This is a genomic window from Xanthomonas sp. BRIP62418, from assembly GCF_003993495.1.
GTDB lineage: Bacteria > Pseudomonadota > Gammaproteobacteria > Xanthomonadales > Xanthomonadaceae > Xanthomonas > Xanthomonas euroxanthea.
In genome coordinates this window covers 55670-171012 of sequence record NZ_QEZG01000041.1, presented here as the reverse complement: position 1 = coordinate 171012, position 115343 = coordinate 55670, and the positions used below count along the sequence as shown (strand labels likewise).

Annotated in this window: 85 protein-coding genes, 1 tRNA gene and 1 pseudogene (2 of these 87 running past the window's edge); 47 read left to right on the top strand and 40 right to left on the bottom strand. The window is 66.6% G+C overall.

From position 1 onward, the window contains the following. The 4 genes and pseudogenes from EO174_RS15475 to EO174_RS15455 all read left to right on the top strand — a co-directional run. Positions 1-321: the 3' portion of a hypothetical protein gene (locus EO174_RS15475; protein ID WP_164739854.1), read on the top strand. The gene continues 177 nt to the left of window position 1, outside the view; 321 of the gene's 498 nt are visible here — the last part of the coding sequence; its start codon lies beyond the left edge, outside the window; the stop codon is at positions 319-321. Positions 322-552: 231 nt separating this feature from the next. After that, positions 553-837, top strand: coding sequence for a YfhL family 4Fe-4S dicluster ferredoxin (locus tag EO174_RS15465; RefSeq protein WP_029220241.1), 285 nt, complete (start codon positions 553-555; stop codon positions 835-837). Continuing rightward, positions 834-2601: pseudogene (gene ggt / locus EO174_RS15460) on the top strand (gamma-glutamyltransferase). The gene EO174_RS15465 and the pseudogene ggt overlap by 4 nt, the downstream one beginning before the upstream one ends. 289 nt (positions 2602-2890) lie before the next feature. Continuing rightward, positions 2891-4660, top strand: a complete 1770-nt coding sequence (locus tag EO174_RS15455) for a glycoside hydrolase family 9 protein (RefSeq protein ID WP_126945607.1) — start codon at positions 2891-2893, stop codon at positions 4658-4660. Positions 4661-4895: 235 nt separating this feature from the next. Here the strand turns inward: EO174_RS15455 and upp are convergent, their stop codons facing one another. After that, positions 4896-5528, bottom strand: coding sequence for a uracil phosphoribosyltransferase (gene upp / locus EO174_RS15450; protein ID WP_024940024.1), 633 nt, complete (start codon positions 5526-5528; stop codon positions 4896-4898). Between the two features lie 151 nt (positions 5529-5679). Here upp and EO174_RS15445 point away from each other — a divergent pair, with 151 nt between their 5' ends. The 4 genes from EO174_RS15445 to EO174_RS15430 all read left to right on the top strand — a co-directional run bounded on the left by EO174_RS15445 (position 5680) and on the right by EO174_RS15430 (position 11702). Then, a complete protein-coding gene (locus EO174_RS15445) occupies positions 5680-8241 on the top strand; it encodes a TonB-dependent receptor (protein ID WP_164740228.1) in 2562 nt (853 codons plus the stop codon). Positions 8242-8285: 44 nt separating this feature from the next. Next, positions 8286-9374, top strand: a complete 1089-nt coding sequence (locus EO174_RS15440; protein ID WP_126945769.1) for a phytase — start codon at positions 8286-8288, stop codon at positions 9372-9374. Further along, a complete protein-coding gene (locus EO174_RS15435) occupies positions 9371-10750 on the top strand; it encodes a metallophosphoesterase family protein (protein ID WP_126945604.1) in 1380 nt (459 codons plus the stop codon). The genes EO174_RS15440 and EO174_RS15435 overlap by 4 nt, the downstream gene beginning before the upstream one ends. 244 nt (positions 10751-10994) lie before the next feature. Continuing rightward, positions 10995-11702 carry a glycosyltransferase gene (locus EO174_RS15430; protein WP_104582108.1) on the top strand — a complete coding sequence of 236 codons (708 nt, stop codon included), beginning with the start codon at positions 10995-10997 and terminating at the stop codon, positions 11700-11702. Between the two features lie 254 nt (positions 11703-11956). Here the strand turns inward: EO174_RS15430 and EO174_RS15425 are convergent, their stop codons facing one another. Further along, positions 11957-13453: an aminotransferase class III-fold pyridoxal phosphate-dependent enzyme gene (locus EO174_RS15425; RefSeq protein WP_126945601.1), complete on the bottom strand. Its 1497-nt coding sequence runs from the start codon at positions 13451-13453 to the stop codon at positions 11957-11959. A gap of 122 nt (positions 13454-13575) precedes the next feature. Between EO174_RS15425 and EO174_RS15420 the strand changes: the two genes are divergently transcribed. The 6 genes from EO174_RS15420 (at position 13576) to secF (ending at position 20002) form a co-directional block, all read left to right on the top strand. After that, positions 13576-14007 (top strand): Lrp/AsnC family transcriptional regulator, encoded by a 432-nt coding sequence (locus tag EO174_RS15420; protein WP_104582110.1) that lies wholly within the window; start codon positions 13576-13578, stop codon positions 14005-14007. A 166-nt stretch (positions 14008-14173) separates the two neighbouring features. Continuing rightward, the gene (gene queA, locus EO174_RS15415) at positions 14174-15244 is read left to right on the top strand and encodes a tRNA preQ1(34) S-adenosylmethionine ribosyltransferase-isomerase QueA (RefSeq protein ID WP_126945598.1); all 1071 of its coding nucleotides are present in this window, start codon (positions 14174-14176) and stop codon (positions 15242-15244) included. Positions 15245-15313: 69 nt separating this feature from the next. After that, a complete protein-coding gene (gene tgt, locus EO174_RS15410) occupies positions 15314-16459 on the top strand; it encodes a tRNA guanosine(34) transglycosylase Tgt (protein ID WP_104647936.1) in 1146 nt (381 codons plus the stop codon). Between the two features lie 131 nt (positions 16460-16590). Further along, a complete protein-coding gene (gene yajC, locus EO174_RS15405) occupies positions 16591-16944 on the top strand; it encodes a preprotein translocase subunit YajC (protein ID WP_104533651.1) in 354 nt (117 codons plus the stop codon). 185 nt (positions 16945-17129) lie between these two features. Further along, on the top strand, positions 17130-18974 hold the full coding sequence (secD, locus tag EO174_RS15400) for a protein translocase subunit SecD (RefSeq protein ID WP_164739856.1): 1845 nt from the start codon (positions 17130-17132) through the stop codon (positions 18972-18974). Positions 18975-19033: 59 nt separating this feature from the next. Then, positions 19034-20002, top strand: a complete 969-nt coding sequence (gene secF, locus EO174_RS15395) for a protein translocase subunit SecF (RefSeq protein ID WP_126945592.1) — start codon at positions 19034-19036, stop codon at positions 20000-20002. A 99-nt stretch (positions 20003-20101) separates the two neighbouring features. Here secF and EO174_RS15390 read toward each other — a convergent pair whose 3' ends face one another. Then, positions 20102-20299, bottom strand: coding sequence for a phage integrase N-terminal SAM-like domain-containing protein (locus EO174_RS15390; protein WP_126945589.1), 198 nt, complete (start codon positions 20297-20299; stop codon positions 20102-20104). A gap of 864 nt (positions 20300-21163) precedes the next feature. Here EO174_RS15390 and EO174_RS15385 point away from each other — a divergent pair. After that, positions 21164-21517 (top strand): hypothetical protein, encoded by a 354-nt coding sequence (locus tag EO174_RS15385; protein ID WP_126945586.1) that lies wholly within the window; start codon positions 21164-21166, stop codon positions 21515-21517. Positions 21518-21578: 61 nt separating this feature from the next. After that, positions 21579-21878, top strand: coding sequence for a DUF5076 domain-containing protein (locus tag EO174_RS15380; protein ID WP_126945583.1), 300 nt, complete (start codon positions 21579-21581; stop codon positions 21876-21878). A gap of 1189 nt (positions 21879-23067) precedes the next feature. Here EO174_RS15380 and EO174_RS15375 read toward each other — a convergent pair. The 4 genes from EO174_RS15375 to ptsP form a co-directional block, all read right to left on the bottom strand. Further along, a complete protein-coding gene (locus tag EO174_RS15375) occupies positions 23068-24345 on the bottom strand; it encodes a carbohydrate porin (protein WP_164740227.1) in 1278 nt (425 codons plus the stop codon). 186 nt (positions 24346-24531) lie between these two features. After that, a complete protein-coding gene (locus tag EO174_RS15370; protein ID WP_126945580.1) occupies positions 24532-26268 on the bottom strand; it encodes a fructose-specific PTS transporter subunit EIIC in 1737 nt (578 codons plus the stop codon). Positions 26269-26381: 113 nt separating this feature from the next. Further along, the gene (pfkB, locus tag EO174_RS15365; RefSeq protein WP_126945577.1) at positions 26382-27338 is read right to left on the bottom strand and encodes a 1-phosphofructokinase; all 957 of its coding nucleotides are present in this window, start codon (positions 27336-27338) and stop codon (positions 26382-26384) included. After that, positions 27335-29854 (bottom strand): phosphoenolpyruvate--protein phosphotransferase, encoded by a 2520-nt coding sequence (gene ptsP, locus EO174_RS15360; RefSeq protein ID WP_126945574.1) that lies wholly within the window; start codon positions 29852-29854, stop codon positions 27335-27337. The genes pfkB and ptsP overlap by 4 nt, the downstream gene beginning before the upstream one ends. A gap of 161 nt (positions 29855-30015) precedes the next feature. Here ptsP and EO174_RS15355 point away from each other — a divergent pair, with 161 nt between their 5' ends. After that, complete coding sequence (locus tag EO174_RS15355; protein WP_126945571.1) at positions 30016-31005, top strand: LacI family DNA-binding transcriptional regulator; 990 nt, start codon at positions 30016-30018, stop codon at positions 31003-31005. 137 nt (positions 31006-31142) lie between these two features. On the opposite strand, the gene EO174_RS15350 is transcribed toward EO174_RS15355, so the two are convergent. Genes EO174_RS15350 through EO174_RS15340 form a run of 3 tightly spaced genes read right to left on the bottom strand, consistent with a single transcriptional unit; the run spans position 31143 to position 36307 of the window. After that, positions 31143-34313 carry a multidrug efflux RND transporter permease subunit gene (locus tag EO174_RS15350; protein WP_104582122.1) on the bottom strand — a complete coding sequence of 1057 codons (3171 nt, stop codon included), beginning with the start codon at positions 34311-34313 and terminating at the stop codon, positions 31143-31145. Between the two features lie 12 nt (positions 34314-34325). Next, positions 34326-35633, bottom strand: a complete 1308-nt coding sequence (locus EO174_RS15345; RefSeq protein WP_104582123.1) for an efflux RND transporter periplasmic adaptor subunit — start codon at positions 35631-35633, stop codon at positions 34326-34328. Positions 35634-35647: 14 nt separating this feature from the next. Continuing rightward, positions 35648-36307 carry a TetR/AcrR family transcriptional regulator gene (locus EO174_RS15340; protein ID WP_126945568.1) on the bottom strand — a complete coding sequence of 220 codons (660 nt, stop codon included), beginning with the start codon at positions 36305-36307 and terminating at the stop codon, positions 35648-35650. A gap of 290 nt (positions 36308-36597) precedes the next feature. Here EO174_RS15340 and EO174_RS15335 point away from each other — a divergent pair, with 290 nt between their 5' ends. Together EO174_RS15335 and EO174_RS15330 are read left to right on the top strand one after the other, a co-directional pair. Further along, positions 36598-41607, top strand: coding sequence for an NAD-glutamate dehydrogenase domain-containing protein (locus EO174_RS15335; RefSeq protein ID WP_126945565.1), 5010 nt, complete (start codon positions 36598-36600; stop codon positions 41605-41607). 517 nt (positions 41608-42124) lie between these two features. Further along, positions 42125-42421, top strand: coding sequence for a hypothetical protein (locus EO174_RS15330; protein ID WP_126945763.1), 297 nt, complete (start codon positions 42125-42127; stop codon positions 42419-42421). Between the two features lie 269 nt (positions 42422-42690). Here EO174_RS15330 and EO174_RS15325 read toward each other — a convergent pair whose 3' ends face one another. From EO174_RS15325 to EO174_RS15315, 3 genes are read right to left on the bottom strand one after another with little or no spacing between them, the layout of a single operon-like run. Further along, positions 42691-44007 (bottom strand): NADP-dependent oxidoreductase, encoded by a 1317-nt coding sequence (locus EO174_RS15325; RefSeq protein WP_241240017.1) that lies wholly within the window; start codon positions 44005-44007, stop codon positions 42691-42693. Continuing rightward, positions 43920-44708 carry an SDR family oxidoreductase gene (locus EO174_RS15320; protein WP_126945559.1) on the bottom strand — a complete coding sequence of 263 codons (789 nt, stop codon included), beginning with the start codon at positions 44706-44708 and terminating at the stop codon, positions 43920-43922. Before EO174_RS15320 ends, EO174_RS15325 begins: the two co-directional genes overlap by 88 nt. Before the next feature lie 48 nt (positions 44709-44756). Beyond that, entirely contained in the window at positions 44757-45839 is a 1083-nt protein-coding gene (locus tag EO174_RS15315; RefSeq protein ID WP_126945556.1) for an alkene reductase, read from the bottom strand. 131 nt (positions 45840-45970) lie between these two features. On the opposite strand from EO174_RS15315, the gene EO174_RS15310 reads away from it, so the two are divergent. Next, positions 45971-46546, top strand: a complete 576-nt coding sequence (locus tag EO174_RS15310; protein ID WP_126945553.1) for a TetR family transcriptional regulator — start codon at positions 45971-45973, stop codon at positions 46544-46546. Between the two features lie 91 nt (positions 46547-46637). Here the strand turns inward: EO174_RS15310 and EO174_RS15305 are convergent, their stop codons facing one another. The 6 genes from EO174_RS15305 to EO174_RS15280 all read right to left on the bottom strand — a co-directional run bounded on the left by EO174_RS15305 (position 46638) and on the right by EO174_RS15280 (position 57647). Beyond that, positions 46638-48074, bottom strand: coding sequence for a DHA2 family efflux MFS transporter permease subunit (locus tag EO174_RS15305; protein WP_119131397.1), 1437 nt, complete (start codon positions 48072-48074; stop codon positions 46638-46640). Positions 48075-48604: 530 nt separating this feature from the next. Further along, positions 48605-49597, bottom strand: coding sequence for an HD domain-containing phosphohydrolase (locus EO174_RS15300; protein WP_126945550.1), 993 nt, complete (start codon positions 49595-49597; stop codon positions 48605-48607). A 31-nt stretch (positions 49598-49628) separates the two neighbouring features. Continuing rightward, positions 49629-53723 carry a CHASE domain-containing protein gene (locus tag EO174_RS15295; protein ID WP_126945547.1) on the bottom strand — a complete coding sequence of 1365 codons (4095 nt, stop codon included), beginning with the start codon at positions 53721-53723 and terminating at the stop codon, positions 49629-49631. Between the two features lie 152 nt (positions 53724-53875). Next, positions 53876-55180, bottom strand: coding sequence for a DUF445 family protein (locus EO174_RS15290; RefSeq protein WP_104647914.1), 1305 nt, complete (start codon positions 55178-55180; stop codon positions 53876-53878). Between the two features lie 145 nt (positions 55181-55325). After that, positions 55326-56183, bottom strand: coding sequence for a plasmid replication/partition related protein (locus EO174_RS15285; RefSeq protein WP_126945544.1), 858 nt, complete (start codon positions 56181-56183; stop codon positions 55326-55328). Between the two features lie 111 nt (positions 56184-56294). Continuing rightward, on the bottom strand, positions 56295-57647 hold the full coding sequence (locus EO174_RS15280; protein WP_126945541.1) for an aspartate aminotransferase family protein: 1353 nt from the start codon (positions 57645-57647) through the stop codon (positions 56295-56297). 407 nt (positions 57648-58054) lie between these two features. Here EO174_RS15280 and EO174_RS15275 point away from each other — a divergent pair, with 407 nt between their 5' ends. The 5 genes from EO174_RS15275 to EO174_RS15250 all read left to right on the top strand — a co-directional run bounded on the left by EO174_RS15275 (position 58055) and on the right by EO174_RS15250 (position 65876). Beyond that, positions 58055-59734 carry an OFA family MFS transporter gene (locus EO174_RS15275; RefSeq protein ID WP_115677443.1) on the top strand — a complete coding sequence of 560 codons (1680 nt, stop codon included), beginning with the start codon at positions 58055-58057 and terminating at the stop codon, positions 59732-59734. Positions 59735-59740: 6 nt separating this feature from the next. Next, positions 59741-60586, top strand: a complete 846-nt coding sequence (fdhD, locus tag EO174_RS15270; RefSeq protein ID WP_126945538.1) for a formate dehydrogenase accessory sulfurtransferase FdhD — start codon at positions 59741-59743, stop codon at positions 60584-60586. Beyond that, on the top strand, positions 60583-62931 hold the full coding sequence (locus EO174_RS15265) for an FdhF/YdeP family oxidoreductase (RefSeq protein WP_126945535.1): 2349 nt from the start codon (positions 60583-60585) through the stop codon (positions 62929-62931). The genes fdhD and EO174_RS15265 overlap by 4 nt, the downstream gene beginning before the upstream one ends. Next, positions 62921-63199: a hypothetical protein gene (locus EO174_RS15260; RefSeq protein WP_164740226.1), complete on the top strand. Its 279-nt coding sequence runs from the start codon at positions 62921-62923 to the stop codon at positions 63197-63199. Before EO174_RS15265 ends, EO174_RS15260 begins: the two co-directional genes overlap by 11 nt. Positions 63200-64571: 1372 nt before the next feature. Then, positions 64572-65876: an MFS transporter gene (locus tag EO174_RS15250; protein ID WP_126945529.1), complete on the top strand. Its 1305-nt coding sequence runs from the start codon at positions 64572-64574 to the stop codon at positions 65874-65876. 27 nt (positions 65877-65903) lie between these two features. Here the strand turns inward: EO174_RS15250 and EO174_RS15245 are convergent, their stop codons facing one another. The 3 genes from EO174_RS15245 to EO174_RS15235 all read right to left on the bottom strand — a co-directional run bounded on the left by EO174_RS15245 (position 65904) and on the right by EO174_RS15235 (position 69994). Next, on the bottom strand, positions 65904-67202 hold the full coding sequence (locus tag EO174_RS15245) for a diguanylate cyclase (protein ID WP_164740225.1): 1299 nt from the start codon (positions 67200-67202) through the stop codon (positions 65904-65906). Positions 67203-67298: 96 nt separating this feature from the next. After that, positions 67299-68615 (bottom strand): FAD-binding oxidoreductase, encoded by a 1317-nt coding sequence (locus EO174_RS15240; RefSeq protein ID WP_126945526.1) that lies wholly within the window; start codon positions 68613-68615, stop codon positions 67299-67301. Then, complete coding sequence (locus tag EO174_RS15235; RefSeq protein WP_126945523.1) at positions 68615-69994, bottom strand: glutamine synthetase family protein; 1380 nt, start codon at positions 69992-69994, stop codon at positions 68615-68617. The genes EO174_RS15240 and EO174_RS15235 overlap by 1 nt, the downstream gene beginning before the upstream one ends. A 286-nt stretch (positions 69995-70280) precedes the next feature. On the opposite strand from EO174_RS15235, the gene EO174_RS15230 reads away from it, so the two are divergent. From EO174_RS15230 to EO174_RS15185, 10 genes are all read left to right on the top strand, one after another. Then, positions 70281-71036 (top strand): gamma-glutamyl-gamma-aminobutyrate hydrolase family protein, encoded by a 756-nt coding sequence (locus EO174_RS15230; protein ID WP_126945520.1) that lies wholly within the window; start codon positions 70281-70283, stop codon positions 71034-71036. 6 nt (positions 71037-71042) lie between these two features. After that, complete coding sequence (locus tag EO174_RS15225) at positions 71043-72428, top strand: glutamine synthetase family protein (RefSeq protein ID WP_104582144.1); 1386 nt, start codon at positions 71043-71045, stop codon at positions 72426-72428. Between the two features lie 201 nt (positions 72429-72629). Next, on the top strand, positions 72630-74006 hold the full coding sequence (locus tag EO174_RS15220; RefSeq protein WP_126945756.1) for an aspartate aminotransferase family protein: 1377 nt from the start codon (positions 72630-72632) through the stop codon (positions 74004-74006). 214 nt (positions 74007-74220) lie between these two features. Further along, positions 74221-75336 carry a polyamine ABC transporter substrate-binding protein gene (locus EO174_RS15215; protein ID WP_126945518.1) on the top strand — a complete coding sequence of 372 codons (1116 nt, stop codon included), beginning with the start codon at positions 74221-74223 and terminating at the stop codon, positions 75334-75336. Between the two features lie 196 nt (positions 75337-75532). Further along, positions 75533-76735 carry an HlyD family secretion protein gene (locus EO174_RS15210; protein WP_126945515.1) on the top strand — a complete coding sequence of 401 codons (1203 nt, stop codon included), beginning with the start codon at positions 75533-75535 and terminating at the stop codon, positions 76733-76735. Next, positions 76732-78318, top strand: a complete 1587-nt coding sequence (locus EO174_RS15205; RefSeq protein ID WP_104582146.1) for an MDR family MFS transporter — start codon at positions 76732-76734, stop codon at positions 78316-78318. Before EO174_RS15210 ends, EO174_RS15205 begins: the two co-directional genes overlap by 4 nt. A 4-nt stretch (positions 78319-78322) precedes the next feature. Then, on the top strand, positions 78323-79813 hold the full coding sequence (locus EO174_RS15200; RefSeq protein WP_164740224.1) for an efflux transporter outer membrane subunit: 1491 nt from the start codon (positions 78323-78325) through the stop codon (positions 79811-79813). Between the two features lie 252 nt (positions 79814-80065). Further along, the gene (potA, locus tag EO174_RS15195) at positions 80066-81196 is read left to right on the top strand and encodes a polyamine ABC transporter ATP-binding protein (protein ID WP_047125200.1); all 1131 of its coding nucleotides are present in this window, start codon (positions 80066-80068) and stop codon (positions 81194-81196) included. Next, entirely contained in the window at positions 81193-82107 is a 915-nt protein-coding gene (locus EO174_RS15190) for an ABC transporter permease subunit (protein WP_047125201.1), read from the top strand. The genes potA and EO174_RS15190 overlap by 4 nt, the downstream gene beginning before the upstream one ends. Beyond that, on the top strand, positions 82104-82952 hold the full coding sequence (locus tag EO174_RS15185; RefSeq protein ID WP_126945509.1) for an ABC transporter permease subunit: 849 nt from the start codon (positions 82104-82106) through the stop codon (positions 82950-82952). The genes EO174_RS15190 and EO174_RS15185 overlap by 4 nt, the downstream gene beginning before the upstream one ends. A 156-nt stretch (positions 82953-83108) precedes the next feature. On the opposite strand, the gene EO174_RS15180 is transcribed toward EO174_RS15185, so the two are convergent. Then, positions 83109-83519 carry a hypothetical protein gene (locus EO174_RS15180; RefSeq protein WP_102256702.1) on the bottom strand — a complete coding sequence of 137 codons (411 nt, stop codon included), beginning with the start codon at positions 83517-83519 and terminating at the stop codon, positions 83109-83111. Between the two features lie 269 nt (positions 83520-83788). Here EO174_RS15180 and EO174_RS15175 point away from each other — a divergent pair, with 269 nt between their 5' ends. Then, positions 83789-85153: an NAD-dependent succinate-semialdehyde dehydrogenase gene (locus tag EO174_RS15175; protein ID WP_126945507.1), complete on the top strand. Its 1365-nt coding sequence runs from the start codon at positions 83789-83791 to the stop codon at positions 85151-85153. A gap of 262 nt (positions 85154-85415) precedes the next feature. Here EO174_RS15175 and EO174_RS15170 read toward each other — a convergent pair whose 3' ends face one another. The 10 genes from EO174_RS15170 to EO174_RS15125 form a co-directional block, all read right to left on the bottom strand. After that, a complete protein-coding gene (locus tag EO174_RS15170) occupies positions 85416-86417 on the bottom strand; it encodes a magnesium and cobalt transport protein CorA (RefSeq protein WP_047125205.1) in 1002 nt (333 codons plus the stop codon). 14 nt (positions 86418-86431) lie between these two features. Further along, on the bottom strand, positions 86432-87685 hold the full coding sequence (locus tag EO174_RS15165) for a DUF4105 domain-containing protein (protein ID WP_241240026.1): 1254 nt from the start codon (positions 87683-87685) through the stop codon (positions 86432-86434). A 14-nt stretch (positions 87686-87699) separates the two neighbouring features. Beyond that, a complete protein-coding gene (locus EO174_RS15160; RefSeq protein WP_016901625.1) occupies positions 87700-88578 on the bottom strand; it encodes a transporter associated domain-containing protein in 879 nt (292 codons plus the stop codon). A 95-nt stretch (positions 88579-88673) separates the two neighbouring features. Further along, complete coding sequence (locus tag EO174_RS15155; RefSeq protein WP_126945501.1) at positions 88674-89192, bottom strand: hypothetical protein; 519 nt, start codon at positions 89190-89192, stop codon at positions 88674-88676. Continuing rightward, positions 89192-89677 carry an rRNA maturation RNase YbeY gene (gene ybeY / locus EO174_RS15150; RefSeq protein ID WP_104582154.1) on the bottom strand — a complete coding sequence of 162 codons (486 nt, stop codon included), beginning with the start codon at positions 89675-89677 and terminating at the stop codon, positions 89192-89194. The genes EO174_RS15155 and ybeY overlap by 1 nt, the downstream gene beginning before the upstream one ends. A gap of 23 nt (positions 89678-89700) precedes the next feature. Further along, positions 89701-90255: a hypothetical protein gene (locus EO174_RS15145; RefSeq protein ID WP_126945498.1), complete on the bottom strand. Its 555-nt coding sequence runs from the start codon at positions 90253-90255 to the stop codon at positions 89701-89703. Next, positions 90252-91241 carry a PhoH family protein gene (locus tag EO174_RS15140; RefSeq protein ID WP_126945495.1) on the bottom strand — a complete coding sequence of 330 codons (990 nt, stop codon included), beginning with the start codon at positions 91239-91241 and terminating at the stop codon, positions 90252-90254. The genes EO174_RS15145 and EO174_RS15140 overlap by 4 nt, the downstream gene beginning before the upstream one ends. A gap of 347 nt (positions 91242-91588) precedes the next feature. After that, positions 91589-91783 carry a hypothetical protein gene (locus EO174_RS15135; protein ID WP_126945492.1) on the bottom strand — a complete coding sequence of 65 codons (195 nt, stop codon included), beginning with the start codon at positions 91781-91783 and terminating at the stop codon, positions 91589-91591. A 245-nt stretch (positions 91784-92028) separates the two neighbouring features. Further along, positions 92029-93483: a tRNA (N6-isopentenyl adenosine(37)-C2)-methylthiotransferase MiaB gene (gene miaB, locus EO174_RS15130; protein ID WP_104582157.1), complete on the bottom strand. Its 1455-nt coding sequence runs from the start codon at positions 93481-93483 to the stop codon at positions 92029-92031. A gap of 69 nt (positions 93484-93552) precedes the next feature. After that, entirely contained in the window at positions 93553-94167 is a 615-nt protein-coding gene (locus EO174_RS15125) for a glutathione S-transferase family protein (protein ID WP_126945489.1), read from the bottom strand. A 98-nt stretch (positions 94168-94265) separates the two neighbouring features. Between EO174_RS15125 and EO174_RS15120 the strand changes: the two genes are divergently transcribed. From EO174_RS15120 to EO174_RS15080, 7 genes are all read left to right on the top strand, one after another. Continuing rightward, a complete protein-coding gene (locus tag EO174_RS15120) occupies positions 94266-95234 on the top strand; it encodes a WYL domain-containing protein (protein ID WP_126945486.1) in 969 nt (322 codons plus the stop codon). Positions 95235-95283: 49 nt separating this feature from the next. Next, positions 95284-96273, top strand: a complete 990-nt coding sequence (locus tag EO174_RS15115) for a lytic transglycosylase domain-containing protein (RefSeq protein WP_126945483.1) — start codon at positions 95284-95286, stop codon at positions 96271-96273. Between the two features lie 377 nt (positions 96274-96650). Beyond that, the gene (petA, locus tag EO174_RS15110) at positions 96651-97295 is read left to right on the top strand and encodes a ubiquinol-cytochrome c reductase iron-sulfur subunit (protein WP_026064126.1); all 645 of its coding nucleotides are present in this window, start codon (positions 96651-96653) and stop codon (positions 97293-97295) included. Further along, positions 97295-98554, top strand: coding sequence for a cytochrome bc complex cytochrome b subunit (locus tag EO174_RS15105; RefSeq protein WP_104649060.1), 1260 nt, complete (start codon positions 97295-97297; stop codon positions 98552-98554). Before petA ends, EO174_RS15105 begins: the two co-directional genes overlap by 1 nt. Then, positions 98547-99305, top strand: coding sequence for a cytochrome c1 (locus EO174_RS15100; protein ID WP_164740223.1), 759 nt, complete (start codon positions 98547-98549; stop codon positions 99303-99305). Before EO174_RS15105 ends, EO174_RS15100 begins: the two co-directional genes overlap by 8 nt. A gap of 1332 nt (positions 99306-100637) precedes the next feature. Then, positions 100638-101273, top strand: a complete 636-nt coding sequence (locus EO174_RS15085) for a glutathione S-transferase N-terminal domain-containing protein (RefSeq protein ID WP_024939278.1) — start codon at positions 100638-100640, stop codon at positions 101271-101273. 78 nt (positions 101274-101351) lie between these two features. Next, positions 101352-101795 (top strand): ClpXP protease specificity-enhancing factor, encoded by a 444-nt coding sequence (locus EO174_RS15080; protein WP_104582164.1) that lies wholly within the window; start codon positions 101352-101354, stop codon positions 101793-101795. Between the two features lie 187 nt (positions 101796-101982). On the opposite strand, the gene EO174_RS15075 is transcribed toward EO174_RS15080, so the two are convergent. Next, positions 101983-102348, bottom strand: a complete 366-nt coding sequence (locus EO174_RS15075) for a DUF3301 domain-containing protein (RefSeq protein ID WP_126945475.1) — start codon at positions 102346-102348, stop codon at positions 101983-101985. A 230-nt stretch (positions 102349-102578) separates the two neighbouring features. Between EO174_RS15075 and EO174_RS15070 the strand changes: the two genes are divergently transcribed. Further along, positions 102579-106973, top strand: coding sequence for a DEAD/DEAH box helicase (locus EO174_RS15070; RefSeq protein ID WP_126945472.1), 4395 nt, complete (start codon positions 102579-102581; stop codon positions 106971-106973). On the opposite strand, the gene EO174_RS15065 is transcribed toward EO174_RS15070, so the two are convergent. Continuing rightward, positions 106913-107533 carry a DNA-3-methyladenine glycosylase gene (locus tag EO174_RS15065; RefSeq protein ID WP_115676869.1) on the bottom strand — a complete coding sequence of 207 codons (621 nt, stop codon included), beginning with the start codon at positions 107531-107533 and terminating at the stop codon, positions 106913-106915. The two genes, EO174_RS15070 and EO174_RS15065, sit on opposite strands and share 61 nt — an antisense overlap. 296 nt (positions 107534-107829) lie before the next feature. Between EO174_RS15065 and EO174_RS15060 the strand changes: the two genes are divergently transcribed. Further along, positions 107830-109488, top strand: a complete 1659-nt coding sequence (locus tag EO174_RS15060) for a methyl-accepting chemotaxis protein (RefSeq protein ID WP_126945469.1) — start codon at positions 107830-107832, stop codon at positions 109486-109488. A gap of 11 nt (positions 109489-109499) precedes the next feature. Next, a complete protein-coding gene (locus EO174_RS15055) occupies positions 109500-110009 on the top strand; it encodes a chemotaxis protein CheW (RefSeq protein WP_104582169.1) in 510 nt (169 codons plus the stop codon). 226 nt (positions 110010-110235) lie between these two features. Here EO174_RS15055 and EO174_RS15050 read toward each other — a convergent pair whose 3' ends face one another. The 5 genes from EO174_RS15050 to rnd form a co-directional block, all read right to left on the bottom strand. Next, the gene (locus EO174_RS15050; RefSeq protein WP_126945466.1) at positions 110236-111315 is read right to left on the bottom strand and encodes a sensor domain-containing diguanylate cyclase; all 1080 of its coding nucleotides are present in this window, start codon (positions 111313-111315) and stop codon (positions 110236-110238) included. A gap of 206 nt (positions 111316-111521) precedes the next feature. Continuing rightward, positions 111522-111698, bottom strand: coding sequence for a hypothetical protein (locus tag EO174_RS22980; RefSeq protein WP_164740222.1), 177 nt, complete (start codon positions 111696-111698; stop codon positions 111522-111524). Between the two features lie 171 nt (positions 111699-111869). Next, positions 111870-111945, bottom strand: a tRNA-Ala gene (locus tag EO174_RS15045). A gap of 88 nt (positions 111946-112033) precedes the next feature. Next, positions 112034-112435, bottom strand: coding sequence for an H-NS family nucleoid-associated regulatory protein (locus EO174_RS15040; RefSeq protein ID WP_104649055.1), 402 nt, complete (start codon positions 112433-112435; stop codon positions 112034-112036). A gap of 466 nt (positions 112436-112901) precedes the next feature. Beyond that, positions 112902-113996 (bottom strand): ribonuclease D, encoded by a 1095-nt coding sequence (rnd, locus tag EO174_RS15035; protein ID WP_104649054.1) that lies wholly within the window; start codon positions 113994-113996, stop codon positions 112902-112904. A 97-nt stretch (positions 113997-114093) separates the two neighbouring features. On the opposite strand from rnd, the gene EO174_RS15025 reads away from it, so the two are divergent. Next, positions 114094-115343 carry the 5' portion of a formylglycine-generating enzyme family protein gene (locus tag EO174_RS15025; RefSeq protein WP_104582240.1) on the top strand. Its footprint extends 613 nt past the window's final position, so only the first 1250 of its 1863 coding nucleotides appear in the window; its start codon is at positions 114094-114096; its stop codon lies off the right edge, out of view.

The following is a 115343-nucleotide window of genomic DNA, read 5'->3' as shown; positions in this document are numbered from 1 at the left end:
CTGGGCGCCACCACCAACAGCCCGTTCCTGTACTACTTGCCGCCGGAGTCCGATGCTGAATTCGCCGGCAGCTACGAGCGTCAGCTGGAAAGCGTCAAGACCGCACTGGCGCGCGGCGTGCAGCCGGGCAACATGCTGGCCTTCGGTTCGTCGGCTTCGACCAAGATGGCCGACCTGATCGACGCCGCGTTCAAGGACGTGCAGCCGGATTCGATGAAGGGCGTGCGCGTGCTGTTCATCGGCGATGCCGCCGAGAATGCCCGCGTGCAGGCCATCGTCCAGCCCAAGGGCGTGGAATACACCTTCGTTGAAGCCAAGTAATGCCGTACCGGGCCGGATGCGCGGGAGGGCGCGTCCGGCCGCCTTGCGCAATCGCGGCATGCCGCTGATTCCGCACCGCATCGGGGCCGGTCCGCTCGGACCGGTTGCCGACCACGTGCGTGGCGGTGTCCATGCCTGGCCCCGGGCCGGGCGCGTTGGCGTCCGGCAGCACGTTGCGTTCCAGCGCCTGGCGTTGTATCGGGCCGCGTCGCATCGCATGGTGGTGCCGCCATGTCGCTGAAGATCAACGAGCTCTGCGTCAACTGCGATGTCTGCGAGCCGGCGTGCCCGAACCAGGCCATCTCGATGGGCGAAACCATCTACGTGATCGACCCGGCACGTTGCACCGAGTGCGTGGGCCATTTCGACGAGGCGCAATGCGTGGTGGTGTGCCCGGTCGAATGCATCGACCCGGATCCGGACATCCCGGAAACCCACGATCAATTGCTCGCCAAGCTCATGCAGCTGCAGCGCGATCACCCCGAACTGTACGAACAGGAGCCTCCCGCCCCGTGAGCATCTTTTCCCGACGTTTTCCTTCGCGCGGCCTGTTGCTGCTGGCCTTCGTACTGGCACCGCCGGCCTGGTCGGCCGATGGCGCCAGGCCGGCGGCGGCCGCGTCCTCGCCGGTGGCGGGGCATCCGCCCGGTGCGGCGATCGCCAGCGGGCACGCACTGGCCACCGACGCCGGCCTGCAGATCCTGCGCGAAGGCGGCAATGCGTTCGATGCGGCAATCGCGGTGTCGTCCACGCTGGCGGTGGTCGAGCCGATCAGCTCGGGCCTGGGCGGCGGCGGCTTCTTCCTGCTGCACGATGCCAAGACCGGCAAGGACGTGATGCTGGATGCGCGCGAGACCGCGCCCGAGTCGGCCAGCGAGGCGCAGTTCCTCGACAAGCAGGGCGCGCTGGACCGCGACCGCTCGGTCAACGGCCCCTGGTCGGCCGGGATTCCCGGGCTGCCTGCAGCGCTGGTGGAGCTGGCCACCCGGCACGGCCGGCTGCCGTTGAAGCAGTCGCTGGCACCGGCGATCCGCATCGCCACCGAAGGTTTTCCGGTGTACGCGCGCATGGCCAAGGGCTATGCCTCGCGGCGCGAAGTGATGGAGCGTTATCCCGGCACGCGCGAGGTCTATCTGCGCGGCGGCAAGCCCATCGCCGAAGGCGACATCTTCAAGCAGCCCGAATTGGCGCACACCTTGAAGCTGCTCGGCGACAAGGGCTTTGACGGCTTCTACAAGGGCGAAACCGCCAGCAAGCTGCTGGCTGGCGTCAAGCAGGCCGGCGGGCAGTGGAAGGCCGCCGAGCTGGCCGGGTACCGGGTCAAGCAGCGCACGCCGATCCAGTTCGATTACCGCGGCTGGAAGATCACCACCGCGCCGCCGCCGTCTTCCGGCGGTATCGCACTCGCCGCCATGCTGCAGATCCTGGAAGGCTGGGAGCTGGACACGCTCGACGATGCGCACCGCACCCATCTGGTGGTGGAAGCGATGCGCCGCGCCTACCGCGACCGCACCTTCTTCCTGGGCGACCCGGACTTTGTCGCGGTGCCGCAGCGCGTGTTGACCAGCAAGGATTACGCGCAAGGCCTGCGCGCCACGATCAACCCGGACAAGGCCACCCCCAGCGACCTGCTGTCGGGCAATCCGACCCCGCTGGAAGACGACGAGACCACGCACTTTTCCATCATCGATGGCGAAGGCAACCGCGTCGGCGCCACCCAGACCGTCAACCTGCTGTACGGCTCGGGGCTGATCCCCAAGGGCACCGGCGTGCTGCTCAACGACGAGATGGACGACTTCGCGCTCAAGCCGGGCACGCCCAATGCCTTCGGCGTGATGGGCTACGCGGCCAACGCCCCCAAGCCGGGCAAGCGCATGCTCAGCTCGATGACGCCGACCTTCATGGAATCGGCCAACAAGGTCGCGGTGATCGGCACCCCGGGTGGCAGCCGCATCATCACCATGGTGCTGCTCGGCATCCTGGGCTACGACGCCGGCCTGGACGCACGCCTTGCCGCGCTATCACCACCAGTGGCTGCCGGACGTGATCGAGGCCGAGAGCAACGCGTTCTCGCCACAGACCGCCAAGGCGCTGCAGGCGATGGGACATGCGCTCAAGCTGCCTGGCGACACCGCCGAGGGCGGCCGCGGTTCCAGCCACGTCTGGGGCAACCTGCAGACGGTGGAGTGGGACAAGCGCAGCAACGTGCTCACCGGCGGTAGCGACCCGCGCAACCCGGTGGGCAAGGCGCAGGTTCAGCTGGCGACACCTGCACGGTGAGTGCCGCATGCCTGCTCCGTGCGTCGGGGCAGGCGTCACACTGCGAACGATGAGAACCGGCGTGCACTGAGGCGCGGGCCTGGCCTGTCGGTTCGGCGCAGGCGGCACAAGTGCCGAACACGCGGCGTGGCGAACCGTGTCCCTGTCTCGGCAACTATGTGCAGCACGCCTGCACCGGCCTGAGTGGGGGCCGGAAGGTCACTTCCTGCCAGCAGCAATACGGTTTGCTGCCGTGTCCTATGTCGGGATTGGACTTGTCGCTGTGCGTCGATTTGGCGACCATCGTGGCATGACCATTTTGCAGACCCTGCTCACCGCCGTGGTGATCGCATCGCCCATCGCCGCCTGCGCGGCCGATACGACCGGCACTGCCGGCACTCCCGGCAGCGCGGCGGCTGCCGGCGCCGCGATCCACGTCAACCAACTCGGTTATCTGCCGGGCTCGGCCAAGCTGGCGGTGGTCGGCTTGCCGCCGTCCGCTGCGGCTGCGGCAGACCGCTTCACGGTCGAGGATGCCAACGGCCGCCGCGTGCTGGAGGGCCGCTTGTCGCCGGTGGCCACCTGGGCACCAGCGGGGCAACAGGCACGCGTGGCCGACTTTTCCGCGCTGCGCGCCCCAGGGACGTATCGGGTGAAGATCGCCGGTTTGCCGGCGTCGGATCCATTCCCGATTGCGGCCGGTGCCTACCAGCCCGTCGTGGATGCCTCGCTCAAGGCGTTCTACTTCAATCGCGCCAGCACCGCGCTGCCGGCGCAGTTCGCCGGGCGCTATGCACGTGCGGCCGGGCATCCGGACACCGATGTGCGCATCCATCCTTCTGCTGCGTCTGCCACGCGCCCGGCCGACAGCGTGATCCGTGCGCCCAAGGGCTGGTACGACGCCGGTGACTACAACAAGTACATCGTCAATTCCGGCATCAGCACCTACACCTTGCTGGCCGCCTACGCGCAGTATCCGGCGCTGTTCAAGGCGCAGCCGCTGACCATCCCCGACGACGCCCCCGGCGTGCCCGGCATCCTGCAGGAGACCTGGTGGAACCTGGAATGGATGCTGGCCATGCAGGACCCGGCCGATGGCGGCGTGTACCACAAGCTCACCGACAAGCAGTTCGATGGGCTGGTGATGCCGGACCAGGCCAGGCAGCAGCGCTACGTGGTGATGAAGGCCACTGCCGCCACGCTGGATTTTGCCGCGGTGATGGCTGGCGCCAGCCGCGTGTATGCGCCGTTCGACACGCAGTATCCGGGCGCGTCGGCACGCATGTTGAAGGCCGCGCGCAGCGCCTGGGCGTGGGCGCAGCAGCATCCGGATGTCATCTACCGCCAGCCCGACGATGTGCGTACCGGCGGCTACGACGACGCGCAGGTGGACGACGAATTCGCCTGGGCCGCGGCCGAGCTGTATGTGAGCACGCGCGAGGATGGCTTCTATGACGCAATGATGGCGCGCAACGTGCCGGCCAGCGTGCCGGGCTGGAGCAACGTCGGCGGCCTGGCCTGGATGTCGCTGGCCGAACATCGCGACCGGCTCACTCCGCATGCCGATCGCGCACGTATCGCCCATGAGATCACCGGTCTGGCACAGCGGCTTGCCGAACAGTGGCAGGCCTCGCCCTGGCGTCTGGCGATGACCGACACCGATTTTGTGTGGGGCAGCAATGCGGTGGTGCTCAACCGCGCAATGATGTTGATGCAGGGCTATCGGCTGACCGGGCAGCGGCCGTATCTGGACGCCGCGCAGTCGCAGCTGGATTACATCCTGGGGCGCAATCCGTTGGGGCTGTCATTCGTCACCGGGGTCGGGCTGCGCAGCCCGCTGCATATCCACCATCGCCCCTCCGAAGCCGACGGCATCGACGCGCCGGTACCGGGATGGCTGGCCGGCGGCCCGCAACCGGGCCAGCAGGACGCCAAGGACTGCAAGGTGGCGTATCCCTCAAAACTGCCGGCCTTGTCGTATCTGGATAACGCCTGCAGCTATGCCAGCAATGAAGTGGCGATCAACTGGAACGCACCGCTGGTGTATGTGAGCGCGGCGATCGAGGCGTCCACGCGCTGAGGCGGCGGGCTCCAGGCGGCAGCGCGATTTCCCTTCTCCCATCGGGAGAAGGTGGCGCGCAGCGCCGGGTGAGGGTGCGGCAGCGGCAGCAACACCGACACACCGTACCCTCACCCCAACCCTTCTCCCGTGGGGAGAGGGGCTTCAATCCGCCGATTACCTCACCAGCGCTGCTCCAGCGTGATCGGCAATCGTCCAGCGCGCATCAGCTTTTTGATTTGGTCGCTTCAGACACTCACTCCACCCGCGTGCCGAAGATCCGGTCGCCGGCATCGCCCAGGCCGGGCAGGATGTAGCCCTTGTCGTTGAGGTGGTCGTCGATCGCGGCGGTGTAGACCTCCACGTCCGGGTGCACGGCTTCCAAGGCTTTCAAGCCTTCCGGTGCGGCCACTAAAAAGATGCCCTTGATCCGCCGCGCGCCGGCGCGCTTGAGCATGTCGATGGTGGCGATCAGCGTGCCGCCGGTGGCCAGCATCGGGTCCAGGATCAGTGCGTCGCGTTCTTCCAGGCGGCCGGTGAGGCGTTCGAAGTAGGGCACCGGCTGCAGGGTTTCTTCGTCGCGCTGCAGGCCGACCACGCTCACACGCGCGGCCGGGATCAGCGCCAGCACGCCGGGCAGCATGCCCAGGCCTGCGCGCAGGATCGGTACCAGGGTGATTTTCGCGCCGGCAATCCGCTGCACGGTCACCGGGCCGGCCCAGCCGGGTTGCACGTGCGATTCGGTGTCCAGATTGGCGGTGGCCTCGTAGGCCAGCAGTGTGCCCAGCTCGGTGACCAGTTCGCGGAAGCCCTTGGTGCTCAAGGCGGCATCGCGCAGCAGGCCGATCTTGTGCTGGACGAGGGGGTGACGGACTTCGACGATTTTCATGGGCAGCGACAGGCGGGAAAGACCCACAGTGTGCCGCAGCCAGCGGCAGCGTCGCCACACATTGGGCGTGATCGTGCTTGCAGATGTCATGTCAGTGAAACGTCGTAGACATAGTGTGCCCACCCATTCTTAACCGATTGGGGAAGCACCCGTGTTGAACAAGACTCCGCTGTGCCTGGCGATCACGCTGACGTTGGCGGCGGCCACGTGGAGCCCGCTTGCGCAGGCGGCCGAGGGTGCGGCAGCGGCAACCGGCGCCTCCGGTGCGGCAGCCATCGACCTGGAGCGGCTGGAAGTGCGCCCGCAGGTGGAATCGCAGGTGCGCGCGGTCGATCTCAAGCGGGGTTCCGATGCGATCCAGGATGCGGTCGCCTCCGATGCGCTGGGCCGGTATCCCGACAAGAATGTTGCAGAATCCTTGCAGCGCCTGCCCGGCGTCAGCGTCACCCGCGACCAGGGCGAAGGGCGCTTCGTGGTCATCCGCGGCCTGGATTCGGCGCTCAACAGCGTCACCATCGACGGCATGACCATGGGCACGCCGGAAGACGGCACGCGCTCGGCGCCGCTGGACGTGATTCCCTCCGATTCGACCGAGCGCCTGAAAGTGGTCAAGTCGCCGACCCCGGACATGCCGGGCGATTCCATCGGCGGTGCGATCCAGGTCGAGTCCACCTCTGCCTTCGATCGCGATGGCCGCACGCTGCGCGGCTCGATCGAAGGCAGCCACCAGTCGTTGTCGGGCAAGACCAGCCCCAAGGGCGCGTTCAACTACAGCGACATCTTCGACGGCACCTTCGGTGTGGCGGTCGGCGTGAACTACCAGGACCGCGAATTCGAATCGGACAACACCGAAGTGGCCTACGACAGCTTCGACGGCGGTGCGGCCGACGATCTGTTCGCCGGTGAAGTGCAGCGCCGCAAGTACTTCATCGAGCGTACCCGCATGGGCGCCAACCTCAACCTGGACTGGCGCCCGGACGCCGACAACCGCTACTACCTGCGTACGCTCTACAGCCGCTTCGACGATGCCGAAACGCGCCAGCGCACCATCTTCGGCCTGGCCGATGGGCAGGTCAGCGCCAATGGCGATGGCACCTACGACGTGGCCGACCTGCCTGCCGATTCCATTTCCAAGCGCGTGCGCTACCGCACCAAGAAGGAAGACACCATGGCCTTGAGCGTGGGCGGTGAAAACCGTCTGAGCGCGGCCACGGTGGATTACAAGCTGGGCTACACCAAGACCACCGAGCGCGTGAACGATGAGATGGAAGCGCGCTTCAACTACGCCGGCGACGATCTGTCGGCCACGGTCGATCAGAACAGCGGCATTCCGCGCCTGGGCTTCTCCGACAACGGCTGGCAGCGCAACGACGACTTCGTGTTCGACCGCTTCGTGCTGGCGCCCAAGCGGGTGGACGACAGCGAGCGCAGCGCGCAGGTCAACGTGCGCTTCGATGGCGAGCATTCCAGCCTGAAGATGGGCGTGCTCGGCCGCTGGCGCGAGCGCGATGTCAACGTGGACGAAAACGAGCTGCGTCGTGGCCCGGCGATCGATCTGAGCGACTGGACCACCGCCGCACCGGAACATCGCGGCGGCACGCTGGGCGAAAGCATCGGCTCGGACGGCATGCGCCGTTACTGGAATACCTCCGGCACTCTGTACAGCGCACGTCCGCAGGACGTGGGCAGCAATCTGCAGGTCTCGCTGCAGGACGACTACAGGGCCACCGAAGACGTGTTTGCGACGTACGCGATGGGCACCTGGGACATCGGTGCGCTGCGCATGATCGCCGGCGTGCGGGTGGAGAACACCCAGTTCGACGCCACCGGCAACCAGGTCGACGTGGCCGAGAACGGCCGCTCCGCCACGGTGACGCCGCGCGAAGCCTCCAGCAGCTACACCAATGTGCTGCCGGGCCTGCATCTGCGCTACGACACCGGCAACGACTGGGTGCTGCGGTTCGCGGCCAACAAGACCTTGTCGCGGCCTGCGTTCGGCGACGTCTCCCCGCGCGTGAGCATCAATCGCGGCGACGAAGAGGTGAGCCTGGGCAATCCCGATCTCAATCCGTATCGCTCAAAGAATCTGGATCTGTCGTTCGAAAAATACATCGGCAGCACCGGCCTGATCTCGCTGGGCGTGTTCAACAAGTCGATCGACGACTACATCGTGCAGACCATCAGCACCAACGATGCCGAGTTCCCCAACCTGCAGGTGACGCGCTCGATCAACGGCGACACCGCAAAGGTGCGCGGCGCCGAATTCAATTGGCAGCAGGCGCTGGACTTCCTGCCCGAGGGCTGGAATGGCCTGCTGGTCGGCGCCAGCGCCACCGTGCTGGACAGCGATTTCAATCCCGGCCTGAGCGATCGCGCCGGCGACGACTTCACCTTGCCGCGCTCGTCCAAGCGCATCTACAGCGGACATCTGGGGTATGAAAAATACGGTTTCAGTGCGCGCGTTGCGGCGGTGTATCGCAGCGAGTACCTGGACACCATCGGCCAAAGCCGCGCGTACGATATCTACGTCGCCCCGCACACCCAGCTGGATTTCAGCATGAACTACCAATTCAACAGCCATGTCAGCCTGTATCTGGAGGCGCAGAACCTGCTGGACGAACCGCTGGAGCTGTACCAGGGCGTGCCCTCGCGCACGCTGCAGAACGAAGAATACGGCCGCACCTATGCGCTCGGCCTGAAGGTGGCACTGTGATCGCAACGCGCACGCGGCTCCACACCACGTTACTCCACACCACACTGCTCGCCACCACGCTGGCGCTGACCGCCTGCGCCAGCGCACCGGCCGACCGCGAAGCCGACGAGGCGCTGCTGAAGGACCCCTTGCTCAGCGAGGCCAAGGTGGCGCACGAAGTGGTGCCGGAAGCCTTCATCACCGCGCTGACCCCGGCCGACAACCTGGATTCGCCGGCCAGCTGGAGTGCGCCCGATGGCAGCCGCTGGTTGATCGCCACCGCCAAGGCCACGCATGCGCTGGTGGTGTTCGATGGCGATAGCGGCAAGCGCCTGCGCGTGGTCGGCGGCAAGGGCAAGGCCCTGGGAAAGCTGGATCGGCCAAACGGAATTTCGGTCGTCGACGATCTGGTGTTCGTGGTCGAGCGCGACAACCGCCGCGTGCAGGTGTTCTCGCTGCCGGATTTCACCTCATTGACCAGCTTCGGCCAGGACGAATTGCGCGAGCCCTATGGCCTGTGGGTGCGCAAGCACGACGGCGGCTACGAGGTGGTGGTCAGCGACAACTACATGTCGCCTGCCAACAAGGATGAGCCGCCGCCGCTGGCCGAACTCGGTCAGCGTTTCCGTCGCTATCAGGTGGACGACGCAGGGCAGGTCTGGCAAGCGCGCCTGACCCAGAGCTTCGGCGATACCACCGAGGCGGGCGCGATACGGATCGCCGAGTCGGTATTCGGCGATGAAGCGCATGCGCGCCTGATGATTGCCGAAGAGGATGTTGCCGTGGGCACGCAGTTGCGCGAATACGGGATGGACGGACGCTACCGCGGGCGCAATGTCGGCAGCGGCCTGTTCAAGGCGCAGGCCGAAGGCATGACGCTGTTTGCATGCAAGGACGGCAGCGGTTACTGGATCGCCACCGATCAGTTCAAGGACCGCAGCGTGTTCCAGGTGTTCGACCGCCAGAGCCTGGCGCATGTCGGCGCCTTCGCCGGCCGGGTGACCGCCAACACCGACGGTGTGTGGCTGGATCAACGTGGCGATGCGCGCTTTCCGGGCGGGGTGTTCTACGCCTTGCACGACGACCAGGCGGTGGCGGCCTTCGACTGGCACGATATCGCGCGCACGCTACGTTTGAAAGAATGCGCGCCATGATCGCCGCACGTGCGATGCTGTCTTGCGCGCTGTTGCTGGTGGCGATGACGGGCACTGGATCGTTCGCTGCCGAGCGCGCGGCCGAACCCAACACCCAGGTGCCGGCCGGCTCCACCCATTATGTTGCCGATGGCTTTCCGGACCGCATCGTCGCCACGCCCGCGCAGGCGGCGGCGACCGGTTTCGCGGTGGCCTGGCGTACCGATACCAGCGTCGACCAGCCGTGGCTGGAACTGGTGGTTGCCGGCGACTCGCCCGATGTGGGCACGCCGCGCCGCATCCGCGCCAGCACCACCACGCTGACCAGCGAAAACGGCAGCTCGCATCACCACCGCGCCGATATCGACGGGCTGACGCCGGACACGCTGTATGCCTACCGCGTGCAGGGCAACCACACCTGGGGGGCGTGGAATCATTTCCGCACAGCCGCCACCGCGGATACGCCGCTGACGCTGCTGTATTTCGGCGACACCCAGAACAAGAACCTCAGCCTCGTCTCGCGGGTGATCCGCCAGGCCTGGCGCTCGGCACCGGATGCGCGGCTGGCGCTGTTCGCCGGCGACCTGGTCAGCGGCAAGGACGGCCAGGACGACAACGAATGGGCCGAGTGGTTCGACGCCGGGCGCTGGCTGCTGGAAGGCACCGCGGTGGCGCCGGCGCCGGGCAATCACGAGTATCACGAAGAGGGCGAGGACACCCCACAGGCCACGCGCACGCTTGGCACGCATTGGCCGGTGACCTTCGCGCTGCCGCGTAACGGGCCGTCGGCCACCGCACGCACGAGCTACTGGTTCGACTATCAGGGTGTGCGCATCGCCGTGCTCGATGGCACCTCCGTTCTGGATCTGGGCACCGGCCCGGCACAGGCGCAGTGGCTGGACAAGGTACTGGCCGACAACCCGCACCCGTGGTCGATCGTGCTGATCCACCAGCCGTTCTTTTCTCCGCGCGCCGATCGCCAGAACGAGAAACTGGTCGAGCAGGTGCTGCCGGTGATACGCCGCCACAAGGTCGATCTGGTGCTGCAGGGCCACGACCACACCTACGGCAGGCGCGGCGATGCGGCAGGGCAGGCCACGCCGGTGTTCGTGGTCTCGGTGGCCGGACCCAAGCAGTACCGGCTCTCGGACATGGCGCGCAAGACCATGCGTCCGGTCGGCGAGGACACCCAGCTCTACCAGGTGCTTCGCATCGACAACCACACCTTGCGTTACGAGTCGCGCACCGCCACCGGGCGTCTCTACGATGCGTTCGAACTGGAGCGCGGCAGCGATGGCGGCAAGCGACTGGTGGAGAAAGAGGCCGGACGCATCGCACCACGCGATTGCCCGCGCAGTGCAACCCTGAAAGGACGCGCCGACAGATGTTGGGAATGATGGGGACGCGGCACAGGCGAGCTGGTCTGGATGAGGCTGCCGTTCCGGATGACGACCCGGTGAGCAAACTTCGGTGCTGCATTGATTTTGCACATCGACGGTAAGCGTAACCATTTAAAATTGTGAATTACGTCACACTAATAATGGGGCTACTGTTAGGGCCGACCGGGTCTCCACCCGGGTAGCCGGCTTCGACGCGGGTGCTTCGGTGGAGGTTCTGCCTCCCCCAGCCCGAGAAGCCCCCATGATTCCCCACGTGTTCCATCTCACTGCGCCGACCAAGCACCTGCTTTGGGAAGAGCGCAAAATCCAGGCCCGTCTGCAGCGGCTGCTGCCGGGCTGGACCTGCCATGTCTGGGACGATGCCGACAACTCGGCGCTGATGCGTCGCGCCTTCCCGGAATTGGCCGACCGCTACGAAGCGATCCGCTTCGGTGTGATGAAGGCAGACATCGCCCGCTGCGCCTACATGCATACCTATGGCGGGTTCTATTTCGACACCGACTACAAGCTGCTGCGCACGCTTGGCGCGGACGTACTGGCACAGCAATGCGTGCTGCCGATCGAAGAGGGCGCGCCCGGCAACGAGCAGTTCAAGATCGGCAATGCGGTGTTCGGCTCGGAGGCAGGACATCCGTTCTGGCGCGCCTTCATCGAGCACATCTTCACCATGCATGCGCCCGAGACGCTGGAAGACCACCGGCAGATTCCGATGATTTCCGGCCCGCGCGGGTTGACGCGTTTCTACAACGCGCACGCCGGCGAGTTTGCCGGCATCGTGTTTCCGGCGCGCGATGCGTTCCATCCCGATCGCACCTGGTTCGGGCTCGGCCACCGTGGCGGCACGGTCGCGGTGGGCTCGCATCTGTGCTGGGCGTCCTGGCGCGGCAAGTCGCCACGCCGGGCAGTGACCAATTACCTGCGTCGCAAGCTGAGCGCCGTGCCGATCTGACCGGGCCAGGCAGCACCCCCGCCGCGCGCAGCGCCGACGGTGCGTGGCGGTTGCCCGGGAGTGGCCGCGCCTATCCTGCAGGCGCGCAGGCACTGCCTGCGTCGCCTTGAAGTCGAGCGGTCTACAACACCATCGCTCTGGCCGCCCGGGGCGCGGGCCGGTGCTCCGCATCGGCGTGTACCGCTCGGTGACCGACGTTCCTGCGCACCGTCCGCTTCCCGCTGGCGACTGCTCGCCATGCGTCTCGGTAGCGCTCAGGCCGCCTCGGCCTGGCTCTGGCGCGGGCCTTCCTTCAGCGCACGCCCGATCAATCCGACCAGCAGATCCAGCTCGTCTTCGTCCATCGCAAAGTGCGGGGTGAAGCGCAGCGAATTCTCGCCGCCGTGGATCACGTTGACGCCGCGGTGGCGCAGCCATTCCTCGGTGGAACCGGCGCCATAGCACTTGAACTGCGGCGCCAGCTCGCAGGAGAACAGCAGCCCGGTGCCCTGCACCTTGGTGATCAGGCCGCCCAGCTCGGACTGCAGTGCCTGCAGCTTGGCGATCGCCTGCGCGCCGCGGGTGCGGATGTTCTCGCGCACCTGCGGGGTGAACAACGCCAGCGTGGCGCAGGCGACATCCAGCGCACGCGGATTGGTGGTCATGGTGTTGCCGTAGGTGCCTTTGCGATACACCTGCGCGGCGTGTTCGGTCACCGCCAGCACCGACAACGGGTACTGCGCGGCGTTGAGCGCCTTGGAGTAGGTCTCCAGGTCCGGCGGGTCGAGCTGTTCGAAGCCGGGGTAATCCACCACCGACAGCACGCCGTGCGCGCGCAGGCCGGCCTGGATCGAATCCACCAGCAGCAGGCTGCCGTGCAGGCGGGTCAGCTCGCGCGCGGCGGCATAGAACGTGGCCGGCAATGCGCGGCCCGGGTCGCCTTCGCCCATCACCGGCTCCAGGAACACCGCCTCGATGAACCAGTGATTGCGCGCGGCCTCGTCGAAGGCGCGCTGCAGCGCCGCCACGTCGTAGGGCGCGATCGCGATCACCGAGTCTTCGTCGCGGTAGCTGGCCAGGTACTTGGTGTAGGTCTTGCGGCTGGAATCGGAATACAGGCCGGGGCGGTCGGTGCGGCCATGGAAGCTGCCCTTGACCACCACGCGCTTGATGCTGGCGCCGGCATGGCGCGCGCCCGGGTCGGTGTGCAGCTTGGCATTGGTATCGACGATGCGCGCGGCCAGGCCGACCGCTTCAGAACCGGAGTTGAGGCACATGAAGCGTGCGAACGGACAGCCGCCGCGGGTATGCCCGATCTCGGCGCGCAGCGCGCGGTCGAGCCGGCGCTGCGCCAGGCTCGGCGTCATCACGTTGGCCATCACCTGCGGACGCGCCATCGCCTCGAGCACCGGCGCGGGGGTGTGGCCGAAGCCGAGCATGCCGTAGCCGCCGGCGTCGTACAGCACCGCGCCCTTGAGCGTGATCACCCAGGGGCCGCGCGCGGCCAGCGCCACGTACGGGGTCACCGCATCGTCGGCGTAGAAGTTGATGAAGCCGTCCTGCACCGCGCCGATCTGTGCGTCTTCGTCCAGGTCCAGCAGGTCGGCGGCCTCGGCGCGCACCAGCGCGTACTCGGCAGCGGCCGCGTCGATGGCGTGTGCGAGATCCGGGTGGCTGGCGGCCAGGCGCGCGATGCTGGCATCGTCCAGGCCATCGGTCAGGCGGCGGCCGGCATGGGCGCGCAACGGGGCGAGCGGGGCGAGGACGGACATGGCGCATCTCCTGCAAGGTGGCGTTCCCTTTCTATTATCGGCAGAAGATCGGCGTTTGGCAGCGTGAATCCGGGCAGGAAGTCGGGTATTTTCGTCGAATCGACGAACCATTTGGGCGAAAAGTGAAAATCACTCCCTCCGACGAACGCCTGCTGTCGCTGCTGCGCGAGGACGCGCGCGCCTCCACCGCGCAGATTGCGCGCCGGCTCGGGCTGTCGCGCACCACCGTGCAGAGCCGGATCGACAAACTCGAGCGCGACGGGGTGATCAGCGGCTACACCGTGCGCACCCACGACGCTTACGAACAGGGCCGCATCCGCGCGCACATCCTGATCACCGTACTGCCCAAGAAGATGCCCGCGGTGGTCAAGGCGCTGCGCGACATCCCGCAGGTGCGCCTGCTGCATTCGGTCAGCGGCGCCTACGACCTGATCGCCCTGGGCGTGGTCGGCGGCGTCAACGAGATGGACGTGCTCACCGACGCCATCGGCGCGATCGACGGCGTGGAGCGCACGACGACGTCGATCATTTTGTCAACGAAGTTCGAGAGGTGAGGGGAGCCGGGATTCGGCATTGGGGATTGGGGATTCGTCAAAGCAGGCCGGCTTGTGTCCTGAACGTTCCGGCCTGCGGATCCTGTTCTTAACTCATCCCGAATCCCGAATCCCCAATCCGCCGCAGTTACACTATCCGGCTCCTCAGCCAACACATCCTGCGGCCTTGAAGAAGTCCGATTTCAACTATTCGCTGCCCGACGAGCTGATCGCCCAGGCGCCATTGGCCGAGCGCGCGGCCAGCCGCTTGCTGGTGGTGCCGCCATCGCCGCAGGCGCTTGTCGACCGGCAGGTGCGCGATCTGCCCGAGCTGCTGCAGCCGGGCGATCTGCTGATCTTCAACGATACCCGGGTGATCCCGGCGCGGCTGTTCGGGCAGAAGGCCAGTGGCGGGCGGGTGGAAATCCTGATCGAGCGCCTGCTGGGCGAGCGGAAAGCGCGCGTGCAGATCGGCGCCAGCAAGTCACCCAAGACCGGCAGCTGGATCGCGCTGGATGCCGGCGGCCAGGCCGAGGTGCTGGGCCGTGACGGCGAGTTCTACCTGCTGCGCTTCGAGATCCCCACGCCGCTGGAGCACTGGCTGCTGGAGGCCGGGCGCCTGCCGCTGCCGCCGTACATCCGCCGCGAGCCGGGGGTGGAAGACCGCGAGCGCTACCAGACCGTGTTCGCGCGCGAAGTGGGCGCAGTGGCCGCGCCCACCGCCGGGCTGCATTTCGACGAGGCGCTGCTGGCACGGCTGCGCGAGCGCGGGGTGGAGTTCGGCCATGTCACCCTGCACGTGGGCGCCGGCACCTTCCAGCCGGTGCGCGTGGACGCGCTGGATCAGCACGTGATGCACACCGAATGGCTCAACGTCGGTGCCGCGCTGGTCGAGCAGGTGCGGCGCACGCGTGCGCGTGGCGGCCGCGTCATCGCGGTGGGAACCACCGTGGTGCGCTCGCTGGAAAGCGCCTGGCGCATCACCGATGCCGCGCCCGAGGGCGAGTTGCTGCCGTTTGCCGGCGAAACCCAGATCTTCATCCTGCCCGGCTACCGCATCCGCAGCGTCGACGCGATGGTCACCAACTTCCATCTGCCCGAAAGCACGTTGCTGATGATGGTCTCGGCCTTCGCCGGCCGCGAGCGCATCTTCGCCGCCTATCAACACGCCATCGAACAGCGCTATCGCTTCTTTTCGTATGGCGATGCGATGTTGCTGTGGAGCAGGGATTGGGGAGTCGGGATTGGGGATTCGTAACAGCACACCGTTTGCCGCCTCCTCGCTTTTGCCAATCCCGAATCCCCAATTCCAAATCCCGGCCCCTCAATGTCCCGACTCCAGTTCCAGCTCCAAGCCACCGACGGCCATGCCCGCCGTGGGCGCCTGACCTTTCCGCGCGGCACCGTCGAGACGCCGGCGTTCATGCCGGTGGGCACCTATGGCTCGGTCAAGGGCATCCTGCCCGAGCAGATCCGCGCGCTGGGGGCGGAGATCATCCTGGGCAATACCTTCCACCTGTATCTGCGTCCGGGTCTGGAGGTGATCGGCGATCACGGCGGGCTGCACGGGTTCGCGCGCTGGGACGGGCCGATCCTCACCGATTCGGGCGGGTTCCAGGTGTTTTCGCTGGCGCATCGCCGCAAGATCACCGAGCAGGGCGTCACCTTCGCCTCGCCGACCGACGGCGCACGGGTGTTCCTGGGCCCGGAAGAGAGCATGCAGATCCAGAAGGTGCTCGATTCGGACATCGTGATGATCTTCGACGAATGCACGCCGTACCCGGCCACCGAGGAGGTGGCGCGGCGCTCGATGGAGCTGAGCCTGCGCTGGGCGCAACGCTCGCGGCAGGCGCATGACGGGCTGGGCAACGACGCGGCGCTGTTCGGCATCGTGCAGGGCGGGGTGCATCCGGACCTGCGCAGCCGCTCGCTGGACGGGCTGCAGGACATCGGGTTCGACGGCTACGCCATCGGCGGGCTGGCGGTGGGCGAGCCGGAGCACGAGCGCAATGCGATGCTGGAACACCTGCATCCGCGCCTGCCGGCCGAGCGCCCGCGCTATCTGATGGGCGTGGGCCGGCCCGAGGACCTGGTCGAAGGCGTGGCGCGTGGCGTGGACATGTTCGACTGCGTGATGCCCACCCGCAACGCGCGCAACGGGCATTACTTCACCTCCTTCGGCACCGTGCGCATCCGCAACGCCAGGTACGAGCGCGACCTGGACACCATCGAGCCGGGCTGCGGCTGCCATGCCTGCAGCAGCGGCTACACGCGTTCGTATCTGCGCCACCTGGACCGCTGCAACGAGATGCTCGCGCCGATGCTGGGCACCCTGCACAACCTCTGGTACTACGAGAAGCTGATGGCCGACCTGCGCGCGGCCATCGCAGCGGGAACCTTTGCGCAGTTCCGGCGGTCCTTCTATGCGGCACGCGGCGCCACCACGCCGCCGTTGCCGGGGGAAACCAGCTGAGACCGGCCGTCCGCGCCCCGCGCGGACGGTTTGGAACCTGCATGGCATAATTCCCGGCTGTTCCGCTCCGGCGGTACCTGAATAGCGAGCGGGCCGCTTGGCGCGCTGGCACCAAAACTAGGACGCACTGAATGAATCTGCTCGATTTCCTGATCCCCGTCGCCCAGGCGCAGGCCACTGGCGGCGCGCCGGCGCCCGGCCCGATGGGAAGCCTGTCCACCTTCGCGCTGCCGATCATCCTGATCGCGGTCATGTATTTCCTGATGATCCGCCCGCAGATGAAGCGCCAGAAGGAGCACAAGTCGCTGCTGGACAAGCTGGCGCGCGGCGATGAAGTCATCACCTCCGGCGGCGTGGCGGGCGTGATCACCGACATCGGCGACAACTTCATCACCGTGGAAGTGGCCGACAACGTGCGCATCCGCGTGCAGAAGAGTGCCGTGGGCCACGTGCTGCCCAAGGGCACGCTGAAGTCTGCCAACTAAGCGGCAGCCAACCTGCTGCGCCCACTGTCAGGTGGGCGCAGTCGGTGCCGCGAACCGGCGCGCATCGCTCCGCTCCGCGCACCGCCGCATCCACCTGACGACCGCTGGCGTCATTGTGTTGGCCGCTGGAAGTCGTTTTCACTGCTAGGCGCGTCGCCGGGATGGTGTCGCGCGGGACTGTCGCAATGCTCGAATTTCCTCGCTGGAAGTATTTCCTGATCCTGCTGGTGCTGGCGGTCAGTGCGTTGTACGCGCTGCCCAACATCTACCAGAAGGACCCGTCCGTGCAGATCACCGCCAGCCGCGGTGCCCAGCTCGACGACGCCTTGCGCAGCCGCATCGACGCCGACCTCAAGGCCGCTGGCATCACGCCGAAGGCCGTCACCCGGGAAGGCGACAGCCTGATGGTGCGCCTGCCCAACCTGCAGGCACAGACCCGCGCCAACGACGTGCTGCGCCAGCAACTGGGCGAGAACTACACGGTGGCGCTGAATCTGGCCTCGACCGTGCCGGACTGGCTGGCCAAGCTGGGCGGCCGGCCGATGGTGTTGGGCCTGGACCTGGTCGGCGGCGTGCATTTCGCCATGCAGGTGGACCAGAAGGCCGCGCTGGAAAAGCGCCTGGACGGCTTTGCCGAAGACATCCGCACCACGCTGCGCGATGGCCGTATCGCCTATCGCTCGGTCGAGCGCCGCGGCGACAACAGCATCCAGGTCAGCCTGAGCGAAGGCGCCAGCGTCGACGCCGCGCGCACCGCGCTGGCCAAGTCGCAGCCGACGCTGACCTACGACGTCAGCGGCCAGAACATCTCGGTGAAGGTGCCCGAGGCCGAACTCAAGCAGATCGCCAGCGGCGCGATCGAGCAGAACCTCACCACCTTGCGCAACCGTGTCAACGCGCTGGGCGTGTCCGAACCGACCATCCAGCGGCAGGGCGAAGACCGCATCGTGGTCGAACTGCCCGGCCTGCAGGACACCGCCGAGGCCAAGCGCCTGATCGGTGCCACCGCCTCGCTGGAATTCCGTGCGGTGGTCGAAGGCAATGCCGAAGACGCCGTGCGCAGCGGCAGCATCCCGCCGGAAGCCAAGGTCTACCGCGTGCGCGATACCGGCGCACCGGTGCTGCTGAACAAGCGCGCGCTGGTGACCGGCGACCAGATGGTCAGTGCCAGCGTCAGCACCGACCAGAACGGCATGCCGGCGGTGGCCGTGACGCTCAACAACGTCGCCGGCCAGCGCATGCTCGATTACACCAGCGCCAACGTCGGCAAGCTGATGTCGGTGGTTTACATCGAGCGCATCCCCACCGTGACCATGGTCGACGGCAAGGAAGTGCGCAGCGTTCGGGTCAAGGAAGAAGCCTTGTCGCCGACCCGCATTGCCGGCGTGTTCGGCAAGAACTTCCAGACCACCGGCCTGGAGAAGACCGAGGCCGAGAACCTGGCCAAGCTGCTGAAATCCGGCTCGCTGGCCGCGCCGATGGATTTCGTCGAGGAATACGTGATCGGCCCGAGCCTGGGCGCGGAGAACGTGGAGCGCGGCGTCACCGCAGTGATCTACTCGTTTCTGTTCACGCTGGTGTTCTTCACCGTCTACTACCGCGTGTTCGGCGCGATCACCTCGGTGGCGCTGCTGTTCAACCTGCTGATCGTGGTGGCGGTGATGTCGCTGTTCGGCGCCACCATGACGCTGCCGGGCTTTGCCGGCCTGGCGCTGTCGGTGGGCCTGTCGGTGGACGCCAATGTGCTGATCAACGAGCGTATCCGCGAGGAGCTGCGGCTGGGCGTGCCGGCCAAATCGGCGATTGCCGCCGGTTACGAAAAGGCCGGCGGCACCATCCTGGACGCCAACCTCACCGGTTTGATCGTGGCGGTGGCCCTGTACGCGTTCGGCACCGGCCCGTTGAAGGGCTTCGCGCTGACCATGATGATCGGTATCTTCGCCTCGATGTTCACCGCGATCACCGTGTCGCGTGCGCTGGCGGTGCTGATCTACGGCCGCCGCAAGAAGCTGAAGACCGTCGCTATTTAATGCGAGTCCCTCGCAAGAGCCCGCACATCCATGTGCGGACTTTTTAGGAAGATCTTTTAATGAAAATTTTTCCGCTTCATCTGATCCCGAACGACACCAGGATCGACTTCATGCGCCTGCGCAAGCCGGTGCTGCTCCTGATGTTGGTGATCGCGGTGGCCTCGGTCGGCGTCATCGTCGGCAAGGGCTTCAACTACGCGCTGGAATTCACCGGCGGCACGCTGGTGCAGACCTCGTTCCAGAAGACCGTGGACGTGGATCAGGTGCGCGAGCAGCTGGCCAGGGCCGGCTTCGAGAACGCCCAGGTGCAGAACGCGCGCGGCGGCAACGAAGTGATGATCCGCCTGCAGGCGCGCGAGCAGCACAACAACCGCGACGATGCCGCCAGCACCGTGGCCGAAGAAGTGCGCAAGGCCGTCAGCACCGCGCAGAACCCCGCCACCGTGCAGCCGGGCGAATTCGTCGGCCCGCAGGTCGGCAAGGATCTGGCCTTGAACGGCGTGTACGCCACGGTGTTCATGCTGGTGGGCTTTCTGATCTACATCGCCTTCCGCTTCGAGTGGAAGTTCGCGGTGGTCGCCAGCCTGACCGCCTTGTTCGACCTGCTGGTCACCGTGGCCTTCGTGTCGCTGACCGGCCGCGAGTTCGACCTGACCGTGCTGGCCGGCCTGTTGTCGGTGATGGGCTTTGCGATCAACGACATCATCGTGGTGTTCGACCGCGTGCGCGAGAACTTCCGCGCGCTGCGCGTGGAACCGCTGGAAGTGCTGAACCGCTCGATCAACCAGACGCTCTCGCGCACGGTGATCACCGCGGTGATGTTCTTCCTGTCGGCGCTGGCGCTGTACATCTACGGCGGCGAGTCGATGGAAGGCCTGGCCGAAACGCACATGATCGGCGCGGTGATCGTGGTGATCTCCTCGGTGATCGTAGCGGTGCCGATGCTGAGCATCGGCCCGTTCGCCGTCACCAAGCAGGATCTGCTGCCCAAGGCCAAGGACGTGGAGGCGCTGGCGCGTCGTCCTTGATCGGTTGGCAAAAGGTGTGACGAAAAAACCGCGCATTGCGCGGTTTTTTCTTTTCTGGCGTTGGACGTTGTGAGCGCACGGTTGCGCACTGTGAGGCCGCTATTCGAGATTTTGAACCTGGCCCATCTGCACCGGATGGCACTTGCCGCTGGCCGGGATGAAGCTCCGTATCCAGCTCAGAGGGGTCTGCTCGGTGCGCAGGCTGTAGTGCAGTATCCGCAGGCGGTCGCGCACCTGATCGAGTAGCCGGAACGGTGGAGGTGCTGTTACGCCACTGTTTTTGGGGGTGTATTTCATACGCCTGCGTCAGTGCTGGATAACACCGCAAACATCCGCATTGTCGGGGCCGCTTGCCATTGTGCAATCCCGTGACCCGGCTAGGATTTCTCTCGTTCACAAAACGCCAGTGATCGAAGATACTCAACGCAATACTGCATTTCGGCGGTCCAATAGTTGTTAGGGGGCAGTGACAGTTATGGATTGGCACCACGTTCTCTTTGCCGCTGAACAAGGTATTCCCGGGCTCATCGGGCTCACCGTTATCCTCCCGGCTTTTGTTCTCTCTTCGACGCCAAACCGTAAGCTCAAGGCGTCAGCCGCAGGCCTTTCTGCTTTCTTTTTCTTTGCGGCCTCATGCCTTGTGGCCGGCATTCCCGGCATTGAATCATCGCAACTCGCTAGGTATTTCCCACTGGCTGGGCTCGTCGTAACGGTCGCCCTAGTTGCCCCTTCGGTCTTGGCCCTTCGGTGGCGCTGGGTCGGCGTGCTGCACTTGCTTACTGTCGCAGCGGCTGCGTACTTGTGGTTCGTCGGCAGCCTGGCAATCAGTCATGACGCCACGTAGGCTGCCCCCTAACAATTCATTCAAGCCGACGCCGCTTCGCGGCACGGCTTAATTCAGTCGTTAGGCGGCTGGCATCTTTTTCGGTGTGGTGGTGTGATTGCTTTGGGCGCACCGGCTGACGGACACTTGGCTGGGGAGTTGGTCGGAGGGATCACTTGGTCGGCATCGCACCGGACGCATTGCGTGACAGAGGCTTGGCTGCTTTGCCAGCAAGGCCGGCCACTTGCCTTGGGCCATCCTGGTCTAACAACTCAATCAAGCCGAACTGGCTTCGCCAGTCGGCTTATCTCGGGCGTTAGGGCGCTCTGGTAGCTTCGATGCAGCCGAATCCAACTGAAAACGAGCCCGGCATCGCACTAGGTGTGTCGCTTATCGCCATTCTGGGCCTCCTCCTTGTCAGCACTTTGCTCGCCGGATTCAAGCCAGGTCCAATGCGCACGGGCCCTAGCACCGTACTGTTGGGACTCTACCTGATGGCGTGGGGCGCCATGTTTCTCGCCAGCTACTTCTACAGCCACAAGACATTCTTCTTACGCGCACTTATCTGGGTCTGCGAACATTGGTCCAGCCCGAAAGGGCGTGTCATGGCTTTTTGCTATGCGGCACTAGCGCTGGGGCTCGGCGGCGTGGCCACATTGTCGGGTCTCGGGCTCATCAATGTCGCGCCCTAACAATTCGTCCAAGCCGACGCCGCTTCGCGGCGCGGCTTAACTCAGGTGTTAGGCCCCAGACATGCATTCTGACGAACTCGATATTCCTCCAGACGCTTTGATGGATCCCGAGGCCTTTGAGCTCATGCGCCTGTGGGCAGCCCACGGCCAACTCCACGTCATCATTAGTAGCGATGTGGACGGTACCGCCGAAGACTTTGGAGAGCTCCTCGCCGATCTCTTCGAGCATGCCTCCCGCATGTATGCACAACGTGACAACGGGTCATTCGCGGAATGTCGAGAAGCCATGCTGCAGGACTTCCTCCGGCGCACCACTGCACCAAAGGCGAGCATTGAAGGCTCGCGCACTGCGGAGCACTGAGTGAGGCCTAACAATTCATTCAAGCCGAACCCGCTTCGCGGGTCGGCTTAACTCAGGCGTTAGGCCCCATGATCATTTCCTTTCGAAGTCCAACATTCTTTGCCTCGGAGGATGAGGATCGGTTTTTTGGTTGGCTGTACTCGCTACCCGAATACAAAGACGTTCGCGGCAGGCTAAGTACTTTAGATTTGGAGCTAACCTATCCGGTGAGTGCTGGCTCCGTCCGGCAACTGTTGGTGGTCTTTCATCGTTGGTGCATTGACCCAACCCCATTGCTTCCTCTGCGGTCGCCTGAGACAGATATGTTCGTCCTTTGGGATACTTCCCTGCGAGAGGCCTCAGTCGGGGGCTAACAATTCATTCAAGCCGAAGCCGCTTCGCAACTCGGCTTAATCAGGCGTTACGGCTCAATGATCGATTCGCGCCCACTGTCACAATTGGCGGAGGCAGCCTGGGCTCTCCTAGCCGGTCAAATCACGAACGATGAATTTGAGCGGCGCGTGCCTCACTCAAGCGATCCGGCAGTCCGCGAGATCTATGCCAAAGGCTTTTGGCCTCAATACAGCGATCTAAAGGAGCATCGCTTGATCGGGCAGGACAAGTTGCTGGATGAGGAGCGCGAGTTTGCCGTACGCTGCATCCTGTTCTTAAAATCTGACCTTCCCTGTTGCTGGCCTACCCACTCGCAGCCGGAGGCATTCGGACGTTTCCTTGCCAACCTCCTAACGCTCGGCGCTTCAGGCCGGGGCGCGCGCAAACGCTTAAAGGCCATGGGGGATACAAGTGCTTGGCCCTTCCGCACTCACTCGGAGTACCTCGCCGTCATGGGTTGGCCTCCTTACCTCTTCGGGTTGGGCCCTAACAATTCATTCAAGCCGAAGCTGCTTCGCGGCTCGGCTTAATTCAGGCGCTAGGCATTGGTGGGTCATTACAGCTTCGACATCCGCTGTCGCGTGCTCTTACGTGTCCAGTGACTGGCCTGAGCGCGACCGGGTGGACCGATAAAGCCTCATCACGTGCGGTCGCGCGTCTACGCAGGTCATCTAACTCCGTAGGCTACCGGCAAATGCCTAGGCCAACCGAGTCGGCGCAATGCGTTGCACTGCAGTCAGATGCAACGCACCCGCCACTCACTTCAGGCGCTGGTGCCCGCCAATGATGCGCGCAACGCGCGCAGCTTCTCTACGGGTCACAAATTCCAGTCGATCCGCATGCCCGCAATCAGCGCGTTCTTCAGATCGTTGGTGCGGGTGGGTTCGTTGAACTGGTCGGGGTTGATTACGTAATGCAGATTCGGCGCGATGCGCAGGCGCTTGGTGACCTGGATGCCGTAGCTGAGCTCCATCATGATCTGGTTGTCGGCCGGGGTGCCGGTGCCGCCTGCGGAGGCGCGGGCCAGGCGCAGGTTTTCGATGGCTTCGTCGCTGTACTTCTGCTGGGTGATCACAAACGCAATGTTGTCCTGCGGGCGGCTGGCGAAGGTGCCTTTCTGCACCAGGCCCAGTTGCACGAAGTGGTCCTCGATCGCCTGGCCGCCGGTGCTCTTGAGGATGGCGCCGAACACGGTCAGGCCGCGGGCGCCGGACGGATCCGGGTTGGTGACCTGCTGTTCGAAGCGGGCGAACATGCCCGAGCGGCCCTGCTTGTTCTCGTAGCCCAGGCCGCTGAGCACGGCCGGGTTGCCGTTGCGGTCGCGCAGCGGGTCGGTGTAGTCGGAGTTGTCCTGCCAGCCGCCGAGTTCGTACATCGCGGCCATGCTGCCGTCGCCGCCCTTGTTCTTGTAGCCGACCGCGTAAGGCACCACCACGCCGGTGGTGTCGTCGGTGCTCCACTTCAGGCCGTGCTGGCCGTCCTGGGCCTGCACCGGGTTCACCTCGTAGGCGCCCACATGCACGTAGACCTTGGGCGTGACCCAGGCGGTGGCATGCGCGGCCCAGCTGGACACCGGCCAGTACGTGAAGTTGCTGGTGCGGAACACGAAGGTGGGATTGCCGCAGGCCGAGTTGCCCTGGAAGTACTGGCACAGGTCCGAGCCGAGGAAGTGGATGTTGGCCACGCTGCGGCCGGCTTCCAGTTCCAGGCGGTCGTTGAAGAGTTTTTGCAGCAGGGTGAAGTTGGCCAGGCGCGTGCCCTGGCCGCCGTAGATCTCCTGCACCGAGGTGCTGTTGCCGATGCTGCTGTTGGCCAGGTTGGTGCCGTGGCGGTTGGTGACGTACAGCTTGACCGTGGCGCCGCCCCAGCCGAACAGGCGGTCCATGTCGACGTCGGTGCCGACCATCAGCTGGCCGGCATAGGCGTCGCCGTTCTTGCGGCCGCCATCGATCATCGACGCCGCTTCGCCGGTGTAACCCAGCTTGAGCTTGAAGGCATCGGCGGCATCCTGCGCGTGGGCGAGCGGGGTCAGCGCCAGTGCCAGCGACAGGCACAGCAGGCGGGGACGGGCATGGCGGGGGGCGAGGGCGGTCATGGCAGGACTCCGAACGAAGGAAGGCGTGGCCGAGGTGGCGAACGCGACAGCTAGGGGATGGGCAAGCCGCTGGCCGCGCACGAAGGTGCGCAGCGCAGCGGTGAAACCAGTCAGGGGTGGAGTGGGGCGGCGATCAGGCGTGGCGCATGCGCGGGCGCCACGCGGCAATGGCGAGGTGGCCGACCGTCAGGCGACCACGTCGGCCACCGGCTTCTTGAGCAGGCGCAGCGCCACCGCGGTGACCACCACGCCGACCACCAGGGCCAGCACGTAATTGAGCAGGTGGGTCACCGCGTTGGGGATCAGCAGCACGAAGATGCCGCCATGCGGTGCCTTCAACTCGGCACCGGCGGTCATCGAGATCGCGCCGGCCACGGCCGAGCCGATCACCAGCGCCGGGATGGTGCGCAGCGGGTCGCGCGCGGCATACGGGATGGCGCCTTCGGTGACGAAGGCCAGCCCGAGCACGCCGGCGGCCGTGGCCGAGCCGCGCTCTTCGACGGTGAAGCGGTTGCGGAACACCCAGGTGGCCAGCGCGATGCCCAGCGGAGGGGTCATGCCGGCCACCATGGCGGCGGCCATCGGGGTATAGACCTGGCTGGCGATCAGGCCGGTCGAAAAAGCGTAGGCGGCCTTGTTGACCGGCCCGCCCATGTCGAAGGCCATCATGCCGCCGAGCAACAGGCCCAGCAGCAGCGCGCTGCTGCCCTGCATGCCGCGCAGCCAGGCGGTGAGCCAGGCCAGCAGGTCGGCGACCGGTTGGCCGAACACATACATCATCGCCAGGCCGACCAGCAGCGTGCCCAGCACCGGCAGGATCAGCACCGGCTTGAGCCCTTCCAGGTTGCGCGGCAGGCGGATGTAGCGGTTGAGCGCGGCCACGCCATAGCCCGCGATGAAGCCCGCAATAATGCCGCCAAGGAAGCCGGCATTGAGGTTGGCCGCGACCAGGCCGCCGATCATGCCCGGCGCGATGCCGGGGCGGTCGGCGATGGAGTAGGCGATATAGCCGGCCAGCGCGGGCACCATCAGGGTGAAGCCGGCCTTGGCGCCGATCTGGAACAGCGACCAGGCCAGCGTGCCCTGGTGCGCATCGTCGCCGGCATAGATGCCGCCGAGCGCGAATGCCAAGGCGATCAGCAGGCCGCCGGCGGTGACGAAGGGCAGCATGAACGACACGCCGGTCATCAGGTGCTTGTAGGCGCCGGTGCGGCCGTTGCCGGTGTTTTCGGCCTTGGCGGCGCCTGCGACCGGCGCCGCGCCGCCGTGCACGCCGGCTTCGGCCAGCGCTTTCTGGATCAAGGCCGGGCCATCGTTGATCGCCGGCTTGGTGCCGCTCTTGAACAGGCGCTTGCCGCCGAAGCGGGCCAGGTCGACCTCGCGATCGGCGGCGATCAGCACCAGGTCGGCAGCGCGGATTTCCTCGTCGGTCAGGGCGTCCTGCGCGCCCACCGAGCCCTGGGTTTCCACGCGGATCTGGTAGCCGAGCTTCTTGGCCGCCTGCTGCAGGCCTTCGGCGGCCATGAAGGTGTGCGCGATGCCGGTGGGGCAGGAGGTGATCGCGACGATGCGCTTGCTGCCGGCGCCTGCGCTGGCTGCGGCAGCCGACGCGTTTGCAGCTGCCGGTGCGGCGAGCTGGTGCACTGCGGCGGTCGGGTCGTCGAGTACCGCGCCCAGGCTCAGGCGCAGCAGCTGCGCATCGCCGAAGCGGGCGGTGTCGGCATCGGCGTCGCCGATCACCAGCACCTGGCTGGCGCCGCTGGCCAGGTCGCCCGGCAGTGCGCCGAGCACACCCTGGTCGCTGCGGATCTCGATCGTCACGCTGCGCCCGGCGGCGGTGGCCGCGCGGCGCAGCGCTTCGGCCGCCAGGACGGCTTCGGTGCTGCGGTCGCCAGCGGCGATGACCACGATGGAAGAGGACATGCAAATCTCCTGCGTTGTTCGGTCGCCGGCGAGCGCCGGCGGGATACGTGGTGTCTTGCGCAAGACCCGGGCGCGTTGCGGTGGTGCTCCCACCGGGCGCGCCGCCGGCCTTGCTAGGAGAGCTGGTCGATGACGACCTCGCCGGTGAGCTTGCGTACCTGCTGCGGGTTCAGCCGGCGCGCATCGCCGCTTTCCAGCCGGCTGACCGAGAACGCCGTCGCCAGACGGGCGCACTGTTCCAGGTCGGTGGAGTCGTCGAGCAGCGCGGCGGCCAGGCCGGCCACCATCGCGTCACCGGCGCCCACGCTGCTGCCCTGCGCCAGGCGCGGCGGACGCGCGATCAGGCGCTGGTCGCGCTGCACGAACAGGGCGCCCTCGGTGCCCATCGAAATGACCACCAGCTGGATGCCGCGGGCGATCAGTTCATGCGCGGCGGCGCTGAGGGCGGCGCGGTCGGTTAGCGGGCGGCCGGTCCAGGCTTCCAGTTCGTGCCGGTTCGGCTTGACTGCGTAGGGCAGCGCCTGGCGTGCGGCGCCGAGTGCGGCCACCAGCGGCGCGCCACTGGTGTCCAGCAGCACGCGCGCACCGGCGGCGCTGACCTGCGCCTGCAGCTGCGCCCAGCTGTCGTCCGGCAGGCCGGCCGGCAGGCTGCCCGACAGCACCACCGGCAGGCCGGGCCGCAGCAGCGGGGCGAGGTGGTCGGCCACGCCCTGCAGGTGCGGCTGGTCCAGGCGCAGGCCGGGCAGGTTGATGTCGGTGGTGTCGTTGCTGCGCGCCTCGACCAGCTTGAGGTTGGTACGGGTCTCGCCGGCCACGCGCTGGCAGTGATCGGTGATGCCGCGCTCGCGGAACAGCGCCTCGAACACGCCGGCATTGCCGACCCCGAGCACGCCGAGTGCGGCGACCTGGCTGCCCCAGTCGGCCAGGCACGCGGCCACGTTGATGCCCTTGCCGCCGGCATCGTTGCGCACGCTGCTGGCGCGATGCACCGCGCCCGGCTGCAGGCTGTCCAGCTGGATGGTCTGGTCGATCGCCGGATTCAGCGTCACCGTGATGGCGTGCAGGTTCATGCCTGGCCCTCGCGCTGCGCTTCCAGGGCGCGCACCTGCTCTGCGGTTTCGCAGTTCAGCGCCTGCTCGGCCAGCTGCTGCAGCTTACTCAGCGCGGTGCCGCGCAGGCGGGCCTTGACCGCCGGGATGTCGTTGGGCGTCATCGACAGTTCCTGCACGCCCAGGCCGGCCAGCAGGCTGGCGCCGAACGGATCGCCGGCCAGGCCGCCGCACACGCCGACCCAACGGTCGTGCTTGCGCGCACCCTCGATGGTGCTGCGGATCATGCGCAGCACCGCCGGATGCAGGCTGTCGGCTTCGGCGGCCAGTTCCGGGTTCTGGCGGTCGATCGCCAGCACGTACTGGGTCAAATCATTGGTGCCGATCGAGAAGAAGTCCGCATGCCGCGCCAGCACGTCGGCCTGCGCGGCGGCGGCGGGCACTTCGATCATGATGCCGATCGGCACTTCGGGCGCGTCGAGTTCGGCGCGGATGCGCGCGCAGATGGCGCGCAAGGCGATCAGCTCCGGCACCGAGGTGATCATCGGGAACATGATCGACAGCCGCGCACCGTCCTTGGCGGCGCGGTACAGCGCACGCAGTTGCGGCTCCAGCAGGTCCGGGCGACGCAGCAGCAGGCGCGCGCCGCGCACGCCCAGGAACGGGTTTTCTTCGTGGGGCAGTTCCAGGTGCGCCACCTGCTTGTCGCCGCCGATGTCCAGCGCGCGCACGATCAGCGGGCGGCCGTCCAGCGCCTGCGCCATCGCCAGGTAAGTTTGGTACTGCTCGTCTTCGCTGGGCGTGCTGCCGCTTTCCAGGAACAGGAATTCGGTACGCATCAGGCCCACGCCTTCGGCACCCTGGGTTAGCGCCATGGCCACCTGGTCGGGCAGGTTGACGTTGGCGCCGATGTCGATGTGATGACCGTCGGTGGTCTCGGCGGGCAGGGCGCGCTGGGCGGCTTCGCGCTCGCGGATGGCCTGCTGCTCGGAGATGTGGGTGCGCGCGGCATCCAGATCCTGCTCGGACGGGTTGAGGTAGAGCCGGCCGCTGCTGCCGTCGATGATGGCGGTGACGCCGTCTTCGATATCCAGCAACTGGCCGCCGGCCGCGACCAGCGCCGGCAGGCCCAGCGTGCGCGACAGGATCGCGGTATGCGAGGTCGGCCCGCCTTGCGCGGTGGCCAGGCCGAGCACGCGTGCGGTGTCCAGATTGGCGGTGTCCGACGGCGACAGATCGCCGGCGAGCAGGATGCAAGGCTGCTCCGGCAGGTCGGTCAGGCCGGCGCCGGCGGCGGCCGGGTCGAGCTGGGCCAGCACGCGGCGGCCGACATCGCGCAGGTCGGCCGCGCGGCCGGCCAGCACCGGGTTGCCCAGCGCGGCCAGGCCCGAGGCGATCTGTTCCACCGCCTGATGCCACGACCACGCCACGCCGTGGCCTTCGACCATCAGCTGGCAGGTGCGGGTGATCAGGTCGGTGTCGTTGAGCAGCTCGGCCTGGGCCTTGAAGATTGCCGCGTCCGAAGCACCGAGCCGGCGTTGGGTGTCGTCCTGGATCGCCGCCAGCTGCTGGCGGGTGCGGGTCAGCGCGTCGTGCAGCAGCGCGCCGCCATCGCCCAGGCCGACCGGTTGATCGGCCACTTCGGTCTGCGCCGCACGCAGCCGGTGCACGATGCCGATCGCCACGCCCGGGCTGGCGCCGATGCCGACGATGGCCGGCTGCGCCTGCGGCGGCGTCCAGCCGACCACGGGGGCGGCGCGGCGTTGCGCGGCGCGTTCGGCATCGGCCTTTTCCTGCGCGGTCAGGCTGTCCATCACCGCGCGCAGGCGCTTGAGCAGCGCGGCGGCATCGGGGCCTTCGGCCGAGACGGTGATGCTGTCGCCGGCATGCAGGCCCAGCTGCAGCAGGCCGACCAGGCTCTTGGCATCGGCGGCCTGGTCGCCGGCGCGCACCTGGGCGCGCGCCGAGAAACCGCGTGCGGTCTCGGCCCAGCGGGTGGCCGGGCGCGCGTGCAGGCCGCTGGGGTAGGCGATGGTCCAGTCAAATTTTTCGGCCAGGTCGGTGGCCGGTGCGGCGCTGGTGTCGGGCGCACGGTCGCCGGTCAGGGCGGCCACGATCACGCCGGGGTCGTCGGTGGTGAACAGTGCTTCCAGCTGGGCCGGGTCCTGGATCAGGCGGGTCAGCCGGCGCAGCAAGGTGATGTGGGTATCGGACTGGGCGGCGATGCCGACCACCAGCCGGGTGGTCTGGCCCGGGTTCCACTCCACGCCCTCGGGCAACTGCAGCACCGCGATGCCGTCGCGGCGCACCAGGTGGCGGTCTTCGCCGACGCCGTGCGGGATCGCCAGGCCATGGCCCAGGAAGGTGTTCGCCAGGCCTTCGCGGCGCCGCATGCTGGCGTCGTAGCCCGGCGCCACGCAGCCGGCGGCGACCAGCAACTGGGCAGCCTGGGCGATGGCGTCGTCCTTGTCGCGGGCATGCGCACGCAGACGCACGAGTTCAGGGGTGACGGGGGCGGCTGGCGACGGAGAGGACAAGACGGACTCCGGGGTAGGAACGGGCTGGGCAGTATAGTGGGAACGTTCCCACGTTCCAGGTCAATGTGCGCTGCACAAAAACGGTGTAGTGCTTTCGGGTTAGCATCGGATCAGGCACCGCACCTGGCTGCAGGTGCGCAAATGGAGCGGGAACGGTCCCAGTGAGTATCAGCATCAACGACGTGGCCCGCGTGGCCGGGGTTTCCAAATCGACGGTCTCGCGCGCGCTGGGCACTGGCCCGGTCAGCGAGGAAGTACGGGCCAAGGTCGAGGCGGCGGTGCGCCAGACCGGCTACCGGCCCAATCTGATGGCGCGGCGCCTGCGCTCCCAGCAGTCCGGCATCCTGGGGGTGATCGTTGCCGACATCCGCAACCCGTACTTCACCGCGCTGATCCGCGCGGTGGAGGAGGTGGCCTACCGTGCGGGCATGCGCGTGACCCTGTGCAACACCGACGAAGACCCCGAGCGCGAGGCGCTGTACCTGCAATTGATGCAGGAAGAACGCATCACCGGGCTGATCTTCGCGCCGACCCGCAGCACGGTCGGGCGCATGCACGAGCTGGCGCTGGACTACCCGACCGTGCTGGTGGACCGCGCCGGCCCCGGCAGCCGCTACGACAGCGTGGTGCTGGACAACGCCGCGGCCATGGGCGAGCTGGTCGCGCATCTGCAGGCGCAGGGGTATCGGCGCATCGGCGGGTTGTTCGGCACCAGTACCACCGCGACCGAGCGCCGTAACGGCTATCTGGCCGCGATGCGCGCGCCCGGGCTGACGCCGGCCTACCGCGAAGTGGCGCCCACCGCCGAAGCGGCGATTGCCGAAGTCGGCCAATGGCTGGCCGGTGCAGACCGGCCCGAGGCCATTGTCACCAGTAACAGCCTGCTGTTGATGGGCGCGCTCAAGGCCGCCCGCACCGCGGGTCTGCGCCTGCCCGACGACCTGGCCCTGGCCGGCTTCGACAACGAGCGCTGGACCGACCTGGTCGAGCCCGGCATTACCGTGGTCGAGCAGCCGGTCGAGGACATGGGTCGCGCAGCGATGTCGCTGCTGCTCGAACGCCTGGGCAACCCGCAGCTGCCGATCCGCCGCATGGTGATGACCGGCCGCTGCGTGGTGCGCGGCTCCACCGGCCCCCGCACCCCACCGTAGGAGCGCACCCGGGCGCGACGGGCGTTACCGGTCATGCACGTCGCGCCCGGGTGCGCTCCTACGAGCTATCACGGTTGCGCAACCCAAAAAAAAGCCCCGGCAGTGCCGGGGCTTTTCGTTCTACGCCATGTCCCAGATCAACGATCCGGACGATGGCTTCCGGCGTCGCCCTGTGCCGCGAGGTAGTCCTTGGACTGTTCGTCCAGCTTGTCGCCCAGCATGCGGCGCACCACCACGAAGAACAGCGGGATGAAGATCACGCCGAGCACGGTGGCGAACACCATGCCGCCGATCACGCCGGTACCGATGGAGTGACGCGAGTTGGCGCCGGCACCGGTGGAGATGGCTAGCGGCAGCACGCCCAGGATGAAGGCGAACGAGGTCATCAGGATCGGGCGGAAGCGCAGGTGTGCCGCTTCCAGCGTCGCCTCGCGCAGCGTCTTGCCTGCCGCACGCTGTTCCACCGCGAACTCCACGATCAGGATCGCGTTCTTCGCCGCCAGGCCGATCACCGTGATCATGCCGATCTTGAAGTACAGATCGTTCGGCAGCCCACGCAGCATCGAGAAGGTGATCGCACCCAGCACACCGATCGGCACCACCATCAGCACCGCCACCGGAATCGACCAGCTCTCGTAGAGGGCGGCCAGGCACAGGAACACCACCACCACCGACAACGCCAGCAACAGCGTGGCCGCATTACCGGCGATGATTTCCTGGTACGACATGCCGCTCCAGTCGAAGCCGAAGCCCGGCGGCAGATCGTTGTTGACGATCTCTTCCATCGCGGTCATCGCCTGGCCGGAGCTGCCACCCGGCGCCGGATTGCCGACGATGTTCACCGCCGAATAGCCGTTGTAGCGGTTCAACGCCGGCGAGGCGAAGGTCCAATCGGCCTTGACCACATTGCTCAGCGGAATCATTCCCGGCTGCCCATCGGCACCGACTGCTGTCGCACTGGGGCTGAAGAAGCTGCGCAGCGACTCGGGGCCGGTGCGGAACTGGTCGTCGGCACGGATGTTGACGCGCTTGATGCGGCCTTCGGAGAAGTAGTCGTTGATGTACACAGGCGCCAGCATCAGCTGGATCGAGCTGTAGATATCGCTGACGTCCAGGCCCATCGACTGCGCCTGCACACGGTCCACGGACAGCTGCAGCTGTGGTGCGTCTTCCAGGCCATTCGGGCGCACGCCCACCATGGTGTCCTGCCTTTCCGCCGCCTTGCCCAGCACGATGTTGCGCGCCTGGGTCAGGGCTTGCTGGCCGGCGCCGGAGCGGTCCTGCAGCCACATGTCGAAGCCGCCGAACTGGCCAAGGCCCTGCACGGTGGGCAGGTTGACCACGAAGATCTGCGCGCCCTTGATGCCGTAGAAGGCACCGTTGAGCTGCTGGATCAACTGTTCGGCGGTGACGTCGCGCTCTTCCCACGGCTTGAGCCGGATGAAGCCCATGCCGACGTTTTCGCCCGAGCCCAGGAAGCTGAAGCCGGCGATCTGCAGCATGCCTTCCACGGCCGGCTGCTTCTCCAGCACCGCACGCATCTGCGCGAACGCCTCGTTGGTGCGGATCTTGGTCGCGCCCGGCGGCAGCTGCACGATGGCCACCGCAAAGCCCTGGTCTTCTTCCGGCAGGAAGCTGCCCGGCATGCGGGTGAACAGGAAGCCGCACAGCACCACCAGCACCACGAACACGATCATCCACGGCGGCGAGCGCTTGAGGGTGTGGCCGACCACGCCGACATAGCGATGCGCCAGCTTGTCGTAGTACTTGTCGAAGGTGCGGTAGATCCAGTTCTTCTTGGTCGAGTGGGTGGACTTGAGGAACGCGCCGCACAGCGCCGGGGTGAAGCTCAACGCCAGGAACGCGGAGAACCCCATCGACATGGCGATGGTCAGCGCGAACTGCTTGTAGATCGCGCCCGAGGCGCCGGGTTGCAGCGAGGAGGGGATGAACACCGCCGCCAGCACCACGGTGATGGCCACCACCGCGCCGGTGATCTGGGTCATCGCCTTCTGCGTGGCCGCCTTCGGCTCCAGGTGCTCCTCGCTCATGATGCGTTCGACGTTCTCGATCACCACGATCGCGTCGTCGACCACGATGCCGATCGCCAGCACCATCGCAAACAGCGTCAGCTGGTTGATGGTGAAGCCGATCATGTACATGCCGAAGAACGTGCCCAGCAGCGCGACCGGAATCACCAGCGTGGGAATCACGGTGGCGCGGAAGTTCTGCAGGAACAGCAGCATCACCAGGAACACCAGCACGATGGCTTCCACCAGCGTGTGGATCACTTCCTCGATGGAGATGCGCACGAAGGTGGTCGATTCGTACGGCGCAAACCAGGTCACGCCCTGCGGGAAGGTCGGCTGCAGCTCGTCGAGCTTGGCACCGACCGCTTCGGACACGTTCAGGGCGTTGGCGCCCGGCAGCAGCTGGATACCGAAGGCACCGGTGGGCTTGCCGTTGTACTGGGTGTCGAAGCCGTAGTTGCTCGGCCCCACGGTGACCCGCGCGACATCCTTCAAGCGCACCGTGGCACCGTTGTTGTCGGTGCGCAGGATGATGTTCTCGAACTGTTCCGGCGAGCTGAAGCGGCCCTCGGCCGACACGGTGGCGGTGAAGCTGATGCCTTCCGGAGTCGGGTCGGCGCCCACCGAACCGGCAGCGAACTGCACGTTCTGGTTACGCACCGCGGTCAGCACCTGGGTTGCCGACAGGTTGTAGCCCTGCAGCTTCTCCGGGTTCAGCCAGATGTTCATCGCGTACTCGGCGCCGAACTGGTTGGTGCTGCCCACGCCGGGCACGCGCGAGATCTGCTCGAGCACGCGCGAGCCGACGATGTCGTTGAGCGCGTCGCGGTTGATCGACGGGTTGTCCGAGCGCAATGCGGCCACCATCAGGAAGCCGGCGTTGGCCTTGGCCACCACCACACCCTGCTGGGTGACTTCCGAAGGCAGACGCGGCGTGGCCAGCGACACCTTGTTCTGCACCTGCACCTGGGCGATATCCGCGTCGGTGCCGGTTTCGAAGGTCAGCGTGATGGTCACGCGGCCGTTGGCGGCCGAGGACGAGTTGAAGTACAGCAGGTGATCGATACCGGTGAGCTGCTGCTCGATGACCTGGGTCACCGCTTTTTCGGCGGTGTCGGCGCTGGCGCCGGGGAAGTTGGCGGTGACGGTGACCTGCGGCGGGGCGATCGTGGGGTACGACTCGATACCCAGATTCAAGATCGAGATCACGCCCGCAAGCGAGATCAGGATCGCCACCACCCAGGCAAAGACAGGGTGTTCGATAAAAAACTTAGGCATGTCCGGGTTCCGTTACTGCTGCTTGGACTGGGAGTCGGCCGGCTGCGCCGCAGCGTCTGGCTTGGACTGTTCCTGCGCGGCCGGTGCCGCCGCGTCGGCCTTGTCGGCTGCCGGTGCGGCCTGTGCGTCGCCACCCTGGGCGGCGGCGGGAGCCGCGCCCGGTGCACCCGGCTGGCCGCCCTGCGCCGGCTTGTTTGGATCCCACGGCACGCCCTTGGCGGGCTGGCCTTCCTTGGCCTTCTGCACGCCATCGACGATCACCTGATCGCCCGGGGTCACGCCACCGGTGACGATCCACTGACCTTTCTGCTGGCCATCGACGGTGAGATTCTTGCGCACCACCTTGCCATCCTTGCCCAGCACCAGCGCGTAGGCGCCGGTGGCATCGCGCTGCACGGCCTGCTGCGGCATCAGGTAGGCGTTGTTGCGCTGGCCCAGGCTGGCCTTGAAGGTCACGAACGCGCCCGGCAGCAGTGCCTGTTCCGGGTTGGGCAGGGTCGCGCGCAGCGACACCGCACCGGTGCTCGGGTCCACCGTCACCGCCGACACGTCCAGCGTACCCGGGTGCGGGTACTGCGTGCCGTTGCCCAGTTCCACGTTGATGGTGGACTTGCCATCGCCGCTGAGCTGCACGTTGCCGCTGCTCTGGGCCTGGCGCAGGGCGGCGAGCTCTTCGCTGCTCATCGCAAAGTTCACATACAGCGGGTCGATCTGGTCGACCGTGGTCAGCAGGGTGGCCTCACCCGAGCCGACCAGCGCACCTTCGGTCACGCGCTGGATGCCGGCGCGGCCGGTGATCGGCGAGGTGACGCTGGCAAAGCCGAGCTGGATGCGGGCGGACTCGACCTGGCCGCGTGCCTGCTGCACGTTGGCGCGGGAGGAGCGCTCGGTGGCTTCGGCGTTGTCGATGTCGGCCCGCGACACGTACTGCTGCGGGGCCAGGCTGCGCGCGCGCTTGGCGGCGACCTGGGCATTGGCGTAGGTCGCCTCGGCGGCGGCCAGCTGGCCCTGTGCCTGCAGCAGCGTGGCCTTCAGCGGTGCCGGGTCGATCTCGAACAGCGGCTGGCCTTCCTTGACGTCGGTGCCCTCGGTGTACAGGCGCTTGAGCACCACGCCGTCCACGCGTGCGCGCACGTCGGCCGAGCGGAATGCCGACAGGCGGCCGACCAGGTCGCGTTCCAGCGGCAGCGTCTGCGGCTTCATTTCCAGCACCGACACTTCCGGCGGCGGCGGCGCCTGCTGTTGTTCGGGCTTGCTGCAGGCAGCCAGCGCCAGGGTGATGGCACAGGCCAGGCCGAATGTGCGGAGCGGGGCGATCATCAGGAGGAACTCCGTTAGGGTCTTGAAGTGAGAAAGGAAAGCGGGGACAGCGAAGGCGTGGCAGCGACCGCGGCAAAGGCGCGCAGGAACGTGTCGACAGCGAACTGCGCCCACTGCTGCCTGGCGGGGAGGCCGGCGCGGTGGGGTACCTGAAAGCGTTGCCGGTCGAAATCCAGACCGACGATCATGCTCAACAGCAGTTCGGCCATACAGTGCGGATCGTCATGGCGCAGCTGGCCGGCCTGCATTGCCTGTTCGAAGCGCTGCGCCAGGCGCTGCTGCATGCCGACGACCCCGTCCTGGAAGATCTGCTGCGACTGGTCGGGAAACCGGTGCGATTCGGCCTCCACCAATCGGCAGGTCTGTAGCACATCGGGCCGGTTCAGGCGGTCAAGATGGGCCAGCGCAAAGGCCAGCAGATCCTCGCGCAACTCGCCGGAGGCGGTGCCCAGCGGCACCGTGGCCAGATGTACGTGGTCCTGAAGGACATCGCGCAGCAGGTTTTCTTTACAACCGTAGTAACTATAGAGCGTCTGCTTGGAACAACCGGCACGCTCGGCCACGGCATCCATGCTCAGCCGCATGCCACGCTCGGCAAGCAGCGTATGCACAGCCGCATGGATGCGGCGATCGCAATCCGAGCGCCGGGAAGCAGGGTGGGAACGGGGGGTCATGGCGGTAGACTATACCGTCCAGTTTAGTTTTTAAACAGGCTTGACGGTCGCAATTCTGTCTGTACAGCGCCTTGTGCGCCAAGCGTCGGGCCCAACTTTGCCGGTTGTGGCGGTCCGGCAGGCCGATGCGCGGCCGCCAATCGGCCGCCGCCCGAGGAATTACAGTCGGGTAGCGCTTGGATGCCGCGTCCGGGGCCGGTGCCGGCCCCGGGAATTTGCGCTATGCAGCAAGGCGCCTTCATCCGGCGCCGGTACAATTCAGGTTTTCCACCGAGCATCCCAGCGCTCTCATGACAGCCAAGAAAGCTGCTTCGAAATCGTCCACGACGTCGGTCACACCGGTCGCCGAACATGCCGTCCCCGTGCTTGCCACCGCGCCGCAGGCGGTCACCCTGGAGCCGGTCTTTGCCGCGTTGCGCAAGCGCTACCCGGCTGCCCGCCAGTCCGAGGTGCAGCTGTTTGCAGCCGACTTCTACCGGCGCATGGAAGAGGACGAGTTCCCCAACCACCCACCCGAGCAGTGGGCGGCCCTGGCGGCCGACATGCTGGAATTTGCGCGCACGCGCAAGGCCGGCACGGTCAATGTGCGGGTGTTCAACCCGACCCTGAAGAGCCACGGCTACGAGTCGCCGCACACGCTGCTGCAGATCGTCAACGACGACATGCCGTTCCTGGTGGACTCGGTGAGCATGACGCTGTCGGACCTGGGCATCGGCGTGCACGTGCTCGGCCACCCGGTGCTGCGCATCGCGCGCGACAAGGCCGGCAAGCTGACCGCGGTGGGCGAGGGCAAGAGCGAATCGCTGATGGTGCTGGAGATCGACCGCCAGCCTGCCGACGACATGCCCAAGGTGGAAGCGGCCGTGCGCAAGGTGCTGGCCGAAGTGCGCGCGATCGTGCACGACTGGGCGTCGATGCGCGAAAAGATGGTGATGCTGGCCGATGACCTGGCCACCCGCCGCCTGCCGATGGACGACATCAGCCGCCACGAGGCGCAGGAATTCCTGCGCTGGGCGGCCGCCGACCACTTCACCTTCTTCGGCTACCGCGAGTACCGCGTGGAGAAGCAGGACGGCCAGGACGTGCTGGCGCCGGTGGAAGAAACCGGCCTGGGCCTGATGCGCGGCCGCGACACCTCGCCGGCGCGCCCGGTGACCACGCTGGCGGCGCATGGCCTGAACACCTCGGCCAAGCTCAAGGACGCGCTGATCCTGACCAAGACCAATGCGCGCTCGCGCGTGCATCGGGTCGGCTACATGGATTACATCGGCATCCTGGAATTCGATGCCAAGGGCCGCATCGTCGGCGAGCAGCGCTTCCTGGGCCTGTTCACCTCCAGCGCCTACAACCGCCGCCCGTGGGAAATTCCACTGGTGCGGCAGCGCCACGAATATGTGATGAGCAAGTCCGGGCTGACCCCGAGCAGCCACAGCGGCAAGGCACTGCGGCACATTCTGGAGACATTGCCGCGCGAGGAGCTGTTCCAGTCCAACGAGGAAGAGCTGTACCGCACCGCGATCGGCATCCTCGGCCTGCAGGAGCGTGTGCGCAGCCGCATGTTCCTGCGCCGTGACAAGTACAGCCGTTTCATCTCCGCGCTGGTGTACATCCCGCGCGAGCGCTTCAACACCGATGTGCGGCTGCGCATCGAAGCCTTGCTCAAGGAGGCGCTGCACGGCGAATACATCGATTCCAGCGTGGTGCTGGGCGAATCGCCGTTGGCGCAGTTGCACCTGATCGTGCGGCCCAAGAGTGGCGAGGCGCTGGAATTCAACACCACCGAGCTCGAATCGCGGCTGGCGCATCTGCTGCGCAACTGGCGCGATGCCCTGCGCGAGGCGCTGGTGGCGCGGCATGGCGAGGTCAATGGCCTGCGCATGGCGGCCAACTTCGGGCGTGCGTTGCCGGCCGGCTATATCGAAGACTCGTCGATCGAATCGGCGGTGTCCGACGTCGAGCATCTGGCGGCACTGGAAGGCCCGGATGACCTGCATCTGAGCCTGCAGGAGATCCGTCGCGACGACGGCGTGCGGCTGGACGCCGGCGAAGGCCTGCGCCTGAAGCTGTATCGCCAGCTCGACGACATCCCGTTGTCCGATGCGATGCCGATGATGGAGAACCTGGGCCTGCGTGTGATCTCCGAGCGGCCGTACCGGCTGCAGGTCGGCGAGACGCCGGTCTACATCCAGGATTTCGAGGTCGAATCGACCTCCGGCAGGATCAATGCGGCCAACGCCGACGCCGGTTTCGGCGAAGCCTTCGAGCGGATCTGGAGCGGCGATGCCGAGAACGACGGCTTCAACCGCCTGATCCTGGCGGCCGGCCTGCACTGGCGCCAGGTCGCGCTGCTGCGCGGCTATTGCAAGTATCTGCTGCAGACCGCGGTGCCGTTCTCGCAGGCCTACGTCGAGGCGACGTTCACCCGCTATCCGCTGCTGGCGCGCCTGCTGGTGGAACTGTTCGAGGCGCGCTTCGATCCGGCCACCGGCAGCGAGACCAAGGCGCAGATCGTTGCCGGGCAGGAACGCCTGCGCGAGGAACTGTCGGTATTGGCCGGTGGCGACGAGGCCACACTCAAGGCGCTGGAGCCGGTGCTGCAGGCGCGCGGCAGCGACCGCGATGCGCAGCAGGAGGCTGCGCGCGCCACGCTGCTGAAGCTGATGGACCGCGTTTCCAGCCTGGACGAGGACCGCATCCTGCGCAGCTTCATCGGCGTGATCGACGCGACGCTGCGCACCAACTACTACCAGACCGACAAGAGCGGCAAGCACGGGCACTGCATCAGCTTCAAGCTGGATTCTTCGATCGTGCCGGACCTGCCCAAGCCGCGTCCGTACCGCGAGATCTTCGTCTACAGCCCACGGGTGGAAGGCGTGCACCTGCGCTTTGGCGCGGTGGCGCGTGGCGGCCTGCGCTGGTCGGACCGGCGCGAGGATTTCCGCACCGAGGTGCTGGGCCTGGTCAAGGCGCAGATGGTCAAGAACACCGTCATCGTGCCAGTCGGCGCCAAGGGCGGTTTCTACGTCAAGCGCTCGCCGGTGGGCGGCGACCGTGATGCGATCCAGGCCGAAGGCATCGCCTGCTACAAGCTGTTCATCCAGAGCCTGCTCGACATCACCGACAACATCGTCGGCGGCAAGATCGTGCCGCCGCCGCAGGTGGTACGCCATGACCTGGACGACCCGTACCTGGTGGTCGCGGCCGACAAGGGCACCGCCACGTTCTCCGACATCGCCAACGGGCTGGCGCTGGACCACGGCTTCTGGCTGGGCGATGCATTCGCTTCCGGCGGGTCGGTCGGTTACGACCACAAGGGCATGGGCATCACCGCGCGTGGTGCGTGGGAGTCGGTCAAGCGCCACTTCCGCGCGATGGGGCGCGATTGCCAGAGCCAGGATTTCAGCGTGGTCGGCATCGGCGACATGTCCGGCGACGTGTTCGGCAACGGCATGCTGCTCTCAAGGCATATCCGGCTGCTGGCCGCGTTCGATCACCGGCATATCTTCCTGGACCCCAATCCGGATGCCGCCGCTTCGTTCGCCGAGCGCGAGCGCCTGTTCAAGCTGCCGCGTTCCAGCTGGGCCGACTACGAGGCCAAGCTGATCAGCGCCGGTGGCGGCATCTATCCGCGCACGCTCAAATCCATCGACATCAGCGCGCCGGTACGCGAGGTGCTGGGCTTGGAATCCAGCGTCAAGCAGCTCTCGCCCAACGAGCTGATGAACGCCATCCTCAAGGCGCCGGTGGACCTGTTCTGGAATGGCGGCATCGGCACCTACGTCAAGGCGTCCAGCGAGTCGCACGCCGATGTGGGCGACCGCGCCAACAACGGCCTGCGCGTCAATGGCGGCGAATTGCGCTGCAAGGTGGTGGGCGAGGGCGGTAACCTCGGCCTGACCCAGCTCGGTCGCATCGAGGCCGCGCAGGCCGGGGTGCTGCTCAATACCGACTTCATCGACAACTCGGCCGGCGTGGACACCTCCGACCACGAGGTGAACATCAAGATCCTGCTCAACGACATGGTGCAGGCCAAGAAGCTCACCTACGACGCGCGCAACACATTGCTCGCGTCGATGACCGACGAAGTGGCCGACCTGGTCTTGTGGGACAACTACCGCCAGAACCAGGCGATCAGCCTGATGGAGCGGATGAGCGTCAAGCGCCTGGGCTCCAAGCAGCACTTCATCCGCACGCTGGAACTGCAGGGCCTGCTCGATCGCCAGATCGAGTTCCTGCCCTCCGATGCCGAACTGTCCGCACGCAAGGCGCGCGGGCAGGGCCTCTCGCGCCCGGAGCTGTCGGTGCTGTTGTCGTATTCCAAGCTGGTGGCGTTCCAGCAGCTGCTGGAATCGGATATCCCCGAAGACCCGTATCTGTCCAAGGAACTGCAGCGCTACTTCCCGCAGCCGCTGCAGAAGAAGTACGCCGATGCGATGGAGCGTCACCGCCTCAAGCGCGAGATCATCGCCACCGCGGTGACCAACACCACCATCAACCGCATGGGCGCCACCTTCCTGATGCGCATGCAGGAAGACACCGGCCGCAGCATCGCCGAGGTCGCCAAGGCCTATACCATCAGCCGCGAGACGCTGGATGCACGCGCGCTGTGGACGCAGATCGACGCGCTGGACGGCAAGGTGCCCGAGTCGGTGCAGATCGATGCACTGGAAGTGATCTGGCGCCTGCAACGCTCGTTCGTGCGTTGGCTGCTGCTGCGTCCGGGCCAGATGCCGGGCATCACCGCGGCGGTGGAGCGTTACCACGGCCCGTTCAATGACATCCGGATCGCTTCCGGCGTGCTGTCGGATGCGCAGCGCCCGCAGTACGAAGCCAGCGTGCAGGAATGGCAGGACAAGGGCCTGCCGCCGCAACTGGCGCAACAGCTGTGCGAGTTGCGTTACCTGGAACCGGCCTTCGACATCATCGAAACCGCGCGCACCCGCAAGCTCAAGCCGGTGGACGTGTCCAAGGTGCATTTCCGCCTGGGCGAAGCGCTGCGCCTGCCGTGGTTGTTCGAGCAGATCGACGCGCTGGAGGTCAACGGCCGCTGGCATGCAGTGGCACGTGGTGTGCTGCGCGATGAACTGGCCGCGCATCAGCGTGCACTGGTGGCGCAGGTGCTGACCATGCCCGGCAGCAGTGCCGAGGACAAGGTGGCCAACTGGCTGGCGCGCGACGATTCCAGCCTGCGCTTCACCCTGGCGATGCTGGCTGATGTGGCCGAGCAGAAGACGCTGGACTACCCGACCGTGTCGGTGGCGGTGCAGCGGTTGGGCCAGTTGGCGGCGCACGGGATGTAATAGTGTGCAGCGAGGTGATGGCGGAGCAGGTGCTTCGTCATCACCTAGGCTGAGCTGACGCAGTTATGGAGTTGTCTGCCCATGCACAAGGCGGCCCAAGGGTCGCCTTGTTTACGTGCGGAATTGCTCCGTACGATCGCGAGCCCGATGCGTCGTCCGGGTGTCGGCCAATCGCGTGGTCCACATCCGGTCAGCTACGACACGCGCGCTGCCTTTCTGTGAGCATGTCTGCATTCCAGAGGCATGTCAGACAACGCACGCGAGTAGGTGAACAATCCCAGGCTTCTTGACACTCTCGAATAGTCCGATGAGTATCGCTTAGCTGCAGTAGATCCTGCAGACGGGTGTGGAAGCCCGAAATCCAAGGCGCACGAGCGCCGGTCAACGATGGCGGTGCTCTCCACTATCCAAGGAGATCCTCATGCCGCGTACCAATCCTGCCCACTCGGCCACTACTGCAACCGCCTCGCAGCCGACCGCCCATACCGTGGCCGATCATGGTGATGCGCGTGAGGACGTGTTCTTCCGTCGCCTGTCCGAGTCACGTGGTGCGGAAGCCACCAACGGCCTGCATTGGTCCGATCTGCCGATGCAATTTGGCCTGGCTCTCAAATGCGCGCATATCGATCACTGCTTGCTCGGGCTGCAGGGCGTGTTGGAGATGCTGCACGCCGGTGAGGCGGCCCGCGAGGCGGGTCAACCTGGCCTGGGTGACGAGCTCACCGATCGCCTGCTCTACGCGTCGCGTGCGCTGGCTGCGTCGGGAAAAGATTCGCTGCATGCGTTGCAGGAACGTCTTGCAGCTGCATCGTAAGGTGCAGTGCGAACGTCGGTCATCGAACGGCGTCGGACTTCCTGCATCCTGGCTGCGAGCAGCGTTGTTGGCGGGAGACCCGGATGCGCTGGACCGAATTGCGCTCAAGGTTTAGCGATTGAGTGATACAGCGCAGGTGGCGCTCATCAATGGCGACCTGCGCACGAATACCGCGATAGTGTGGTCATCAGTGACTCAATGGCATTCGCCGTCTGGGCGACCTTTCGCATGCGTGGGTCTGCACCGATTGCCGTGACCAGTTCACTGCCTTATCTGATCTTGACGACCACCTTGCCCTTGGCGCGGCCCTGGGCCAGATATTCCAGCGCTTGCTTTGCCTGGTCGAACCCAAAGACCTTGTCGATGACCGGGCGGATGCGTTCGGCTTCGAGCAGTTCGCCGATCTTCGCCAGTTGCGCGCCATCGGGACGCACGAACAGGAAGCCGTAGGCGACGTTGTGCTTGTTCGCCAGGCGGATGATTTTGCGGCTCATCATGGCAAAGACGAATTGCAGCACGACATTCAACCGGCGTGCGCGGGCAAAGGCCGCGTCCAGCGGCCCCACCAGCGACACGATCCTGCCGCCGGGCTTGAGGATGGCGAGCGATTTTTCGATCGTATCGCCCCGCATCGTGCCCAGCGCGATGTCGTAGCCGCGCAGCACGGTCTCGAAGTCCTGTTGCCTGTAGTCGACCACCTCGTCTGCGCCAAGGCTGTTCACCAGCGCGACATTGCCGGTGCTGGTGGTGGTGCCGACAGTGGCGCCAAACTGTTTCGCCAACTGGATCGCGATGGTGCCGATGCCGCCGGAACCGGCGGGAATGAACACCTTCTGGCCGGGCTGCAGGCCGGCACGTTCCTTCAGGGCCTGCCAGGACGTGAGTGCGACCATCGGCAGCGATGCCGCCTGCACGAACTCCAGGTTGGCCGGCTTCAACGTTGCGGCGCTTTCCGGTACCGCGACATACTCGGCGATGGTGCCGCGGCCAAGATCGAACACGCTGGCGAAAATCGCATCGCCCGGCTTGAAGCGGGTGACGCGGCTGCCGACCTCGATGACGATGCCGGCCACGTCGCTGCCCAGCGTGGCGGGCAGCTCGAACGTCATCACGGGCTTGAAGATGCCGGTGGGAATCATGTTGTCGATGGGGTTCACGCCCGCGGCATGCACCTCGACCAGCAGTTCGTCGGGCTGCAGCGTCGGGCGGGCCAGCTCGCTGAAGCCGATGCCGGGAGCCTTGCCGTAGCGTTTGAAGGTGAGTGCTTTCATCTGGTTCCAGTCCGATGCCGTGGTTGTAGGGATGTGTGGCCGGGTACGACGCGGGCCGCGGCTGCTTTCACCCCTGCGCTGGCAGAGCAATGCCTGCCGCCTGATCGCCACATGCGCCCATGTGAATCCATCGAACCCGTGCACGCGTGCGGCTGCGTGCCGTCTCCATGCAGGTCCGCAGCGCTCACCGTGGCGAGCGCTGCGGGGCAGCAGCGTCGTTCGGCCGGTCAGGCTGCCGACTGATAACGTTCGGCGGCGTTTGCCTGCCGGATGTCGGACAGCAAGCCCTGGCGCGCGCCATCCAGTGCGTCCCAACGTTCGGCCACGTGCAACGGCGGAATGGTGACCAGCTCGCGACGATCGAAGCCAACCAGCGCGGCGTCGACCAGTTCGCCTACGTCCATCAGGTCGCTGAGCGTGTTGACGTCGATACCGGCGCGTCCCCAGATCTCGGTGCGCGTGCCGGCCGGCAGCACGGCCTGCACATACACGCCCTTGGCGCCCAGCTCCAGGTGCAGCCCCTGCGACAGGAACAGCACGAAGGCCTTGGTGGCGCCATAGACGCTCATGCCGAATTCCGGAGCGAAACCCACCACCGAGCCGAGGTTGACGATCGCGCCGCTGCCGGACTGTGCAAAGCGCGGCGCAACGGCGGCGGACAGGCGCGTCAACGCGGTGACATTGAGCGCGATCAGGCGGTCGACCGCCGCAGCGTCCTGCTGCAGGATGCCGCCGGACTGCGCCATGCCGGCGTTGTTGATCAGGATGCCGATCTTCGCATCCTCGCGCAGGCGGGTTTCCACCGCGGCCAGATCGGCGGCCTGGGTCAGGTCGGCCTGCAGCACATCGACGCTGACGCCATGTGCATCGCGCAGACGCGCAGCCAGCGCATCCAGGCGGGCCTTGTCGCGTGCGACCAGTACCAGGTCATGGCCGCGTTGCGCGAAGCGCTCGGCGTAGACGGCGCCGATGCCGGTGGAGGCGCCGGTGATGAGGACAGCGGGAAGCGTGGACATGCAGGATTCCTTGATGAGAGTGGATGAAGGACGCCAGGCGAGACAGCCTCAGCCGGCGAGGGACGGGTAGTCGATATAGCCTTCGGCGCCACCGCCGTAGAGGGTGGCCGGATTCAACGGCGCCAGTGCTGCGCCGGTTCGCAGGCGCTGGACCAGGTCGGGGTTGCTGATGAACGGGCGGCCGAAGGCCACCAGGTCGACGTTGCCTGCGCGCACCTGGGCGTTGGCCAGGTCCAGGTCGTAGCCGTTGTTGGCCAGGTAGGTGCGGGTGAACTTGCTGCGCAGCGCGGCATAGTCGAACGGGGCCGCATCGCGCGGGCCGCCGGTCGCACCTTCGACCACATGCAGGTACACGATGCCCAGCGCGTCGAGTTGCTCGGCGATGTAGTCGTATTGCGGCTGCGGATCGCTGCCGGAAATGCCGCTTGCCGGCGACACCGGCGAGATGCGCACGCCGGTGCGATCGGCGCCGATCTGCTCGCTCACTGCGGCGACCACCTCCAGCAACAGGCGCGCGCGGTTTTCGATCGAGCCGCCATAGGCATCGGTGCGCTGGTTGGCGCCGTCCTTGATGAACTGCTCCAGCAGATAGCCATTGGCGCCGTGGATTTCGACGCCGTCGAAGCCGGCGGCAATCGCATTGGCCGCGGCCTGGCGGAAGTCGTCGACGATGCCCGGCAGTTCGTGCAGCTCCAGCGCGCGTGGTTCGGAGACATCGGCAAAGCCGTTGTTGACGAACACCTTGGTCGCCGCGCGGATCGCCGACGGCGCAACCGGTGCCGCGCCGCCCGGTTGCAGGTCGACATGCGACACCCGGCCGACGTGCCATAGCTGCACGAAGATGCGCCCGCCGTTGGCATGCACGGCGTCGGTGACCGCGCGCCAGGCGGCAATCTGCCCGGGCGTGTACAGGCCGGGGGTGTCCTGGTAGCCCTGGGCCTGGGGCGACACCTGGGTGGCCTCGGTAATCAGCAGGCCGGCCGAGGCGCGCTGGGCGTAATAGGTGGCTGCCAGTGCGCTCGGCACCAGGCCGGCGCCCGCACGGTTACGGGTCAGCGGCGCCATCACGATGCGGTTGGCCAGGGTCAGCGTGCCCAGTGCATAGGGTTCGAACAGCGAAGGGTGGGTCATTGACGGGGCTCGGACAGCAGGAAGTGGCAAAGATTACGATCAAAATCTAAGATGTCAACACTTTGATGTCGGTCAACATCAATGTACGCTCTCGCTTTCCCAGGCGCGCATCACCACGGAGTGTCCCAACGATGAAAGTGACCAAGGCACAGGCACAGGCGAACCGGGCGCACGTCGTCGAGACGGCCTCGGTACTGTTTCGCGAGCGCGGTTACGAAGGGATCGGCATCGCCGATCTGATGGCTGCTGCAGGTTTCACCCACGGTGGCTTCTACAAGCAGTTCCGCTCCAAGGCGGACCTGATGGCCGAATCGGCGGCCTGCGGCCTGGCCAACACCGCCGCGCAGACCGAGCAGGTGGACAAGGCGGATTTCGTGATGTCGTATCTGTCGCGCGAACATCGCGACAGCCCTGCCACCGGCTGCACGATGGCTGCGCTGGGTGCCGATGCCGCGCGCCAGCCGGAGGAAGTGCGCGATGCGTTTGCTGCCGGGGTCGAGAACCTGTTGGCAACGCTCGACCGCAGCGGGGCTGCGCCCGGCACTGCGCAGGCTGCGGCCGAGCGCGCCGGCAACCTGGGCATGATGGCGCATGCCATCGGCGCCATCGTGCTGTCGCGGGCGTGCCCGAACGCCTCGCCACTGGCCGACGAAATCATTGCGGTGTGTCGCGACCAGATCCTGTCGTCGCTGCAGCCTTCCAATTGACCGGGGTGGGCTTTCCACCGGCGTTTTGCTGCTGACGCGTGCCGATTCCAGGTCACGCTCGCGCAGGTCCGCCGGCTGCGCGGTGGTGGTGTCAGCCGCTCGACGCCCGGTGCCCGCTCATTTCCTGCCCGGCGTCCTTGTCGAAACGCAGGTGCCACCAGGTGGCGCTGAGCGAGATCAGGCTCACCACGCAGAACGCCAGCGAGAAATCGCGTTGCGCCGGTTGGGTGTGATCGCCGGCCAGCATCGCCAGCTTGAGGATCATCGCGCCGGCGCAGACGCCGACCGAGAGCATCAGTTGCTGCAAGGTGGTGTACAGGCTGCTGGCGCGGCTCATGCGCGATGCGGGCACATTTTCGTAGGCGATGGTGTTGTAGGCGGCGAACTGGAACGACATGAAGGCGCCGCAGCACAGCAGCAGGCCAAACATCAGCGCCGGCGGCCAGTCGGGCCGGAACAACGCACACACCATGTAGCCCAGGCTGGCGAGCACGCCGTTGCCGATCAGGCTGTTGCGATAGCCGAAGCGGCGCAGCAACTGCGGGGTGATGCTGCGCATCAGCAGTGCGCCGAGTGCGGTGGCCAGGATCAGGCGGCCGCTGTGCGCGGCGCTCATGCCGAAGCCGATCTGGAACAGCAGCGGCAGCAGGAATGGATGCGCGCCCTGGGTGATGCGCATCAGCGCACCGCCGATCACCGATAGGCGGAACGAGTCGATCCGCAGCAGGCTCAGGTCCAGCAGCGGAGCGGGGTGGTGGCGGGCATGCCACAGATACCCCAGCGCTGCGCTGGCGCCGATGGCCAGCAGCCAGCTCGCGGTGCCGATGCCGTCCTGCTGGCTGACCATTTCCAGGCCGAACAACAGACAACCCAACGCGGTGCCGCACAGCACGAAACCGCGCAGATCGAAGCGGGCCGGGGCCGACTCGGTGGGGATTTCCGGAATGAAACGGCGCACCAGCAGGAAACCGGCCACGCCGATCGGCACGTTGATGTAGAAGATCCAGCGCCAATCCAGGTACGAGACGAACAATCCGCCCAGCGGCGGGCCGAGCATCGGGCCGATGAAGGCCGGCACCAGCGTCCAGGCCATGGCCGACACCAGATGGCGACGTTCGACAGTGCGCAGCAGGATCAGCCGGCCGAGCGGGGCCATCATCGCGCCGCCGGCGCCCTGCAGCACGCGCGCGGCGACCATGGTGGGCAGGCTGTCGGCCAGCGAACACAGGATCGAGCCGCCGACGAACACCCAGATCGACGCGCCGAACACGCGGCGCAGGCCGAAGCGGTCGGCGATCGCGCCGCTGGCCGGGATCAGTACCGCCAGCGCCAGCAGGTAGCTGGTCATGGCGATGCTCATTGCCGGCGCGGCAACGCCGAAATCGCGTGCCAGGGTCGGCAACGCGGTTGCCAGCACGGTGGCATCCATCTGCTCCATGAAGATGGCGCAGGCCAGGATCAGCGAGATGATGCGGTAATCGGGATAACGCGGCGGCGTGACGCCGGCCTCGGACACGCTGGAGGACATCGGACTCTCGGTTGCGGGGCCGCAGCGGTGGCGCGCAGATGGCGATCGGGCCGGCCCGCGTCGCACGGTGTTGTGCGGCGCAACATGGGTATTGTCCGCCGCTGCGCAGCGGGGTTCAAGCGTGCAGGGGTAACAGTGCGTGTGTCTGGAGATGGGTGCGCCGGGGCTGTTTTGGGATGCTGGGGGAGCTGCGCTGGCGTCCGGATCGCCGTCAGCGTTGTTCCGGACGGCGCGGGTGGCTGATTGGTGTGGCGAGTCGGTCGCCAGCAGGCTGGGCGTCCCCCTCATCCGGCGCTACGCGCCACCTTCTCCCGGGGGGAGAAGGAAGCACCGGCGCGCATCTTTCTCCCGACTGGCCCCTTTCTTCCGACCGGAGAAGGGAAGCATTGGCACCCATCCTTCTCCCGACCGGCACCTTTCTCCCGGCCGGAGAAGGGATGCATTGGCGCTTGTCTTTCTCCCCGACCGGAGAAGAACAGCTCCCTGTTGGTGCGAGATGCCGGGAGCGGCCGCAGCGCGCATTGTGTGGATCAACGCTGTGCGGCCGGATCGTCCCAGGCGTCCATGATCTGCAGGATCTGCGGCAATGCCTCGCGAAAATGCTGCACCAGGCGCGGCTCCAGTTGCTTGCCGGCCATGCTGTCGAGCTTGCGCATGGCGTCGTCCACCGTCCATGGCGCCTTGTAGGCGCGCCGTCCGCACAGCGCATCGAACACATCGGCCACCGCCACGATGCGCGCCGATTCGGGAATGGCATCGCCGACCAGGCCCGTGGGATAGCCGCTGCCGTCCCAGCATTCGTGGTGATGCAGCGCGATCTCCGCAGCCAGCTGAAACACCGGCCCGCGACCGTGCCGCAGCAGGGCGTGGCCGACCTGCGGATGCTGGCGCACCACCGAGCGTTCGTGTTCGTCCAGCGTATCGGACGGGTGCAGCAGGCCGCCGGGTGCCGCAATCTTGCCGGCGTCGTGCAGGGGCGCGGCATCCTGCAGCAACTGCGCCCGTTGCGCCGGCCAGCCGATCTTTTCGGCCAGCACCCGCGCATAGGCGGCCATGCGCCAGATATGTGCGCCGGTGTCGGCATCCTGGCCCTGCCCGGCGGTGCCGAGCAGATGGATCGCATCGCGGTACTGCTGGGCCAGCCGCGCGTTTTCGGCCAGCTTCAACTGGGTGGCGATGCGGACCTTGAGCAGGGCGGGCGAGTAGGGCTTGCTGACGTAGTCGGCCGCGCCCGCTTCCAGGCCTGTGCGCTCGTCGTGCTCGCTGTTGCGCGAGGTCACGAACAGGATCGGGATGGCCGCGCTGGCCGGTTGCTGCTTGAGCGTGCGCGCCACCGCATAGCCGTCCATGTCCGGCAGCTCGACATCCAGCAGGATCAACGACGGCGTGTGGCGAAGCACCGCCTCTAGCGCTTCGCGGCCGGACTTGGCGAACACCAGCGGGAAATCATCGCGCAGCAACTGGCGCAGGGTGGCCAGGTTGCTGGATTCGTCGTCGACACACAGCAGGGGACGATGCGCCATGAAGACTCCTTGCGACCTGCGTGGCGACCGGTCAGTGCAGGTGAGTGGCTTGCCAGTCGCGCAACGTGGCCTCGGCGCGACGGAAGTCGAAATCATCCACCGCACGCTGCAGTCCTTCCTGCAGGGTGCGCGGCAGGCGTGGCGCGCAGATCAGCAGCGCGTGGTCGATCCTGTCGGCATCGTCGCTGCCCAGGGCCGCTTCCAGGATCTGCACGCTGTCCGCGTCCAGCGCGACCGCATCGTCACTTGCCGCCTCGGCGCTGCTGGCGTGTTGCAGGAAGGCATGGATCGCGGCGGTGGTGCGCTGCATGGTGTCCTTGAGTGCGATCAGCGCCGAGGTGATGTCGTGGCCTTCCTCGATGCGGGTCTCCAGATCGCTGGCGGCACCGGCCAGGGCCGGCAAGGCCAGCGACCCGGCTGCGCCACGCAGCTTGTGCGCCAGCGCGCCGATCGCCGGCAACTCATTGCGGCGCAGATGCTCGGCTGCGGTCTCGGCCGGGTCGGGGTTGTCGCGCAGCAGTTTGAGCAGATAGCGCTCGTACGGCTCGCGCTCGCGCCACAGGCTGCGCGCACGTGCTGCATCCAGCACCTCCGGGTCGGCATGTTCCCATTCGGGGCCGGCATGGACGTCGGCTTCGTGCGGCAGCGAGGGGATGCGCCGCACGCCGGGCTGCAGGAAATGGCGGATGGCGGTGACCAGTTCCTCCACATTGAAGGGCTTGGCGATGAAACCGTTCATGCCGGCTTCCAGCGCCTTCTCCTGTTGCGGGCGAAAGGCGCCGGCGGTCAGCGCGATCACCGGCAGGCTGGCCAGCGCCGGGATCTGCCGCAGCCGCCGCGTGGCTTCGTAGCCATCGACCACCGGCATCTGCACGTCCATCAACACCAGCTGGAACAGCTCCGGGGCGCGCTTGAGCGTGTTGATGGCCTGCTCGCCATCGTGGGCGACCGTGACCATGGCGCCTTCGCCCTCGAGAATGCGCTGGGCCACTTCGCAGTTGATCTCGCTGTCGTCCACCAGCAGCAGATGCGCACCTTCGAGGCGGCGCGCCACGAAGGTGGGCGTCACCGGCCGCGCGCCGGGGCGTGCGTCGACCAGTTGCTCCATCAGCCGGTGCAGCGCCGCACTGGTGACCGGCTTGGTCATGACCGCATCCAGATCCTGTTGCTCCGGGTGCTGCTCAAGCAGGCGGCGCTCGTACGCGGTGACCATGACGATCACCGGATGCGGGCCGGGCACGGCGCGCGCACGGATCTGCCGCGCGATCGCCACCCCGTCGATATCGGGCATGCGCCAGTCAAGCAGGAAGATGTCGTAGGGCTCGCTGGCCTGTTCGATCGCCTGCAAGGCGGCCTGTCCGCTGGCGACCGCATCCACGCGCCAGCCGAGTTCGGTGGCGATGCGCACCAGGTTGTTGAGCGCGGCATCGTGGTCGTCGGCGATCAAGACGCGCGGCATCGCTTCGGGCGGCAGCGCGGGCAGCTCGCGCTGGGCGGGCGGCGGGGCCGCTTTTTCCAGCGTGATCACGAAATAGAACTCGCTGCCGCGGCCGGGTACGCTTTCCACTTCCAGCTCGCCGCCCATCAATTCGATCAGGCGCCGGCTGATGGTCAGGCCCAGGCCGCTGCCACCGTAACGCCGGCTGGTGGAGGTGTCGGCCTGCAGGAACGGCGAGAAGATCAGGCTCTGCTTTTCCTTGGAGATGCCGATGCCGGTGTCGCGCACCGAGAACAACAGCTTGAACTTGTTCGGATCGCCGCTGGGGAACCGCCGTACCGACAGCACCACTTCGCCCTGCTCGGTGAACTTGATCGCGTTGCCGACCAGGTTGACCAGCACCTGGTTGATGCGCAGCGCATCGCCGAGCAACCAGCGGCAGTCGCGCGGTAGCGGTTCGACGATCATTTCCACCGGTTTGGTGCTGAGCGAGGAACGCATCAGGTCGGCGATGTTGTCGAACAGTTGATTGAGGTCGAACGGTGCGCGTTCCAGGTCGATGCGCCCGGCCTCGATCTTGGAGAAGTCCAGGATGTCGTTGATGATTTCCAGCAACGAACGCGCGGAGCGATCGATCTTGGTCACCATGTCCTGCGCCGCAGCGGGCAGTTCGCTGCGCTGCAGCAGGTACAGCATGCCCAGGATCGCGTTCATCGGCGTGCGGATCTCATGGCTCATGTTGGCCAGGAAATCGGACTTGGACTGGTTGGCGCTCTTGGCCGCGTCCATCGCCAGGCGCAGTTGTTTCTCGTGCAGTTTCTGCTCGGTCAGATCCACCGCCATGCCCAGGTAGCCGATCACCTGGTCGTTGTCGTCGCGCAGCGTGCTCAGGGTCAGCAGCACCGGCAGGCGGCGGCCTTCGTGGCTGACGTAGGTCCATTCGCTGGTGTCGCTGCGGCCCAGGCTGGTCAGCGCGGCGATCGCCTCCAGGGTGTGCGCCACCGGCGCGCCGGTCTGCTCGGAGAGCATGTGCGCGCGCTGCTGCAGTTCCTCGGGCTCGATGAACTGGCCGGCCTTGCGGCGGCCGATCACCTCGTCGGCGTTGTAGCCCAGCAGTTTTTCCGCGGCACGATTGAACAGCGTGACAAAGCCAGCGGAGTCGGTGGCGATGATGGCAAAGCCGGCATGCGCCAGAATCGCCCGATGCAGCGCGGAGAACTTCATCAGTTCGCTGGTGCGTTCGGCGACCTGATGTTCGAGCGATGCATTGAGCGCGACGATGCGCTGGTGCGACCGCACCCGCTCGGAGATGTCGCGGAAGAAATGCGAATGCCCGCTCAGGGTGTCGTTACGTTCGATGATCGGGGCCTTGCTGGCCAGTACATGCACCAGATGCCCGTCGCGATGGCGCATGCTTTGCGCCGCGGAGGCATCGACCGACTGGTGTTCGTCGGCGTGCGCGATGTCGGCAATCGCATACGGCTGCGGCGACAGCAGCATCGTCAGGTTCTGGCCGATCGCCTCGTCCGCGCTGTAGCCGAACATCGCTTCGGCAGCGGGATTCCAGTGGGTGATGTCTCCGTCCGGGGTTTCGGCGACGATGGCTTCGCTGGAATGGCTGACCAGCGCCGCCAGCTCCATCTGCTTGCGCAGCACTTCCTCGCGCCGCAGTCCATTGCTGAAATACAGCACCAGCAATGCCGCAAGCAGCACCGACACGCCCAGCACCAGGCCGCCCATCAGCCATGGCGAGGTCTGGTTGAGCGAGGCCAGGAAGCTGGCGGTGGGGTGGGCGGTGATGATCCAGGTGCGGCCGTAGATCTGCAGCTGCTGGATCACCGGCGGGCGGCGTGCGCTGTCGCTGGACGGCGTGCCGCTGCGGTAGAAATTGTGGGTCGGCTCGTTCCTGTCGGACAGGTCCAGTGCCAGGTCGTCGCGCTCGCCCAGGGTGCTTTGCACCATCTGCTCGACGCTGAAGGGCGCATACACCCAGCCGCTGGTGGCGGCCATGCGCTGCTGCGGCGTCTGCAGCGGCATGCCTTCGCGATAGACGGCCAGCAGCACCAGGAATCCGCTCTCGCTGGGAATGCGATAACCGGACAGCGAGATCGGCGAGGTCATGATCGGCAGGCCGCTGCGCGCGGCCTGCAGTGCAGCGGCGCGGCGACGTGGCTCGGAGGCGATGTCCAGGCCGATCGGACGGTTGCCCGAGGACTCCGGCTCGAAATACAGCACGATGTAGCGCTCGCCGTCCCAGGGCTCCAGCGGCCGGCGCTTGATGTCCGGTGCGCCGTCGGCACGGGCGGCCTGCAGGAAGGCCTCTTCGTCGGCGGGCGCGACGCGATGGATGTAGCCGTAGCCGAGCACGCCGGGAAACTCGCGCGTGTAATCGCGCGAGCGGCTGTACAGGGTGAAGCGGTCGCGACTGATGATCTCCTTGCCGGCGCCGATCACCGCGCCGCGCGCGCCGCGCAGCCCGTGTTCGAAGGTATACATGCGCTCGCTGATATTGCGGGTCAGCGTGCGCACGACGTAGTTGAAACGCTGCTCGCGCTCGAGGTCGTTATGTCGCTGCAGCGACAGGCCGGCGAAAATGGCGGCAATCAAACCTGCGGCGAGAATCAGCAGGGCCCCGATCGACGCACGGCGCCCGTATTTCCTGCGCAGATCCCAGCGGCCATTCGGCATTTGTGTCCCTTTGCCTTGCCTGTTGCGTGCCCGGTGTGCTGACCGACAGTGAGGTCGGCTTCGTGGTGGCGCCTGACGATCATCAGAATGCGTGCGGTCTTCCCCGTGTCTGCACGTGCTTCCGGTGGGCGATCAACGTCATTGCCAATGCATCAGAACGCCAGCCAGATCGATAATGCGTGAAGGGCGAGACCGATCAGTCCGCCCACCAGCGTTCCATTGAACCGAATGTATTGCAGATCGCGTCCGACACCCAATTCCAATTGTTCGACGAGGTGACGTTCGTCCCAACTTTTCACCGTCGACGCAATATGCTCGGTCACCGATGCGCGCAAGCGCGTGGTGAGTTTGTCGGCTGCCTGCAACATGTGCTGGTTGAGCGCTTCACGCAGCGAGGGATCCTGCGACAATGCCTGGCCGAGCGATTGCATGGAACGCTCCATGTGCGCGGCCATCGATGATTCCTCACGCGCCAGGTCGTTGCGCAGCGCATCGCGGATCTCGCCCCACAGCCCTTGCACGTAGTCCTGCAGGGCCGGATGTTCGATCGCGCGCTGCTTGAGTTCTTCCACGCGCTCGGCCATTGCCGGCTCGTCGCGCAGGCGCGCGATGTAGCGTTGCAGCCAGGCTTCATAGTCGAGCCTGATTGGATGCTCGGGCGTCTTGAGGATGTCCTGCAACTCCTCGATCGCCGCACGCGCCATGCGGTCGGCCAGGCTGTCGCCGATCTCTTCGATCGGCTTGACCCAGTTCACCGTGCCGACCAGCTTGGGCCACTCGCGCCGCGCGTAGCGCACGATCAACGCCGAGGCGCGCGTCTTGACCTGCTCCTGGTCCAGCCACTCGCCCAGGCGCAGCAGCACCTCGTCCAGCAATTTCTGGTGCCGGCCATCGGTGGTGAGCAGGGCCATGATATCGCCGACGGTGGCGGCGGCATTCCACTTGCGCAGACGGTCGACCACGAAGCGCTGGATCGCGCGGCGCACCGCAGCCTCGTCCAGCAGCTCCAGCGCCTGCAGCATCCAGCTGCGCGCCATCTGCGCGAGCATGCGCGCCTGCTCGGGTTTGGCCAGCCATTCGCCGAGGCGGCTGGCCGGGTCGAACACGCGCAGTTTGTCCATCAACGCATCCGGGGCGAGGAACTGGTCGCGCACGAACACCGCCAGGCCATCGGCCAGACGGTCCTTGCCGCGCGGCAGGATGGCGGTATGCGGGATCGGCAGGCCCATCGGGCGGCGGAACAAGGCCACCACCGCGAACCAGTCGGCCAATGCGCCGACCGTGGCCGCTTCGCAGAAGGCCGAGACCCAGGCCCAGACGCCTTGTTCGCCCATCAGGTGGCTGACGACGAAGCCGGCGAACATGGCCAGCAGCAGGGCCACCGCCAACAGCTTCATGCGCTGCAGCTGGGCACGACGGGGATCGACGGGACGGGGAGTGCTGAGACTGGGTTCCATGTCCGAAGTGTACCCAGTCGCCGGAGCAGGGCATGTCCACGGCGCGCGTCATCGGTTCGGTAGGAGCGCGCCTGAGCGCGATGGCGTTACCGGGAAAGCCGTGTCGCGCCCGGGTGCGCTCCTACGGTGATGCACCGCCTGGTATTCAGCCGCGCAGGCGCTCCAGCTGTGATTGCAGCGCGGTCACCTTGGCCTGCAGCGCGGCGTTTTCGTTTTCCAGTTCGGTCACGCGGCGTTGCAGGGCTTTCACATCGCGGCGTTCGGCTTCGCCGCCTTCGGCCTCGTCGGGCCTGGGTTTGCGCTTGGCGTCGCGCACGCGCTTGGCCGCCTGTTTGAGCTCGGCCTTGCCGGCCTGCGCGGCGGCGCGTTGCTCGTCCTCGGACAGGGTGGCCACGGCAGCGGCGGCGCTGATGGAAATCTCGCCGGCCTTGACCGCCTGCACCACTTCCGGGGCGGCCTGTTTGTGGATGCGCTCGATCATCACCACCTGGTTGTTGCTCAGGCGGGCCTCGCGCGCCAGCTCGGCGCGGCTGACCGGGGTGGAGGTCTCTTCCCACGGCGGGCTGTCGCTGTCGGCGGCGGTCTGCACGGTGCCGTGTTCGATGCCGGCGGCGGGCTGGTCATCGTCGGTGACCACCGGCGCTTCCGCCGCGGCGTCGGCATCGCGCTGGCTGCGCTGGCGCGCGGCCAGGATCTCGCGCTTGCGCAGCGCCAGCACGCCACGCTGGAAGTCCGACACGCTGCGCCGGCCCAGGTGCTGCTCGATCATCCACAGGTGCACGTCCTGCATCGACTGGAAGCGCGGGTTCTGCACGGTCTGGAACGGCAGGCCGTGCTTCTGGCAGATGCCGTAGCGGTTGTGGCCATCCACCAGCACATCGCCCCACAGCACCAGTGCATCGCGGCAGCCCTCGGCCAGCAGGCTGCGCTCCAGCGCCTCGTGCTCGTCGGGCGTCAGCGGGTCGATGTAGGCCTTGAGTTCTTCTTTGACAACGATGTTCATGCGGCAACTGCGGGGAAGTGCGGGGCCGGCATTGTAGTGAGCCTGCTCCGGCTTTGCGCGCTTGACCGGGCTACGCGCGGACGGTACACGCGGGCGCCTGTGCCGTCACCGTCAGGCAGTGCTGCGCAGGATCTTCCCCAGCGTTTCGACCATCTGCCCGATCTGCTCGGGGGTGACGATCAGCGGCGGCGACAGCGCGACGACATCGCCGGTGACGCGCACCAGCAGGCCGCCGTCATGGAAGCAGCGCTCGAAGACTTCGTAGCCGCGTGCGCCCGGCGCGCCGTCGCGCGGGGCCAGCTCGACCGCGCCGATCAGGCCGATGTTGCGGATGTCGATGACGTGCGGCAGCCCGCGCAGGCCGTGTAGCGCGTCTTCCCATTGCCGGCCCAGCGTGATCGCGCGGTCGAACAGGTTCTCCTCGGCGTAGGTGTCCAGCGTGGCGATCGCCGCGGCGCAGGCCAGCGGATGGCCGGAATAGGTGTAGCCGTGGAAGAGCTCGATCGCGTTCTGCGGGCCGTGCATGAAGGCATCAAAGATCGCATCGGCCACCAGCACCGCGCCCATCGGCACGCTGCCGCTGGTCAGCCCCTTGGCGGCGGTGATCAGGTCCGGGGTGACGCCGAAGCGTTGCGCCGCAAACGCCTCGCCGACCCGGCCGAAGCCGGTGATGACCTCGTCGAACACCAGCACGATGCCGTGGCGGTCGCAGATGGCGCGCAGCCGCTGCAGATAGCCTTCCGGCGGCAGGATCACCCCGGCCGAGCCGGACACCGGTTCGACGAAGACCGCCGCAATGGTCGACGCGTCGTGCAGGGTGACCAGGCGTTCCAGATCGTCGGCCAGTTCGGCGCCGTGCGCCGGCAGCCCGCGCGTGTAGGCATTGCGTTGCAGATCCAGCGTGTGCCGCAGATGGTCGGTGCCGGCCAGCAGGGGGCCGAACCATTTGCGGTTATTGGGCAGCCCACCGATCGACATACCGCCGAAGCCGACCCCGTGGTAGGCCTTCTCGCGGCCGATGAAGCGGGTGCGCTGGCCCTCGCCGCGCAGGCGGTGGTAGGCGAGCACGATCTTCATCGCGCTGTCGACCGCCTCCGAGCCGGAGTTGGTGAAGAACACATGGCCCAGGCCGGGCGGGGCGATCGCGGCCAGCCGCTGTGCCAGCACGAACGGCAGCGGTGAGCCCATCTGGAAGGTCGGTGCGAAATCCAGCGTGCCGGCCTGCGCGCGGATCGCCGCCACGATGCGCTCGCGTGCATGGCCGGCATTGCAGCACCACAGCCCGGCAGTGCCGTCCAGGATCTGGCGCCCATCGACATCGCGGTAGTACATGCCGGCAGCGGAAGCCAGCAGGCGCGGGCGCGCCTTGAACTGGCGGTTGGCGGTGAACGGCATCCAGAACGCGTCCAGCTGCGCCGCTGCCTGCAACGCATGCGCGTCGTCGCGCGGAGGGTGGTCGTGCATGGCGGGCTCCGTCGCTGGGGAGCGTCCGACTCTACGGCCACCGCGCGTCGGCCGTCACCCCCGCAGAGCGCGACGGCGGCCACGATTTCCGGACCCGCATGCGCCGATCCGCACGGACTAGTCAATTAGTCGCAGCGTCTGCCGCTAAGCTCTGGGAACGCCTTGTGGCGCGGGCCAGGACGGGTGTTTGAGCGGCTGCGGGGCGCGCCGAAGCATTGCAAAGATTCAACGATCGCCGATGATGCGCCAGACGAGTGCCAGTTGGGCCTGGTAGTCGCCGCTGCCCTTATCGCAACACGTCAATCGATCGCAGCCATCAATCGTTTTCGCGGCCACTGACACCGCCTGCGTGCAGGCGTTGTGTCAGGCGCTCCGGACACTTCATCGTACTTTTTAGGGGAACGGGAATGACACAAGGGTCCACCGTGGCGAGCGCCAACGGCGCAGACGCCGGCTTGCTGTCCAAGGAGCGCATCGTCGCGCGTCCGGGGTTCAATCGTTGGTTGGTACCGCCGGCCGCATTGGCGATCCATCTGTGTATCGGCATGGCCTACGGCTTCAGCGTGTTCTGGCTGCCGCTGTCCAAGGCGCTGGGCATCACCGAAGCGATCGCGTGCCCGGCCGACATGGGCCTGTTCGCGCGCATGGTCGCCACCACCTGTGACTGGAAGATCAGCGAACTGCAGTGGATGTACACGTTGTTCTTCGTGCTGCTGGGCTGCTCGGCGGCGGTCTGGGGCGGCTGGCTGGAACGTGCCGGCCCGCGCAAGGCCGGTGTGGTCTCGGCGCTGTGCTGGTGCGGCGGGCTGGTGATATCGGCGGCCGGCATCCACTTCCACCAGATCTGGATGCTGTGGCTGGGCTCGGGCGTGATCGGCGGTATCGGTCTGGGCCTGGGCTACATCTCGCCGGTGTCGACCTTGATCAAATGGTTCCCAGACCGCCGCGGCATGGCGACCGGCATGGCGATCATGGGCTTCGGTGGCGGCGCGATGATCGGCAGCCCCCTGGCCGATGCGCTGATGCGCCACTTCGCCACGCCGACCTCGGTGGGCGTGATGGAAACCTTCCTGGTGATGGCGGCGCTGTACTTCGTCTTCATGATGGCCGGCGCGTTCGGTTACCGCGTGCCGCCCAGCGGCTGGACCCCGGCCGGCTGGACCGCCCCGGTGGCCAGCAACAACGCCATGATCACCGCCAACCACGTGCATGTGAGCAAGGTCTGGGGCATCCCGCAGTTCTGGCTGCTGTGGGGCGTGCTGTGCCTGAACGTGTCGGCCGGTATCGGCGTGATCGGCATGTCCTCGCCGATGCTGCAGGAAGTGTTCGGCGGCCGCCTGATCGGGGTGGATGCCGGCTTCGGTAGCCTGGATACGGCGCAGCTGGCCAGCATCGCGGCCATCGCGGCCGGCTTCACCGGCCTGCTCAGCCTGTTCAACATCGGCGGCCGTTTCTTCTGGGCCAGCATGTCCGACAAGCTCGGCCGCAAGAACACCTACACGCTGTTCTTCGTGCTGGGCATCTGCCTGTATGCGGCGGCGCCGTCGGCCGGCAGCGTGGGCGGCATCGCGCTGTTCGTGGGCATCTTCTGCATCATCCTGTCGATGTACGGCGGCGGTTTTGCCACCATCCCGGCATATCTGGCCGACCTGTTCGGCACCCAGATGGTGGGCGCCATCCACGGCCGCCTGCTGACCGCCTGGGCCACCGCCGGCATTCTCGGCCCGGTGGTCGTCGGCTACATGCGTGAGTACCAACTGGCCCACGGCAGCCCGCCGTCACAGGTCTACAACACCACCATGTACATCCTGGCCGGCATGTTGGTGCTCGGTCTGATCTGCAACCTGTTGGTGCGTCCGGTGGCCGCGCGTCACTTCATGACGCCCGACGAACTGGCGCGCGAGAAGCAGCTGGCGCACGAGAAGGTGGACCGCAGCGGCAAGGCGATCCTGCCGCCGGAGCAGATGGCGCGCATCGGGCATGGCGGCAATCCCGCGCTGGTCGCGCTGGCCTGGCTGGCCGTCGGCGTGCCGATGTGCTGGGGCATCTGGGTCACGCTGCAGAAAGCCTTCGTGCTGTTTCATTGAGATGAGATGACCACTTTGTCTTCCCGTTCCGTGCGCGCCGGCAGTGTGGTGCGCACGGTCGTCCGCCACCGCGGCGGCCGCAACGCCACGGTGCAGGACATGGTGGCGGCCGAAATGCCGGTTGCCTTCCACTACAACGGCGTGCCGTTCGCGGTGATGATGGCCACGCCGGAGGACCTGGAGGATTTCGCACTCGGGTTCTCGCTGAGCGAAGGCATCGTCGAGCACCCGCAGGACTTGCGGGTGACGGCGGTGGAGACGTTCCTGGAGGGCGCCTCGCTGCAGATCGAGATTCCGCCCGGACGTGCCGCCGCGCTGGACCAGCGGCGGCGCAACCTGGACGGGCGCAGCGGTTGCGGGGTATGCGGCAACGAATCGATCGAAGCGGTGTTGCGTGTGCCGCCGGTGCTGCAGTCCGCGCTGCAGATCGATGTGCAGACCCTGGCGCGGGCACTGGATGCGCTGCATGCGCAGCAGCCGATCGCCGCGCAGACCGGCGCGGTGCATGCCGCCGGCTGGGCCGATGCGCAGGGTGTGGTGCGTTACGTGCGCGAGGATGTCGGCCGGCATAACGCGCTCGACAAGTTGATCGGTGCCCTGGCGCGCGCGCGCGTGGATGCATCGCACGGATTTGCGGTGGTGACCAGCCGCGCCAGTTACGAAATGGCCATGAAAGCCGCGCAGGCCCGGATCCCGCTGCTCGCAGCGATTTCGGCGCCGACCGCGCTGGCGATCAGCCTGGCCGACAGTGCGGGACTGACCCTGATCGGGTTTGCCCGCAATCACGATTGTGTCGTTTACAGCCATCCGCAGCGCCTGGAATTGGGCGTCGCCGTGGGAGAGCCCGCATGAGCAAGAAGACCATTCAGCAATACGACAATCCCGCTGGCGGCTGGGGCGCACTGCGCTCGGTGGCCAAGCACCTGATGGAGCAGGACATCGCGGTGCAGGGCGCCAAGACGCTGCTGCATGCCAACCAGCCGGACGGTTTCGACTGCCCCGGCTGTGCCTGGCCCGACCGCGATCACACCTCCACCTTCGAGTTCTGCGAGAACGGCGCCAAGGCCGTTGCCGCCGAATCCACCGCGCGCCGCGCCGGGCCGGAGCTGTTTGCCTCGCACAGCGTCAGCCTGTTGTCGCAATACAGCGACTACTGGCTGGAAGGGCAGGGCCGGCTGACCCAGCCGATGCGTTACGACGCCGCCACCGATCACTACGTGCCGGTAAGCTGGGACGCGGCGTTTGCGCAGATCGCCGGGCACCTCAACGGGCTGGCATCGCCGGACGAGGCGATCTTCTACACCTCCGGGCGCACCAGCAACGAGGCGGCCTTCCTGTATCAGTTGTTCGTGCGCGAGTTCGGCACCAACAACTTCCCGGACTGCTCGAACATGTGCCACGAGCCGTCCGGCACTGCGCTGCGTTCGCAGATCGGCGTGGGCAAGGGCACGGTGTCGCTGCACGACTTCGAACTGGCCGATGCGATCTTCATCTTCGGCCAGAACCCGGGCACCAATCACCCGCGCATGCTTGGCGAGCTGCGCCAGGCCTCCAAGCGCGGCGCGGCGATCGCGGCATTCAATCCGTTGCGCGAACGCGGGCTGGAAAAGTTCGCCGACCCGCAGGACAAGCTGGAGATGCTGCACAACGGCTCCACCCGCATCGCCTCGGATTATTTCCAGCTCAAGATCGGCGGCGACCTGGCCGCGGTCAAGGGCATCATCAAGCATGTGCTGGAGCGCGACGCGCAGGCTCAGCGCGATGGCACGCCGCGTTTGCTGGATCTGGAATTCATCCACGCCCACACCGCCAACTTCGATGCCTTCGCTGCCGAGGTGCATGGCGAATCCTGGGACACCATCATCGAAGAGTCCGGGCTGGACGAGGCCGCGCTGCGCAAGGCCGGCGAGCTCTATCTCAATGCCGAGCGCGTGATTGCCTGCTGGGGCATGGGCATCACCCAGCACAAGCATTCGGTGGCCACTATCCACATGATCACCAACCTGCTGTTGCTGCGCGGCCATCTGGGCCGGCCGGGCGCGGGCGTGTGCCCGGTGCGCGGGCACAGCAACGTGCAGGGCGACCGCACGATGATGATCTACGAAAAACCGCCGGCCGCCTTCCTGGACAAGCTGCAGACGCTGTTCGGGTTTGCGCCGCCGCGCGAAGACGGCTTTGACACCGTTGGTGCGATCGAGGCGATGCTGGACGGGCGCGGCAAGGTGTTCTTCGCGATGGGCGGCAACTTTGCCGCGGCCACGCCGGATACCGACGCCACGCACCGCGCGCTGCGCAACTGCGAACTCACCGTGCATGTGACCACCAAGCTCAATCGCAGCCACCTGGTGCACGGGCGCGATGCGCTGATCCTGCCATGCCTGGGCCGTACCGAAATCGACATCCAGGACGCCGGCCCGCAAGGCGTGACGGTGGAGGATTCGATGAGCATGGTGCACCTGTCGGCCGGCATCAACCCGCCGGCCTCGCCGGACCTGCTGTCCGAGCCGGCGATCGTGGCACGCCTGGCCGAGGCAACGCTGGGCGCGCGCAGCGCGATCCGCTGGCGCTGGCTGGTGGGCGACTACGACCGCGTACGCGATCTGATCGCACAGGTCTTCCCGGATTTTGCCGACTTCAACCAGCGCGTGCGCGTGCCGGGCGGTTTCCGTCTGTCCAACACCGCGCGTGATCGCCAGTGGGTGACGCCGGAGAAGCGCGCGGTGTTCAAGCCACACGCGGTGCCGACCGACAACCCGATCCACCGCGCACGCCGCAGCCACACCGGACAGATGGTGTTTACGCTGGCCACCACGCGCTCGCACGATCAATACAACACCACCATCTATGGGCTGGACGACCGCTACCGCGGCGTGTTCGGCGAGCGGCGCGTGCTTTTCATCAATGGCGCGGACATCGCGGCATTGAACATGAAGGCCGGCGACTGGGTGGATCTGGAGAGCCTGTGCGAGGACGGTGTGCATCGCGAGGCACGCCGCTTCCTGCTGGTGGACTACAACATCCCGCGCGGCTGCCTGGCAGCGTACTACCCGGAAACCAACGCATTGGTGCCGCTGTCCAGCTTCGCCGACGAAGCGCGTACGCCCACCTCCAAGTCGATTCCGGTGATCGTGCTGCCGCACCGCGCCGAAACCGCCGATGCGGCGCCGCGCGACATCGGAGCGGTGCTTGTACGCTGATCCACAACTCACCGCGCAGTTGCTTGTTGCGTTGGCCGACACGCCGGAGGGCGTGTCGCTGGCCCGGTTGTGCAAGCAGCTGGGCGTGCGCATGAGCGTCCTGTTGCGCACCCTGGCGTGGTCGGGCAGCGCCAGCCTGGACGGTCACCCCGGTCCGGGCTGGATCCAGGTGGAAGCGCGCGGCGAGCGCCAATTCGCGGTGCTGACGGATGCCGGGCGCGCTGCGCATGCGCAGCGTGCAATCGCACAAGCGCCGCACGGCGACTGAGCAACTTGCTGTCAGTTCCCGGCTGAGGAAGGCGGGAGACTGAAGCCTCTTCACCTGCACGGAAAGCTTGATCAGACGCAACCTGATCCGAACAACGCAGGCCGTGCTTTGCTTGCAGCCAAACACACCGAGTGTCTCGACAGGTCCTTGCCCGCCCACCGTCGCGGGACCTTACGCGGCATGGATGCCGCGTAAGAGCCTACACGGACGTACTTGCGGCGTGTCCTGCGATGGTGGGCGGGCAAGGGCCCTGCAGCACACTCGCAGTGTCGAGGGCGCGGTGCCCTCACCGCTTGCGGGACACGCCGTGAATCCATCCCTGGGGGCTCGGTGGCGGCATCCATGCCGCCACACGGTCCCGCAACCGGCGAGGGCACCGCGCCAGACAATTGGTCGGCGCTCGTCTGAAAGCTGTCTGTAATGCGGCGTGCATCAGACGTGCATCCGATGCTTCATGATCGAACGAGACGCATCCAGCACCGCTCTCATCATGCACACCGACCATCTCGACAGGTCCTTGTCCGCTCACCGTCGCGGGACCTTACGCGGCATGGATGCCGCGTAAGAGCCTACAAGGACGTACTTGCGGCGTGTCCTGCGATGGTGGGCGGGCAAGGGCCCTGCAGCACACTCGCAGCGTCGAGCCCCCAGGACGGGCCCACCGCGTGCGGGACACGCCGTGAACCCGTCCCTGGGGGCTCGGTGGCGGCATCCATGCCGCCACACGGTCCCGCAACCGGCGAGGACACCGCACCAGACAGTTGGTCGGCGCTCGTTTGAAGAGCTGTCTGTCGCGCGGTGCGCATCAGACGTGGAGGCGATGCTTCACGATCGAACAAGGCGCACCCAGCACTGCTCTACGTGACGTACCGACCATCTCGACTGGTCCTTGCCGGCCCACCGTCGCGGGACCCTGAGCGGCATGGACGCCGCGCCGGAGCCTACATGGACGTACTTGCGGCGTGTCCCGCGATGGTGGGCCGGCAAGGGCCTTGCAGCCAAATAGCTGACCAACCGCTCTGTCAGTGATCTATCCGCATTGTCTGACGACCACCCTAAAATAAGCGGGATTTCGGGAGTTAGCGATATACCCAGAGCGGACTTGCGGCGTGTCCTGCTGTGGCGAGCAGACAAGAGCTCTACAGCCAAGTCGCAGCCCCGCCGTTCTGCAACCGACGCATTTTCGGCGCGATCAATCCTCGGTGAAGAGAACGCGCCGCGCTCTGTCGGTCACTGCCAGAACTGAGGCTGAGATGGCCCACCTGGGCCGGAGGTCACGTCTGTAACTTTTTACCCACCGGTGGGCCTGCGCAAACCGTTGCTGCAATCTGCCAGAATCGGCTGTCCTGTCTTGTCTGGAAGCCGATCAACGATGACTGCTGCCGCGCCGCTCGCTGCTCCCATCAATTCGCCTGCGCGCGTGCTGTTCGCCAGCCTGATCGGCACCACGATCGAGTTCTTCGATTTCTATATCTACGCCACCGCCGCGGTGCTGGTGTTTCCCACCCTGTTCTTTCCGGCGGGCGATGGCAGCGCGGCGATGCTGCAGTCGCTGGCGACGTTTGCAGTGGCCTTCGTCGCGCGGCCGGTGGGCTCGGCGGTGTTCGGTCACTTCGGTGACCGGATCGGGCGCAAGGCCACCCTGGTGGCGGCGCTGCTGACGATGGGCCTGTCCACCGTGGCGATCGGCTTGCTGCCCAGCTACGCCCAGATCGGCGTGTTCGCCCCAGCGCTGCTGGCCTTGTGTCGCTTCGGCCAGGGCCTGGGTCTGGGCGGCGAGTGGGGCGGGGCCGTGCTGCTTGCCACCGAAAATGCACCGCCGGGCAAGCGCGTGTGGTACGGCATGTTTCCGCAGTTGGGTGCGCCACTGGGCTTTCTGCTGTCCACCGGCACCTTTCTCGGCATGGGCGCGGTGCTCGACGATGCGCAGTTCATGCAATGGGGCTGGCGGGTGCCGTTCCTGGCCAGCGCGCTGTTGGTGCTGACCGGTTTGTGGGTACGCCTGAGCATCACCGAGACGCCGGATTTCCAGAAGGCACTGGACCGCAAGACCCGTGTGCGCCTGCCCCTAGGCACGGTGATCTCGCAGCACTGGTCGGCGCTGATCATCGGCACGCTGGGCGCGTTCGCCACCTTCGTGCTGTTCTATCTGATGACGGTATTCGCGCTGGGTTACGGCACCAAGACCCTGGGCTACGACAAGGAGCAATTCCTGTTGTTGCAGATGGCCGGCATCGTGTTTTTCGCGATCGGCATTCCGCTCTCGGCCAGGTTTGGCGACCGGCATGGTGCGCCGCTGGCGATGATGCTGGCCAGTGTTGCGATCATCGCGTTCGGGTTGGCATTCGCGCCGCTGTTCCAGGCCAATCACCCGCTGCAGGTACTGGCATTTCTGGGGCTGGGGTTCTTCTTCATGGGCCTGACCTACGGCCCTTGCGGCACGTTGCTGGCCGAGCTGTATCCCACCGAGGTGCGCTACACCGGTGCCTCGCTGTCGTTCAACCTGGCCAGCATTCTCGGTGCGGCGCCGGCGCCGTACGTGGCCACGCAGCTGGCCGCACGCTTCGGCGTGCAGGCGGTGGGGCAATATCTGGGCGGCGCTGCGGTACTGAGCCTGGTGGCGTTGATGGCCGCACGTGCGATGCGGCGTCGTTCGGCATCGGCGATTTCAACCTAGCCAGCGCGGCGGCGGAGCCGACGCGTCTCAGCTGGCCAGGCGCACTTGGTTACGGCCGCCGGCCTTGGCCAGGTACAGATATTTGTCCGCTTCGCCCAGCAGGTGGTGCAGCGACTGGCCGTCTTCGGTGGCGATGCACACGCCGATGCTCACCGTCATGCTGAGGGTTTCATTGCCGATCCGCACGCGCAGCGCGCTGATGCGCTCGCGCAGGGTTTCGAAGTAACTGGCGGCGTTGGCGGCATCCAGCCCCGGCACCAGCAGGCAGAATTCCTCGCCGCCGAAACGTGCCACCAGATCCTGCGGCCGCGCATGGCTGGAGACCGATGCGGCCACCGCCCGCAGCGCCTGGTCGCCGGCTTCGTGGCCCCAGGTGTCGTTGATGTGCTTGAAGTGGTCGATATCCAGCATCGCCGCGGTGACCGTCTGCTCCTGCGACAGCAGGGTAGGGATCACCCGCTGGCTCTGTTCCAGGAAATAGCGCCGGTTGGGCAGGCCGGTGAGGAAGTCGCGGGTGGCCAGGTCCTGCAGCGTGCCGATCAGTTCCAGCTGGTCCACATTCTGCGATACGCGGCAGAAGAATTCTTCGCGCGAGAACGGCTTGCGCAGGAAGTCGTTGGCGCCATTTTTCAGGAAGCGCGGAATCAGCGACGAATCGCTGTTGCCGGAGATGCCGATCACCGCGACCTTGTCGCGCGAACGGATCGCGCGCAGCCGGCGGGTGAACTCCACCCCTTCCATACCGGGCATTTCCTGGTCGACGATGGTCAGGCGGATACCGGGATCGCGCTCGATCGCCTGCAGGCCGGCCGCACCGTCGGCCGCCAGCACCACGCGGTAGCCGTACATGGACAACAACGCGGCTGCATAGGTCCGTGCAGACAGGGAATCGTCCACCACCAGCGCCGCGATGCGGCGGTTGCGTTCCAGGCGCTGCACCAGCCAGGCCAGATACTCGATGCTGCCGGGCGCGTTCTTGAGCACGTAATCGATGATCTGCTGCTGCAGCACGCGCTGGCGCAGGTCCTCGTCATAGACGCCGCTGACCACCACGGTGGGCAGTTTGCGCGAAAGGAAAAATTCCACGACCTTGTCGCGGTCGCCGTCCACCAGCACCAGGCCGGTCAGAACCAGAAACCAACCGTCTTCTTCATCCAATACGCGGGCCGCTTCCGCCAGGGTCGACACGACCGTGACCGGCAGTTCCACACGTTGCTCGATGGCTTCGCGCAGCATGCTGGTGAAGGTGCGCGAGTTCTCCACCAGCAACACGCGTTGCGGCAGGACTGCGCTTTCGCTATTGCGATGTAGGGTACCTGGGGACATCGGCTGGCCGTGCGGATCGAACCGTCCTACCGGCTAACGGCCCGGTTCGCCAAAACTTGAGCGCCGCGTCTCAAAGTGCCCAAGACCGCGCCCCTCTCACCACAATGCATCGCGCAGCCGGTACCAGCTCATCGCGGCCACCAGCAGCGGGGTACGCAGCAGGCGCCCACCGGGGAAGGGCCGATGCGGAATGCGCGCGAACACGTCCAGCCGTTGGCTCTGGCCGGCGATGGCCTCGGCGATGACCTGGCCGGCCAGCCCGGTGGCGGCGACGCCATGCCCGGAGAATCCCTGGGCGAAATACACGTTGGACCCCAGCCGTCCCCAGTGCGGGGCGCGATTGCGCGAGATGTCCACGTAACCGCCCCACAGCGTTTCCAGCGGCACGTCGTGCAGTTGCGGAAAGACCGTGTGCATGCGCCGGGTCATCAAGCGATCCAGCCCGGGGGGCGGGCGTGATGAGTAGCTGGCGCGTCCGCCGAACAGCAGCCGGTGGTCGGCGCTGAGCCGGTAATAATCCAGTGCCCAGTTGGTGTCGGCGACCGCCATGTCGTTGGCGATCAGGGCGCGCGCGCGGGCTGCGCCCAGCGGCGGCGTCGCGCCGACATAGGTGCCGACCGGCATGATATGGCGTTCCAGCGTTGTGGAAATGCCCTGCAGCAGGGCGTTTCCGGCAATTACGCCGAAGTCGGCGCTGACGCTGCCCTGGTCGGTCTGCATCGTCACGCGCGCGCCATGTTCCAGGCGGGACACCGCCGAGGCCTCGTGGATGCGCACGCCGGCCGCCAGCGCTGCGCGTGCCAGGCCCAGTGCATAGGCCAGCGGATGCAGATGGCCGCTGGCCGGGTCGAACATCGCGCCCAGGTAGAGCGGGCTGTCCAGCACCTGCCGGGTACGCGCGCGGTCCCACCATTCCAGCGGGTAGTTATAGCGCTCGGCCATCCGCACGATGCCGTGCTGCAGGGCCTGCACCTGGCGCGGTTTCAGCGGCACATGGGCGTGACCGTCGCGCCAGTCGCACGCGATGGCATGACGCGCAATGCGCGCGCGCAGCAGGCGCATGCCGTCGCGCGAGAAGTCGAACAGCAGCCGCGAGTCGGTATCGCCGACCAGCGCTTCCAGCGTGTCCTGCTCGCAGCCGTAGCCGACGATGGCCTGGCCGCCGTTGCGCCCGGAGGCGCCCCAGCCGATGCGCCTGGCTTCCAGCACGATGACGGAGTAGCCGGCCTCGGCCAGGGCGAGCGCGGCAGTGAGGCCGGTGTAGCCGGCGCCGAGGATGCAGACATCGGCACGTGCGGCGCCCTGCAGGGGCGGTTGCTCCGGCAAGGCCGGCGTGCTGCGCGCGTACCAGCTGTCAGGATAGCCATTGCCCGGCGGATCGGCAGGCGGCAGGGGCGTACCCGGGCCGTCCATCAGACGATTCGCAGATACCGGGCGTAGTCCAGATCCGGCACCAGCGCCTGGTAGTCGAGCAGCTCGCGCTGTTTCTGCTGGCCGAATACATGCTGGAACTGGCTGCCGAACTGCGCGCCGACGAAGTCGCTGGCGCCGAATGCATCCACTGCGCCCTGCCAGGTGCGCGGCCGGAACACCGATTGCGCATAGGCATTGCCGGTGACTGGCGCGGTGGGCTCGCCGGGGTGTTGCAGGCCGTCCAGCATGGCGGCAAGCACGGCGGCGGCGGCCAGGTACGGGTTGGCATCGGCGCCGGCGATGCGGTGTTCGATGCGGGTGTTGCGTGCATCGCTGTGCGGGATGCGCAGCGCCACGGTGCGGTTGTTGAAGCCCCAGCTCGCATCCAGTGGCACGAAGGCGTTGCTGACGAACCTGCGGTAACTGTTGGCGTGCGGTGCGAACATCAGCAACGAGGCCTCCGCATGCCGTTGCAGGCCGGCGATGGCATGGCGCAGGCGGTCGGCAGGTGCAGCGACGCTGCCGGCAAACACGTTGTGCCCGTCGGCATCGAGCAGGCTCACGTGCAGGTGCAGGCCGCTGCCGGCCTGGCCGGGAAACGGCTTGGCCATGAAGCTGGCGAGCTTGCCCTGCTGCTGCGCAATCGCCTTGATGGTGCGCTTGAGCAGGAGTGCCTCGTCGCAGGCGGCCACCGCATCGGCACGATGCTGCAGGTTGATTTCGAACTGGCCGGGCGCGTATTCGGCCACGGCGGTGTCGGCCGGGATGCCTTGCTGCCGGCAGGCGGCGGTGACCGCGTCGGTGAACGTGCGCTGGTCGTCCAGGTCCTGCAGCGAATACACCTGGGTACTGTCGCTGCGCGCACCGGTCTGCGGGTCGCGCGGTGTTTGCGGACGCCCCTGTGCATCGGGCACCGCATCGAACAGGTAGAACTCCAGTTCCACCGCAATCACCGGTGTCAGGCCGAGCGCGGCAAAGCCGTGCAGCACGCGCTGCAGGACCGCACGCGGCGCGACCTCGAACACGCTGCCGTCCGGCTGATGCATCGCCAGCAGCAGCTGTGCCATCGGCCGCGGTGCCCACGGCACCGGGCGCAGCGAGCCTGCAATGGGCCGGCAGATGCGATCGGCATCGCCGATGGCATAGCCCAGCCCGGTTTCCTCGACGGTATTGCCGGTGATGTCGGTGGCGATCAGCGACATCGGCAGGCACACCCCGTCGCGATAGATCTTGCCCAGGACCTCGGCTGTCACGCGTTTGCCACGCAGCACGCCATTGGTGTCGGGCAACAGCAGGTCGACCGCCTCGCAGCCATCGATCCGCGCCAGCGTGGCGGCATCGGTGGCGGGCAAGCACGCGACGGAGTTCTCGGAAACCATGGGCACCACCTGCAGGGTCGCCGCCCAGACTAGCAAAGCGCACGTGATCTTTCGCAATCGTGCGCGTGCCGACCCTGGCAATGCCGCTGGCTGCGCGGTAAGTTCGCAGGCATCCACGACAGACCCTCAATCCGTGGCGAAGACACGCTGACGTTGCGTCGCGATCGAACGCATGCAATGCCGCGCACGATTGCAAACGCGCGCCACCCAGTGGCCTGCACGTTGCCAGCGCCTGCCTGACGGTGAGCGCACCCGTTTCCCTGCCGCGTACAACCGGGATATCCCCATGGCTGTCGTTCCCCTGGTCGGGTTGCCGACCGATCGCATCCAGCAAGGGCCGCATCCGTTTCTGGCCACCGGCGAAAAATACATCCGAGCGGTAGTGGACGCGGCCGGCGCAATGCCGGTGCTGTTGCCGAGCCTGCAGCCGGCGCTGGATGCGGGCGTCTGGCTGGATCGCCTGGATGGCCTGTTGCTGACCGGCGCGGTGAGCAATGTGGAGCCGCATCACTACAGCGACGAGCCGAGCTGGGAGGGCAATCCGCACGACCCGGCGCGCGATGCCACCAGCCTCGGGCTGATTCCGCAGGCACTGGCGCGCGGCCTGCCGGTGCTGGCGATCTGCCGCGGGCTGCAGGAGGTCAACGTGGCGCTGGGCGGGCGCCTGCATCAGCGCGTGCATGAGGTGCCCGGTCTGGCCGATCACCGCGAGGACCGCGCCGCGCCGCTGGACACGCAGTACGGCCCGGCGCATCCGGTGCAGCTGCAGGCCGGCGGCCTGCTGGCCGGCATCAGCGACAGCGCGCAGGTGGCGGTGAACTCGCTGCACGGGCAGGGCATTGCGCGGCTGGCCGACGACCTGCTGATCGAGGCGACCGCGCCGGATGGCCTGATCGAAGCCTTTCGCGGCCCCGGGCCGGGCTTTTTGCTGGCGGTGCAGTGGCATCCGGAGTGGCGTGTCACACAGCATCCGTTCTACCGTGCCATCTTCCAGGCCTTCGGCGAGGCCTGTCGCCAATATGCCGCCCGACGCGGTCAGTGAGGTTGCATGTCCATCCGCACACGTTCGCGCACATCCACGCCCAAGCAGCCCGAGAGCGCGCTGCGCCGCTGGCTCAAGGAGCGCCACATCACCGAGGTCGAGTGCCTGGTGCCGGACATCACCGGCAACGCACGCGGCAAGATCATTCCGGCCGACAAGTTCTCGCACGACTACGGCACCCGCCTGCCGGAAGGCATCTTCGCCACCACCGTCACCGGCGATTTCCCGGACGATTATTACGCGCTGACCTCGCCATCGGATTCGGACATGCATCTGCGCCCGGATGCATCCACCGTGCGCATGGTGCCGTGGGCGGCCGATCCCACCGCGCAGGTCATCCACGATTGCTACACCAAGGACGGCCAGCCGCATGAGCTTGCCCCGCGCAATGTGCTGCGGCGCGTGCTGGAGGCGTATGCCGAAGCCAGGCTGCAACCGGTGGTGGCGCCGGAGCTGGAATTCTTCCTGGTGCAGAAGAACACCGATCCGGATTTCCCGTTGTTGCCGCCGGCCGGGCGCTCGGGGCGTCCGGAGACGGCGCGGCAGTCGTACTCGATCGATGCGGTCAACGAGTTCGACCCGATCCTGGACCTGATGTACGACTATTGCGATGCGATGGAGCTGGACGTGGATACGCTGATCCACGAATCCGGCGCCGCGCAGCTGGAGGTCAACTTCACCCACGCCGATGCGCTCTCGCGCGCGGACCAGGTGTTCCTGTTCAAGCGCACCATGCGCGAGGCCGCGCTGCGGCATGGCGTCTATGCGACGTTCCTGGCCAAGCCGATGGAGACCGAGCCGGGCAGTGCGATGCACATCCACCAGAGCCTGCTGCATGCCGGCACCGGCAAGAACGTGTTCAGCGGCAAACGCGAGGGCGGCTTCAGCGACACCTTCGCGCATTATCTGGGTGGCCTGCAGAAGTACATCCCGATGGCGATGGGGCTGCTGGCGCCCAACGTCAATTCCTACCGGCGGCTGATGTTCGGCGAGGTCTCGCCGAGCAATGTGCTGTGGGGCTTCGACAATCGCACCTGCGGGCTGCGCGTGCCGATCGATGCACCACAGAACATGCGGGTGGAAAGCCGCTTTGCCGGCTCCGACGCCAACCCGTATCTGGCAATGGCGGCGACCCTGGCCTGCGGGTTGCTCGGCATCCGCGAGAAGCTCGAGCCGACTGCGCCGATCAGCAGCAACGGCAAGGAGCAGGGCTACGATCTGCCACGCTCGCTGGGCGAGGCACTGGACGGACTGGAGGGCTGCGAGGCCTTGCAGGACATGCTGGGGCAGCGCTTCGTGCGCGCCTATATCTCGGTGAAACGGAAGGAATACGAGACCTTTTTCCGGGTGATCAGTTCGTGGGAGCGCGAGTTCCTGTTGTTGAATGTGTAAGGCGTATGCGCGTCGCGCAGCGTGCCGCACCGTTCCCTTCTCCCACCGGGAGAAAGTGCCCGAAGGGCGGATGAGGGGAGGTTGTCTGGCAATGGCTCGAACCCACGTGCACTGCTGGCGTCCGACGCGTTCTGCGCCAGCTGCTTTTTATAACGCCACTGCATTCGCGCCACTGGCGTGAGCCACCTTCCGGAGCAAGCCGTGCACCCCGCCGCGTTGAAAACCCTGCAGCAACTCGATGCCGCCCATCACCTGCATCCATTCAACGACAACGCGGCATTGGCCGAGCAGGGCACGCGCATCCTGACCCGCGGCGAGGGCGTGTATGTCTGGGACGCGCAGGGCAACAAGCTGCTGGATGCGTTCGGCGGCTTGTGGTGCGTGAATGTGGGCTACGGGCGCACCGAGCTGGCGCAGGCCGCGGCGCGGCAGATGGAACAGCTGGCCTACTACAACAGCTTCTTCCAGTGCACCACCGAGCCCACCATCCATCTGGCCGCCAAGCTGGCGGAGCTGGCGCCGGGCGATCTGAACCACGCGTTCTTCGCCAACTCCGGGTCGGAGGCCAACGACACCATCCTGCGCCTGGTGCGGCATTTCTGGGCGGTACAGGGGCAGCCGGAAAAACGCATCTTCATCGGCCGTCACGACGGTTACCACGGCACCACCATGGCCGGTGCCAGCCTGGGTGGCATGAAAGGCATGCACAGGCAGGGCGGCTTGCCGATCCCGGATATCCACCACATCGCGCCGCCGTATCACTTCGGCGATGGCGGCGACATGGACCCCGAGGCCTACGGACTGCTGGCGGCACGTCGGCTGGAAGACCGGATTCTGCAGCTAGGGCCGGAGCAGGTGGCGGCGTTCATCGGCGAACCGATCATGGGCGCGATCGGGGTGTACATCCCGCCGCGCAGTTACTGGCCGGAAATCGAACGCATCTGCCGGCGTTACGACGTGCTGCTGGTGGCCGACGAGGTGATCTGCGGGTTCGGGCGTACCGGTGCCTGGTTCGGTGCGGAGTATTTCGGCTTCCAGCCCGACGTGATGACGCTGGCCAAGGGCATCACCTCCGGCTACATCCCGCTGGCAGCGGCAATGTTCAACGATCGCGTGGCCGGTGTGCTCAAGGCGCAGGGCGGCGAATTGGCGCATGGCGGCACCTATGCGGGGCATCCGGTCTGCGCGGCGGTGGCGCTGGAGAACCTGCGCCTGCTGCAGGACGAGGGCATCGTGGAACGCGCGCGCACCCACATCGCGCCGTATCTGGCGCAGCGTTGGGCCGAGCTGGGCGAACACCGGCTGGTGGGGGAGGCGCGTATCGCCGGGCTGGTCGGGGCACTGGAATTGGTGCCGGACAAACGCCGGCGCGGCGCCTACTTTCCCGAGCGCGGTCGGGTTGGCGCCCTGTGCCGTGATTTCGCGCTGCGGCGCGGGCTGATCCTGCGTGCCACCCATGACGCCATGCTGCTGTCGCCACCGTTGATCATCACCCGCGAACAGGTCGACGAACTGTTCGACAAGGCCTGGGCGGCGCTGGACGATACCGCGCAGGCGCTGGGCGTCGGCGCGGCGTAAGCCCTGCCGGCGCAGCTCCCGAGGCTGAAGGTCTCGCGCGCATGTGCAAAGGACGGCGGGCCGGTGCGATTCCGGCATCGGCCGTGCCCGCCTGCCGCAGCGCACGCGGGAATTCCGCCACGCCACGCTGTGCAAACACAAACACCATGGGTAGGCTGGACCTCCGACCGGCCGTACACCGGCCCGCCCTGATCGCGCTGCCCTGGAGACCCGCATGACGCTGCGACTGCTCGCCCTGACGCTGTCCACCACCTTGCTGGCCGCCTGCGGTGGCCGCAATGCGCCCGGCGACGCCGAGGCGCAGGCCAAGGTGCTCAATGTCTATAACTATTCGGACTACATCGCCGAAGACACCATTCCCGCGTTCGAAAAGAGCACCGGCATCAAGGTCACCTACGACGTATTCGACAGCGACGAGATGGTGGAAACCAAGCTGCTCGCCGGTGGCAGCGACTATGACGTGGTGGTGCCCACACTCAACTTCTTCGGCCGGCAGATCCAGGCCGGCGTGTTCCTGCCGCTGGACAAGGACAAGATCCCCAATCTGGCCAATCTGGACCCGGACATCATGCGGCGCATCGCCACGCAGGATCCGGGCAATGCCTATGGCGTGCCGTACATGATCGGCACCACCGGCATCGGCTACAACGTGGACAAGCTCAAGGCGATCTTCGGCAGCACCGAGGTCGCCAACAGCTGGGATCTGGTGTTCAAGCCGGAAAACCTGTCCAGATTGAAGGACTGCGGCGTGACCCTGCTGGACACGCCCTCGGACCTGATTCCGATCGCGCTCAACTACCTGGGCCTGGATCCGCACAGCAGCGCACCGGCCGACATCGAAAAGGCCGCCGCGCTGATCAAGACGATCCGCCCGTATGTGCAGAACTTTCATTCCAGCCAGTACGTGACCTCGCTGGCCAACGGCAACACCTGCCTGGCGGTGGGCTGGTCGGGCGACATCATCCAGGCGCGCGACCGCGCGGTGGAAGCCGGCAACGGCATCAAGGTGGCCTACGCAATCCCCAAGGAAGGCGCGCCGCAGTGGTTCGACATGCTGGCCATTCCCAAGGACGCCAAGCACCCGGACAACGCCTACGCCTTCATCAATTATCTGTTGAAGCCGGAAGTGGCCGCGGCCAACAGCAACTTCATCCACTACGCCAACCCGGTGCGCACCGCCACGCCGCTGGTGGACGCGGCGATCCGCAACGACCCCACCATCTACCCGCCGCCGGAGGTGACCGCCCGGATGTTCACCTATGCGATCAATCCGCCCGAGGTGGACCGGCTGTATACGCGGCTGTGGACCGAGATCAAGACCGGGCGCTGACAGCCGCCATCGCTGTTTTATTCCTGTAGGAGCGTCCGCCGGCGTTTGTCCGGAAGTCCGAGCGGACGCTGACTGCGGTCATCACGCAATCTGTACCGGGCGGTTCAAATAATTGTATGGTTGCGCCGCCTTCGCCGAACCGCTGATGCGGCCCCGTCGTCGCGCGCGCCTCGCCCACGACACAGGACACCCCACCTTGAGCAATCACGACCAGCAGTCCAACGATGGCCAGCCTTCGGGCACGGATGCGCAAGGCAGCGGCGCGCACGACGAGCAGGAGCCACCCAAGCCCTCGCCGTTGAAGAATCCCAAGGTCAAGTGGACGCTGATCGTGTTCGGGGTGCTGGTGGTGGTGCTGCTGGTGATCTGGCTGGCCTATTACCTGATCAAGGGCCGCTACATGCAGGACACCAACAACGCCTACCTGCAGGCCGATTCGGTCGCCGTGGCGCCGCGGGTCAGCGGCTACGTGACCAAGGTGATGGTGAGCGACAACCAGATCGTGGAGGCCGGCCAGCCGCTGCTGCAGATCGACGACCGTACCTATCAGGCCACGCTGCAGCAGGCCGAAGCCGCGATCGCCGCGCGCCAGGCCGATATCGCCGCTGCCACCGCCAATGTCTCTGCACAGGAGTCGGCGCTGGTGCAGGCACGTAGCCAGGTGAGCTCGGCAGCGGCAAGCCTGACCTTTGCCCAGGCCGAAGTGAAGCGCTTCGCGCCGTTGGCCGCCTCTGGCGCGGACACGCACGAACACCAGGAAAGCCTGCAGCACGAACTGCAACGCGCACGCGCGCAGTACCAGGCCGCGCAGGCGCAGGCCAAGGGTGCGCAAAGCCAGATCCTGGCCAGTAACGCGCAACTGGAACAGGCCCAGGCCGGCGTCAAGCAGGCCACTGCCGACGCCGACCAGGCCCGCGTGGCGGTGGAAGACACCTTGCTGACCAGCCGCATCCACGGCCGCGTCGGCGACAAGACCGTACAGGTCGGCCAGTTCCTCGGGGCGGGTACCCGCACCATGACCATCGTGCCGCAGGAATCGCTGTACCTGATCGCCAACTTCAAGGAAACCCAGGTCGGGCTGATGCGTCCCGGTCAGCCGGCCGAAATCGAGGTCGATGCCTTGTCGGGCGTCACGCTGCACGGCAAGGTCGAGAGCCTGTCGCCGGGGACCGGCTCGCAGTTCGCGCTGCTGCCGCCGGAAAATGCCACCGGCAACTTCACCAAGGTGGTGCAGCGCGTGCCGGTGCGCATCCGCGTGCTGGCCGGCGAGGAGGCGCGCAAGGTGCTGGTGCCGGGCATGTCGGTCGAGGTCACCGTGGACACGCGCTCGGCCAAGGACGCCAAGCAACGGGCCGAGGAGGAATCCGATCGCGTGCAGGCACAGGAGCGCGCGCAGTGAGTGCAGCGGCAGCCACCGGCCCGCGTGCCGGCGGCAGCGCGCAACGCGAGAAGGCCGAGCCGGGCGCCTGGCTGGCGGTGCTGGCCGGCACCATCGGCTCGTTCATGGCGACGCTGGACATCTCCATCGTCAATGCGGCGCTGCCCACCATCCAGGGCGAGGTCGGCGCCAGCGGCACCGAAGGCACCTGGATCTCCACCGCGTATCTGGTGGCCGAGATCATCATGATCCCGCTGACCGGCTGGTTCGTGCGCACGCTGGGCCTGCGCAACTTCCTGCTGATCTGCGCGGTGATGTTCACCGCGTTTTCGGTGGTGTGCGGGCTGTCGACCTCGTTGACGATGATGATCATCGGCCGTGTGGGGCAGGGCCTGGCCGGTGGCGCGCTGATTCCCACCGCGCTGACCATCGTCGCCACGCGCCTGCCGCCCAGCCAGCAGACCATGGGCACCGCCTTGTTCGGCATGACCGTGATCATGGGCCCGGTGATCGGCCCGCTGCTCGGCGGCTGGCTCACCGAAAACGTCAGCTGGCACTATGCGTTCTTCATCAACGTGCCGATCTGCGTCGGCCTGGTGGCCTTGCTGCTGCTCGGCCTCAAGCATGAGAAAGGCGATTGGGCCGGCCTGCTCAATGCCGACTGGCTGGGTATCTACGGCCTGACCGCCGGCCTGGGCGGGCTCACCGTGGTGCTGGAAGAAGGCCAGCGCGAGCGCTGGTTTGAATCCAGCGAGATCAACACGCTCAGCGTGATCGCGCTCAGCGGATTTGCTGCACTGGTCGTGGGCCAGTTCCGCAAACGGCCGCCGGTGATCCACCTGTCACTGTTGCTGCATCGCAGTTTCGGCGCGGTGTTCGTGATGATCATGGCGGTGGGCATGATCCTGTTCGGCGTCATGTACATGATCCCGCAGTTCCTGGCGGTGATCTCCGGCTACAACACCGAGCAGGCCGGCTACGTGCTGCTGCTGTCGGGCCTGCCGACCGTGCTGCTGATGCCGATGATGCCCAAGCTGCTGGAGGTGGTGGACGTGCGCATCCTGGTGATCGCCGGGCTGATCTGTTTTGCCGCGGCCTGCTTTGCCAATCTGTCGCTGACCGCCGACACCGTCGGCATGCATTTTGTCGCCGGCCAGTTGTTGCAGGGCTGTGGCCTGGCGCTGGCGATGATGTCGCTGAACCAGGCGGCCATCTCCTCGGTGCCGCCGGAGCTGGCCGGCGATGCGTCCGGCCTGTTCAATGCCGGCCGCAACCTGGGCGGCTCGGTGGGGCTTGCGCTGATCTCCACCTTCCAGGAGCGCCGCATGACCTTCCATACCGAAACCATCGGCAGTGCGATCACTGCCAATTCCTCGCGCGCGCAGGATTTTCTGTCCGGCCTGACCGCGCAGATGCAGGGCAGCGCCGGCGGCGAGGCGGCCATTCGCTCGGTTGCGCAGCTGGCGCGCCTGGTGCAGCAGCAGGCCCTGGTGATGACCTATAGCGATCTGTTCTGGATCTTCGGCGTGATCGTGGTCTGCACGATTCCGCTGGCCTTTTTGCTCAAGCCGTTACCCAAGGGGGCGCACCTTGCAATGCACTGATTCCATGCGCCTGATCCGCATGCCGCTGGCCGCGGCGTTGAGCGTGGTCCTGCTCGGCGGCTGCATGCTGGGTCCCAACTACACCAAGGCGCCGGCAGTGGCCGATGCGGCGATGCAGGCGCCGGCATTGCATCGCGCCAGTGGCGCCGACGTGGTCGCTGCCGCGCCGCTGAATCACTGGTGGGAGGAGTTGCACGATCCGACCCTCACCCAGCTGGTCACCCAGGCCCTGGCCGACAGCCCCAACCTGCGCGCGGCGCAGGCGCGGCTGCGCGCCAACCGCGCACTGGCCAGCCAGCGCCGTGCCGAGCGCCTGCCCAAGCTCAATGCCAGCGCGGTGTATGCGTATGCCGAGCCGCCGCAGACCATCGTCGATACGCTGGGCGGCTTGCAGAATGGCCAGAACGGCCAGCCACCGGCCCAGGGCAGCGAGGCGCTGGATCTGGAAAAGACCCAGATCTACAGCGCCGGTTTCGATGCCAGCTGGGAGCTGGATTTCTTTGGCCGCCGCCGTCGCGCCGCCGAAGGCGCCCTGGCGCAGGCACAGGCCTCGGAAGCCGAGCTGGCCGATGCGCAGGTGCAGCTGGCGGCCGAAGTGGGGCAGGTGTACCTCAGCTACCGCGGCCTGCAGGCACGGCTGGCGATCGCCGATGCCAACCTGGACAAGATCGGGCAGACCCTGCGCCTGACCCAGCAGCGCCGCGCGCGTGGTGCGGCCTCGGACCTGCAGGTCGAGCAGATCGCCACGCAGGTGCAGCAACAGGAAGCGCAACGCCTGCCGCTGGAGATGCAATCGCAGGAAGCGCTGGACCAGCTGGCGTTGATGGTGGGGCGCGCGCCCGGCGCGCTGGATGCGCAGTTGCGCGCGCCGCAGCCGTTGCCGATGCTGCCCACGCAGGTGCGCGTGGACGATGCCGGCGCCCTGATCCGTCGCCGCCCCGATGTGCGCAAGGCCGAGCGCGAGCTGGCGGCTTCCAGCGCGCAGATCGGCGAGGCGTTGAATGGCTATTTCCCGCAAGTGACCTTGCTGGGCGGCCTGAGCTGGGTCGCCGGTTCGCCCAGCGATTTCAATTCCGACGCGTTGACCACGCTGGCGGTGCCGATGCTGCGCTGGTCGATCTTTGATTTCGGCAAGACCCGCGCGCAGGTGGAGCAGGCGCGTGCCGGCAACGCCGGCCGCGAGGCGGCCTACGAGGGGGCGGTGCTGGCGGCATTGCAGGACGCCAACTCCGCGTTGTCGCGTTTCGGCTCGGCGCGCAAGCAACTGGTGGTGGCGCGGCAGGCCGAAGCCTCGGCCACGCGTTCGGCCGGGTTGATGCAGCAACGCCGCGATGCCGGTGCCACCTCGTCGATCGATTTGCTCGACGTGCAACGCCAGCAGCTGTCGGCGCAGGACGCTGCCGCACAGGCGCAGGTGCAGTTGCTTGTGAACTACGTCGCGCTGCAGAAGAGCCTGGGGCTGGGCTGGAGCGCGCCGGTGCAGGAGGCACGCTGATCGCGACCGGTCGCGGCGGGCATGGGCACGCTGGTCCTGGCAGGGTGCTGCCCTGCCGCTGCCGGCACCACCCAGCTGCGCTACCCGCGCTGGCAGGTGCGCATCAGACATGCCGCGTCGGCGTCAGCTGGTGGCAGAGCACGCGATTGAACTGAAGGGGACCGGTGCCGACATTCGCACCGGGCACTGGCGGCCCCGGCGTCTTGCGGTGCACAGTCATTGCCGGGCCACGCTTCGCAAACGAGAGGGTTCATGGCACTTACCCAGGCCGCAGCGGCGCCGCTTTCCGCTGGCGACAACGCCTATCTGAGCATCAGCGAGGTCCGCAAGGAGTTCGACGGCGTCGTCGCGGTCGACGAAGTCAGCCTGCAGATCCGCAAGGGCGAAATCTTCGCGTTGCTGGGCGGCTCGGGCAGCGGCAAGTCCACCTTGCTGCGCTGCCTGGCCGGCTTCGAGCGGCCGACCAAGGGCCGCATCGTCCTCGATGGCCAGCCGATCGACGCGCTGCCACCGTACGAGCGCCCGATCAACATGATGTTCCAGTCGTATGCGCTGTTTCCGCACATGAGCGTGGAGCAGAACATCGCCTTTGGACTGAAGCAGGAAGCCCTGCCCAAGGCCGCAATCGCGGCGCGCGTGGGCGAGATGCTGGAGCTGGTGCAGCTCGGCAGCCTGGCCAGGCGCAAGCCGCATCAACTCTCCGGCGGCCAGCAGCAGCGCGTGGCGCTGGCGCGTTCGCTGGCCAAGCGGCCCAAGTTGCTGCTGCTGGACGAACCGATGGGCGCACTGGACAAGAAGCTGCGCTCGCAGATGCAGCTGGAGCTGGTCAACATCATCGAGACCTCCGGCGTCACCTGCGTCATGGTCACCCATGATCAGGAGGAGGCCATGACCATGGCCACCCGCATCGCATTGATGGACCAGGGCTGGATCCAGCAGGTCGGCACCCCGGACGAAATCTACGAACAACCGGCCAACCGCTTCGCCGCCGAATTCATCGGCTCGGTCAATCTGATCGATGCGGTCATCGTCGAGGACAAACCGGACCACGTCAGCCTGAAGTCCCCGGCATTCGACGCCAGTATCCGGGTCGGCCATGGCATCACCGGTTTCGAAGGGCAGGCGGTGGCGTTCGCGCTGCGTCCGGAAAAACTGGTCATCGGCAAGGAGGAACCCGCCCAGCCCTGCAACAAGGCGCAGGGCGTGATCGAGGACATCGCCTATTTCGGCAGCCACTCGGTCTACCACGTGCGCCTGCCCGGTGGCTTCAAACTGATGGCCAACTTCGCCAATCGGCAGCGCTGGGCCAGCGAAGCACTGACCTGGGGCGACACCGTATGGCTGAGCTGGGGCGAGGACGACGGCGTGGTGCTCACCGCATGAGGCGCCGCCTGTTCCGCGCAGCAGTGCCGGGCGCGCGCTGGGGCGTGATCGCCGCACCGTATCTGTGGCTGCTGGTGTTCTTCGCGATCCCGTTCCTGATCGTGCTGAAGATTTCATTTGCCGAGCGCGCCACCGCAATGCCGCCGTACACGCCGCTGTTCGCCATCGCGGCCGATGGCGCGGTGAGCGTCAAGCTGCATCTGGGCAACTATCTGGTCCTGCTGCACGACAGCCAGTACCTGGCGGCGTATGCGAGTTCGATCAGGATCGCGGCGTTGTCGACCGTGTTTGCGCTGTTGATCGGCTACCCGATGGCCTATGTCATTGCGCGGCTGCCGCTGGCCACGCGCAACGTGGCGATGATGCTGGTGGTGTTGCCGTCGTGGACCTCGTTCCTGGTCCGTGTCTACGCTTGGATCGGCATCCTCGACGGCAACGGCTTGCTCAATCAGGCGCTGCTGGCGCTGGGAGTGATCCGCCAGCCGTTGCAGTTGCTGTACACACCGCTCGCCGCCTATATCGGCATCGTGTACTGCTATCTGCCCTTCATGGTGCTGCCGTTGTACGCCAACCTGGTCAAGCACGATCGGCGCCTGCTCGAAGCCGCCTACGATCTGGGCGCGCGGCCGTGGCAGGCGTTCGTGCGCATCACCTTGCCGCTCTCGCGCAACGGGATCGTGGCCGGCTGCATGCTGGTGATGATTCCGGCGGTGGGCGAATTCGTGATTCCGGAAATGCTGGGCGGGCCGGACACCTTGATGATCGGCCGCGTGCTGTGGGGAGAATTCTTCAACAATCGCGACTGGCCGGTGGCCGCTGCGGTGGCCACGGTGATGTTGCTGCTGTTGCTGGTGCCGATCGTGCTGTTCCACCGGTATCAGCAGCGCGAGCTGGAAGGGCGGCTGACATGATGCGCGCCTGGCGCGGTGGTCGCGTGCTGGGTGGCAGCGTGCTCGCGCTGGGCTTCGGCTTTCTGTACCTGCCGATCCTGTTGCTGATGGTCTACTCGTTCAACGCCTCGCGGCTGGCGATGGTGTGGGGCGGCTTTTCCACGCGCTGGTATGGCGAATTGCTGCGCGATCGTCAGCTGCTGGATGCGGCCTGGGTCAGCCTGGAAGTCGCGTTCTGGACAGCCGGGGCATCGACGCTGCTGGGCACGATGGCGGCGCTGGCGATGGTGCGCATGCGGCGTTTCCCCGGCAAGACCCTGTTCGGTGCGCTGATCACCGCGCCATTGGTGATGCCGGAGGTGATCATCGGCCTGTCGATCCTGTTGTTGCTGGTCTCGATGGGCGGCGTGCTCGGCATCGCACCGCGCGGCGCGGTAGCGATCTGGGCGGCGCATGTCACCTTCACCGTCTCGTTCGTGACGGTGGTGATTTCCTCGCGCCTGCAGGAACTGGATCGCTCGCTGGAAGAAGCGGCGATGGATCTGGGCGCGACACCGCTGAAGGTGTTCTTCCTGATCACCTTGCCGATCATCGCCCCCGCATTGGCATCGGGCTGGCTGCTCGCGTTCACCCTGTCGCTGGACGACGTGGTGATCGCCAGCTTCCTGGCCGGGCCCAGTTCGACCACCTTGCCGATCAAGGTGTTCGCGTCAGTGCGGCTGGGCATCAGCCCCAAGATCAACGCGCTTGCCACGCTGATGGTGCTGGCGGTGTCGGTCGCCGCAGCGATCGGTTGGTGGCTGCTGGCGCGCAGCGAACAACGCCGCCAGCGCGATGCGCAACTGGCGCTGCAAGCTGCTTCCTGAGCAGGCACCAATATGAGTGTGGCGAATGCATCGCCACCAGCGGCGGCCAGACGGCTGCGAACGCCGACGCCACCGACATCCACGATGGCTGCACGCCGATTGCGGACGCCTGATGCGGCCACCGGACGCCGGGCACGGCAGTTGGTTGGGTCGCTGTTACCTGGCCGGAGGCGTGTACCCGCTGTCCCAGGGCTGCGGCTTGGTCAGGTAGCACTGATACTCGGCGCTGATGTCGTAGCCCTGTTGCTCGACCTTGGGTTGTTCGTCGGCGCGATCCTTGTCCTTGTTCTTTCCGTCGTCCTTGGATTTCTGCTTGCTCGGATAGATCGTGACCATGTTCGGCGACGAGTGCGCGGTAACGAATTGGCGGATGGCAGTGTCCGAGCAGGCCCGCAGCGCCTGTTCCTCGCAGGGTTGGCTGGGATTGGGCAGCGTGTTGGTGCAGCTCACGGTGACAAATCCGTTCGGACCCGGACGCGGGCCGTGCAGCATGTCCTGCAGGACGGCGCACCCCGGCAGGCAGGCGCCGATGCCAAGTACAACTAGAACAATCAGATCCCGGCGCATCGTGGTGGTCTTCCGTGAATGGATGAAGCTGCCAAGTGCCGAATGCTAGAGCATTTTTGTGCGGTGGGACGGTCGGGACAGGGCAGGCCGCTTTCGTTAGCGTGGCTGGGAGCGTTGCTCCGGTTGCCAGTGATCCGCGAGCGGTGCGATGGAGGTGCGGCATTGCGTCGCGGCGTGGGTAAACACAGCGTTGCAGCGATTTGCTGCGGTTGTGACGCGGCTGCAACTTGCCGGCGACTAGCATGGCGGGCCTGTAACAGGAGACCGTCATGTCCTACGACACCGTCAACCCGGCCAATGGCCAGGTCGAGCACACCCAGCACACCCTGGACGCCGCCGCCATCGAGGCGCGTCTGGCTGCTTCCGCCAAGGCATTCCCGCAGTGGGCGGCGCTGCCGTTGGCCGAGCGCGGCGCGCTGTTGCGGCGCGTGGGCGAAGAGCTGACCCGGCGGCGCGACGAGTTGCAGCGCATCATGACCGCCGAGATGGGCAAGCTGCGACACGAGGCGCTGGCCGAGGTCGACAAGTGCGCACAGGCCTGCGCCTATTACGCCGAGCATGCGGCCGAATATCTGGCACCGCGCGACATCCCGACCGAGGCGCAGTCCAGCTATGTGCGCTACGAGCCGCTGGGTTGCGTGTTTGCCGTGATGCCGTGGAATTTCCCGCTGTGGCAGGCGTTTCGTTTCCTCGCCCCGGGGCTGATGGCCGGCAATGTCGCGCTGCTCAAGCACGCCAGCAATGTGCCGCGCTGCGCCGATGCGATGAAGCAGGTGCTCGATGCCGCCGGTATTCCGCCCGGCGTGTTCGACGTGCTGCATATCGACAACGATCAGGCCGCAGATGTGCTGCGTGATGATCGCATCGCCGCGGTGACGCTGACCGGCAGCGAGCGCGCCGGACGGTCGCTGGCTGCAAATGCGGGCGATCAGTTGAAGAAGTGCGTGATGGAACTGGGCGGCAGCGACGCGTTCGTGGTGCTGGAAGACGCCGACCTGGAGCACACCGTCGCCTCAGCCGTGCAGTCGCGTTTCGACAACAGCGGGCAGACCTGCATCGCCGCCAAGCGCTTCATCGTGGTGGACGCCATTGCCGATCGCTTCATCGAACGCTTCGTGGCCGCCGCGTCCAAGCGCGTGCTCGGTGACCCGCAGCAGGAGGGCACCACGCTGGCGCCCATGGCCCGTGCAGATCTGCGCGACGAGTTGCACAAGCAGGTACAAGCCAGCGTGGAAAAAGGCGCCAAGGTGCTGCTGGGCGGCGAACCGGTGCCTGGTTCGCATGCCGGCTATCCGGCCACCATTCTCGACCACGTCGCCCCGGGCATGCCGGCCTACGAGGAAGAATTCTTCGGTCCGGTGGCCTCGGTGATTCGCGTGCGCGATGAGGCGGAGGCGGTACGCGTGGCCAACGACACCAGCTTCGGCCTGGGCGGTAGTGTGTGGACTTCCGATGCCAAGCGCGGCGAGCGCGTGGCGCAGCAATTGCAGTGCGGCGCGGCGTTCGTCAATTCGGTGGTCAAGAGCGACGTGCGCCTGCCGTTCGGCGGCATCAAGCGCTCCGGGTTCGGCCGCGAGCTGGCCGAGCACGGCATCCACGAGTTCATGAACATCAAGACCATCTATGTGGCTTGAGTGCGGGGATTGGTGAGTCGGGATTGGGGATTCGTAAAAGCAAGCCGCCTCCTTCTCCCCTCGGGAGAAGGTGCCCGAAGGGCGGATGAGGGTACGTCATCACGCGATGATGCCGACGCCTTCAAACCAGCCAGTGCAGAGCCAGCGTGCCCTTGCAGTGCGGGAACCTCCAGCAGCTCTGTGCCAAAGCAACACCCAGCAGTCAGAAACCCGCTCGAACCAATCCCGAATCCCCACTCCCGAATCCCGGCCGCAACGCGGCCTACAGCCACCGCGCACGCTTGAACAGGCGATACAGCACCAGGCATGAGGCGACCACGCCGGCGACCAGCAGTGGATACGCGTAGCGTTTGTCCAGTTCCGGCATGTGGGTGAAGTTCATGCCATACCAGCTGGTGATCAGGGTGGGGGCGGCCAGCAGCGCGGCCCAGGCGCCCAGGCGCTTGACGGTTTCGCCCTGGGCCAGGGTCACCATCGACAGGTTGACGCTCAGCGCGGTGCCCAGCATCTCGCGCAATGTATCGATGGCGTCGTTGATGCGCACCGCGTGATCGAGCACGTCGCGCAGGTAGATGCCGACTTCGTCGTGGATCAGCGAGCCCGGGTTGCGCTTGAGGTGCGAGAGCACGTCCTGCAGCGGTGCCACCACCAGCCGCATCTTGTTGAGTTCGCGCTTGAGCTCGTACAGGCGCACCACGGTTTCGCGCTTGTAGTTGTCGGCAAAGATGTCCTTTTCCAGGCCTTCCAGCGTGTCGCGGAACTCGTCCATGATCGGCAAATAATTGTCGACCACGAAATCGAGCACGCCGTACAGGCAGAACGAGGCGCCCATACGCAGCATCGCCGGTTCGCGTTCGACCCGGTGCCGCACCGGCGTATACGACAGCGATGCGCCATGGCGCACCGTCAACAGAAAGCGCGCGCCCAGGAACGCGTGCGTCTCGCCGTAGCGGATACGCTCGTTGACCAGCTGCGCGGTGTTGACCACCACGAACAGGGAGTTGCCGTAACTCTCGGCCTTGGGGCGCTGGTGCGCCTTGAGCGCATCCTCGATGGCCAGATCGTGCAGGCCGAACTCGTCCTGCAGTTTGTGCAGCACCGATTCCTGCGGCTCGTACAGCCCCACCCAGACGAACCCATCCGGGCGCTGCAGCACGTCGCTGATCTGCTCCAGGCTGATGTCGTGGCGTTCGCCCTCACCGTCGTAATAGGCACAGGTGATGACGCAGGAGGGGTTGTCCGGATGGCGGCCGTGGTGGTTCATGGACGCATCCTGGATCAGCGCGTGCGCACGGACAAGTCACGCCGCCGCAAGGCGATGGCGAGCGCGGTGTGGATGGGCAACAGCAGCAGCACCCATTGCAGGTTGTCCTGCGCCTGGAACGACAGCCAGTGGATCAGCAAGGCCAGCAGAGCCGAGCCGGCGACCAGCCAGCGCAGCACATCGAACCAGCGTCCGGGCCGGCGCCCGCGCAGCAGGGCGATGCCGCCGACCAACAGCAGCACGCACAGCGGGTTGACCAGCAGCAGGTTGCGATTGGCCCAGGCCGATTGATGCACGGTGAAGCCCCACAGATACACCAGCAGGCCGCCGCCGATCGCGCACAGCAGCCAGTACGGCAGGGCGAAAGCGGCGAGCACGCGCTGCCGGCGACCGAGCGCCAGCACGCCGGCGGCGACGATCAACCCGGTCAGCAACCATGGCCACCAGTGCCGTTGCTGTTCGGCCGGCTCCGGTGCGATGCGATGCGGCAACAGCACCTGCGTGGACTGCACCAAAGGGCGGCCGGCGCTGTTGTGCACCTGGGTCAGGCTGTCGGCCAGCCGCATCGGTACGAACGCTTCTTCCCAGCGCGACAACGGGCGGTCCGCGTACGGCCCCAGGCCCAGGTCGAAGCCCAGCCACATCCACGGGGCGGGAGAGGCCAGGCGTACTGCCTCGCTGCGGTATGTATTGCCACGCGAGCGCCCGGCCAGTTGCGATTTCAATGCGCCGCCCATCGCCCGGTCCAGCGTGTCGCGGACCATCGTGGCGCAGTTGGCCACGAAATAATCGTAGTGGTAGCGCGCGTTCTCGGGCCGGCTGCGAACGGCCAGCCCGTCGGCCAGCGCGCGCGCCTGGTCCGGTGGCAGATCCAGCCACTGGATGCTGACGCCGCGGCCGACCGCGCGATATTGCTGCAGGTCTTCGTCCAGCGGTAACGCAACCAGGTAGTACATCATCTCGCCACGCGCGAAACGCGGAACGAAATCCGGCTCGCTGGGATCGAAGAAGCCGAAGTTGTACGAGGTGGCCTGCCCGGTGACCGGATCGACCACCACGATGGCATCGTGACCGAAGCGCTCGAAGAACACCTCGCCCGGCTGCATGGTGACCACGCCGACACGCGGTGCCGACGCAGCCGGTTGGGCAGGGGCCTGATCGGCGACCTGGGCAACGGCGGCAGGCGCCACCAGCAGTGCAAGCAACAGCAGCAGACAGGACGCCGCCCATCGCCGAACCCTGCCGCGGCCTGTTGCTGCAGCAGTCATGCGGTGCGAAAGGTTCAAGCGTCGTCCTGCGGGTCTGGCGGCAGGATGGTCACGTGGAAGGCGTGCACGCGCCGCGCATCGGCCTTGGCCACGCGGAACGCAAAGCGCCCCAGCGTCAGCTCCTCGCCGGTTTCCGGCAGATGCCCGATCGCATCGGTGACCAGCCCGCCGACGGTGTCGTACTCGTCATCGGGGAAGTCGGCGCCAAAGCGCTCGTTGAAGTCCTCGATCGGCGTCAGCGCATCGACCACATAGCGGCCGTCGGCCTGGATGGCGATCAGCGAATTCTCTTCCTCGGCATCGTCGTGCTCGTCGTCGATCTGGCCGACGATCTGCTCCAGCACGTCCTCGATGGTGACCAGCCCGGCGACACCGCCGTACTCGTCCACCACGATGGCCATGTGGTTGCGCGACAGGCGGAATTCCTTGAGCAGGACGTTGAGCTTCTTCGATTCGGGGATCAGCACCGCCGGGCGCAGCAGTTCGCGCACATTGCCGGGGCCGTTGTCGGCAACCACGCCGCGCAACAGATCCTTGGCCAGCAGGATGCCGAGCACTTCGTCCTTGTTCTCGCCGTGCACCGGGAAGCGCGAATGGCCCGATTCCACCACCTGCTTCATCAGGTCGATGAAACGCGCCTCCACCGGCAGCGAGACCATCTGCGAGCGCGAGATCATCACATCGCCCACGGTGAGCTCGGACACGGAGATCGCGCCTTCCATCATGCGCAAGGTGTCTGCGGCGATCAGGCCGTCCTGTTCGGCGGTCCGCAGCAACGCGACCAGTTCGTCGCGGGTATGGGGCTCGCCAGAGAAGGCAGCGCTCAGGCGCTCGAGCCAGCTACGGCGTTTTTCGGGTGTTTCTTGGGATTGGCTACTGTCGTCTTCGGACATCGTGACGGGGGGCGGCACCCGGCAAACCAGGCGATAGCAGGCAGTCTAACAGGAAGCCGCTAAGGCGCTGTAGACGGGGCGGGGCGGGCACCGCGTCAGGGCAGGTCCAGGCTGTAGCCGCAGCCGACCACGGTCTTGCCCGGATGCGACTTCACGTTGGAGACGCTGAGCACGATCGATTCGATCATCGCCTCGCCGGTCTTGGGGTTGGTGGTGTCTTCGCTGACCAGCTCACGGCCGTACATGACCTTTTCGGCGTTATCCACGCCCAGTTCCAGGTTCAGCTGCCTGGCCAGCGGGCGCGGGTCGGGCAGGTCCAGCAGCGCCATGACGCTGGCGCCGGAGAACGCGATATGGGTGGTGCGGTGGCCGAACACGCTGATCGGCGTGTTGAGCGTGTACTCGGTCATGAACAGGTTGGCCTGTTCCAGCGGCGTCCAGCCCAGCGCGACCGCCTTGAGCGGGTCGGCCAGCACCGGCGCCAGCGCGTTGAAGTCGCCGATGCGCTGGCGGCATTCGATCAGGGCCGGCAGGTCCGGACGCACCGGCGCGGTCTGGGCCCAGGCGCCGGAGCAGGCCAGCAACAGCACCGCGGTGGCGACACAGGCCCGCATCAGTGCTCTCCCGCATAGGGATCGTCGATGCCGAGATCGGCCAGGATCTCGCGTTCGAGTTGCTCCATCGCGTCGGCTTCCTTGTCGTCCTCGTGATCCCAGCCCAGCAGGTGCAAGGTGCCGTGCACGGTCAGATGGGCGTAATGGGCGGCCAGCGACTTGCCTTGTTCGGCGGCCTCGCGCGCCACCACCGGTGCACAGATCACCAGATCGCCGAGCAGCGGCATCTTGATGCCCTTGGGCAGGCCCTCGGGCAACTCGGCCGGAAAACTCAGCACATTGGTGGCGTAATCCTTGCCACGGTAATGGTGGTTGAGCGAGCAGCCTTCCTTCTCATCGACAATGCGCACCGCCAGATCGGCCTCGCGGATGCGCCCCTTCAGCGCGGCCGCCACCCATTTGCGAAAACTCACCGCCGACGGCAGGCCGGCGCGCGGCAGCGCGTAACTGACAGCGACGTCGAGGCGGACAGGTCCACGGGTCATGGGGAGAGTTTCCTGGGCTGGGGTCAGTGCGTGCACGTGATCAGCAGTATCACCGCAGGCCCGTTGGCCACGCGGTAGCTCGAACTTCCGATCGGGCCGCGCCCGCAGCCGTGATTGTAATCCCGCACCCGCAAGCTTGAAACGAATCCGGGGTGATCATGCACCCAGACCGCAGCGATACCGCTTTCCAGGAGCCCGCCGACCAGTGACTGGCTTGCGCGGTGCGCGTGCTGGATCGGTGAGCTTTCGCAGCCGCGTGCATCGGTGACCGTTCCCGGTAGATCGAGCAGCCAGCGTGCACTGCGCCCTTGCTGCCAAGCACCGAATCGTGCGCGCTCGTTTCCTGCCGGCATATCGCCTTGCGCCTGTTCGGCCAGTTTCTCCAGGTACGTGGTTGGAATGCTGATGCTGGTGTGGTCGGCAGCCAGCGATACACAGGGGGGCGCCACTTGCGCCGCCGGGATCACATCGCGATCCACAACGGGGATTCCAGGTCCCGGCGGCGCTTCGGTGGCATCGAGCGATGCCGCCGCGAGCAATCCGCTTGCCAACGTCAGGCCGGCAAGGCGCAGCTTCATTCAGCGTTGTTCTTGGTAGCGGCGTCCTGCTGATCGCGTTTTTCATACGCGGTAACGATGCGCTGCACCAGCGGGTGGCGCACCACGTCGCGTGCCTCGAAGAAGGTGAAGCTGGCGCCGTCCACATCGCGCAGCACCTCGATGGCGTCGCGCAGGCCGGACTTGACGTGCTTGGGCAGGTCGATCTGGGTCAGGTCGCCGGTGACCACCGCGGTGGAGCCGAAGCCCAGGCGGGTCAGGAACATCTTCATCTGCTCGATGGTGGTGTTCTGCGCCTCGTCCAGAATCACGTAGGCATCGTTGAGCGTGCGGCCGCGCATATAGGCCAGCGGCGCAATCTCGATGACGTTCTTTTCCAGCAGCTTGACCACCTTTTCCACGCCCAGCATCTCGTACAGCGCGTCGTACAGCGGGCGCAGGTACGGGTCCACCTTCTGGCTGAGATCGCCAGGCAGGAAGCCCAGCTTTTCGCCGGCTTCCACCGCCGGGCGCACCAGGATCAGGCGCTGTACGCGCGATTCGTTCAAGGCTTCCACTGCGCTGGCCACGGCCAGGAAGGTCTTGCCGGTACCGGCCGGGCCGATGCCGAAATTGATGTCGTGGGTGGCAATCGCATGCAGGTACTTGGCCTGGTTGGCGCCGCGGCCACGCACGGTGCCGCGCTTGACCTTGATCGCCACGTCCTGGGCCACGTAGGAACGATCGATCACGTGCTCGACATTGGCATCGTTCAGGCGCAGGTGGATGGCGTGGTTGTCGAACGTGGTGGCGGCGGCTTCCTCGTACAAGGCCGTCAGCAGCGACTGCGCGGCGGTGACCGCCGGCTCCGGGCCGGTGACGCGGAAGATGTTGCCGCGGTTGGCGATCTCCACGCCGAGCTTGAGTTCGATCTGGCGCAGGTGCGCGTCGAACGGGCCGGCCAGATTGGCCAGGCGCTCGATGTCGTCGGGTTCCAGGGTGAAGTCGCGATGTGCAGGTGAGTTCATGGTCGGATCGGACCGCGCACGCATGCGCTGGTCGGTTGGGCGGCAGACGAGGGTAGCGCGCAGCGTGTGATCCCACCAACACGCCCGGCCACTGCAATCACCCGGTCTGGCCGGGACCCGGCGGCGTGCGCGGGTTTTCCACAGTCGCTGTGGAGTCACGCATCACTAACCTGTGGATAAAAATTGTGGCGCCTACTCGCACAAGGTCTGGCAGGCAGGTGGCGAAAAAATCGCCACTGCGATGGCGGTTGTCCACAAGCGGTGTGGATCGAATTCGGCAAAGCCTGTGGGTAAGTACTCGCACGCCTTGTGCCGCAAGGTGTTGCAGACGGGTGGTGAAATTTTGATCACTCGGCGCGTGCCGCGTGCTGGGGCGAGCCGCTGTCGATGTCGTCGCTGTGCGCGATCAACACATTGCCCGGCCCTTGCGAACGATGCGCGCTGTCGCTGGCTTGCAGGCCGAGCATGGCCCAGTGCTGCGCCAGGTCACCGGGCCATTGCCGACGCTCGAGCGCCAGTTGGCGACTCAGCGCGATGCGCACGCCGTTGCGTGCTCGCGAAAGTAGAGGCGCGCGGCGTGACGCGCGTGAGCTGGCTGAAGTGCCAGCGTATTGCACACACGCACGCAGCCACGCAAGGTAAGAACCATCGCAGGCAGATGCGGCATCGGGCGGCTGACGGCAGCACCACGACCGTCGCGACCGACCAGCACGCACTCTGTCATCCACCACGAATCCGCCACCGAGCGCTGACGGAAGGCGCCACGCAAGCCGGCGCCCGTGCCGCGTCAGTTTGCGCTGTCGTCCACCTGGATAAGGCCACGCAGCGAATTGCTCATCGCCTCGGTGATCAACACATCGACGAAGTGCCCGATCAGGCGCGGGTTGCCGGGGAAATTCACCGGGCGCATGTTCTCGCTCTTGCCGGTCAACTCGTTCGGATCGCGCCGCGACGGGCCTTCCACCAGTACCCGTTGCACGCTGCCGACCATGGACTGCGAGATACGCGTGGCGTGCGCATTGATCTGCGCCTGCAGGCGGGCAAGCCGCGCCTGCTTGACGGCTTCCGGCGTGTCGTCCTGCAGGTCCGATGCCGGCGTGCCGGGACGCCGCGAATACACGAACGAGAAACTCTGGTCGAAGCCCACGTCCTCGATCAGCTTCATGGTCTTTTCGAAATCCGCTTCGGTCTCGCCGGGAAAGCCGACGATGAAATCCGAGCTGATCGAAATGTCCGGGCGCACCGCGCGCAGCTTGCGGATCTTGGACTTGAATTCCAGTGCGGTGTAGCCGCGCTTCATCGCCGACAGGATGCGGTCGCTGCCGGCCTGCACCGGCAGGTGCAGGTAATTGGCCAGCTGCGGCACGTCGCGATACGCATCCACCAGCGAATCGGAAAATTCCAGCGGATGCGAGGTGGTGAAACGGATACGGCCGATGCCGTCGATCTGCGCGATGGTGCGGATCAGCAGGCCCAGATCCGCGTACTGCGCCGCATCGCCGGCATCGGCGCCGTATGCGCCGCGATACGCGTTGACGTTCTGGCCGAGCAGGTTGATCTCGCGCACGCCCTGCGCAGCCAGTTGCGCCACTTCCACCAGCACGTCCTCGAACGGCCGGCTGACTTCCTCGCCGCGGGTGTAGGGCACCACGCAGAACGAGCAGTATTTGGAGCAGCCTTCCATGATCGACACGAATGCCGACGGGCCATCGGCACGCGGCTCGGGCAGGCGATCGAACTTCTCGATTTCCGGAAAGCTGATGTCCACCTGCGACTTGCCCGATTCGCGCCGCGCGCGGATCAGCTCCGGCAGGCGATGCAGGGTCTGCGGGCCGAACACCAGATCCACGTACGGCGCGCGCTTGACGATGGCCTCGCCTTCCTGCGACGCCACGCAGCCGCCCACCCCGATGATCACCGGCTTGCCGCCGGCCTTCAGTGCCTTCCAGCGGCCGAGCTGGCTGAACACCTTTTCCTGCGCTTTCTCGCGGATGGAGCAGGTGTTGACCAGCACCACGTCGGCGTCTTCGGGGTTGTCGGTCAGCTCCAGGCCCTCGGAGGCGGCGAGCACGTCGGCCATCTTGGCCGAGTCGTACTCGTTCATCTGGCACCCGTGGGTCTTGATGTAGAGCTTGCCGCGCACCACGGCAGGCGCCGACGGGCGGGCCACCGGCAGCGGCAACAGGGCAGGTGCGTCCACGGCGGTGGCCGCGGACAGGTCGGAAACGGATGTCCCGGGCATGGCGCTTATTCCAGGCGGGTAGAAGATAGCCGCACAGTTTACCCGCTTGCGCCGGGCCCGTCCGCCTGGTCAGGCCTTGGCGTTGGTCGCCTCGGCACGTGCAAACGCCGGCCGGTCGGCCATGCGGGCGATGTAGGCGCGGGTGCTGGCAGGCGGATCGATCAGGCCGAAATCGAGCATCCAGCCCAGCGCGCCGCCCCACAGCACATCGGCCGCGCTGCAGCGTTCGCCCAACAGATAGTCGCCCTTGGCCAGTTGCGCATCGATCACCTGCAGCACCGTGTCGCAGTCGGCGTAGGGCGAGATCGCGCGCGGCGGCGCGTCGCGCTTCAGCGCGCGGTCGATGATCGCCGGCTCGAACGCCGAGCCGTAGAAGGCCAGCCAGCGCAGGTAGGCGCCGCGATCGGCGTCGCCCGGGGCCGGCGACAGGCCGGCTTCCGGATACAGCTCGGCCAGGTACTGGTAGATCGCACCCTGTTCGGTGACCACGCTGTCGCCGTGCCGGATCGCCGGAATCTTGCCCATCGGGTTGATCGCCAGGTAGTCGCTCGCCAGTTGCTCGCCTTTTTCCAGATTGACGATCTGCAGGTCGTAACTGGCGCCGAGCTCTTCCAGCAGCACCAGCACGCCGCGCGAGCGCGAGCGGGGATTGTGGAACAGGGTGATGTGGCGCTGGTCGGACATTGCAGGTTCCTTGGTGGAGGCGGCAGGCATGGGCCGCGGTACCAGCGCCATCCTACGCAGCCATTGCGGACAGTTCCTGTCCGCAATACGGTAGCGCGATGGCTTCGACCGCTGCCCGCTTGTTGCGTCTGCTCGCCCTGCTGCAAGGCGGCCGGACCTGGTCCGGTGCGGCGCTGGCCGAGCGCCTGGAACTGCACCCGCGCAGCGTGCGGCGCGCGGTCGAGCGCTTGCGCGAGCTGGGCTATCCGGTGCAGGCCGCGCCCGGGGCCGGTGGCGGCTATCAGCTGGGGCAGGGCGCCGCGGCCCTGCCGCTGTTGTTTGAAGAGGACGAAGCGCTGACCGTGGCGATCGCCTTGCGCGCAGCGGCTCCGGTAATGCGTGGCATGGATGCGGCGGCGGCGCGGGTGCTGCGCAAGCTCGATCCGTTGTTGCCGCGGCGCAGCGGCCAGCGTGCCAGTGGTGCGCATGCGGCCACGGCCAGTCTGCCGATCACCGAGGACGCCGCTGCCTTGGTGGATGCGGCACTGCTGGCGCAACTGGCCAGCGCCTGCCGCGACCGGGCCACGCTGCGGCTGGACTATCGCCGGCATTCCGGCGCGCCGATCACGCGCTGCGTGGAGCCGGCCTTGCTGGTGAACTACGGGCGGCGCTGGTACCTGCTGGCCTGGGACTGCGAGCGTCAGGACTGGCGTACCCTGCGGGCCGACCGGATCGACCAGGCCAGCGCGACCGGCGCCCGGTTCGCCGCGCGCGCGTTGCCGGAGGAGCCGCTGCAACTCCTGCGCAAGGCGATCGGCGAGTCGCCGTTTCCGTGTCGGGCCCGGGTACGCCTGCATGGCACGCTGGACGCACTTGCCGCGCGCATCCCGCCCTGGCTGGGCGCGCTGGAAGCCGACGGGCCGGCACATTGCTGGCTGGGCCTGGGCGCACCGAGCATGCCGGCCCTGGCGGCCAACCTGCTGATGCTCGATCTACCCTTCGATGCGATCTCCCCGCAGGCCGTGCGTGCTCCCCTGACCCAGGCGCTGAACGCGTTGCGGACGCGGCTGGAGCAACTGCCCGGATAACCGCGGCAGCCACTTGGCAAGCCCGGGCCAAGCTGGGACACTCCGCCGCATGAAGGGGATGTCAAGAGTGCTGGGGCTGCTAGTTGTCACGTTGTCGGCGGCGCCGGCCAGCGCCGGCACCTTGTACAAGTGCGTCAGCGGCGACGGGATCACCAGCTACCTGAGCAAGCGCCAGAGCGGGGCGACCTGCAGCGTCATCAGTAGCTACACCCCGGACCGGTCCGCGCGCCGCGCCGCGCCGTCCACGCTCCGGCCGACGCCGGGCGTGGTCGCCAGCCCGGCGCGCAGCAGCGCCACGATCGACAGTGGTGCGCCGGCCATGATCATCAGTCAGCCGGCCAGCCAACCACCTCCTCGCGCTGCCGAGCTCGCCTCGGCGCTGAGGCCGCGCGCGCAGCCGGTGTCGGAAACGTCGATCGTGCAGCCGCCCGCTGCTGTCGCGGTCAATCCGCGCCGGGTGGTCAGCGGGCAGGTCTATTCGTATATCAAGGACGGTGTGCGCCATTACACCAGTGCGCGCCCGCGCCAGGTCGCCAGCATCCAGGGCCTGCGCACCATCCACTACAGCTTCATCGAAACCTGCTACGCCTGCGGAGCCAAGCCGGGCGTCAATTTCGGCGCGATCCGGCTCAATACCAACGCCTACCAGCAGGAAATCACTGCGGCCGCGCGCGAGTTCGGGGTCGAAGAGGCGATCGTGCGCGCGATCATCCATGCCGAGTCGGCCTACAATCCGCTGGCACTGAGTCGTGCCGGCGCGCAGGGGCTGATGCAATTGATGCCCGGGACCGCACGCCGCTTCGGGGTCAGCGATGCCTATGATGCAACGCAAAATATTCGCGGTGGCGTGCAATATCTTTCGTGGTTGCTGAAGCGCTTCAACGGCGATCTCACGCTGGCCGCTGCCGGCTACAACGCGGGCGAGGGCGCGGTGGATCGCTACGGTGGCGTGCCGCCTTACAGCGAGACCCAGCGCTACGTGCAACGCGTCGGCCTGCTGGCCGGACGCTATCGTGGGCAGGCCACCGCAGCCAACTGAGCTGCGTGCCTTCGCACGCATGCGCTGCCCGCTTCGGCCTGCCTTGACCGCAACCAATCGGGACGGATGTCGGGCGGCCACCATGTCGCGCAGGCAGCCTTCGCGGCTGCGCGATGCGGCAGCCCACGTGCAGCAGGTCTTCGACTGGTGCAGGGTCGATGCCAGCACTGCGTCACAGCTGTCGGTCCTGTGCCAGGCTGGCACGTGATGCAATCGGCGCGCGCCTGCATCCGGTGTTTGCACTGCGCCGGTCCGACTGCGTACATTGCGTTGTCTGTGTATTAAGCGTTCCGCTACACTGCGGTCGATTCATCGCGGCTGGACCCCCCGCCAGCCGTTGGCAGCCTCACGCTACCTAATCAAGATCGGAGAGCCGGATGGCCAACGATGGGGTTAACGCACCTGCGGATATCGGGCGTCGCCGGTTTTTGACCGCGACAACGGCCGTGGTCGGTGCGGTCGGAGCAGGATTTGTCGCAGTTCCGTTCGTGAAGTCGTGGAATCCCAGTGCACGCGCCAAGTTGGCCGGTGCTCCGGTGACTGCCGACATCAGCGCCTTGCAGGAGGGGCAACGGCTGGTTCTGGAATGGCGCGGTCAGCCGATCTGGATCGTCAAGCGCTCCAAGGCGATGCTCGACGCGCTGCCATCGCTGGATGACCGGCTCAAGGATCCCAAGTCCGAGAACAAGGACCAGCAGCCGGACTATGTACTGAAGAATCCCGAATACCGCTCGATCAAGTCCGACATCTCGGTGCTGGTCGGGCTGTGCACGCATCTGGGCTGCTCGCCGGAAATGGTCGCCGAGATCCGCCCCGAGCCCTACGACCCGCAGTGGAAGGGCGGCTATTTCTGCCCCTGCCACAAGTCGCGTTTCGACATGTCCGGCCGCGTCTTCGACGGCGTGCCGGCACCGATCAATCTGCTGGTGCCCCCACACCACTACGTGGACGACAACACCCTGGTGATCGGCGTCGATCCCGATGGTGCCGGTACGTCGGCCAACAGCACGGGGGCTGCCTGATGAGCAATATCCTGGTCCGTACCGCCAACGGTGTGTTCGATTGGGTCAACGAACGCGCGCCCGGGCTGATGCCCATGTATCGCAAGCATGTCAGCGAGTACTACGCGCCGAAGAACTTCAACCTCTGGTACTACTTCGGCTCGCTGGCCATCGTGGTGCTGGTCAACCAGATCGTCACCGGCATCTTCCTGACGATGCACTACAAGACCAGCGCCGCCGATGCATTCGCCTCGATCGAATACATCATGCGCGACGTGGAGTGGGGCTGGCTGATCCGCTACATGCACAGCACCGGCGCCTCGCTGTTCTTCATCGTGGTGTATCTGCACATGTTCCGCGGGCTGATGTACGGCAGCTACCAAAAGCCGCGCGAATTGGTGTGGATTCTCGGCATGCTGATCTACCTGGTGCTGATGGCCGAAGCCTTCATGGGCTACGTGCTGCCGTGGGGTCAGATGTCGTTCTGGGGCGCCAAGGTCATCATCTCGCTGTTCGGTGCCATCCCGGTGATCGGCAACGGGCTGACCGAATGGATCATGGGCGACTACCTGCCCGGCGATGCCACGCTCAACCGCTTCTTCGCGCTGCACGTGATTGCGCTGCCGCTGGTGCTGTTGTTGCTGATCGTGCTGCACATCGGCGCGCTGCATGAAGTGGGTTCCAACAATCCCGATGGCGTGGACATCAAGAAGGGGCCGAAGGGCAACCGCTGGGACGCGCACAAGCCGGCCGACGGCATCCCGTTCCACCCGTATTACACGGTCAAGGATCTGGTCGGGGTCGGCTTTCTGCTGTTGATCGCGGCCTTCATCATCTTCTTCGCGCCGGCGTTTGGCGGCCTGTTCCTGGAGCACGACAACTTCACCGAGGCCAATCGCCTGGTGACTCCCGAGCACATCAAGCCGGTCTGGTACTACACGCCGTATTACGCGATGTTGCGGGTTGTGCCTAACAAGCTCGGCGGCGTGCTGGTGATGTTCTCGGCGATCGCGATCCTGTTCCTGGTGCCGTGGCTGGATCGGGCCAAGGTGCGCTCGATTCGCTACCGTGGCTGGATCTCCAAGGTCGCGCTCGGCGTGCTGGTGGTGTGCTTCGTGTGGCTGGGCGTGATCGGCTCCGGCCCCGGCACCGACGCGCACGAAACCTATGTCGGGCGCGTGCTGACCTTCCTCTACTTCGCCTTCTTCATCACCATGCCGGTGTGGACGCGGCTGGACAAGACCAAGCCGGTGCCGGAGCGGGTGACCACCCATGACTAATTCCAACGTGAGGTCATGGACGTCGCGCCTGGTCGCCCTGCTGTGCGGGCTGCTCATTGGCGGCGGTGCGATTGCGGCCGAAGGCGGTGCGGTGCAGCAGGCCGGCAACGACCTGAGCGACCGTGCCTCGCTGCAGCGTGGCGCGCAGTTGTTCATGAACTACTGTTCCGGCTGCCACTCGCTGAAATACCTGCGCTATTCGCGCATGGCCAGCGATCTGGGCTTGAGCGAAGCAGAGGTCATGACCAACCTCAACTTCACCGGCGCCAAGATCGGCGAACACATCGAAGGCACCATGCCGCACGATGCGGCCGCCAAGTGGTTTGGCAAGGCGCCGCCGGATCTGACCCTGATCGCCCGCGTGCGCGGCACCGACTGGGTCTATACCTATCTCAAGTCGTTCTACCTGGATCAGACCCGCCCTCTGGGCTGGAACAACCAGTTGTTCCCGAATGCGTCCATGCCCAACCCGCTGTGGGAGCTGCAAGGCCTGCAGCAGGCGCAGTTCGGCCCGCCCGACAAGGCGACCGGCGACAAGCCGGTGCAGGCGCTCAAGCTCGGCCAGCCCGGGCGACAGACGCCGGTGGAGTTCGACCAGACCGTGCGCGACATCGCCAACTTCCTAGAGTACGCGGGCGAGCCGGCGGCGCTGAAACGGCAAAGCATGGGCGTGTGGGTGATCCTGTTCCTGGTCTTGCTCACCTTCATTGCCTACTTGCTCAAGAAGGAATACTGGAAGGACGTGCATTGATCGTGCGGTGAACCCGAGGCGGCCGCGCAATGCCGCGGCGGCCCAGGAATAGCAACCGATCGCCCGGTGCATGCATGCGCTGCGCAGGGCAGGGGTGCGCATGCTATGTGCCGATTCCGGGCCTGGGCCGCGTCCGTCGGCGGTGGCGCAGTCGTTGAGCGGCATGGACGCCGTTCAAGAGCCTAGATCGACGTACTTGCGGCATGTCCCGCGACGGCGGGCGGGCAAGGGCCCCGCAGCACACTCGCAACGTCGAGGGCGCGGCGCCCTCACCGCTTGCGGGACACGCCGTGAACCCGTCCCTGGGGGCTCGGTGGCGGCATCCATGCCGCCACACGGTCCCGCAACCGGCAAGGGCACCGCACCAGACAATTGGTCGGCACTGATCTGAAAGCCGTCTGTCGTGCGGTATGCATCAGACGTGGAGCCGCTGATCATGATCAAACATGGCGCTTCCAGCACTGCTCTTCCCACGCACACCGACCCTCTCGACTGGTCCTTGCCCGCTCACCGTCGCGGGACCCTGAGCGGCATGGATGCCGCGCCGGAGCCTACATGGACGTACTTGCGGCGTGTCCTGCGAGGGTGGGCGGGCAAGGACCCTGCAGCAAACTGACAGCGTCGAGTGCGCGTTGCCCTCACCGCTCGCGGGACACGCCGTAAACCCATCCCTGGGGGCTCGGTGGCGGCATCCATGCCGCCACACGGTCCCGCAACCGGCAAGGGCACCGCACCAGACAATTGGTCGGCACTGATCTGAAAGCCGTCTGTCGTGCGGTATGCATCAGACGTGGAGCCGCTGCTCATGATCAAACAAGGCGCTTCCAGCACTGCTCTTCCCATGCACACCAACCATCTCGACTGGTCCTTGCCCGCTCACCGTCGCGGGACCCTGAGCGGCATGGATGCCGCGCCGGAGCCTACACGGACGTACTTGCGGCGTGTCCTGCGATGGTGGGCGGGCAAGGACCCGGCAGCCAACTCGCAGCGTCAAGGACGTACTTGCGGCGTGTCCTGCGACGGTGGGCGGGCAAGGGCCCGGCAGCACACTCGCAGCGTCGAGGACGTACTTGCGGCGTGTCTCGCGATGGTGGGCGTGCAAGGGCCTGCACAGAATCCGCAGATCCGCTGCGGAGCCACCTGCCGATGACGCGTCATCGCCGGCCGCGCCCGACATTGGACGCGACAATATGGCTTGTTAGTGTTTTTGAGGCCCTATCACCCTTGGCTTTTGCGTGACGTGATTGCACACTCGAAGGACCGTGGTGACGGTCGGCGTTGGGCCGGCCGCGCCGATGCGGCCGGCGGATTCCGGTCGTCGGAGAGCCTTGAATGGCGACGAGTGTGCGTATGCGGAATACCTTGACTTTGTTTTCGTCCAACGACGACGTGTTGTGCCACCGGGTCCGTCTGGTCCTGGCGGCGAAAGGGGTGACCTACGACCTGGTGCCGGTCGACCCGCAAAATCCCCCGGAAGATCTGATCGATCTCAATCCCTATCATTCGGTCCCGACCCTGGTCGAACGCGACTTGGTGCTGTACGCCGCATCGGTGGTCAGCGAATACCTGGACGAGCGCTACCCGCATCCGCCGTTGATGCCGGTCGATCCGCTCTCTCGCGCGCGCCTGCGTCTGGCGATGTTGCGGATCGAGCACGACTGGGTGCCGCAGGTGCAGGCCATCCAGCTCGGCAACAAGACCCAGGCCGAAGCCGGCCGCAAGCGCCTGAAGGAACTGCTCACCGCGTCGGTGCCGCTGTTCAAGGCCAGCAAGTTCTTCCTCAATCCGGAAATGAGTCTGGCCGATTGCGCGATGGCGCCGATCATCTGGCGACTGGACGCGTTGGAGATCGGGCTGCCCAAGGATGGCAAGGCGATCGAAGACTATGGCAACCGGATCTTCCGCAATCCCGGCTTCATCCGCAGCCTGACCGATCAGGAAAAGAAACTGCGCGACCTGCCAGGCTGATGCGACGGCTGTATGCCAACAGACCGACGCCGCATCGCGCAACCGCCGCTGCGGGCCGTGTGCGGGTAAAATGACGCCATGAGCGAAGATTTCCCCCGCATGACCAGCCATCGCCCGTACCTGCTGCGGGCCTTGGTCGAATGGATCAACGACAACGGCATGACGCCGCACGTTCTGGTGGATGCAGGACTGCCCGGCGTGCAGGTGCCTGCCAGTGCGGTCAAGGACGGCCGTGTGGTCCTGAACATCGCCGAGCGCGCCGTGGTCGGGCTGCAGGTCGACAACGAAAGCGTGCAATTCACCGCGCGCTTTGGCGGCGTCAGTTATCCGGTGATGGTGCCGATGGCCGCCGTCCTGGCGGTATATGCGCGCGAGACGGGGCAGGGCATGGCCTTGCCGGACGATATCCCCGGTACCAGCACCGAACCGCCGGATCCGGGTGCGTCGCCGCCGCCGGGTGCGCCCACGCCGGACGAGCCGCCGGCTGCCGGCAAGCGTCCGCATCTGCGCGTGGTCAAGTAACCGGCAATGGGCGCGCACCGCGCGCCCGTCCGGTGCCGCGGCAGGTTCGCGTGGTGTGTGCGCCGCGGTCGAATGAGGGCACCGACAGATGCGGTTGCAGTCACCGCTGCGGCCTGGTGAATGCGCTGCAGGACGTTGGTCTTCGGTCGCCGCCTGCAGGCCTGCGTCCACAGCGGCCAGATCGCGGTCAGTTCAGGCGCTGATGATCCGGGCTCAGCGGTGTCACCGTGGCCATCAGCGGTGTCACCGTGGCCACTTGCGGTCCGGTAAAGGCGATCAGCTGATCGCCGCGCAGCACCAGGCGGCCGCTATGCCGGTCGATGCCATCGTGCGAATACTCGAACCGGAACGTCCGCTCGAAGCCCAGCCAGCCATTGGGCTTGCGGCAGATGCGCAGGTTGGTGGAATGCACGCTCTGGTCCAGCCATTGCACGTCGGCGGCGCGGCAGGCGTTGCGGCCGAGGATGTCGGCACGTTCGGCTGCGGCACGCGAGGAGTTCCAGAACGCGTACAGCGCGGCGCCGGCAATCATGAAGAGAATCAGGCTGGGCATGGGCGTCAATGTGCCATGGCACGCGCCCGGTCGACAATCGCCGCGCCGGGCCGCAGTGTTGCGTTGGCCGCCGGCGAGGTCGCGCGCCGGTCGTCCTCCGATTTCATGATGCACCGCCATTGCTGCGGCTGGCTTGTGTGAGGCGCAGCGCAACCCCATCCATTGAACTCACCCCCTTGAATCCACGCGCCGTCGGTCCTGGCTTGGCATCACGGCCTGCGGTATCGCCTATGCATCCTGTCCTGCAGCAGTTCCATCCTGTCGTGGCTGCGTGGTTCGCGCAGACCTTCGCTGCGCCCACGCCGGCGCAGATTGCCGCGTGGCCGGCGATCCAGGCCGGACGCCACACGCTGGTAGCCGCGCCCACCGGCTCGGGCAAGACATTGACGGCGTTCTTCGCGGCGATCGATGCATTGATCCGCGACGGCCTGGCCAACGGTGGCGCGCTGCCGGACGAAACCCGCGTGGTCTACGTCTCGCCGCTGAAGGCGCTGTCCAACGACATCCACCTCAATCTGGATGCGCCGTTGCAGGGCATCCGCACGGCCCTGGTTGCGAGCGGCCTGCCGGACGTGGCAGTGCGCACGGCGGTGCGTACCGGCGACACCCCGCAGCGTGAGCGGGCGCAAGCGCGCCGCACGCCACCGCATATCCTGGTGACCACGCCAGAGTCCTTGTACGTGCTGTTGGGTTCGGCCTCCGGACGCCATGCGCTGCGGCATGTGCGCACCGTCATCGTCGATGAAATCCACGCGGTGGCGGCGGACAAGCGTGGCAGCCATCTGAGCCTGACCCTGGAGCGGCTGCAGCGGCTGGCCGAGCGCCCGATCACCCGCATTGGCTTATCGGCGACGCAGAAGCCGATCGAGACCGTGGCGCAGTTCCTGGTCGGGGCGGGCGATGCCGGCCAGCCGCCGCCCTGCGAGATCGTGGACATCGGCTACACCCGCAAGCGCGATCTGGCGCTGGCCCTGCCGCCGACGCCGCTGAGCGTGGTGATGTCCAACGATCAGTGGCTGCAGGTGTATGCCGATGTCGCCAGGCTTGCGCAGCAGCATCGCACCACGCTGGTGTTCGTCAATACCCGGCGCATGGCCGAGCGGGCTGCGCGCCATCTTGGCGATCTGCTCGGCAAGCAGCGCGTCGCCGCCCATCACGGCAGCTTGTCGCGCGAAACGCGGCTGCTGGCCGAGCAGCGGCTCAAGGCCGGCGACCTCACCGTGCTGGTGGCCACCGCATCGCTGGAACTGGGCCTGGATATCGGCGATGTGGATCTGGTCTGCCAGCTCGGGTCGCCGCGTTCGATCGCCACCTTCCTGCAGCGCGCCGGACGCTCCGGGCACAAGGTCGGCGGCACGCCCAAGGCGCGCCTGTTCCCGCAGACCCGCGACGAGCTGGTCGAATGCGCCGCGCTGCTGGACAGCGTGCGCCGCGGTGAGCTGGACGCCTTGCGCATGCCGCTGGCGCCGATCGACGTGCTTGCGCAACAGATCGTGGCCGAGGCCGCGTGCGAGGACTGGGACGAAGACGCGTTGTTCGCCTTGGTGCGTCGTGCCTGGCCGTTCGCGCAGCTGAGCCGTGCGAGCTTCGATGACGTGGTGCGCATGTTGTGCGAGGGCTTCAGCACACGGCTTGGGCCGCGTGCGGGTTACCTGCATCGCGACGCGGTGCATCGGCGCCTGCATGCGCGGCGTGGCGCACGCATGACCGCGCTGACCTCCGGCGGCACCATTCCCGAAACCGGCGACTACAGCGTGGTGCTGGAGCCGCAGGCCGAAAAGATCGGCACGGTGAACGAGGATTTTGCGGTCGAAAGTCTTACCGGCGATGTGTTCCAGCTTGGCAATGCCAGCTACCGCATCCTGCGCGTGGATGCCGGGCGCGTGCGCGTGGAAGATGCCAAGGGCGCGCCACCGAATATCCCGTTCTGGCTGGGCGAGGCGCCCGGGCGCAGCGATGAATTGTCGGCGGCGGTGTCGCGCCTGCGCGGCGAGATTGCGGTGCGGCTGGAGAGCCCGCCACATCAGGCCGCCTGCGACTGGCTGCACGACGTCTTGGGTCTGTCGGTGGAAGCTGCACGCCAACTGGTCGACTATCTCGCCTATGCCCGCACGGCCCTGGGCGCGATGCCGACCCAGCAGTGTCTGGTGATGGAGCGCTTCTTCGATGCCAGTGGCGGCACCCAGCTGGTGATCCACTCGCCGTACGGCAGCCGCATCAACCGTGCCTGGGGACTGGCGTTGCGCAAGCGCTTCTGCCGCACCTTCAACTTCGAACTGCAGGCCGCCGCGACCGAGGACGCGATCGTGTTGTCGCTGTCCACCAGCCACAGTTTTGCGCTGGAGGAGGTGGCCCGCTACCTGCATTCGTCATCGGCCGAGCATGTGTTGATCCAGGCGCTGCTGGATGCACCGCTGTTCGGCGTGCGCTGGCGCTGGAATGCGACCAATGCGATGGCGCTGCCGCGCTTTGCCGGCGGCCACAAGGTCGCGCCGCAGTTGCAACGGATGAAGTCGGAGGATCTGCTGGCGACCGTGTTCCCCGACCAGGTCGCCTGCGCGGAGAACCTGGTCGGCGAGCGCGAGGTGCCGGACCACCCGTTGGTGGCGCAGACGCTGGAAGACTGCCTGCATCAGTCCATGGACAGCGAGGGCTGGTTGCAGGTGCTGCGCGGGCTGGAGTCGGGCGCGATCACGCTGGTGGCGCGCGATCTGGCGGCACCGTCGCCGCTGGCGGCCGAAGCCTTGAATGCGCGGCCGTATGCCTTCCTGGACGACGCACCGCTGGAGGAGCGCCGCACCCAGGCCGTGCAGAGCCGTCGCTATACGCCGCAGAGCAGTGACGACCTGGGGCAGCTCGATCCCGAGGCCATCGCCTCGGTGCGTGAACAGGCCTGGCCGCAGCCGCGCGATGCCGAAGAAATGCACGAGGCGTTGGTCGGGCTCGGTGTGCTTCCGGTCGATGAAGCGGGCGATGCGCAATGGCAGGCGTGGCTGGCTGCACTCGCCGGCGATGGGCGCGCCAGTTGTCTTGCCTTCGACGGGGTGCCCGCGTTGTGGATCAGTGCCGAGCGCATCGACTGGTTTGTGCCGCTGTATCCGCATGCCGTTGCCCAACCGCCGCTACAGGCGCCGGCAGATTGCCGCGTTGCCGACTGGCAGCGCGACTGGGCCGTGCGCGAGCTGCTGCGCGGGCGCCTGTCTGCGGTCGGCCCGGCGCAGGTACCGGCCCTGGCGGGCGCATTGCGCCTGCCAGAGTCTGAGATCGTGCTCGCCCTGGCCGCGCTGCAGCGCGAGGGCTATGTCATGGCCGGCCACTTCAGCGCGCAGGCGCAGTCGGAAGAATGGTGCGAACGTCATCTGCTGGCGCGCATCCATCGCTATACCTTGGGGCGGTTGCGCCGCGAGATCGAGCCGGTGGCGCAACGCGACTACGCGCGGTTCCTGTTCGAGTGGCAGCACGTCGATGGCGCCAGCCGTGTGGCAGGGCCGGACGCACTGGCCGGCGTGGTCGGGCAGCTGGAAGGCTTCGAGGCCCCCGCAGTGCTGTGGGAAAGCGAGCTGCTGCCGGCCCGCGTGCGCGACTACCAACCTGCCTGGCTGGACGAGCTGTGCACCGCCGGGCGCACCGTGTGGGCGCGGCTGCGGCCCGGCGGCGGCCGTGGCGGTGCCGCGCTGCGTAGCACGCCGATCGTGCTGCTGCCGCGCCGCGCCGCGCAACGCTGGAGCAGCCTGGCACGCGATGGCGACGACGCACCATTGGGTTCGCGCGCGCAACGGGTGGCGGAGGTCCTGCAGCAGCAAGGCGCCTTGTTCTTCGATGAGATTGCCGATGCGGCCCGGCTGATGAGCACCGAATTGGAAGATGCCCTGAGCGAACTGGTGATGCGCGGGCGTGCGCATTGCGACAGTTATGCCGGGCTGCGCGCGTTGCTGGTGCCGGCGTCCAAGCGGCCCTCGGCGCTGTCGCGCCACCGGCGCCGCGCCAGTGCCCTGGGCATTCGCGATGCCGGGCGCTGGGCGCCGGTGCGCGCGCTGCCGGAGTTGCCGCTGGCCGAAGCCGGCGAGCGTCATCAGGACATGCTCGAACATGTGGCGCACACCTTGTTGCGTCGCTACGGCGTGGTCTGTTGGCGGCTGCTGGAGCGCGAGGCGGCATGGTTGCCGCCGTGGCGCGAATTGCTGCGCATGTACCAACGCCTGGAAGCGCGTGGCGAAATCCGTGGCGGGCGTTTCATCGCCGGCCTGTCCGGCGAGCAGTTTGCGTTGCCGGATGCGATCGCCGCCCTGCGCCGCGTACGTGCGCAAGCCTTGCCGCAACAGTGGGTGTGCGTGAGTGCGAGTGACCCGTGCAATCTGCTGGGCAGCCTCCTGCCGGGCGAGCGCGTCGCGCGCGTGCCCGGCAATCGGGTGGCCTATCTCGATGGCCTGCCGATGGCGGTATGGGCGGCCGATCGCTTCCAGCCGCTGCAGGACCTGAGCACCGAGCAGGCCGAGCAGGCCCTGCGCCTGCTGCAGCGCGGGCCTGGCGCCGCCGAGCAGACGCCGATGGAGCAGTGGCTGGCTCAGTCGCCCGGCAGCACCGCGCGCGCGCCTGTCGCCCGTGGCAGCGGACGCGACAGATAGCGGCTATCGGGCACCACCCAGCGCCATGGTGCATCCATCGCCTTGCGGATGCCGATGCGCGGCGTTGCAAGCGGCCCGGATGGCGGCGGCAGGCCGTCGTCCTCGATCCACAGGCGTGCGCGCGCGTCGGTCAGGTCCAGCCCGTTGTCCGCGGCGTTCACGCCAAATGCCTGGGCCAGGCGACCGGGGCCGGTGGTCAATGTCTTGAGCGGGGCGGCGCTGCGCGCGGCCTGCATGGCGGCGATTGCGGCCAGCGGCTCGAGCGCGCGGATCAGCACCGCATGTCCGGGCGCACCACCGCACACCGCGTTGATCGCCCAATGCATGCCGTAGATGAAATACACATACAGATGCCCCGGTGCGCCGAACATCACCTGCGTGCGTGGGGTCATGCCGCGAAACGAATGCGCGGCCGGATCTTCGCTGCCGCAATACGCCTCGACCTCGGTGATGCGGCCGCGGCGCCCGTCCGCGCTGACCAGCACCTTGTTGAGCAATCGCGGTGCGACCTGGCGGGCATCGTGCGCATAGAAACTGCGTGGAAGTGGCTGTGGCGACATGCGCCAAGCCTAACCGTGCAGTCGTGATGTCGCTGCGGACTGTCCGGGCATCAATCCGGGGGTAGGAATTTTCTGAATACCCGGCCCTGCGAGCGCGTGACCGGTCACAAAAGCGCATATCCGATGGTGTGAATACGCGGTTAAGCACCGTTTGTGTCTCAAGCGCGTTTTGGCGTCGCCGATAGCCATTAGCGATTGGTTAGACAAGCCGCATCGCAGCGAGCGGCATCCGCATCACGCCACCGGGCGACCCTGCACTGCAGGTCGCACATGCACCATCTCAAGAGAACTTCCCAATGTTAGGCAACTTCAGAATTGGAACCAGGCTGATCGTGGCGTTCCTGATCGTCTCGGCGATCGGCGCATGCATCGGCTGGGTGGGCTATTCCAACTCCGGTCGTATCAGCGACCTGTCGACCTCGCTGTACCAGCGCGAGCTGCTCGGCCTGTCGAACGTGAAGGAGGCCAATATCAACCTCATCTACGCCGGCCGCGCACGCGCCAACCTGTTGTTGGCCAGCAGCGCCGAAGAGCGTCAGTCGCATGTGCAGAACATCGACAAGTACACCGCCAAGGTGGTCGACTACATGACGCGCGCGCGGCCCAGTTTCCAGACCGAGGAAGGCAGGAACAAGCTGGCGCAATTCGACCGCGCCTGGCAGAAATACCTGGAAGAGCGCGGCCGCTTCATCGACGCCGCCAACCGCGAAGCCTTGCGCGACGCCAATCCGGAACTGGCCGAGTTGTCGCGTGCGGTACGTGCCAGCTCGGATGAAGTCGATAGCCTGATGACCGACCTGAGCGGGCTGCGCGAGCGCAGTGCCGCCTCGGCCAATGCCGAAGCCGGCAGCATCCACACGCGCAGCTCCCAGCTGCTGATCGCCATCATCTGCGGCGGCGTGCTGCTCGGCGCGATCCTTGGCGTGGTGATCAGCCGTAGCGTCACCGGCCCGATCCGCCGCGCGGTGACGGTGGCCAACGGGCTGTCCGAAGGCGACCTGACCATGCGCATCGACGTGCATGGCCGCGACGAGACCGCGCAGCTGCTCGAAGCGATGCGTACGATGGTGCAGAAGCTGTCGCAGGTGGTCGGCGAGGTCAACACCAGTGCCGAAACCCTGGCCAGCGCGTCGGAAGAAGTCAGCGCCACTGCGCAATCGTTGTCGCAGGCTGCCAGCGAACAGGCCGCCGGGGTCGAAGAGACCAGCGCCTCGCTGGAACAGATGACCGCATCGATCAGCCAGAACACCGAAAATGCCCGCATCACCGATGGCATGGCCACGCAGGCCGCCAAAGAAACCATCGAGGGCGGCGAAGCGGTGGTCGCCACCACCCAGGCGATGAAGCAGATCGCGCAGAAGATCGGCATCATCGACGACATCGCGTACCAGACCAATCTGCTCGCGCTCAACGCGGCGATCGAGGCGGCGCGCGCCGGCGAGCATGGCAAGGGTTTTGCCGTGGTGGCTGCCGAGGTGCGCAAGCTGGCCGAACGCAGCCAGGTGGCCGCGCAGGAGATTGGTGAGGTAGCCAGTTCCAGCGTCGAACTGGCCGATCGTGCCGGCCGTCTGCTCGACACCATCGTGCCCAGCATCAAGCGCACCTCGGACCTGGTGCAGGAGATTTCCGCAGCGTCCGAGGAACAATCCTCCGGTGTCAGCCAGATCAATTCGGCGGTGGTGCAGCTGAGCCAGACCACCCAGCAGAACGCCAGTGCATCGGAAGAACTGGCCGCCACTGCCGAGGAAATGAGCGCCCAGGCCGAACAGCTGCAGCAGAGCATGGCGTTCTTCCGCCTGGGCGGGCAGGGGCCTGCAAATACGCCGCCCAAGCGCGGCAAGGTGGCGGCCGCAGGCCCGGCACGTGCGCCTGGGACGCGCGGCTGGCGCAGCACCGCGGCGCCTGCCTATGCGATGTCCGAGGGCCCGGACGAAGGCCAGTTCGCCCGCTTCTGAGAGACCGATCGATGACTGCACAGACCCCCGATGTGATGCCTGGCGACGCCGCTGCGGCAGCCCAGTACCTGACCTTTCAGCTGGATGGTGAAATCTTCGCCATCAGCATTGTTGGCATTCGTGAAATCATCCAGTACCGCGCGCCCACGCCGGTGCCGTCGATGCCGGCCTGCGTGCGCGGGGTGATCAATCTGCGCGGTGCGGTGGTACCGGTGGTGGACCTGCAGGCGCGGCTGGGGCGTGCCGACAGTGCGATCAGCAAACGCAGCTGCATCGTGATCCTGGCCACCGAACAGGCGCAGGGACCGCAGGTGATCGGGGTGCTGGTCGATGCGGTCAACGCGGTGATCGAACTGGCCGATCAGGACATCGAAGCGGCGCCGTCATTCGGCACGCATATCCGCCGCGACCTGCTGCGCGGCATGGGCAAGGTGGGCGAGCGCTTCGTGGTGCTGCTGGAGATGGACCAGGTGCTGCAGGTGGATGAGATTGCCGGCAACACCGATGCCTTGGCAGCCTGAGCCCGGCCAGGCGCAGCCCACCAACACGGCTGCGGACTCGCCGGGCGGCTGTCCGCCACGTGTGATCAGCCACTAAAGAAAGCGGTCCCGGGTGCGTACGCACCGCAACCGCAACCGCCACGACTGCAGCCGGACACCGGCATCGACCACGCCGCCCGAGGCTGCGTGGCCGGGGCGATCCGCGCCCTGGTGACCGACCTCCTCAGACCTGGGTGTGGTCTGCCGCTCAGTCCTGCCGATGCCAGCCATCGAAGCGACGCACGCAGTTGCGTCCCTTGCCGATCGCGCCTTGCAGCGCGTGCCGCGCACGCGCCAGCAAGGCGTTGCTGTCGAGCGACGCACCGGCTGCCACCTCGACCAGGCCGGCGCTGATCGTCAGTGCACCGGCTGGCCAGCGCGCCGCTTCGATCGCCCTGCGCACGGCCTCGATCATCTCCATGGCCTCGGTCGCCGCTGTCTCCGGCACTGCGACACAGAACTGGTCGCGGCTCAACCGCGCCACCGTGGCGGTCTCCGGCAGCTGCGCTTCGATCATCCTGGCAGCCTGGACCAACGTGGCGTCCGCTGCTGCCGTTCCAGCCTGCAGCTTCAGCCGCTTGAAGCCGTCCAGGTCGATCAGCGCCAGCGCAAGCGATGGCGACGCGGCCGTCTCCGATCCCTGTGCCAGCGTCTGCAGTGCCTGCTCCAGGCCGGCGCGATTCCACACGCCGGTAAGGTTATCGCGCAATGCGTCCAGTTCGACCAGCCTGGCCGCACGCTGCAACTCGATGGTGTTGACGACCTGCTTGGCCAGTGCCTGCAGTGCGTCGCGCTCGGCGACCGACAGGCGGCGGGGTGTGCGATCCAGTACGCACAGCGTGCCCAGCGCGATCCCGTCGGAGGTCAGCAGTGGGGCGCCGGCATAGAAGCGGATCTGCGGCTCGCCGGTGACCAGCGCGTTGCGCACGAAGCGCGCATCCAGCTGGGTGTCGCCCACTTCCATCACGTGATCGGGTTCGAGGATGGCGTGGGCACAAAACGACAGCTCGCGTGGGGTTTCACTTGGCGCCATGCCCAGCTTCGACTTGAACCACTGGCGCTGCGTGTCGATCAGCGAAATCAGCGCCATCGGCGTACGGCAGACCGCCGCCGCGATCGAGGTGAATTCGTCGTAGACCGGCTCCGGGGCAGTGTCCAGAAGCTGGTAGTCCTGCAGTGCAGCCAGGCGTTCGTCTTCGTTGGCCGGCATCTGCGCCGCAACGGCGGCATCGCCTGGCAACAGCGTCGCGTGGAAGAGTTGCAGCGCGGACGCGTCAGGAATCTGCATGCGAAGACCACCGGAACAGGGCGCCGTCAGGCGAGGGAGGTGTGCGTGCGGCGAGGGCGTGTCGCAGCCCATCGCGCGCGCTGATTGGCGTAGGCCTCATCCGCCCCGGCGGATGACGGCTGTCGCCGATCTTGCCACATCGGGCAGGGCGGGGCAGTGCCAGCGAACCCACAATGAGGCGCTGCGAAACCGCCCTGCTCGGCAGGTCATTCGCCCTGGCCGGCGTTGCCCTTGGGGCGGCGGGTCTGTTCGTCATGGACCTGCAGGTCTTCCTGTCCGGGGCGCTGCTTGGCGGCCTCATCCTGTTTGCGATCCTGCTGGCTCTCCGAAACACCGTGCTGCTTGTCGGCGGCCTTGTCGGGCTGGCTCTGCTTGTTGTTCATGGCTTGCGTCCGGCGTGATGATGAGACGGACGTTAGCGCGCACGATGTGATCCCGGCGACATGGCCGTGACCGGCACCGGCAATGCACTAGCCGACGCGCTCCCGATGCACACGCCCGACACGAAAAGGCCCCGGAAACATGGCGTTTCCGAGGCCCTACGGTTGAAGCAATGGTGGAGCGGAAGGGGATCGAACCCTCGACCTTCGCGATGCGAACGCGACGCTCTCCCAGCTGAGCTACCGCCCCATGTGTCCTGATTCTACCCACATGTGGCGCGATTCGCCAAGCAGGCCGGCAGCCTGGATCGCCGCCCGACGGCGCGATCCTGCGGCAATCACTCGCGGACGAGCGGGAACTTGAGGTCCGGATTCTTGGCCTTCCATTCCTTGTACGACACCGACCCTTCCCAGGCGGCGAAGGCCTTGGGCGTGCGGCCGCGGCCGGACCAGGTCTCGCCGGTGTGCGGCAGTTCGTACTTCGGCTTGACTTCGCTGCGGCCGCTCTTGACCACGTCCTTGCGTGCAGCAGTGGTGCCCAGGTAAGCGGCAATATCGTTGCGCTGCTTGGTGTTGAAGTGGCCGGCAAACTGTTCCAGCAGCGAGACGATGGTGGCATGCGCAGAGGATGCCTCGCTGGCGCGCTCGGTCTTTTCCTGTTCTTCCAGCTTCTGCAGCTCGTCCAGCAGCTTGGCTTTGGCTTGTGCGATGGAATCCAGTTTGGAAGTGGTATTGCTCACAGAGGTATAGCCTCGGAATAAGTGGTGGAGACGTTGCCCGATGGACACGCGTCATTATGGCATGTGGCCCGGGGGCGGCCGTTGCGCGCGCGCGCCTGCAGATAGTGAGCAGGCCTTTCATAGGGCCTGTTCGCGCGTTCGCGGTGTCTGGCGAGGCCGCCGAACATGCTTGCGCACACGGCGACCCCGGCCGTAACGATACAGCAGCAGGCCAGACGAGATGGCACATCCATGCAGTCCTGGTCAGACACTGACCGCTTCGTGACCAAAACATGTCCTGATGGACTGCGCCAGCTTCGATGGCGCGAGCTCCATCTCAGATGCGGCGATCGACGGGGATGCTGCTGGCGTGTGCGGTCGGATCCACAGGCTGCGCCGTGGAAGTGAAGCTGGCTGAAAACTGTCTGCGCTTTGTCCGCCTCGCGATGGGCGCATGGAGGCGTGATCTCAGGACCGCTGCACCACGTCACTGCGTCGCAGTGTCTTCCAGCAGTGGCGTCAGCTGCGCTTCCAGGGCATGGCGGCGCCATTGTCCCAACGGTGCAGGCCAGCTGCGTTGCTCGATCAGGGTTTCCAGGTGCCGACGCGAGGCCAGGATGCCGTCGGGCAATCCCAGCTCGCGGCTGCGCTGGGCCACCGCATCCTGCAGGCGCTTGAGCACGGCCTTGTTGCCGTCGGTGGCGGCCTGCGCCAGCGGCGCGTGCTCCTCGTCGGGCAGCGGCGTGTTGAGCGCCTCCCATACGGCGGCGGCGAGCTTGCGCGGCGCCTTGGGGAACTTGTCGAACTGACGCAGCAGGGCGTCCAGATCAGCCGGCGGAAACCGTGCCAGCTGGCTGGCCAGTTCGTTGTCCAGGATCCAGCTGCGCGGGCGATCGCTCTGACGCGCCTGCAGGTCGCGCCAGCGCAGCAGGCGCAACAGGCGACGTTGCGCCGCCGGTTCCAGGAACTGCGCGGTGCGCAAGCTCACATGCGGCCAGCGCTCGCCGTCGTCGTGCTCCACCGTGGCGAGCAGGCGCTCGGCATCTTCGGCCAGCCAGCCCAGGCGATCCTGCTCGGTCAGGCGACGGGTGAGTTCGTCGTGGATGGCGAACAGGTAGCGCACATCGTCGGCGGCGTATTCCAGCTGCGCCGGCGACAGCGGGCGGCGCATCCAGTCCGAGCGCGTCTCGCCCTTGCTCAGCAAGGTGCCGGTCACTTCCTGCACCAGTTTCTGATAGCCCATGCCGCCACCCACACCCGCCAGCGCGGCGGCGATCTGGGTGTCGAACAACGGCCGCGGCAACACCCCGCACGCGCATTTGAAGGTGACCAGATCCTCGCTGGCGCTATGCATCACCTTGACGATGTCGGTGGCGGTCAACCACGCCTTGAGCGCCTCGTTCATGCCCGGGATCAGCGGGTCGATCAACAGGATCTCCTCGCCGATGGCCATCTGCACCAGCGCCAGTTGCGGCCAGTAGGTGCGTTCGCGAATGAATTCGGTATCCAGGCCAATGCGGGACGGACGCGACGCCTGCAGGCGTTCGGTCAGCTCGGAGGGGTGGGTGATCCAATGGGGCACGTGATTTCCGTCGACAGCGAGGGTTTGCGCAGAACGCGCAGAATAGCCTAACGTCGCGATCGCCTGTCGTGCGGCAGAGCACTGGAAGGAGCAGGTGGTGGGTGAGTGCGGTAACCGGATCGCAGCATGGGCCTTGCTCGCGCTAGGCGTGTGCGCCTGTTCGCGGACACCGACGCCGGCGCCTGCCGCGGCGCCCCCAGCTGCCGCCGCCGCGCCGTCGAGCCAGCCGAATGTGTCCATCGGTGGAGAGGAATCCGCCGAGACCGTGGCGCAATGGCAGCCACCGCCGGTGGACCTGGGCGACGAGACGCTGGCGCAGGCGCGCAAGCGCGCCGACCAGGCATTGCAGGATGACCGGCTGTATCGCAATGCGGACGATGCAATTCCGCTGTACCTGGCGATCCAGCAGCGCGCCGGCGGCAAGGACGCGGCCAGCCGTCGCGGGCTGGAACAGGCGCGGCGTCGCTTGATCGAGCTGGGCGAAGCGCTGATCGAGCAGACCGACCGCCAGGACAGTGCACTGGAACAGGCGCGTGAGCTGGCCATCGTGGCGCTGGCGCTCGCTCCGCAGGATCCGAAGGTGCGTACGCTGCAACGCGCGGTGGAAACCGCGCAGCGGGTGCTGAGCTTCAACCGTGCCGGCGAGGAGGATCTGCGCGGCGGCCGGCTGGGCGAGGACGGCAACGGGGCGCTGGTGAACTTTCGCGATGCGGCGCAGCTGGATCCGGACAACCCGCGCACGCGCCAGGGGCTGGCCGCGGTGGAAAGCGGCCTGCTGGCACGCGCCGAACAGGCTGCGGAGGCGAGCGACTTCATCGGCGCGCGCTACTGGTTGCAGATGGCCGGGCAGGTACGTGAGCGCGCCCCGACCATTGCCGACGCACGCGCGCGTATCGAGCGCATGCGCCGTGCCCAGATCGCCGCATTGCACGACGCCGGCCTGCACGATCTGACCTCCCCGCGCGGCCTCAAGGCGGCCGGCGAGACCCTGGCTGAAGTGCTGCGCATCGCTGATCCAGGCGATGCGGTGGCCGGTGATCTGCGGCGGCGGCTGGAATTGGCCACCCATTACGGCAGCTTCCGCCCCGGGCAGGTGTTCACCGACGGGCTCAAGGTCGGCGGGCGCGGTCCGCAGATGATCGTGGTGCCGCATGGCGCGTTCCAGATGGGCGCAGGCGATGCCGAGCCCGGCGCCTCCGACAACGAGCGGCCGTCGCATTACGTGCGTTTCGCGCGCGGCTTTGCGTTGTCGATCACCGAAGTGACGGTCGCCGAGTTCCGTCAGTTCGTCGAGGCGACCGGCGCCCGCCCGCGCGCCACCCGGCGCGGGCATTCGGTGGTGTACGA

Coding starts and splice junctions, on each gene's coding strand:
- EO174_RS15100 (WP_164740223.1), top strand. CDS start 98,547: ATGACTAATTCCAACGTGAGGTCATGGACGTCGCGCCTGGTCGCCCTG.
- EO174_RS15275 (WP_115677443.1), top strand. CDS start 58,055: ATGACACAAGGGTCCACCGTGGCGAGCGCCAACGGCGCAGACGCCGGC.
- EO174_RS15075 (WP_126945475.1), bottom strand. CDS start 102,348: ATGCCCAGCCTGATTCTCTTCATGATTGCCGGCGCCGCGCTGTACGCG.
- EO174_RS15185 (WP_126945509.1), top strand. CDS start 82,104: ATGATGCGCGCCTGGCGCGGTGGTCGCGTGCTGGGTGGCAGCGTGCTC.
- secF (WP_126945592.1), top strand. CDS start 19,034: ATGAAAATTTTTCCGCTTCATCTGATCCCGAACGACACCAGGATCGAC.
- EO174_RS15385 (WP_126945586.1), top strand. CDS start 21,164: ATGCAGCCGAATCCAACTGAAAACGAGCCCGGCATCGCACTAGGTGTG.
- EO174_RS15165 (WP_241240026.1), bottom strand. CDS start 87,685: ATGACTGCTGCAGCAACAGGCCGCGGCAGGGTTCGGCGATGGGCGGCG.
- EO174_RS15310 (WP_126945553.1), top strand. CDS start 45,971: ATGAAAGTGACCAAGGCACAGGCACAGGCGAACCGGGCGCACGTCGTC.
- EO174_RS15300 (WP_126945550.1), bottom strand. CDS start 49,597: ATGGCGCATCGTCCCCTGCTGTGTGTCGACGACGAATCCAGCAACCTG.
- EO174_RS15430 (WP_104582108.1), top strand. CDS start 10,995: ATGATTCCCCACGTGTTCCATCTCACTGCGCCGACCAAGCACCTGCTT.
- EO174_RS15225 (WP_104582144.1), top strand. CDS start 71,043: ATGTCCATCCGCACACGTTCGCGCACATCCACGCCCAAGCAGCCCGAG.
- EO174_RS15155 (WP_126945501.1), bottom strand. CDS start 89,192: ATGCGGGCCTGTGTCGCCACCGCGGTGCTGTTGCTGGCCTGCTCCGGC.
- EO174_RS15315 (WP_126945556.1), bottom strand. CDS start 45,839: ATGACCCACCCTTCGCTGTTCGAACCCTATGCACTGGGCACGCTGACC.
- secD (WP_164739856.1), top strand. CDS start 17,130: ATGCTCGAATTTCCTCGCTGGAAGTATTTCCTGATCCTGCTGGTGCTG.
- pfkB (WP_126945577.1), bottom strand. CDS start 27,338: ATGAACCTGCACGCCATCACGGTGACGCTGAATCCGGCGATCGACCAG.
- EO174_RS15370 (WP_126945580.1), bottom strand. CDS start 26,268: ATGTCCTCTTCCATCGTGGTCATCGCCGCTGGCGACCGCAGCACCGAA.
- EO174_RS15290 (WP_104647914.1), bottom strand. CDS start 55,180: ATGGAACCCAGTCTCAGCACTCCCCGTCCCGTCGATCCCCGTCGTGCC.
- EO174_RS15235 (WP_126945523.1), bottom strand. CDS start 69,994: ATGGTTTCCGAGAACTCCGTCGCGTGCTTGCCCGCCACCGATGCCGCC.
- EO174_RS15425 (WP_126945601.1), bottom strand. CDS start 13,453: ATGTCCGTCCTCGCCCCGCTCGCCCCGTTGCGCGCCCATGCCGGCCGC.
- EO174_RS15285 (WP_126945544.1), bottom strand. CDS start 56,183: ATGAACATCGTTGTCAAAGAAGAACTCAAGGCCTACATCGACCCGCTG.
- EO174_RS15085 (WP_024939278.1), top strand. CDS start 100,638: ATGGCGACGAGTGTGCGTATGCGGAATACCTTGACTTTGTTTTCGTCC.
- EO174_RS15340 (WP_126945568.1), bottom strand. CDS start 36,307: ATGACCCCCCGTTCCCACCCTGCTTCCCGGCGCTCGGATTGCGATCGC.
- EO174_RS15455 (WP_126945607.1), top strand. CDS start 2,891: ATGACCATTTTGCAGACCCTGCTCACCGCCGTGGTGATCGCATCGCCC.
- EO174_RS15380 (WP_126945583.1), top strand. CDS start 21,579: ATGCATTCTGACGAACTCGATATTCCTCCAGACGCTTTGATGGATCCC.
- EO174_RS15215 (WP_126945518.1), top strand. CDS start 74,221: ATGACGCTGCGACTGCTCGCCCTGACGCTGTCCACCACCTTGCTGGCC.
- miaB (WP_104582157.1), bottom strand. CDS start 93,483: ATGCCCGGGACATCCGTTTCCGACCTGTCCGCGGCCACCGCCGTGGAC.
- EO174_RS15280 (WP_126945541.1), bottom strand. CDS start 57,647: ATGCACGACCACCCTCCGCGCGACGACGCGCATGCGTTGCAGGCAGCG.
- EO174_RS15345 (WP_104582123.1), bottom strand. CDS start 35,633: ATGATCGCCCCGCTCCGCACATTCGGCCTGGCCTGTGCCATCACCCTG.
- EO174_RS22980 (WP_164740222.1), bottom strand. CDS start 111,698: ATGAACAACAAGCAGAGCCAGCCCGACAAGGCCGCCGACAAGCAGCAC.
- EO174_RS15070 (WP_126945472.1), top strand. CDS start 102,579: ATGCATCCTGTCCTGCAGCAGTTCCATCCTGTCGTGGCTGCGTGGTTC.
- EO174_RS15180 (WP_102256702.1), bottom strand. CDS start 83,519: ATGCGCCGGGATCTGATTGTTCTAGTTGTACTTGGCATCGGCGCCTGC.
- fdhD (WP_126945538.1), top strand. CDS start 59,741: ATGACCACTTTGTCTTCCCGTTCCGTGCGCGCCGGCAGTGTGGTGCGC.
- EO174_RS15435 (WP_126945604.1), top strand. CDS start 9,371: ATGATCGCCGCACGTGCGATGCTGTCTTGCGCGCTGTTGCTGGTGGCG.
- EO174_RS15175 (WP_126945507.1), top strand. CDS start 83,789: ATGTCCTACGACACCGTCAACCCGGCCAATGGCCAGGTCGAGCACACC.
- EO174_RS15140 (WP_126945495.1), bottom strand. CDS start 91,241: ATGAACTCACCTGCACATCGCGACTTCACCCTGGAACCCGACGACATC.
- EO174_RS15320 (WP_126945559.1), bottom strand. CDS start 44,708: ATGTCCACGCTTCCCGCTGTCCTCATCACCGGCGCCTCCACCGGCATC.
- EO174_RS15145 (WP_126945498.1), bottom strand. CDS start 90,255: ATGAAGCTGCGCCTTGCCGGCCTGACGTTGGCAAGCGGATTGCTCGCG.
- EO174_RS15465 (WP_029220241.1), top strand. CDS start 553: ATGTCGCTGAAGATCAACGAGCTCTGCGTCAACTGCGATGTCTGCGAG.
- EO174_RS15305 (WP_119131397.1), bottom strand. CDS start 48,074: ATGTCCTCCAGCGTGTCCGAGGCCGGCGTCACGCCGCCGCGTTATCCC.
- tgt (WP_104647936.1), top strand. CDS start 15,314: ATGTCCCGACTCCAGTTCCAGCTCCAAGCCACCGACGGCCATGCCCGC.
- upp (WP_024940024.1), bottom strand. CDS start 5,528: ATGAAAATCGTCGAAGTCCGTCACCCCCTCGTCCAGCACAAGATCGGC.
- EO174_RS15390 (WP_126945589.1), bottom strand. CDS start 20,299: ATGAAATACACCCCCAAAAACAGTGGCGTAACAGCACCTCCACCGTTC.
- EO174_RS15350 (WP_104582122.1), bottom strand. CDS start 34,313: ATGCCTAAGTTTTTTATCGAACACCCTGTCTTTGCCTGGGTGGTGGCG.
- EO174_RS15245 (WP_164740225.1), bottom strand. CDS start 67,202: ATGTCCCCAGGTACCCTACATCGCAATAGCGAAAGCGCAGTCCTGCCG.
- EO174_RS15080 (WP_104582164.1), top strand. CDS start 101,352: ATGAGCGAAGATTTCCCCCGCATGACCAGCCATCGCCCGTACCTGCTG.
- EO174_RS15335 (WP_126945565.1), top strand. CDS start 36,598: ATGACAGCCAAGAAAGCTGCTTCGAAATCGTCCACGACGTCGGTCACA.
- EO174_RS15250 (WP_126945529.1), top strand. CDS start 64,572: ATGACTGCTGCCGCGCCGCTCGCTGCTCCCATCAATTCGCCTGCGCGC.
- EO174_RS15105 (WP_104649060.1), top strand. CDS start 97,295: ATGAGCAATATCCTGGTCCGTACCGCCAACGGTGTGTTCGATTGGGTC.
- yajC (WP_104533651.1), top strand. CDS start 16,591: ATGAATCTGCTCGATTTCCTGATCCCCGTCGCCCAGGCGCAGGCCACT.
- potA (WP_047125200.1), top strand. CDS start 80,066: ATGGCACTTACCCAGGCCGCAGCGGCGCCGCTTTCCGCTGGCGACAAC.
- EO174_RS15160 (WP_016901625.1), bottom strand. CDS start 88,578: ATGTCCGAAGACGACAGTAGCCAATCCCAAGAAACACCCGAAAAACGC.
- EO174_RS15200 (WP_164740224.1), top strand. CDS start 78,323: ATGCGCCTGATCCGCATGCCGCTGGCCGCGGCGTTGAGCGTGGTCCTG.
- EO174_RS15120 (WP_126945486.1), top strand. CDS start 94,266: ATGGCTTCGACCGCTGCCCGCTTGTTGCGTCTGCTCGCCCTGCTGCAA.
- EO174_RS15115 (WP_126945483.1), top strand. CDS start 95,284: ATGAAGGGGATGTCAAGAGTGCTGGGGCTGCTAGTTGTCACGTTGTCG.
- EO174_RS15375 (WP_164740227.1), bottom strand. CDS start 24,345: ATGACCGCCCTCGCCCCCCGCCATGCCCGTCCCCGCCTGCTGTGCCTG.
- EO174_RS15295 (WP_126945547.1), bottom strand. CDS start 53,723: ATGCCGAATGGCCGCTGGGATCTGCGCAGGAAATACGGGCGCCGTGCG.
- EO174_RS15050 (WP_126945466.1), bottom strand. CDS start 111,315: ATGCAGATTCCTGACGCGTCCGCGCTGCAACTCTTCCACGCGACGCTG.
- EO174_RS15065 (WP_115676869.1), bottom strand. CDS start 107,533: ATGTCGCCACAGCCACTTCCACGCAGTTTCTATGCGCACGATGCCCGC.
- EO174_RS15240 (WP_126945526.1), bottom strand. CDS start 68,615: ATGGACGGCCCGGGTACGCCCCTGCCGCCTGCCGATCCGCCGGGCAAT.
- EO174_RS15060 (WP_126945469.1), top strand. CDS start 107,830: ATGTTAGGCAACTTCAGAATTGGAACCAGGCTGATCGTGGCGTTCCTG.
- EO174_RS15170 (WP_047125205.1), bottom strand. CDS start 86,417: ATGAACCACCACGGCCGCCATCCGGACAACCCCTCCTGCGTCATCACC.
- EO174_RS15125 (WP_126945489.1), bottom strand. CDS start 94,167: ATGTCCGACCAGCGCCACATCACCCTGTTCCACAATCCCCGCTCGCGC.
- EO174_RS15190 (WP_047125201.1), top strand. CDS start 81,193: ATGAGGCGCCGCCTGTTCCGCGCAGCAGTGCCGGGCGCGCGCTGGGGC.
- EO174_RS15265 (WP_126945535.1), top strand. CDS start 60,583: ATGAGCAAGAAGACCATTCAGCAATACGACAATCCCGCTGGCGGCTGG.
- EO174_RS15230 (WP_126945520.1), top strand. CDS start 70,281: ATGGCTGTCGTTCCCCTGGTCGGGTTGCCGACCGATCGCATCCAGCAA.
- petA (WP_026064126.1), top strand. CDS start 96,651: ATGGCCAACGATGGGGTTAACGCACCTGCGGATATCGGGCGTCGCCGG.
- EO174_RS15055 (WP_104582169.1), top strand. CDS start 109,500: ATGACTGCACAGACCCCCGATGTGATGCCTGGCGACGCCGCTGCGGCA.
- ybeY (WP_104582154.1), bottom strand. CDS start 89,677: ATGACCCGTGGACCTGTCCGCCTCGACGTCGCTGTCAGTTACGCGCTG.